The sequence below is a fragment of the Pseudomonas faucium genome (assembly GCF_021602585.1).
Lineage (GTDB): Bacteria > Pseudomonadota > Gammaproteobacteria > Pseudomonadales > Pseudomonadaceae > Aquipseudomonas > Aquipseudomonas faucium.
The window spans coordinates 1-106,352 of record NZ_BQIP01000022.1 but is presented as its reverse complement, the minus strand read 5'-3'; the positions used below and the strand labels follow the sequence as shown (position 1 = coordinate 106,352).

The 106,352-nt window shown below is 64.4% G+C and carries 96 protein-coding genes, 1 other RNA gene and 1 pseudogene; 74 read left to right on the top strand and 24 right to left on the bottom strand.

What is annotated here, in order from left to right:
- Positions 1-20: 20 nt before the first annotated feature.
- The 6 genes from L6D75_RS21985 to L6D75_RS21960 all read left to right on the top strand — a co-directional run bounded on the left by L6D75_RS21985 (position 21) and on the right by L6D75_RS21960 (position 10,984).
- Positions 21-6,590, top strand: a complete 6,570-nt coding sequence (locus L6D75_RS21985; protein ID WP_236193823.1) for an immunoglobulin-like domain-containing protein — start codon at positions 21-23, stop codon at positions 6,588-6,590.
- Between the two features lie 156 nt (positions 6,591-6,746).
- Positions 6,747-7,088 (top strand): tryptophan synthase subunit beta, encoded by a 342-nt coding sequence (locus L6D75_RS21980; RefSeq protein WP_176511654.1) that lies wholly within the window; start codon positions 6,747-6,749, stop codon positions 7,086-7,088.
- A gap of 210 nt (positions 7,089-7,298) precedes the next feature.
- Entirely contained in the window at positions 7,299-8,198 is a 900-nt protein-coding gene (locus L6D75_RS21975; protein ID WP_176511603.1) for a TauD/TfdA dioxygenase family protein, read from the top strand.
- 18 nt (positions 8,199-8,216) lie between these two features.
- Positions 8,217-9,236: an ABC transporter substrate-binding protein gene (locus L6D75_RS21970; protein WP_176511604.1), complete on the top strand. Its 1,020-nt coding sequence runs from the start codon at positions 8,217-8,219 to the stop codon at positions 9,234-9,236.
- 6 nt (positions 9,237-9,242) lie between these two features.
- Positions 9,243-10,106: an ABC transporter ATP-binding protein gene (locus L6D75_RS21965; RefSeq protein ID WP_176511605.1), complete on the top strand. Its 864-nt coding sequence runs from the start codon at positions 9,243-9,245 to the stop codon at positions 10,104-10,106.
- Positions 10,107-10,120: 14 nt separating this feature from the next.
- The gene (locus tag L6D75_RS21960) at positions 10,121-10,984 is read left to right on the top strand and encodes an ABC transporter permease (RefSeq protein ID WP_176511606.1); all 864 of its coding nucleotides are present in this window, start codon (positions 10,121-10,123) and stop codon (positions 10,982-10,984) included.
- Between the two features lie 113 nt (positions 10,985-11,097).
- On the opposite strand, the gene L6D75_RS21955 is transcribed toward L6D75_RS21960, so the two are convergent.
- Positions 11,098-11,655 carry a WYL domain-containing protein gene (locus tag L6D75_RS21955; RefSeq protein ID WP_176511607.1) on the bottom strand — a complete coding sequence of 186 codons (558 nt, stop codon included), beginning with the start codon at positions 11,653-11,655 and terminating at the stop codon, positions 11,098-11,100.
- Positions 11,656-11,860: 205 nt separating this feature from the next.
- Between L6D75_RS21955 and L6D75_RS21950 the strand changes: the two genes are divergently transcribed.
- From L6D75_RS21950 to L6D75_RS21925, 6 genes are all read left to right on the top strand, one after another.
- The gene (locus L6D75_RS21950; protein WP_176511608.1) at positions 11,861-12,655 is read left to right on the top strand and encodes a tetratricopeptide repeat protein; all 795 of its coding nucleotides are present in this window, start codon (positions 11,861-11,863) and stop codon (positions 12,653-12,655) included.
- 138 nt (positions 12,656-12,793) lie between these two features.
- Positions 12,794-13,246 (top strand): MarR family winged helix-turn-helix transcriptional regulator, encoded by a 453-nt coding sequence (locus L6D75_RS21945; RefSeq protein ID WP_176511609.1) that lies wholly within the window; start codon positions 12,794-12,796, stop codon positions 13,244-13,246.
- The gene (locus L6D75_RS21940) at positions 13,243-15,330 is read left to right on the top strand and encodes an FUSC family protein (RefSeq protein ID WP_176511610.1); all 2,088 of its coding nucleotides are present in this window, start codon (positions 13,243-13,245) and stop codon (positions 15,328-15,330) included. Before L6D75_RS21945 ends, L6D75_RS21940 begins: the two co-directional genes overlap by 4 nt.
- Positions 15,327-15,539, top strand: coding sequence for a DUF1656 domain-containing protein (locus L6D75_RS21935; protein ID WP_176511611.1), 213 nt, complete (start codon positions 15,327-15,329; stop codon positions 15,537-15,539). The genes L6D75_RS21940 and L6D75_RS21935 overlap by 4 nt, the downstream gene beginning before the upstream one ends.
- Positions 15,536-16,411 carry an efflux RND transporter periplasmic adaptor subunit gene (locus L6D75_RS21930; RefSeq protein WP_176511612.1) on the top strand — a complete coding sequence of 292 codons (876 nt, stop codon included), beginning with the start codon at positions 15,536-15,538 and terminating at the stop codon, positions 16,409-16,411. The genes L6D75_RS21935 and L6D75_RS21930 overlap by 4 nt, the downstream gene beginning before the upstream one ends.
- The gene (locus L6D75_RS21925; protein WP_176511613.1) at positions 16,408-17,826 is read left to right on the top strand and encodes an efflux transporter outer membrane subunit; all 1,419 of its coding nucleotides are present in this window, start codon (positions 16,408-16,410) and stop codon (positions 17,824-17,826) included. Before L6D75_RS21930 ends, L6D75_RS21925 begins: the two co-directional genes overlap by 4 nt.
- Positions 17,827-17,909: 83 nt before the next feature.
- Here L6D75_RS21925 and L6D75_RS21920 read toward each other — a convergent pair whose 3' ends face one another.
- Positions 17,910-18,365, bottom strand: a complete 456-nt coding sequence (locus L6D75_RS21920; protein WP_176511614.1) for an REP-associated tyrosine transposase — start codon at positions 18,363-18,365, stop codon at positions 17,910-17,912.
- Positions 18,366-18,596: 231 nt separating this feature from the next.
- Here L6D75_RS21920 and L6D75_RS21915 point away from each other — a divergent pair, with 231 nt between their 5' ends.
- The gene (locus L6D75_RS21915; protein ID WP_176511615.1) at positions 18,597-20,528 is read left to right on the top strand and encodes an FTR1 family protein; all 1,932 of its coding nucleotides are present in this window, start codon (positions 18,597-18,599) and stop codon (positions 20,526-20,528) included.
- 130 nt (positions 20,529-20,658) lie between these two features.
- Positions 20,659-21,111, top strand: coding sequence for a YaiI/YqxD family protein (locus tag L6D75_RS21910; protein WP_176511616.1), 453 nt, complete (start codon positions 20,659-20,661; stop codon positions 21,109-21,111).
- Here L6D75_RS21910 and elbB read toward each other — a convergent pair whose 3' ends face one another.
- The gene (gene elbB, locus L6D75_RS21905) at positions 21,112-21,777 is read right to left on the bottom strand and encodes an isoprenoid biosynthesis glyoxalase ElbB (RefSeq protein WP_176511617.1); all 666 of its coding nucleotides are present in this window, start codon (positions 21,775-21,777) and stop codon (positions 21,112-21,114) included.
- A gap of 112 nt (positions 21,778-21,889) precedes the next feature.
- Here elbB and L6D75_RS21900 point away from each other — a divergent pair.
- Positions 21,890-22,516 (top strand): annotated as a pseudogene (locus L6D75_RS21900) (sterol desaturase family protein); the annotation flags it as partial.
- Between the two features lie 501 nt (positions 22,517-23,017).
- Here L6D75_RS21900 and L6D75_RS21895 read toward each other — a convergent pair.
- Positions 23,018-23,662, bottom strand: coding sequence for a DedA family protein (locus L6D75_RS21895; RefSeq protein WP_176511618.1), 645 nt, complete (start codon positions 23,660-23,662; stop codon positions 23,018-23,020).
- A 215-nt stretch (positions 23,663-23,877) separates the two neighbouring features.
- On the opposite strand from L6D75_RS21895, the gene ppk1 reads away from it, so the two are divergent.
- A complete protein-coding gene (gene ppk1, locus L6D75_RS21890; protein WP_176511619.1) occupies positions 23,878-26,109 on the top strand; it encodes a polyphosphate kinase 1 in 2,232 nt (743 codons plus the stop codon).
- Here ppk1 and ppx read toward each other — a convergent pair.
- On the bottom strand, positions 26,096-27,598 hold the full coding sequence (gene ppx, locus L6D75_RS21885; protein ID WP_176511620.1) for an exopolyphosphatase: 1,503 nt from the start codon (positions 27,596-27,598) through the stop codon (positions 26,096-26,098). The genes ppk1 and ppx overlap by 14 nt on opposite strands.
- Positions 27,599-27,841: 243 nt before the next feature.
- On the opposite strand from ppx, the gene trxA reads away from it, so the two are divergent.
- The 5 genes from trxA to L6D75_RS21860 all read left to right on the top strand — a co-directional run bounded on the left by trxA (position 27,842) and on the right by L6D75_RS21860 (position 33,114).
- Positions 27,842-28,171, top strand: a complete 330-nt coding sequence (gene trxA / locus L6D75_RS21880; RefSeq protein WP_009684153.1) for a thioredoxin TrxA — start codon at positions 27,842-27,844, stop codon at positions 28,169-28,171.
- 227 nt (positions 28,172-28,398) lie between these two features.
- A complete protein-coding gene (gene rho / locus L6D75_RS21875) occupies positions 28,399-29,658 on the top strand; it encodes a transcription termination factor Rho (protein ID WP_003253661.1) in 1,260 nt (419 codons plus the stop codon).
- A 123-nt stretch (positions 29,659-29,781) separates the two neighbouring features.
- Positions 29,782-31,248 (top strand): 4-hydroxy-3-polyprenylbenzoate decarboxylase, encoded by a 1,467-nt coding sequence (gene ubiD / locus L6D75_RS21870; RefSeq protein WP_054902455.1) that lies wholly within the window; start codon positions 29,782-29,784, stop codon positions 31,246-31,248.
- Positions 31,248-32,216 carry a CDP-6-deoxy-delta-3,4-glucoseen reductase gene (locus L6D75_RS21865; RefSeq protein ID WP_176511621.1) on the top strand — a complete coding sequence of 323 codons (969 nt, stop codon included), beginning with the start codon at positions 31,248-31,250 and terminating at the stop codon, positions 32,214-32,216. The genes ubiD and L6D75_RS21865 overlap by 1 nt, the downstream gene beginning before the upstream one ends.
- Before the next feature lie 247 nt (positions 32,217-32,463).
- The gene (locus tag L6D75_RS21860) at positions 32,464-33,114 is read left to right on the top strand and encodes a gamma-glutamylcyclotransferase (protein WP_176511622.1); all 651 of its coding nucleotides are present in this window, start codon (positions 32,464-32,466) and stop codon (positions 33,112-33,114) included.
- 86 nt (positions 33,115-33,200) lie between these two features.
- On the opposite strand, the gene L6D75_RS21855 is transcribed toward L6D75_RS21860, so the two are convergent.
- Positions 33,201-34,178, bottom strand: a complete 978-nt coding sequence (locus tag L6D75_RS21855; RefSeq protein ID WP_176511623.1) for an NADPH:quinone oxidoreductase family protein — start codon at positions 34,176-34,178, stop codon at positions 33,201-33,203.
- A gap of 156 nt (positions 34,179-34,334) precedes the next feature.
- Here L6D75_RS21855 and L6D75_RS21850 point away from each other — a divergent pair, with 156 nt between their 5' ends.
- Positions 34,335-34,739: a flagellar basal body-associated protein FliL gene (locus L6D75_RS21850; RefSeq protein WP_176511624.1), complete on the top strand. Its 405-nt coding sequence runs from the start codon at positions 34,335-34,337 to the stop codon at positions 34,737-34,739.
- A 397-nt stretch (positions 34,740-35,136) separates the two neighbouring features.
- Here L6D75_RS21850 and L6D75_RS21845 read toward each other — a convergent pair whose 3' ends face one another.
- Positions 35,137-35,589: an EVE domain-containing protein gene (locus tag L6D75_RS21845; RefSeq protein ID WP_176511625.1), complete on the bottom strand. Its 453-nt coding sequence runs from the start codon at positions 35,587-35,589 to the stop codon at positions 35,137-35,139.
- Positions 35,590-35,766: 177 nt separating this feature from the next.
- On the opposite strand from L6D75_RS21845, the gene L6D75_RS21840 reads away from it, so the two are divergent.
- The gene (locus L6D75_RS21840) at positions 35,767-35,922 is read left to right on the top strand and encodes a hypothetical protein (RefSeq protein ID WP_176511626.1); all 156 of its coding nucleotides are present in this window, start codon (positions 35,767-35,769) and stop codon (positions 35,920-35,922) included.
- A gap of 16 nt (positions 35,923-35,938) precedes the next feature.
- On the opposite strand, the gene L6D75_RS21835 is transcribed toward L6D75_RS21840, so the two are convergent.
- The 4 genes from L6D75_RS21835 to L6D75_RS21820 all read right to left on the bottom strand — a co-directional run bounded on the left by L6D75_RS21835 (position 35,939) and on the right by L6D75_RS21820 (position 37,299).
- The gene (locus L6D75_RS21835; protein ID WP_176511627.1) at positions 35,939-36,547 is read right to left on the bottom strand and encodes a 5-formyltetrahydrofolate cyclo-ligase; all 609 of its coding nucleotides are present in this window, start codon (positions 36,545-36,547) and stop codon (positions 35,939-35,941) included.
- A gap of 55 nt (positions 36,548-36,602) precedes the next feature.
- Positions 36,603-36,782, bottom strand: a non-coding RNA gene (ssrS, locus tag L6D75_RS21830) — 6S RNA.
- Positions 36,783-36,799: 17 nt separating this feature from the next.
- Positions 36,800-37,120 carry a cell division protein ZapA gene (locus tag L6D75_RS21825; RefSeq protein ID WP_176511628.1) on the bottom strand — a complete coding sequence of 107 codons (321 nt, stop codon included), beginning with the start codon at positions 37,118-37,120 and terminating at the stop codon, positions 36,800-36,802.
- Positions 37,117-37,299, bottom strand: a complete 183-nt coding sequence (locus tag L6D75_RS21820) for a TIGR02449 family protein (protein ID WP_176511655.1) — start codon at positions 37,297-37,299, stop codon at positions 37,117-37,119. The genes L6D75_RS21825 and L6D75_RS21820 overlap by 4 nt, the downstream gene beginning before the upstream one ends.
- A gap of 182 nt (positions 37,300-37,481) precedes the next feature.
- Here L6D75_RS21820 and L6D75_RS21815 point away from each other — a divergent pair, with 182 nt between their 5' ends.
- The 10 genes from L6D75_RS21815 (at position 37,482) to gcvP (ending at position 49,875) form a co-directional block, all read left to right on the top strand.
- The gene (locus tag L6D75_RS21815; protein ID WP_176511629.1) at positions 37,482-38,036 is read left to right on the top strand and encodes a YecA/YgfB family protein; all 555 of its coding nucleotides are present in this window, start codon (positions 37,482-37,484) and stop codon (positions 38,034-38,036) included.
- Positions 38,037-38,058: 22 nt separating this feature from the next.
- Positions 38,059-39,393, top strand: a complete 1,335-nt coding sequence (pepP, locus tag L6D75_RS21810; RefSeq protein ID WP_176511630.1) for a Xaa-Pro aminopeptidase — start codon at positions 38,059-38,061, stop codon at positions 39,391-39,393.
- Positions 39,390-40,589 (top strand): 2-octaprenyl-6-methoxyphenyl hydroxylase, encoded by a 1,200-nt coding sequence (gene ubiH, locus L6D75_RS21805; RefSeq protein ID WP_176511631.1) that lies wholly within the window; start codon positions 39,390-39,392, stop codon positions 40,587-40,589. Before pepP ends, ubiH begins: the two co-directional genes overlap by 4 nt.
- On the top strand, positions 40,586-41,068 hold the full coding sequence (locus L6D75_RS21800; protein WP_176511632.1) for a DUF4442 domain-containing protein: 483 nt from the start codon (positions 40,586-40,588) through the stop codon (positions 41,066-41,068). Before ubiH ends, L6D75_RS21800 begins: the two co-directional genes overlap by 4 nt.
- Positions 41,069-41,077: 9 nt before the next feature.
- A complete protein-coding gene (locus L6D75_RS21795) occupies positions 41,078-42,295 on the top strand; it encodes a 2-octaprenyl-3-methyl-6-methoxy-1,4-benzoquinol hydroxylase (RefSeq protein WP_176511656.1) in 1,218 nt (405 codons plus the stop codon).
- A 144-nt stretch (positions 42,296-42,439) separates the two neighbouring features.
- On the top strand, positions 42,440-43,441 hold the full coding sequence (locus L6D75_RS21790) for an extracellular solute-binding protein (protein WP_176511633.1): 1,002 nt from the start codon (positions 42,440-42,442) through the stop codon (positions 43,439-43,441).
- Between the two features lie 123 nt (positions 43,442-43,564).
- Entirely contained in the window at positions 43,565-45,187 is a 1,623-nt protein-coding gene (locus tag L6D75_RS21785; RefSeq protein ID WP_176511657.1) for an ABC transporter permease, read from the top strand.
- A 123-nt stretch (positions 45,188-45,310) separates the two neighbouring features.
- Entirely contained in the window at positions 45,311-46,393 is a 1,083-nt protein-coding gene (gcvT, locus tag L6D75_RS21780) for a glycine cleavage system aminomethyltransferase GcvT (RefSeq protein WP_176511634.1), read from the top strand.
- 47 nt (positions 46,394-46,440) lie between these two features.
- On the top strand, positions 46,441-46,824 hold the full coding sequence (gene gcvH / locus L6D75_RS21775) for a glycine cleavage system protein GcvH (protein WP_176511635.1): 384 nt from the start codon (positions 46,441-46,443) through the stop codon (positions 46,822-46,824).
- 177 nt (positions 46,825-47,001) lie between these two features.
- Positions 47,002-49,875 (top strand): aminomethyl-transferring glycine dehydrogenase, encoded by a 2,874-nt coding sequence (gene gcvP / locus L6D75_RS21770; RefSeq protein WP_176511636.1) that lies wholly within the window; start codon positions 47,002-47,004, stop codon positions 49,873-49,875.
- Positions 49,876-49,881: 6 nt separating this feature from the next.
- Here gcvP and L6D75_RS21765 read toward each other — a convergent pair whose 3' ends face one another.
- The 3 genes from L6D75_RS21765 to L6D75_RS21755 all read right to left on the bottom strand — a co-directional run bounded on the left by L6D75_RS21765 (position 49,882) and on the right by L6D75_RS21755 (position 52,379).
- Positions 49,882-50,196: a DUF2388 domain-containing protein gene (locus L6D75_RS21765; RefSeq protein WP_176511637.1), complete on the bottom strand. Its 315-nt coding sequence runs from the start codon at positions 50,194-50,196 to the stop codon at positions 49,882-49,884.
- An 88-nt stretch (positions 50,197-50,284) separates the two neighbouring features.
- On the bottom strand, positions 50,285-51,964 hold the full coding sequence (locus L6D75_RS21760) for a GspE/PulE family protein (protein WP_176511638.1): 1,680 nt from the start codon (positions 51,962-51,964) through the stop codon (positions 50,285-50,287).
- Positions 51,965-52,061: 97 nt separating this feature from the next.
- Positions 52,062-52,379, bottom strand: a complete 318-nt coding sequence (locus L6D75_RS21755) for a hypothetical protein (protein WP_176511639.1) — start codon at positions 52,377-52,379, stop codon at positions 52,062-52,064.
- A 126-nt stretch (positions 52,380-52,505) separates the two neighbouring features.
- Between L6D75_RS21755 and L6D75_RS21750 the strand changes: the two genes are divergently transcribed.
- A complete protein-coding gene (locus L6D75_RS21750) occupies positions 52,506-52,976 on the top strand; it encodes an Lrp/AsnC family transcriptional regulator (RefSeq protein ID WP_176511640.1) in 471 nt (156 codons plus the stop codon).
- Between the two features lie 84 nt (positions 52,977-53,060).
- Here L6D75_RS21750 and L6D75_RS21745 read toward each other — a convergent pair whose 3' ends face one another.
- Positions 53,061-54,437 carry a CYTH domain-containing protein gene (locus L6D75_RS21745; RefSeq protein WP_176511641.1) on the bottom strand — a complete coding sequence of 459 codons (1,377 nt, stop codon included), beginning with the start codon at positions 54,435-54,437 and terminating at the stop codon, positions 53,061-53,063.
- 115 nt (positions 54,438-54,552) lie between these two features.
- On the opposite strand from L6D75_RS21745, the gene argE reads away from it, so the two are divergent.
- Both argE and argA read left to right on the top strand, forming a co-directional pair.
- Complete coding sequence (argE, locus tag L6D75_RS21740) at positions 54,553-55,695, top strand: acetylornithine deacetylase (RefSeq protein WP_176511642.1); 1,143 nt, start codon at positions 54,553-54,555, stop codon at positions 55,693-55,695.
- Positions 55,696-55,820: 125 nt separating this feature from the next.
- Complete coding sequence (gene argA, locus L6D75_RS21735; protein ID WP_176511643.1) at positions 55,821-57,119, top strand: amino-acid N-acetyltransferase; 1,299 nt, start codon at positions 55,821-55,823, stop codon at positions 57,117-57,119.
- Between the two features lie 153 nt (positions 57,120-57,272).
- Here argA and L6D75_RS21730 read toward each other — a convergent pair whose 3' ends face one another.
- On the bottom strand, positions 57,273-58,649 hold the full coding sequence (locus tag L6D75_RS21730) for a glutamine synthetase family protein (RefSeq protein ID WP_054894988.1): 1,377 nt from the start codon (positions 58,647-58,649) through the stop codon (positions 57,273-57,275).
- A gap of 574 nt (positions 58,650-59,223) precedes the next feature.
- Here L6D75_RS21730 and L6D75_RS21725 point away from each other — a divergent pair.
- From L6D75_RS21725 to L6D75_RS21605, 25 genes are all read left to right on the top strand, one after another.
- Positions 59,224-60,582, top strand: coding sequence for a glutamine synthetase family protein (locus tag L6D75_RS21725; RefSeq protein ID WP_176511644.1), 1,359 nt, complete (start codon positions 59,224-59,226; stop codon positions 60,580-60,582).
- A gap of 49 nt (positions 60,583-60,631) precedes the next feature.
- Positions 60,632-61,993: an aspartate aminotransferase family protein gene (locus tag L6D75_RS21720; RefSeq protein WP_176511645.1), complete on the top strand. Its 1,362-nt coding sequence runs from the start codon at positions 60,632-60,634 to the stop codon at positions 61,991-61,993.
- A 169-nt stretch (positions 61,994-62,162) separates the two neighbouring features.
- Positions 62,163-63,260, top strand: coding sequence for a polyamine ABC transporter substrate-binding protein (locus tag L6D75_RS21715; RefSeq protein ID WP_176511646.1), 1,098 nt, complete (start codon positions 62,163-62,165; stop codon positions 63,258-63,260).
- A gap of 160 nt (positions 63,261-63,420) precedes the next feature.
- On the top strand, positions 63,421-64,515 hold the full coding sequence (locus tag L6D75_RS21710) for a polyamine ABC transporter substrate-binding protein (protein WP_176511647.1): 1,095 nt from the start codon (positions 63,421-63,423) through the stop codon (positions 64,513-64,515).
- Between the two features lie 60 nt (positions 64,516-64,575).
- Entirely contained in the window at positions 64,576-65,718 is a 1,143-nt protein-coding gene (potA, locus tag L6D75_RS21705) for a polyamine ABC transporter ATP-binding protein (protein WP_176511648.1), read from the top strand.
- On the top strand, positions 65,715-66,635 hold the full coding sequence (locus tag L6D75_RS21700; RefSeq protein WP_176511649.1) for an ABC transporter permease subunit: 921 nt from the start codon (positions 65,715-65,717) through the stop codon (positions 66,633-66,635). The genes potA and L6D75_RS21700 overlap by 4 nt, the downstream gene beginning before the upstream one ends.
- Positions 66,632-67,525: an ABC transporter permease subunit gene (locus L6D75_RS21695; protein WP_176511650.1), complete on the top strand. Its 894-nt coding sequence runs from the start codon at positions 66,632-66,634 to the stop codon at positions 67,523-67,525. The genes L6D75_RS21700 and L6D75_RS21695 overlap by 4 nt, the downstream gene beginning before the upstream one ends.
- 180 nt (positions 67,526-67,705) lie before the next feature.
- Complete coding sequence (locus L6D75_RS21690) at positions 67,706-68,794, top strand: efflux RND transporter periplasmic adaptor subunit (RefSeq protein ID WP_176511651.1); 1,089 nt, start codon at positions 67,706-67,708, stop codon at positions 68,792-68,794.
- Positions 68,791-69,858, top strand: a complete 1,068-nt coding sequence (locus L6D75_RS21685) for an efflux RND transporter periplasmic adaptor subunit (RefSeq protein WP_176511652.1) — start codon at positions 68,791-68,793, stop codon at positions 69,856-69,858. Before L6D75_RS21690 ends, L6D75_RS21685 begins: the two co-directional genes overlap by 4 nt.
- A complete protein-coding gene (locus L6D75_RS21680) occupies positions 69,855-72,920 on the top strand; it encodes an efflux RND transporter permease subunit (RefSeq protein ID WP_236193820.1) in 3,066 nt (1,021 codons plus the stop codon). The genes L6D75_RS21685 and L6D75_RS21680 overlap by 4 nt, the downstream gene beginning before the upstream one ends.
- 92 nt (positions 72,921-73,012) lie before the next feature.
- On the top strand, positions 73,013-73,195 hold the full coding sequence (gene oscA, locus L6D75_RS21675) for a sulfur starvation response protein OscA (protein WP_003248957.1): 183 nt from the start codon (positions 73,013-73,015) through the stop codon (positions 73,193-73,195).
- Between the two features lie 48 nt (positions 73,196-73,243).
- Positions 73,244-74,251, top strand: a complete 1,008-nt coding sequence (locus L6D75_RS21670) for a sulfate ABC transporter substrate-binding protein (protein ID WP_176517810.1) — start codon at positions 73,244-73,246, stop codon at positions 74,249-74,251.
- Positions 74,252-74,436: 185 nt separating this feature from the next.
- The gene (gene cysT, locus L6D75_RS21665; protein ID WP_176517809.1) at positions 74,437-75,255 is read left to right on the top strand and encodes a sulfate ABC transporter permease subunit CysT; all 819 of its coding nucleotides are present in this window, start codon (positions 74,437-74,439) and stop codon (positions 75,253-75,255) included.
- Between the two features lie 13 nt (positions 75,256-75,268).
- Positions 75,269-76,141 (top strand): sulfate ABC transporter permease subunit CysW, encoded by an 873-nt coding sequence (gene cysW / locus L6D75_RS21660; RefSeq protein WP_176517808.1) that lies wholly within the window; start codon positions 75,269-75,271, stop codon positions 76,139-76,141.
- Positions 76,142-76,144: 3 nt separating this feature from the next.
- On the top strand, positions 76,145-77,134 hold the full coding sequence (locus tag L6D75_RS21655) for a sulfate/molybdate ABC transporter ATP-binding protein (protein ID WP_176517807.1): 990 nt from the start codon (positions 76,145-76,147) through the stop codon (positions 77,132-77,134).
- A 383-nt stretch (positions 77,135-77,517) separates the two neighbouring features.
- On the top strand, positions 77,518-78,306 hold the full coding sequence (locus L6D75_RS21650; RefSeq protein ID WP_176517806.1) for an energy transducer TonB: 789 nt from the start codon (positions 77,518-77,520) through the stop codon (positions 78,304-78,306).
- Between the two features lie 30 nt (positions 78,307-78,336).
- Complete coding sequence (locus L6D75_RS21645; RefSeq protein WP_176517805.1) at positions 78,337-79,056, top strand: MotA/TolQ/ExbB proton channel family protein; 720 nt, start codon at positions 78,337-78,339, stop codon at positions 79,054-79,056.
- Position 79,057: 1 nt separating this feature from the next.
- Positions 79,058-79,459 (top strand): ExbD/TolR family protein, encoded by a 402-nt coding sequence (locus L6D75_RS21640; protein ID WP_176517804.1) that lies wholly within the window; start codon positions 79,058-79,060, stop codon positions 79,457-79,459.
- A 186-nt stretch (positions 79,460-79,645) separates the two neighbouring features.
- Positions 79,646-80,227: an alpha/beta hydrolase gene (locus tag L6D75_RS21635; RefSeq protein ID WP_176517803.1), complete on the top strand. Its 582-nt coding sequence runs from the start codon at positions 79,646-79,648 to the stop codon at positions 80,225-80,227.
- Positions 80,228-80,291: 64 nt separating this feature from the next.
- Positions 80,292-81,122: a sigma 54-interacting transcriptional regulator gene (locus tag L6D75_RS21630; RefSeq protein WP_176517802.1), complete on the top strand. Its 831-nt coding sequence runs from the start codon at positions 80,292-80,294 to the stop codon at positions 81,120-81,122.
- 176 nt (positions 81,123-81,298) lie between these two features.
- On the top strand, positions 81,299-82,084 hold the full coding sequence (locus L6D75_RS21625) for a MetQ/NlpA family ABC transporter substrate-binding protein (protein WP_176517801.1): 786 nt from the start codon (positions 81,299-81,301) through the stop codon (positions 82,082-82,084).
- 418 nt (positions 82,085-82,502) lie between these two features.
- Positions 82,503-83,168, top strand: a complete 666-nt coding sequence (locus L6D75_RS21620; protein ID WP_176517800.1) for an amino acid ABC transporter permease — start codon at positions 82,503-82,505, stop codon at positions 83,166-83,168.
- Positions 83,149-83,808 carry an amino acid ABC transporter permease gene (locus L6D75_RS21615; protein WP_176517799.1) on the top strand — a complete coding sequence of 220 codons (660 nt, stop codon included), beginning with the start codon at positions 83,149-83,151 and terminating at the stop codon, positions 83,806-83,808. The genes L6D75_RS21620 and L6D75_RS21615 overlap by 20 nt, the downstream gene beginning before the upstream one ends.
- Positions 83,805-84,578: an amino acid ABC transporter ATP-binding protein gene (locus L6D75_RS21610; protein ID WP_176517798.1), complete on the top strand. Its 774-nt coding sequence runs from the start codon at positions 83,805-83,807 to the stop codon at positions 84,576-84,578. Before L6D75_RS21615 ends, L6D75_RS21610 begins: the two co-directional genes overlap by 4 nt.
- Positions 84,575-85,447, top strand: coding sequence for a transporter substrate-binding domain-containing protein (locus L6D75_RS21605; RefSeq protein WP_176517797.1), 873 nt, complete (start codon positions 84,575-84,577; stop codon positions 85,445-85,447). The genes L6D75_RS21610 and L6D75_RS21605 overlap by 4 nt, the downstream gene beginning before the upstream one ends.
- Before the next feature lie 108 nt (positions 85,448-85,555).
- Here the strand turns inward: L6D75_RS21605 and L6D75_RS21600 are convergent, their stop codons facing one another.
- Positions 85,556-87,922, bottom strand: coding sequence for a penicillin acylase family protein (locus tag L6D75_RS21600; protein WP_176517796.1), 2,367 nt, complete (start codon positions 87,920-87,922; stop codon positions 85,556-85,558).
- Between the two features lie 84 nt (positions 87,923-88,006).
- On the opposite strand from L6D75_RS21600, the gene L6D75_RS21595 reads away from it, so the two are divergent.
- Positions 88,007-88,573 carry a sugar O-acetyltransferase gene (locus tag L6D75_RS21595; RefSeq protein ID WP_176517795.1) on the top strand — a complete coding sequence of 189 codons (567 nt, stop codon included), beginning with the start codon at positions 88,007-88,009 and terminating at the stop codon, positions 88,571-88,573.
- On the opposite strand, the gene L6D75_RS21590 is transcribed toward L6D75_RS21595, so the two are convergent.
- The gene (locus tag L6D75_RS21590; RefSeq protein ID WP_176517794.1) at positions 88,552-89,121 is read right to left on the bottom strand and encodes a DUF6436 domain-containing protein; all 570 of its coding nucleotides are present in this window, start codon (positions 89,119-89,121) and stop codon (positions 88,552-88,554) included. The two genes, L6D75_RS21595 and L6D75_RS21590, sit on opposite strands and share 22 nt — an antisense overlap.
- A 196-nt stretch (positions 89,122-89,317) precedes the next feature.
- Between L6D75_RS21590 and bipL the strand changes: the two genes are divergently transcribed.
- Positions 89,318-90,244: a phospholipase BipL gene (gene bipL / locus L6D75_RS21585; RefSeq protein ID WP_176517793.1), complete on the top strand. Its 927-nt coding sequence runs from the start codon at positions 89,318-89,320 to the stop codon at positions 90,242-90,244.
- Here bipL and L6D75_RS21580 read toward each other — a convergent pair whose 3' ends face one another.
- Positions 90,245-90,997 carry a DUF2059 domain-containing protein gene (locus L6D75_RS21580; protein ID WP_176517792.1) on the bottom strand — a complete coding sequence of 251 codons (753 nt, stop codon included), beginning with the start codon at positions 90,995-90,997 and terminating at the stop codon, positions 90,245-90,247.
- 113 nt (positions 90,998-91,110) lie between these two features.
- Here L6D75_RS21580 and L6D75_RS21575 point away from each other — a divergent pair, with 113 nt between their 5' ends.
- Together L6D75_RS21575 and L6D75_RS21570 are read left to right on the top strand one after the other, a co-directional pair.
- Positions 91,111-91,743: a 2OG-Fe(II) oxygenase gene (locus L6D75_RS21575; RefSeq protein ID WP_176517812.1), complete on the top strand. Its 633-nt coding sequence runs from the start codon at positions 91,111-91,113 to the stop codon at positions 91,741-91,743.
- Positions 91,730-92,227, top strand: coding sequence for a 2-thiouracil desulfurase family protein (locus tag L6D75_RS21570; protein ID WP_176517791.1), 498 nt, complete (start codon positions 91,730-91,732; stop codon positions 92,225-92,227). The genes L6D75_RS21575 and L6D75_RS21570 overlap by 14 nt, the downstream gene beginning before the upstream one ends.
- Before the next feature lie 98 nt (positions 92,228-92,325).
- Here the strand turns inward: L6D75_RS21570 and L6D75_RS21565 are convergent, their stop codons facing one another.
- Positions 92,326-92,814, bottom strand: a complete 489-nt coding sequence (locus tag L6D75_RS21565) for a substrate-binding periplasmic protein (protein WP_176517790.1) — start codon at positions 92,812-92,814, stop codon at positions 92,326-92,328.
- A gap of 201 nt (positions 92,815-93,015) precedes the next feature.
- Between L6D75_RS21565 and L6D75_RS21560 the strand changes: the two genes are divergently transcribed.
- Complete coding sequence (locus tag L6D75_RS21560) at positions 93,016-93,492, top strand: DUF4399 domain-containing protein (RefSeq protein ID WP_176517789.1); 477 nt, start codon at positions 93,016-93,018, stop codon at positions 93,490-93,492.
- Between the two features lie 53 nt (positions 93,493-93,545).
- On the opposite strand, the gene serA is transcribed toward L6D75_RS21560, so the two are convergent.
- The gene (gene serA, locus L6D75_RS21555) at positions 93,546-94,775 is read right to left on the bottom strand and encodes a phosphoglycerate dehydrogenase (protein WP_176517788.1); all 1,230 of its coding nucleotides are present in this window, start codon (positions 94,773-94,775) and stop codon (positions 93,546-93,548) included.
- A gap of 171 nt (positions 94,776-94,946) precedes the next feature.
- Here serA and L6D75_RS21550 point away from each other — a divergent pair, with 171 nt between their 5' ends.
- From L6D75_RS21550 to L6D75_RS21535, 4 genes are all read left to right on the top strand, one after another.
- On the top strand, positions 94,947-96,344 hold the full coding sequence (locus L6D75_RS21550) for an FAD-binding oxidoreductase (protein ID WP_176517811.1): 1,398 nt from the start codon (positions 94,947-94,949) through the stop codon (positions 96,342-96,344).
- Positions 96,345-96,368: 24 nt separating this feature from the next.
- On the top strand, positions 96,369-97,034 hold the full coding sequence (locus L6D75_RS21545; protein ID WP_176517787.1) for a fumarylacetoacetate hydrolase family protein: 666 nt from the start codon (positions 96,369-96,371) through the stop codon (positions 97,032-97,034).
- A gap of 190 nt (positions 97,035-97,224) precedes the next feature.
- Positions 97,225-98,157, top strand: a complete 933-nt coding sequence (locus tag L6D75_RS21540) for an SdiA-regulated domain-containing protein (RefSeq protein WP_176517786.1) — start codon at positions 97,225-97,227, stop codon at positions 98,155-98,157.
- 85 nt (positions 98,158-98,242) lie between these two features.
- Positions 98,243-99,145 carry an SdiA-regulated domain-containing protein gene (locus tag L6D75_RS21535; protein ID WP_176517785.1) on the top strand — a complete coding sequence of 301 codons (903 nt, stop codon included), beginning with the start codon at positions 98,243-98,245 and terminating at the stop codon, positions 99,143-99,145.
- An 80-nt stretch (positions 99,146-99,225) separates the two neighbouring features.
- Here L6D75_RS21535 and rpiA read toward each other — a convergent pair whose 3' ends face one another.
- The gene (rpiA, locus tag L6D75_RS21530; RefSeq protein ID WP_176517784.1) at positions 99,226-99,900 is read right to left on the bottom strand and encodes a ribose-5-phosphate isomerase RpiA; all 675 of its coding nucleotides are present in this window, start codon (positions 99,898-99,900) and stop codon (positions 99,226-99,228) included.
- 132 nt (positions 99,901-100,032) lie between these two features.
- On the opposite strand from rpiA, the gene ilvA reads away from it, so the two are divergent.
- Together ilvA and L6D75_RS21520 are read left to right on the top strand one after the other, a co-directional pair.
- A complete protein-coding gene (gene ilvA / locus L6D75_RS21525; protein WP_176517783.1) occupies positions 100,033-101,547 on the top strand; it encodes a threonine ammonia-lyase, biosynthetic in 1,515 nt (504 codons plus the stop codon).
- Between the two features lie 38 nt (positions 101,548-101,585).
- Entirely contained in the window at positions 101,586-102,011 is a 426-nt protein-coding gene (locus tag L6D75_RS21520; protein ID WP_176517782.1) for a DUF2269 domain-containing protein, read from the top strand.
- Positions 102,012-102,125: 114 nt separating this feature from the next.
- Here the strand turns inward: L6D75_RS21520 and L6D75_RS21515 are convergent, their stop codons facing one another.
- Positions 102,126-102,782, bottom strand: a complete 657-nt coding sequence (locus L6D75_RS21515) for a histidinol-phosphatase (protein WP_176517781.1) — start codon at positions 102,780-102,782, stop codon at positions 102,126-102,128.
- A gap of 141 nt (positions 102,783-102,923) precedes the next feature.
- On the opposite strand from L6D75_RS21515, the gene L6D75_RS21510 reads away from it, so the two are divergent.
- Both L6D75_RS21510 and ptsP read left to right on the top strand, forming a co-directional pair.
- Entirely contained in the window at positions 102,924-103,403 is a 480-nt protein-coding gene (locus L6D75_RS21510; RefSeq protein WP_003249017.1) for an RNA pyrophosphohydrolase, read from the top strand.
- Positions 103,404-103,425: 22 nt separating this feature from the next.
- A complete protein-coding gene (gene ptsP, locus L6D75_RS21505; protein ID WP_176517780.1) occupies positions 103,426-105,705 on the top strand; it encodes a phosphoenolpyruvate--protein phosphotransferase in 2,280 nt (759 codons plus the stop codon).
- A gap of 100 nt (positions 105,706-105,805) precedes the next feature.
- On the opposite strand, the gene L6D75_RS21500 is transcribed toward ptsP, so the two are convergent.
- Positions 105,806-106,352, bottom strand: a 547-nt coding sequence (locus L6D75_RS21500) for an NRDE family protein (RefSeq protein ID WP_236193818.1), incomplete at its 5' end; no start/stop codon positions are given.

Below are 106,352 nucleotides of genomic sequence, written 5' to 3'. Positions count from 1 at the left end.
TCGACCTGAGCAAGTCGAGCGTGACCGCCGACATCAAGGACACCCTCGACACCACCACCGTGGCAGTCACGGCTGATCCTGCAAAAGAAGGCGACGCCAACGTCACCTTCCACTTCCAGCTGAGCAATCCACCGCAAGCGGGCAGCACCACCACGCTGACCGTGAACGTCGGTGGGACTGACTACACCGTCAAAGTCGATGCGACCGGTAAAGGTGTCCTGGAAGTCCCGAACACTAACGGTGAAGACGTCTACAAAGACGGTACTACCGTGACTGCGCAAGTGACGGCCGTAAATGGCGGCAACTTCGAAGAAGTTGATCTGAGCAAGGCCACCGCGACGGCCGACGTCAAAGACACGATCGACACCACCACGGTCACCGTAACAGCCGATCCTGCGAAAGAAGGCGACGCGAATGTCACCTTCCACTTCCAGCTGAGCAACCCGCCGCAGGCTGGTAGCGCCACGACCCTGACCGTCAACGTCGGTGGCACCGACTACACCGTCAAAGTCGACGCGACTGGTAAAGGCGTCTTGGAAGTCCCGAACACCAACGGCGAAGACGTCTACAAAGATGGTTCGACGCTGACCGCGACCGTCACCAAAGTTGATGGCGGTAACTTCGAAGCGGTCGACCTGAGCAAGTCGAGCGTGACCGCCGACATCAAGGACACCCTCGACACCACCACCGTGGCAGTCACGGCTGATCCTGCAAAAGAAGGCGACGCCAACGTCACCTTCCACTTCCAGCTGAGCAACCCGCCACAAGCGGGTAGCACCACGACTCTGACCGTGAACGTCGGCGGTACCGACTACACCGTCAAAGTGGATGCAACTGGCAAAGGCGTCCTGGCAGTTCCGAACACCAACGGCGAAGACGTCTACAAAGATGGTTCGACGCTGACCGCGACCGTCACCAAAGTCGATGGCGGCAACTTCGAAGCGGTGGACCTGAGCAAGTCGAGCGTCACCGCCGAGATCAAGGACACCCTCGACACCACTACCGTGGCGGTCACGGCTGACCCAGCAAAAGAAGGCGATGCCAACATCACCTTCCACTTCCAGCTGAGCAACCCGCCGCAAACCGGCAGCACCACCACGCTCACCGTCGATGTCGGCGGCGTCAGCCGCACCGTGAACATCGATGCGACCGGCAAAGGCACCCTGGTCATCGCCAACACCAATGGCGAAGACGTGTACCTGGACGCCAGCAGCGTCACTGCCAAGGTCACTGCTGTGAACGGCGGCAACTTCGAGAACGTCAGCCTGACCGGCGCCACTGCGACTGCCGAGATCAAGGACACCATCGACACCACGACGGTCAATGTGACCGCCGACCCAGCGAAAGAAGGCGACGCCAACGTCACCTTCAACTTCCAGCTGAGCAACCCGCCGCAAGCCGGCAGCACCACCACGCTGACCGTCAACGTCGCGGGCACCAACTACACGGTCAAGGTCGACGCGACTGGCAAGGGCACCCTGTCGGTACCTAACCCCAACGGTGAAGACGTCTACAACGACGCCAGCACCCTCAAGGCCACGGTCACCGCAGTCAACGGCGGCAACTTCGAGAACGTCAGCCTGACCGGCGCCACTGCGACCGCGAACATCGCCGACACAATCGATACCACCACCGTGGCGGTCACGGCCAACCCGGCGAAAGAAGGCGATGCCACCGTCACCTTCAACTTCCAGCTGAGCAACCCGCCGCAGGCCGGCAGCACCACCACGCTGACCGTCAACGTCGCCGGCACCAACTACACAGTCAAGGTCGACGCGAGCGGCAAGGGCACCCTGGCGGTACCGAACCCGAATGGTGAGGACGTCTACAACGACGCCAGCACCCTCAAGGCCACGGTCACTGCCGTGAACGGCGGCAACTTCGAGAACGTGAGCCTGACCGGCGCCACTGCGACTGCTGAGATCAAGGACACCATCGACACCACGACGGTGAATGTGACCGCCGACCCAGCGAAAGAAGGCGATGCCAACATCACCTTCCACTTCCAGCTGAGCAACCCGCCGCAAACCGGCACCACCACCACGCTCACCGTCGATGTCGGCGGCGTCAGCCGCACCGTGAACATCGATGCGACCGGCAAAGGCACCCTGGTCATCGCCAACACCAACGGCGAAGACGTGTACCTGGACGCCAGCAGCGTCACTGCCAAGGTCACTGCCGTGAACGGCGGCAACTTCGAGAACGTGAGCCTGACCGGCGCCACCGCGACCGCTGAAATCAAAGACACCATCGACACCACCACCGTGGCGGTCACAGCCAACCCGGCAAAAGAAGGCGACGCCAACGTCACCTTCAACTTCCAGCTGAGCAACCCGCCACAAGCGGGCAGCACCACGACGCTGACCGTCAACGTCGCGGGCACCAACTACACGGTCAAGGTCGACGCGAGCGGCAAGGGCACCCTGGCGGTACCGAACCCCAATGGTGAAGACGTCTACAACGACGCCAGCACCCTCAAGGCCACGGTCACTGCCGTGAACGGCGGCAACTTCGAGAACGTCAGCCTGACCGGCGCCAACGCCACCGCGAACATCGCCGACACCCTCGACACCACCACCGTGGCGGTCACGGCCAACCCGGCAAAAGAAGGCGACGCCAACGTCATCTTCAACTTCCAGCTGAGCAACCCGCCACAAAGCGGCAGCCCGGCAACCCTGACCGTCAACGTCGCCGGCACCAACTACACGGTCAACCTCGACGCCACCGGCAAAGGCACCCTGGCGGTACCGAACCCCAATGGCGAGGACGTGTACAACGACGCCAGCACGATGACCGCGACCGTCACCGCGATCAACGGCGGCAACTTCGAAGCCACCAGCGTGGCCGGCGCCACCGCGGTCGCCAACATCGCCGACACCATCGATACCACGACCCTGTCGATCACCGGCACCACGGCCGTCGCCGAGGGCGGCAACGCCACCTACACGCTGACCCTGACCAGCCCGGCGAAGACCGATGTCACGGTCAAGCTGAGCTACACCGGCACCGCCACCAACGGCGCGGACTACACCGGCGTGACCACGGTGACCATCAAGGCTGGCAGCTCCACCGCCAACTTCACCATCCCGACCCTCAAGGACAACGTCACCGAAGGCACCGAGCAGTTCACCGTCAAGGTCGACTCGGCCACCGGCGGCAACTTCGAGAAGCTGGAAGTCAGCGGTACCGCCGGCAGCGTCACCACGCAGATCTTCGAGCCCGCCCCGGTGCTGGACCTGGACGCCAACGATTCCAGCGGCAAGACCGGCGCCGACTACCAGACCACCTTCACCGAGAACCAGCCGGGCAGCGGCGTGTCGATCGGTGATGTGGACGTGTCGATCACCGACTTCGACAGCTCGATGCTCACCGGCGCCACCGTGATCCTGACCAACCGACAGCCAGGCGATGCCCTGAACCTGGGCAACAGCGTCGGCGGCATCACCATCAACGCCAACAGCACCGACGGCAAGGTGGTGCTGACCCTGAGCGGCAGCGCATCGCTGGCCGACTACATCCAGGCCATCAAGAACATCACCTTCATCAACACCAGTGAAGACCCGAGCACCACGCCGCGGATCATCACGGTGACCGTGACCGATGGCGTCAACACCTCGAACACCGCCACCACCACGGTCAACGTCATCGCGGTCAACGACGCGCCGGTCAGCACCGGCGGCGCCGTCACCGGCCAGGAAGACACCGACCTGGTGCTGGGCTGGAACGACTTCAATGTCCGCGACGTCGACTCGCCGACCAGCAGCCTGGGCATCACCATCACCAAGCTGCCGGACGCCGGCACGCTGAAACTGTTCAACGGCACCAGCTGGGTCGACGTCAAGGCCGGCCAGACCATCAGCCAGGCCGACATCGACGCAGGCAAGCTCAAGTTCGTGCCGTTGGCCAACCAGTCGGGCATCGACGGCTACGGCGGCAGCGGCGTGGGCAACAAGCAGGCCGACTACGCGCAGATCAAGTACAAGCCAACCGATGGCAAGGACGCGGGCAGCGAGGCGACCTTGAAGGTCGACATCGCCCCGGTTGCCGACAAGCCGGACCTGAGCATTGGCAGCAACAACGTCAACTCGCTCGGCCTGACCAAGGAAACCTGGACCAGCCTCACCGGCCTGGGCACCAACGGCAATGGCATCACCGGCGATGCGCTGAAGAACGTGTTCGCCAACTCCGGCAACGCCAGCAAAAGTGAGCTGGTGAACACGGTCGATACCTCGGCCACCGTCACCCCGGGCACCGGTTCGAAGACCTCCGGCCTGATCTACCTGGAAGCCGGCAAGACTTACACCTTCAGCGGCACCGCCGACGACAGCCTGCAGATCGTCATCGGTGGCAAGAACGTCGCCGGCGCCACCTGGGGCTCGGGCAGCGGCAGCATTTCCGGCAGCTTCACGCCGACCACCAGCGGCTACTACACCCTGGAAATCTACAACGCCAACCAGGCAGGCCCAGGCAGCCTCGACGTCAACATCAAGGTGGGCAACGGCGCGGTCACCGACCTCAACAGTGCCAACATCCCGATGTACCCGAACGTCGGTGCGCTGGCTGGCGCCGGGGTCACGGTGTCCGACCTGCATGGCAGCAACGGCCAGGGCTACTACGACGGCTACAAGCTCAACGAAGGTGGCGAGAACGGCGCGCCGGTCAAGCTGGTGGGCATCAGCACCGGGCTGACCGACACCGACGGCTCCGAGAGCCTGAACGTCAAGCTCAGCGGCATCCCGGCAGGCTCGGTGGTCGCCGACAACGCAGGCCACACCTTCACCGTCGGCTCGAGCCCGGTGGATGTCACCGGCTGGAACCTCGGCAGTCTGACCATCAAGCCGCCGGCCTACTACGCCGGCCAGTTCGACGTGAAGGTCACCTCGACCTCCACCGAGAGCGTTGGCGGCAGCACCGCCACCAGCGAAGGCAGCATCAAGGTCACGGTCTACCCGCAGGCGTACACCACCAGCAACCTGTCCTCCGACAGCGACAACATCACCGGCACCGATGGCAACGACATCATCGTCGCCGATGTCAGCGGCCTGCACGTGGTGCCGGGCCAGGACTACAACATCGCCTTCATCGTCGACACCTCGGGCAGCATGGGCTCCTCGGGCGTGAACGCGGCGAAGAGTTCGCTGGAGTCGGTGTTCAAGACCCTGGCTGCCAGCGTCAAGGGCTCGCAGTCGGGTACCGTGAACATCCTGCTGGTCGACTTCGCCACCCAGGTCAAGAGCACCGTTTCGGTGACCCTCAACGACGCCGGCCTGCAGACGCTGCTCAATGCCCTGAACGGCCTGAAGTCCAACGGCGGCACCAACTACGAAGACGCCTTCAAGACCACTGCCAACTGGTTCCAGAACCTCAAGGACGCCGGCAGCACGGGCAGCAACCAGACGTTCTTCATTACCGATGGCCAGCCGACCTACTACCAGACCAACGAGCAGGGCAACCCGAAACTGGGTTACAGCAACGTCAACCTCGATACCTACCTGTCGTCGATCAACTACAAGATGGGCGACACGGTCTACCGTGGCAGCGTGGACAGCAGCACCCGGGTGAACATCGATTCCGATGGCTCCATGACCGTCCAGTACAAGTACGGCAGCAGCTGGTACAACTACAGCTCGTACTCGATCCACGCCCAGGGCGATGGCACCTACGAGCTGTCGACCTTGGCCGGTACTGGCAACAGCACCGACAAAGCCACCACCACCAACTCCACCGACAGCTTCAAGATCCTGGCGGGGCTTTCGGACGTGGAGGCCATCGGCCTCAACAACGACGTCAAGACCAGCGATCTCAAGCCTTACGACACTGATGGCAAGCCGCAGACCAACATCGACCCGAGCAAGCTGGCCGATGCGATCCTCGGCCACACCGAAGTCACCCAGCCGGGCAACGACACGGTCAACGGCGGTGATGGCAACGACATCATCTTCGGCGACCTGCTGACCTTCCCGTCGATCGCCGGTACCGGTGTCGAGGCGATCCAGGGGTATGTCGCCAGCAAGCTGGGCGTCGATGCAGGTGATGTGGACGCGCGGGCGATGCACAAGTACGTCAGCGAGCACTACACCGAATTCGATGTCTCCGGCGCCAACGACGGTGCCGACACCCTGATGGGTGGCGCGGGCAATGACATCATCTTCGGCCAGGGTGGCAACGACCTGCTCGATGGCGGCAAGGGCAATGACATCCTGCTGGGCGGTTCGGGCAACGACACCCTGATCGGCGGCCAGGGCAACGACATCCTGATCGGTGGCAGCGGTGCCGACACCTTCGTGTGGAAGGCCGGCGACCTGGGCAACGATGTGATCAAGGACTTCAAGTCCAGCGAGGGCGACCGCCTCGACCTGCGCGACCTGCTGCAGGGCGAGAAGGCCAGCACCATCGACAACTTCCTGAAGATCACCACCGTCGATGGCTCCTCGACCCTGCAGGTGAGCACCGAGGGCAAGCTCAACGCGGCCGGCGGCCTGGCCAATGCCGACGTGACGATCAAGCTCGAAGGGGTGAACTGGTCCAATACCACGATCAACTCGTTGATCAGCGGTGCCGACCCGACCATCAAGATCGACAACAACTGACCCCACTGCCGCGGTGGCCGTATCTGGCCACCGCGGCAGCGGTCTTTTCTCCCACCCTCGCGCAGCGCATACTCATGCGCCGGGCTGACGCGCCCGGAGAACTTTGCCTATGCTGCTGTCTACCAACAAGGAATCATCGTGACGAGGGACGACGCCATGTTCTACGTGCAACGCGACGCCGATGGCCAGTTGCTGCGGGTAGAAGCCGCACCCTATGCCGAATACACGGAAATCCTCCCGGCCGACCACGCCGAAATCCAGGAATGGTTTGCCGACGACGTGGTGGAGAACAGCCTCAAGCAGCTCAAGCAGAGCGACCTGGACATGATCCGAGTGCTCGAGGACTTGATCGAAGTGCTGACCGCCAAAGGCGTGTTCAGCATCACCGACCTGCCGCCCGGTGCCCAGGCCAAGCTGCTCAACCGCTCCACGGCGCGCAAGGCGCTCGGCAGCCTGAACAACCTGATCGAGGAAGAAGAGGAGGGCGGGTTGATCTGACCCCCCTTCAGCACCAAAAGCGCGCACTGCCCCCTTCATATCGTTATTCATTAACGGTATTTAAATTATTTTTCTTATGACTTTATAGTCATCCCCACTGCGTACCCGTCGACCAATCGATGCGCCGCACGACTCGAACCCACACGGGTAAACCCCGTGCGTTTCTGATCGTTGCGCGCCATGAAGTCGCGCACTGCGTGGGAGTGAACAATGTCCGCCGCCTCGAACGCCTTGTCGTCCATCGACAGCGCCCAGCCGCAAAGCTTCGAAATCCGCCCGTTCTCCGGTGCCGTGGGCGCCGAGATCATCGGCCTGGACCTGGCCAAACCGGTCAATGGCGAAGATTTCAGCCGTATCCACCGCGCCCATCTCGACCACCACGTGCTGGTGTTTCGTGACCAGCGCATCAGCCCGCAACAGCAAATCGCCTTCAGCCGCCGTTTCGGCGAGCTGCAGATCCACGTGCTCAAGCAGTTCCTGCTGGCGGGCCACCCCGAGATCCTGATCGTTTCCAACATCATCGAGAACGGCCAGAACATCGGCCTGGGCGATGCCGGCAAGTTCTGGCACTCGGACCTCTCCTACAAGGAGCTGCCAAGCCTGGGCTCCATGCTCCACGCCCAGGAGCTGCCCAGCGAAGGCGGCGACACCCTGTTCGCCGACATGCACAAAGCCTGGGACGCGGTGCCGCCGGCGCTGCGCAAGGTGGTCGAAGGCCGCGCTGCCGCGCATTCCTACACCGCGCGCTACGCCGAGACCAAGTTCGAGGGCAACTGGCGCCCGACCCTGACCGCCGAACAGCTGGCCCAGGTGCAGGAAGTGATCCACCCGGTGGTGCGTACCCACCCGGAAAACGGCCGCAAGGCGCTGTTCGTCAGCGAAGGCTTCACCACCCGCATCGTCGGCCTGCCCGCCGATGAGAGCCGCGACGTGCTGCAGCAGCTGTATGCCCTGAGCGTGCTGGAGCAGAACATCTACCGCCACCAGTGGCAGCCCCACGACCTGGTGTTCTGGGACAACCGCTCGCTCATCCACCTGGCCACCGGTTGCCCCGCGCACCTGCGGCGCAAGTTGTTCCGCACCACCATCCAGGGCGATGCCCCGTTCTGACGACTGAGGAAAACCCACATGCGCAACTCCATCAGCCGCCTGGCGGCAAGCATCGGCCTGGGCGCCAGCCTGGTTCTAGGCAGCCTTGCCGCGCCGACCCTGGCCCATGCCGAAGGCAAGATCCGCATCGCCGAGCAGTTCGGCATCGTCTACCTGCTGCTCAACGTGGTGCGTGACCAGCACCTGATCGAAAAACATGGCAAGGAGCAGGGCCTGGACATCGAAGTCGACTGGGCCCAGCTTTCCGGCGGCGCGGCGATCAACGATGCGTTGCTGTCCGGCTCGGTCGACATCGCCGGTGCCGGCGTCGGCCCGCTGCTGACCGTGTGGGACCGCACCAAGGGCCGGCAGAACGTCAAGGCCGTGGCTTCGCTGGGCAACTTCCCGTACTACCTGGTCAGCAGCAACCCGAACGTGAAGACCATCGCCGACATCTCCGACAAGGACCGCATCGCCGTGCCTGCAGTGGGCGTCTCGGTGCAGTCGCGCTTCCTGCAGTACGCCGCCGCCCAGCAGTGGGGCGACAAGGAATACAACCGCCTCGACAAGTACACCCTGGCCGTACCGCACCCGGATGCCACCGCCGCCTTGCTGGCCGGCGGCACCGAGCTCAACGGGCACTTCTCCAACCCGCCGTTCCAGGACCAGGCGCTGGCCAACAAGAACGTGCACGTGGTGCTCAACAGCTATGACCTGCTCGGCCCCAACTCGCCGACGCTGCTGTTTGCCACCGAGAAATTCCGCAACGACAACCCCAAGACCTACAAGGCCTTCGTCGATGCCCTGGCCGAGGCCGCGGACTTCGCCCAGAAGGACAAGGCCGCTGCCGCCGACACCTACATCCGCGTGACCAAGGCCAAGATCGACCGCGAGGCGCTGATCAAGTTGATCGACAACCCGCAGTACGAATTCACCGTCACGCCGAAGAACACCTACAAACTGGCCGACTTCCTGTACCGGGTCGGCGCCATCAAGCACAAGCCGGAGTCGTGGAAGGACTACTTCTTCCAGGACGAACGCCCGCTGCAGGGGAGCTGAGCGCCGATGACCGCCCCATTGCCAGGCCACACGGCCAGCAACCTGAGCCGTGTCGCTACACCCGCGTTGCTCAAGGTGGACAACCTGAGCCTCGAATACCGCACCGCCCAGCGCGTGGTGCGGGCCACCCACCAGGTCAGCTTCGAAGTCGACCGCGCCGACCGCTTCGTGCTGCTCGGCCCGTCCGGTTGCGGCAAGTCGACCTTGCTCAAGGCCGTGGCCGGCTTCATCAGCCCCCAGGAAGGGCAGATTCTGCTGCAGGGCCAACCGGTCAGCGGCCCTGGCCCCGATCGCATCGTGGTGTTCCAGGAGTTCGACCAGCTGCCGCCCTGGAAGACGGTGAAGCAGAACGTGATGTTCCCGTTGCTGGTGTCTGGCCAGCTCAAGCGCGCCGAGGCCGAGGAGCGGGCGCTGCACTACCTGGACAAGGTTGGCCTGGCGGCATTTGCCGATGCCTACCCGCACACGCTGTCGGGCGGCATGAAGGCGCGCGTGGCGATTGCCCGGGCGCTGGCCACCCAGCCGAAGGTCCTGCTGATGGACGAGCCGTTCGCCGCCCTCGATGCGCTGACCCGGCGCAAGATGCAGGAGGAGCTGTTGCTGCTGTGGGAGGAGGTGCGCTTCACCTTGCTGTTCGTCACCCACTCCATCGAAGAAGCGCTGGTGGTCGGCAACCGCATCCTGCTGCTGTCGCCGCACCCCGGGCGCGTGCGGGCCGAGGTGCACAGCCACCAGTACGACCTGGGCAGCCTCGGCGCCAGTGACTTCCAGGCCAGCGCCAGGCGCATCCATCGGCTGCTGTTCGACGAGGCCGATGCCCCCGAACAGGCCCAGGACCTGGGCTTCAACGACATTCGTATCGCTTACTGACAGGAGCTCGAGCCATGACCACTACCCCTGTTCGGCAGGAATACGAAGTGCAGCTGGAGCCGCTGCTGAGTGTGCCGCTGGAGCGCAACCTGCCACTGGCCCAGCGCCTGTGGCAGCACGGCTGGCTGCGCAAGGCGGTGATCCTCGTGGTGATCGCCGCATTGTGGGAGGCCATTGCCCGTTACCAGGGCAACGACCTGCTGTTGCCAACCTTCCTGCAAACCGCGGCAGCCCTGTGGGACGGCCTTTTGAGCGGGGAGCTGCCCGCCAAGGTCGGCGTGTCGCTGGTGATTCTGCTCAAGGGCTACGTGCTGGGTATCGTCCTGGCCTTCGGCCTGACCAGCCTGGCCGTATCGACCCAGCTGGGCCGTGATCTGCTGGGCACGCTGACCTCGATGTTCAACCCGCTGCCGGCGATCGCCCTGCTGCCGCTGGCCCTGCTGTGGTTCGGGCTGGGCGACAACAGCCTGATCTTCGTGCTGGTGCATTCGGTGCTGTGGGCGCTGGCGCTCAATACCTATGCCGGCTTTCTCGGCGTCTCGGAAACCTTGCGCATGGCCGGGCGCAACTATGGCCTCAAAGGGCTGCGTCTGGTGCTGCACATCCTGGTGCCGGCGGCGCTGCCGTCGATTCTGTCGGGGCTGAAGATCGGCTGGGCCTTTGCCTGGCGTACCTTGATCGCCGCCGAGCTGGTGTTCGGCGCCAGCAGTGGCAAGGGCGGGCTGGGGTGGTACATCTTCCAGAACCGCAACGAGCTGTATACCGACAAGGTGTTTGCCGGGTTGGCGGTGGTGATCCTGATCGGGTTGCTGGTGGAAGGGTTGGTGTTCAATACCCTGGAGCGGCTGACCGTGCGGCGCTGGGGGATGCAGCGCTGATCTGCTGCGGCCCTATCGCCGGCAAGCCGGCTCCCACAGGAACTGCAGCGCTTTAGAGGCCAGCGGTGTACTTGTGGGAGCCGGCTTGCCGGCGATAGGGCCAGGACAGGCCACTACGCCTGATACTGCGCAGCCGCGTTGTTCAAGGTCCGGGCAATCTCATCGCGCAGCTCATCAGGCTGCTCCACCCTCACCCCATCCCCCTGGCTCAACACCCACCAGCGCACCCCCCAACCATCCTCCAGGGTGACCTGCAGCCGGTGCCCCTGCTCCAGGGCGGTGAGTTGCATGCCCGCACTCAACGGCATTTCTCGCAACTGCCGGGCCACCTGGTCGCTGACCCAGGCCTGCAGCTGCAAGCCCTCTTCCTGCACCGGCTGCAAGGCCTCACCACGCAGATAGCCCTGCAGGTCGAAGTTGCCACGCAGCTCCGCGCCGGCATTCACTGACCAATGCCAGCCAAACGGAATGCTCTTGTCATTACGCTCCAGCGGAAAGATCAGCGACAGCTCGTTGAGGTCGCGCTCCACCGTGCGTTTGCTGACATTGAACCCCACATCGCGCAGGCGCCACACCAGCTCCGCACTGGTAATGCCCGGAGAGCGGCTGGGCAACTGGCGCAGCATTGCCCATTGACGGCTGAGGGTGGCGCGGGTGGTGGCGAACGGCAAAAGGGAACGTCCTTGTCTAGGCTTGCCGCATTAGCATGGCGGCATGATCGGGTCATGGCAATTAGCCATGAATCGATCAGATCAACGAATACGCAATTGGTTGCCCCCGCCGAATCGTTCGCGACAGGTTTTGACGTGACGTCACGCAGAATCACGCCTCATCACAGCCGCGGTCGGGCCTGTGGGTCGTTCAATGAGGATGAACATGTCTGCTGTCAGCAATATCCATTCGCTGCTCGCCCGTCTTCTGCCGGAGCAGGTCATTTGCGCACCCACCCCCGCCGGCAGGCGGCAGCGGCTGTTCGCAGGCGTCGGGTTGCCCAGCCAGCGGGCGTTGCTGGTCAGCCGGCTGGATGAGGCCGCCGACCTGCAGGCGGTGTATGCCGACCTGCGCCAGCAGGCGCTGGCTGGCAATGTGGCGGCGCTCAACGACCTGGGCTGGGTCTGGCTCAATGGCAAGTACTGGCGCGCCGACACCGTGCTGGCCGGGCACCTGCTGCGCATGGCGGCGTTGCAGGGCAATGCGCCGGCCTGGTTCAACCTGGGGCAGCAGCATTATTTCGGCAAGGGCGTCGAGGCGTCCTACGTGCAGGCGGCGGAATGTTACCGGCAGGCCTTCGAGCGGGGCATGCTGCACGCTGCGGCGGCGCTGGGCGATCTGTACGAGGAAGAAGTGTGCGATGCCGGGTTGGGCTGGCAGGTCGACCTGGTGCAGGCCTACCAGTGGTTCTTCCGTGGCGCGGAGCGCGGGGACGCACGTTGCCGCTTCGAGGTGGGCTATCGTCTGTTGCATGGCCTGTGTGTGGAAGCTGATCTCAAGGCGGCGCTTTACTGGCTGGAGCTGGCGGCGGCGGCCGGGGTGATGCAGGCGGCCGAGGAGTTGGCGGTGCATTTCAGCCGGTGTGATGCGGCTCGCTATCTTGATTGGCGGGATCGGGCGGTGCAGATGGGCAGCACCTTGGCCTTGGCGATGAAGCTTGAAGATCAGGTACAGCCTTGAGCGCCAGCACAAACACCTTCAACCTCCCAGAATGAACAACTATTCATCCATTCCCCTCGTCGCCCCCGGTTGACGACAGGGGGAGGGCAAGGCGTATATTGATAGTTAGCAAACTATGAATATCCTTGGTTCTTCTACATGACCCTTGATTCCCTGCGCCTGCAAGTCAGCACCGGCATGGTGGTTGCCGCCCGCCATTGGCGGCGGATCTGCCATGCGGCCCTGACCAGCTACGGTATTTCCGAGGCCTGCGCGGCGCCGTTGCTGATGATCGTGCGCCTGGGCGATGGCGTGCATCAGGTGGCCGTGGCCCAGGCCGCCGGCCTGGAAAGCCCGTCGCTGGTGCGCCTGCTCGACCAGCTGTGCAAGGCCGGCCTGGTGTGCCGCAGCGAAGACCCGCTGGACCGCCGCGCCAAGGCCTTGAGCCTGACAGCCGAAGGCCGGCGCCTGGCCGAAGCCATCGAGGCGGAGCTGGTGCGGGTGCGCCACGAGGTGCTGCAAGGTATCGATGACGCCGACCTGCAGGCCACCCTGCGCGTGCTGCGCGCCTTCGAAGCCGCGGGCCTGGGCACGGCAGGCGGGGTGGCATGAACGGTTTCTTCAGCTCGGTGCCGCCTGCCCGCGACTGGTTCTACGGCGTGCGCACCTTCGCCGCGTCGATGATCGCCCTGTACATCGCCCTGCTCATGCAGCTGCCGCGCCCGTACTGGGCCATGGCGACCGTGTACATCGTCTCCAGCCCGTTCGTCGGGCCCACCAGCTCCAAGGCCCTGTATCGCGCCCTGGGTACGTTGCTGGGTGCTGGCGGGGCGATCTTCCTGGTGCCGCCGCTGGTGCAGTCGCCGTTGTTGCTGACGGTGGCCATCGCCCTGTGGACCGGCACCTTGCTGTACCTGTCGCTGAACCTGCGCACCGCCAACAACTACGTGCTGATGCTGGCCGGCTACACCTTGCCGATGATTGCCCTGGCGGTTGTCGACAACCCCTTGGCGGTGTTCGACGTGGCCTCTTCGCGTGCCCAGGAAATTTGCCTGGGCATCGTCTGCGCGGCAGTGGTCGGCGCGATTTTCTGGCCTCGGCGCCTGGCCCCCGTGGTGGTCGGCGCCACCGGCAACTGGTTCCAGGAGGCGATCCGCTACAGCGATACCTACCTGGCCCGTGACGTGGCTGCCGACAAGGTCGGCGGCATGCGTGGCGCGATGGTCGCCACCTTCAACTCCCTGGAACTGATGATCGGCCAGCTCGGCCATGAAGGCGCCGGCCCGCACACCCTGAAAAACGCCCGCGAACTGCGCGGCCGGATGATCCACCTGCTGCCGGTGATCGATGCCCTGGATGATGCCCTGGTCGCCCTCGAAGGCCGTGCCCCGGCGCATTTTGCCCAGTTGCAGCCGGTGCTCGAGGCTGCGCGCCAATGGCTCGAAGGCACCGCCCAGAGCGCCTCGGTAGCGCGCTGGACGGCGCTGCACGAACAGATCGACCGCCTGCAGCCAGGCGCTGCCGCCCTCGACCAGAAAGCCGAGCTGCTGCTGTCCAACGCCCTGTACCGCCTGACCGAATGGGCCGACCTCTGGCAGGACTGCTGCACCCTGCAACACGCCCTGCGCACCGACGACGCCACGCCCTGGCGCGCCGTCTACCGGCACTGGCGCCTGGGCCGCCTGACGGCGTTCTTCGACCGTGGCCTGATGCTCTATTCGGTGGTGTCCACAGTGCTGGCGATCATCGTCGCCTGTGGCCTGTGGATCGGCCTGGGCTGGAACGACGGCGCCAGCGCGGTGATTCTCGCCGCCGTGTCGTGCAGCTTCTTCGCCGCCATGGACGACCCGGCGCCGCAGATCTACCGGTTCTTCTTCTGGACGTTGATGTCGGTGATCTTCTCCAGCCTGTACCTGTTCCTGGTGCTGCCCAACCTGCACGACTTCCCGATGCTGGTGCTGGCTTTTGCCGTGCCATTCATCTGCATCGGCACCTTGACCGTGCAACCGCGCTTCTACCTGGGCACCTTGCTGACCATCGTCAACACGTCCACCTTCATCAGCATCCAGGGCGCCTACGACGCCGACTTCTTCACCTTCCTCAACTCCAACCTGGCCGGCCCGGTCGGGCTGCTGTTCGCCTTCATCTGGACCCTGGTGATGCGCCCGTTCGGCGTGGAACTGGCGGCCAAGCGCATGACCCGCTTCCTCTGGCGCGACATCGTCGAAATGACCGAGCCGGCCAGCCTGGCCGAGCATCGCCAGGTCGGCGTGCAGATGCTCGACCGCCTGATGCAGCACCTGCCGCGCCTGTCGCAGACCGGCCAGGACAGCGGCGTGGCCCTGCGCGACGTGCGCGTTGGTCTGAACCTGCTCGACCTGCTGGCCTACCTGCCGCGTGCCGGCACCCAGGCCCGTGAACGCCTGCAAACGGTGATCGAGGAAGTGGGCAGCCACTACGCGGCCTGCCTGCGCGCCGGCGAACGCCTGCATGCGCCGGCCGCACTGCTGCGCAACATGGAGCGTGCGCGCCAGGCGCTGAACCTGGATGAACTGTACGAACGCGGCGATGCCCGCACCCACCTGCTGCATGCCCTGAGCGGCCTGCGCCTGGCGCTGTTGCCGGGTGTGGAGGTGATGCTCGAGCCTGCCGAACAACCGCAACTGCCCCCCGGGCTCGACGGAGCGCCCCTGTGATCGGTGAAGTGGATATCAGCGGGGTGTTCCTGCCCACGCTGCTGGTGATGATGTTCTGCACCTACCTGCTGTTTCTGGGGGTGCACGCCGTGCTGGTGCGCCTGCACTTCTACCGCCTGGTCTGGCACCGGGCGCTGTTCAACGTTGCTTTGTATGCCGTGCTGCTTGGCGCGGTGGACCACTTTTGCCGAAGCCTGATGCTGCCATGAAAAAACCTTTGCTGACCTTGGGCCGTGTGGTCCTGACCTTGCTGGTAGTGACCTTCGCCGCCGTGCTCGTGTGGCAGATGGTGGTGTACTACATGTTCGCCCCCTGGACCCGCGACGGCCACATCCGCGCCGACGTGATCCAGATTGCCCCGGACGTCTCTGGGTTGATCCAGAAAGTCGAGGTGCGCGACAACCAGACCGTCAAGCGCGGCGACGTGCTGTTCACCATCGACCAGGACCGCTTCAGCCTGGCCCTGCGCCAGGCCAAGGCCACCCTGGGCGAGCGCCAGGAAACCCTGGCCCAGGCCTCCCGCGAGGCGCAGCGCAACCGCAAGCTGGGCAACCTGGTGGCGGCCGAGCAGCTGGAAGAGAGCCAGTCCCGCGAGGCGCGTGCCCGCTCGGCGGTGAGCGAGGCGCAGGTGGCGGTGGATACCGCCCAGCTCAACCTCGACCGTTCGGTGGTGCGCAGCCCGGTGGATGGCTACCTCAACGACCGCGCCCCGCGTAACCACGAGTTCGTCACCGCCGGCCACCCGGTGCTGTCGGTGGTCGACAGCGCGTCCTACCATGTCGATGGATACTTCGAAGAGACCAAACTGGGCGGCATCCACATCGGCGATGCCGTGGACATCCGCGTGATGGGCGACAACACCCGCCTGCGCGGCCGGGTGCAGAGCTTTGCCGCCGGCATCGAAGACCGCGACCGCAGCAGCGGCGCCAACCTGCTGCCCAACGTCAACCCGGCGTTCAGCTGGGTGCGTCTGGCCCAGCGGATCCCGGTGCGCATCGCCTTCGATGAAGTGCCGGAAGACTTTCGCATGATCGCCGGGCGCACTGCCACGGTGTCGATCATCGAGGGGCAGAACCCATGAAACAGCTGATCCTGGCGGGTTTCTGCCTGTCGCTGGGGGCCTGCATGATGGTCGGCCCAGACTATGACGTGCCCAAGGACGCCGCCGTGCAGCGCAGCGACCTCAACGGCCCGCTGCGCCAGGATGCCGATAGCGTGGTGTCGGCGCCGGTGCCGGAGGACTGGTGGCAGCTGTATCAGGATCAGCGCCTGAACGAACTGGTGCGCCAGGCGTTGAGTGCCAACACCGAGCTGCGCGTGGCGGCGGCCAACATCGCCAAGGCCCGCGCCCAGGTCGAAGTGGCCGAGTCGCAGGGTGGCTTCAACGGCGGCATCAAGGCCGGCGCCCAGCGCTTGCAGGAGTCGGGCGAAGCCTTCCTGCTGCCCGAGAAGGTGCCGGTGGCCAACATCGGCGAGGCGATCATCAGCGCCTCCTACCAGTTCGACCTGTGGGGCACGTTCAAGCGCGGTACCGAAGCGGCCAAGGCCAATGCCGACGCCGTGCAGGCCGCCGCCGACACGGCGCGCATCACCTTGGTGGCGGATGTGGTCAAGGCCTACACCCAGGTGTGCTCGGCCAACGAGGAATACCACATCGCCCGCGAATCGCTCGATTTGCAGGAACAGAGCGTGCAGCTCAACCAGCGCCTGCGTGATGCCGGCCGCGGCGATGAAACCCAGGTCACCCGCTCGCAGACCCAGTTCAAATCCCTGCGCGCCGAACTGCCGCGCTTCAAGGCCGAGCGCGAGACCGGCATGTACACCCTGGCCGCGCTGCTGGCCAAGCCGGTGGACCAACTGCCTGCCGGTACCGCCGATTGCGCCGAACTGCCGCACCTGAACCAGCTGGTGCCGGTGGGCGACGGCGCCGCACTGCTCAAGCGCCGCCCCGACGTGCGCCAGGCCGAACGCCAGCTGGCGGCCGCCACCGCGACCATCGGCGTGGCCACCGGCGCGCTGTACCCCGACATCAGCTTCGGCGCCCAGGTGGGCACCATCGGTATCCTCGAGAACCTCGGCGAGCCCTCGACCAACCGCTGGGGCTTTGGCCCGCAGATCAGCTGGACCATCCCCACCAACGGCACCCGCGCGCGTATTCGCATGGCCGAGGCTTCGACCCAGGCGGCGTTGGCGAACTTCGACGGTGTGGTGCTGAACGCCATTCGCGAAACCCAGACCCGCCTGGCGCAGTACAGCGCCTTGCTGGATCGCCGTGATGCGCTGGCCGAGGCGGAAAAATCGGCGAAGGAAGCGGCGGACCAGACGCACCGCTATTACCAGGCGGGGCGCGAGTCGTTCCTGGCGGACCTGCAGGCGACGCGTACCTACACCGACATGCGTGCGCAGTTGGCGGCGGCCAATAGCCAGGTGGCCATGGGGCAGATTGGGGTGTTCCTGGCGTTGGGCGGTGGCTGGAAGGATGCCGCCAAGCATTGAGGCCCAATCGCCGGCAAGACGGCTCCCACAGGTAGGGCGCCGCCCTTGTGGGAGCCGGCTTGCCGGCGATGAGGCCCTGACAGTCAAAGCCAGATCGCATCCCAGTGCGGATAATCCCCCACTCGGTCAACCAGACCTGCCCGCTTAGGGTTCAAGACGATGTAGCGCGCCACATCCTGCACGTCCTCTTCTCGGCGCAACGCCCGGTCATGAAAACCCTTCTGCCAGAGCCTTCCATATCGCCCCAGATGGCGATTGATGACGCAGGTGCTGCGCGACTTTACCCGACGCATCAACGTTTTCAGGCTCACCGGCCCCAATTCGATCAACCAGTGAAAATGATCTGGCATCACGACCCAGGCTAAAGACCGGGCCGCGCCTTCTATCTCGGCTTGGCGTAACTGGTTGATCAGCAGCCGAGCCGAGTGGAACCCGCCCAGTAAAGGCGCCCTGTGCAACGTGGTGCTGGTGAGAAGGTACAGCCGGTTTCTTTCTGAAAACCTGCCAATTCTCAGCTGATTTGAATGGGGACGATCCATGTTCCCTACCTCCTGTTGGTTTGCCTATTCAGGCTAGTAACGATGATTTGGCCGGTTGGGTTCAATTTGTACCTGTTGTTTCAAGGGTGGCGCCGCCCTTGATGCCTGTAAAAATCCTGTGGGAGCCGGCTTGCCGGCGATTCGAGGGCGCAGCCCTCGCCAAGCATTTGTCTCAAGATTTTTCATGAAATCCGTCCGTAAACCTTGAGGGAAGCTGAGTGGAAGTGAACAATGTTCTCTTTCGTATTCCCTTCGAGATTGGCCATGAATTCCCGTTCCCGTCTGCTTGCCTGGTTGCTTTGGCCCATGCTGGCGCTGTGCAGCACCGTGGTGCTGGCCGAATCCCCTGCCGAGGCCGGCAAGGCCCTGCACTTGCTCGATTACATCGGTGCCGACTACCCGCCGACCGTGCGTGACGGCAAGGTGATCGACGACGGTGAATACCGTGAGCAGCAGGAATTCAGCGCGGTATTGGCCGACCTGGTCAAAGGCTTGCCGGCGAATGCCGAGCAAAACGCCCTGGAGCAGGGCGTCCAGGCGCTGCGCCAGGCCATCGACCAGCGCCAGGAGGGCGCGGCAGTCGCCAAGCAGGCACGCCAGCTGGGTGCACGCCTGGCGGTGGCCTACGAGGTCAGCCAGGCGCCGGTGATTACCCCGGACCCGGCCCGCGGCGCTTCGCTGTATGCGCAGAACTGCTCGATCTGCCATGGCGACACGGGGGCGGGCGATGGCCCGGCCGGCGTGGGCCTGGAGCCGGCACCGGCCGATCTGCGCAATGCCGAACGCCTCGACCAGCTCAGCCTGTACGACCTGTACAACACCCTGGGCCTGGGCATCGACGGCACCGAAATGCCCTCATTCGCCGACCAGCTCGACGAGCGTCAGCGCTGGGACGTGGCAGCCTATATCGCCAGCTTCTCGGCCAACCCGCAGGCGGCCAAGGGCGACAAGACCTGGAACCTCGCCGACCTGGCCCGCCAGACCCCGGCCGAAGTCGCCGCCAACGAAGGCGCCGCGTCGGTCGAGGCCTTCCGTGCCCAGCGCGCGCAGCCGCCGCAGGCCAAGCGTGGCCCGGCGCAGCTGCTCGAATACACCGCCAGCACCCTGGACAAGAGCCTGGCCGCCTATCGCGCAGGTGACCGCGACCAGGCCTACGACCTGTCGGTAGCCGCCTACCTGGAAGGCTTCGAGCTGGTGGAAAGCTCGCTGGACAACATCGATACGCAAACCCGCAAGGACACCGAAAAGTCGCTGATGGCCTACCGCCAATCGCTGCAGGACGGCTTGCCGGTCGCCCAGGCCGAACAGCGCCTGGCCGAAGCCAAGGTCAAGCTCGACCAGGCGTCCAAGCTGTTGGGCAGCGATGGCCTGAGCTGGTCGCTGAGCTACATTTCCGGCTTGCTGATCCTGCTGCGCGAGGGCCTGGAAGCCATTCTGGTGCTGGCCGCGATCCTGGCCTTCCTGCGCAATACCGGGCAGCAGTCGGCGGTGCGCAGCGTCAACATCGGCTGGGGCCTGGCGCTGGTCGCCGGTTTCGCTACCTGGGCGGTGGCGGCCTACGTGATCGACGTCGGCGGCGCCCAGCGTGAACTGCTCGAAGGCTGCACGGCGCTGTTCGCCTCGGTGATGGTGCTGTGGCTGGGTGTGTGGATGCACGACCGCCGCCACGCCGCGGCCTGGCAGGACTACATCAAGAGCAGCCTGGTCAGCGGCGGCGGGCGCTTCGGCTTTGCCGTGCTGGCGTTCTTCTCGGTGTACCGCGAGCTGTTCGAAGTGATCCTGTTCTACGAAACCCTGTGGCTGCAGGCCGGCCCAGCTGGCCACCAGGCGGTGCTGGCCGGTGGTGCCACGGCGCTGGTGCTGCTGGTGGGCCTGGCTTGGGTGATCCTGCGCGGTTCGGCGAAGCTACCGCTGGCGCTGTTCTTCAGCATCAACGCGGCGTTGCTGTGTGCCTTGTCGGTGGTGTTCGCCGGGCATGGCGTGAAGGCGCTGCAGGAGGCCGGCGTGCTGGGCACGCGGCCGGTGGCGTTCTTCGAGTTCGACTGGCTGGGGATTCATGCCGATGCCTACTCGCTGGCCGCCCAGGCGGTGGCGTTGCTGGCGATTGTGGTGTTGTATGGGCGCAGTCGCCTGGCCGAGAAGCGCCGGGCTGCGGCACACTGAGGCCGCCATGCGGCCTATGCCCGGCAAGCCGGCTCCCACAGGTTCGGCGCAGGCCTTCGGGGCAACGCGCCTTCTGTGGGAGCCGGCTTGCCGGCGATAGGCCAGTGCCGATCAAGAAGAGAATAGCGACATGCGCATATGGATCGACGCCGACGCCTGCCCCAAGCCGGCCAAGGACCTGATCGTCAAGTTCGCCCTCAAGCGCAAGCTCGAGGTGATCATGGTGGCCGGCCAGGCCGTGGCCAAGCCGGCCTTCGCCGTGGTGCGGCTGATTGTGGTACCCAGCGGCATGGACGCCGCCGACGATTACCTGGTGGAGCACGCCATGCCTGGCGAGCTGGTGATCTGCAGCGACGTGCCGCTGGCCGATCGCCTGATCAAGAAGGGCGTGGCGGCGCTGGACCCACGCGGCCGCGAGTTCGACGAGCGCAACATGGGCGAGCGCCTGGCGGTGCGCAACCTGTTCACCGAGCTGCGCGAGCAGGGCCAGGTCGGCGGCGGGCAGGCGCCCTATGGCGAACGCGAGAAGCAGGCGTTCGCCAATGCGCTGGACCGTATCCTCACCCGCCTGGCCAAGGGCTGATCACTCACCCTCGTGGGTCAGCTCCAGCACACGGTCCACCAGCTTGTAGATGCCACCCGCCGCTTCACTGATCGACTTAGCCACCATGTAGGCGGGGGTGGTCACGAGCTTGCGCTGGGTGTCTTCGACGATGTCGTGTACATCGCACTCTTGATGGGTGGCGCCCATCTTCACCATCGCACCGGCGGTGCCGGCATCGTTGCCAATGGTGCAGACCACGCCCGGGCCATAGATCTTCGCCGCCAGCGCCGGCGAAATGCAGATCAGGCCGACCGGCTTGCAGGCCTCGGCAAAGGCTTCGGCCAGGGCCAGCACGTCCGGGTTCACGCTGCACTCGGGGCCATCGACGGCAAAGCTGGACAGGTTCTTGGCCGCGCCAAAACCGCCCGGCACGATCAACGCATCGAAGTCCTCGGCCTTGGCTTCGCGGATGTCCTTCACCTCGCCCCGGGCAATGCGCGCCGATTCCACCAGCACGTTGCGCGATTCGGGCATTTCTTCGCCGGTCAGATGGTCGATCACATGCATCTGCGCGATGTTCGGCGCAAAGCACTGCACCTGCGCGCCGCGCTGGTCGAGGCGCAGCAGGGTGATCACGCTTTCGTGGATTTCGGCACCGTCATACACGCCACAGCCGGACAGAATCACCGCTACCTTTTTTGTCATGCTCATTACTCCAGTTTCGAGGCGCTAAATGTCCTCTAGTTTGGCAGATGTGGCCATAGGGGTTGGCGCGGGCGCATCCTAATCTCTGTGGATAACCTTCGAGGCGAGCTCCATGGACCTTATTCTGCTGGCCGTGCCGTTTTTCTTCGTGCTGATTGCGGTGGAGCTGATTGCCGACCGCGTGCGCGGCCAGCGCAATTTCACCGTGGCCGACTCGATCAACAGCCTGAGCACCGGGGCGTTGTCCACCAGCACCGGGTTGCTGACCAAGGGCGTAGGGCTGCTCACCTATGCGCTGGCCTGGGAGCACCTGGCGCTGCTGCATTTGCCGCAGCAGGCCTGGTGGGTGTGGCTGCTGGCGTTCGTGCTGTATGACCTGTGCTACTACTGGCTGCACCGCCTGGGGCACGAGCGCAACGTGCTGTGGGCCGCGCATTCGGTGCACCACCAGAGCGAGGAGTACAACCTCACCACCGCCCTGCGCCAGACCAGCAGCGGCTTCATCTTCTCCTGGATCTTCTACCTGCCGCTGGCGCTGATCGGGGTGCCGCCGCTGGTGTTCATCACCGTGGCGTCGTTGAACCTGCTGTACCAGTTCTGGGTGCACACCCGGCACATCCCCAAGCTGAGCTGGCTCGAGTGGGTACTGATCACACCGTCCAACCATCGCGTCCACCATGCGCAGAATCCTGTCTACTTGGATCGTAACTATGGCGGGGTGTTCATTCTCTGGGACCGCCTGTTCGGCACCTTCAAGGAAGAAGACCCGGCCGAGCCGGTGGTGTTTGGCGTGACCACGCCGCTGGCGAGCTGGAACCCGCTGTGGGCCAACCTGCAGTTCTACGCTCAGCTCTGGGACGACGCCCGGCGTACCCGCAGCTGGCGTGACAAGCTGCGCATCTGGTTCATGCCGACCGGCTGGCGCCCTGCGGATGTCGCGGCGCGTTATCCACAGGCCAAACAGAACCTGGCGCTGTTTCGCAAGTTCGAGGTCGCCCTGGGGCGTGCGCAGCAGGTGTATGTGGCCGTGCAGTTCGTGGCCTACATCGCCCTGGGCAGTTACTTGATGGATGTGGCCGAAAAGGTGCCGGGCGCCGCCCTGGTGCTGGGCTGGGCGGTCATGGCGTTTGGCTTGTTCGTGCTGGGTGCGGCCCTGGAAAACCGGCCGTGGGCGGCGCGCCTGGAGCTGGCGCGGCTGCTGGCGAATGCGCCGGCGCTGTACCTGGCCGGCGTGTCTGGCCTAGTGCTGGTCACGCCCCTGGCGTGGTTCCTGCTCGCTGCGTACAGCCTCTGCAGCTTCTGGGCTCTGGGCGTCTGCCGCCGCCTTGCGCTCCGCGCGCAGGGTGCGAAAGCGCCGGCGCAGCCACAGCAGGACACCCAGCAACAGCAGGCCGCCGAGCACCCATAGTTCGTACTTCTTGACGTTGCCCAGCATGCCTTCGAGGATCGCCCCGAAGTGATAGGCGGCGGCGCCCAGGGCCAGGGCCCAGATCGCCGCGCCGATGCCGTTGAGCAGCAGGTAGCGCCGCGGCGGGTAGCCGGACAGGCCGATGGCCACCGGCATCACCGTGCGCAGGCCGTAGACGAAGCGGAAGCTCAGCACCCAGATATCGGGGTGGCGGCGAATGTGCTCGAGTGCACGGTCGCCCATCGCCTGCCAGCGCGGCTTGCGCGCAAGGATCTTGCGGCCGTGGCGGCGCCCCATGAAGTACCACAGCTGGTCGCCGGCATAGCTGCCGAAGAATGCCACGATCACCACCAGGCTGATGTCCATGTACCCGCGGAACGCGAGGAATCCTGCAAGCACCAGGATGGTCTCGCCTTCGAAGAAGGTGCCTAGAAAAAGGGCAAAGTAGCCGAAATCCTGCAGGAATTGTTGAAGCATTTTCTGAGGTGCTGGCGAAATGAACGCGCAGCCTACCCCTTCGCGCGCTTTCGTGAAAGTGTCCAAATGTGTCTCGACGTGAACAATTCCTACACGGACAATGCCTTCGGCCACAAGTCGCAGGGTTGCCTACAGGTGTAACACAGGCGTCATAATGGCCGCTTATCGTCCCGCTCAATTGATGATAGGGCGTTAACGTCCTCAGGAACGTCCAGATGAATAATGAAGTGCTCACCCCTGTCGCGATCAAGGATGCTCAGGCCGTCCCCGAAGAGCTGGTGCAAACCCCGCCAGACCTGCCCGAGCCCCCGGAACCGGTGGTCGAGGCCGCCGTGCCTGCCCCGGCGCCGACGCCGGCCATCAACATTCCGAGCCTTGACGACAGCAGCCTGTACATTCATCGCGAACTGTCGCAGCTGCAGTTCAACATTCGCGTGCTGGAGCAGGCCCTGGATGAGTCCTATCCGCTGCTCGAGCGCCTGAAGTTCCTGCTGATCTTCTCCAGCAACCTCGACGAGTTCTTCGAGATCCGCGTGGCGGGCCTGAAGAAGCAGATCAACTTCGCCCGTGAACAGGCCGGTGCCGATGGCCTGCAGCCGCACCAGGCGCTGGCGCGCATCAGCGAGCTGGTGCACATCGAAGTGGAGCGCCAGTACGCGATCCTCAACGACGTGCTGCTGCCGGAGCTGGAAAAGCACGCGATCCGCTTCATCCGCCGCCGCCACTGGACGCCCAAGCTCAAGACCTGGGTGCGGCGCTTCTTCCGCGACGAGATCGCGCCGATCATCACCCCGATCGGCCTCGACCCGACGCACCCGTTCCCGTTGCTGGTGAACAAGAGCCTCAACTTCATCGTCGAGCTCGAAGGCGTCGACGCCTTCGGCCGCGACTCGGGCCTGGCGATCATCCCGGCGCCACGCCTGCTGCCGCGGGTCATCCGCGTGCCGGAAGAGGTGGGCGGTGCGGGCGACAACTACGTGTTCCTGTCGTCGATGATCCACGCCCACGCCGATGACCTGTTCCAGGGCATGAAGGTCAAGGGCTGCTATCAGTTCCGCCTGACCCGCAACGCCGACTTGGCGCTGGACTCCGAAGAGGTCGACGACCTTGCCCGCGCCCTGCGCGGCGAGCTGTTCTCGCGCCGCTACGGCGATGCCGTGCGCCTGGAAGTGGCCGACACCTGCCCGAAACACCTGTCCGACTACCTGCTCAAGCAGTTCAGCCTGAGCGAGAGCGAGCTGTACCAGGTCAATGGCCCGGTCAACCTGACCCGCCTGTTCAGCATCACCGGCCTGGACAGCCACCCGGAGCTGCAGTACACCCCGTTCACCCCGGCGATCCCCAAGCTGCTGGTGAACGCCGAGAACATCTTCAGCGTGATCGGCAAGCAGGACATCCTGCTGATGCACCCCTTCGAGTCGTTCACCCCGGTGGTCGACCTGCTGCGCCAGGCCGCCAAGGACCCGCACGTGCTCGCGGTGCGCCAGACCCTGTACCGCTCAGGCGCCAACTCGGAGATCGTCGATGCCCTGGTGGATGCGGCGCGTAACGGCAAGGAAGTCACCGCGGTGATCGAGCTGCGGGCGCGCTTCGACGAAGAGTCCAACCTGCAGATGGCCAGCCGCCTGCAAGCGGCGGGCGCCGTGGTGATCTACGGTGTGGTCGGCTTCAAGACCCACGCCAAGATGATGCTGATCCTGCGCCGTGAGCAGGGCGAGATCGTGCGCTATGCGCACCTGGGCACCGGCAACTACCACGCCGGCAACGCCCGCCTGTACACCGACTACAGCCTGCTGACCTCCGACGACGCCCTCACCGAGGACGTCGGCAAACTGTTCAGCCAGCTGATCGGCATGGGCAAGACGCTGCGCATGAAGAAACTGCTGCACGCGCCGTTCACCCTGAAGAAGGGCATGCTCGACATGATCGCCCGGGAGACCCAGTTCGCCCTGGAAGGCAAGCCTGCGCACATCATCGCCAAGTTCAACTCGCTGACCGATGCCAAGGTCATCAAGGCGCTGTACAAGGCCAGCCAGTCGGGCGTGAAGATCGACCTGGTGGTGCGTGGCATGTGCTGCCTGCGCCCAGGTATTCCGGGGGTTTCGCACAACATCCAGGTGCGCTCGATCATCGGCCGCTTCCTGGAGCACACGCGGGTGTTCTACTTCCTCAATGGCGGCGAAGAGCAGATCTACCTGTCCAGTGCCGACTGGATGGAGCGCAACCTCGACAAGCGTGTGGAGACGTGCTTCCCGGTAGAGGGCAAGAAGCTCTTGCTGCGGGTGAAGAAGGAGCTGGAAAGCTACCTGACCGACAACACCCACGCCTGGACCCTGCAGCCTGACGGGCGCTACGTGCGCAGCAGCCCGACCGGCAACCAGAACCCGCGCAGTGCCCAGGCGACCCTGCTGGAGCGCCTGAGCAACCCGGTACTCAACGTACGCTGAGGACGAAATTGACCCGGGCCAGCCACTCCGCCTCGTTGGCGAAGTCGGCCTGGGTCAGTTGGTTCTGCTCCAGCCAGCCTTGCGGGAATACCACTTCCAGGCTGTTGTCGCCCGCTTGCAGTTGCACCTTGGGCATCTGCTGAGTGCCACGGATGTGGTGGAACAGGATGGCGAAGCGCAGCAGCACGCACAGGCGCAGCAGTTTCACGCCTTCATCGCCCAGTTCGGCGAACTTGTCCTTGGGAATGTTGCGGCGGTGGCCACGCACCAGCAGGGCCATCATCTGCTGGTCTTCGCGGGAAAAGCCCGACAGGTCGGAGTGCTCGATCAGGTAGGCGCCGTGCTTGTGGTAGTGGTAGTGGGCGATATCCAGGCCGATTTCGTGGATTTTTGCCGCCCAGCCCAGCAGATCGCGCCAGTTTCCATCCTCCAGGCCCCACGCTTTCGCCACTTGGTCAAAGGCATGCAACGCCTTGCGCTCGACGCGGGCGGCCTGGCCCTGGTCGACGTGGTAGCGCTCCATCAGCGAGTTGAGGGTGCGTTCGCGCACGTCTTCATGGTGGTGGCGGCCGAGCAGGTCGAACAGCACGCCTTCGCGCAGGGCACCGTCGCAGTGGTCCATGCGCTGCAGCTCCAGGGCGTCGAAGATGGCTTCGAGAATCGCCATGCCGGCCGGGAAAATGGCGCGGCGGTCGGGTTTGACCCCGTCGAAATCGATCTTGTCGACTTCACCCAGCTTGAACATCTTGCGCTTGACCCAGGCCAGGCCCTCGGCGTTGACCTCGCCATTGCCAAGGCCGCCGGCCTTGATCGCGGCGCCGATGGCGCGGATGGTGCCGGACGAGCCGATGGCTTCGTCCCAGGTCAGGCGGTGCAGGGCGTTTTCAATGCTCATCAGCTCCAGGCGCGCGGCGGTGTAGGCCTGGGCGTAGCGCGCCGGGGTGATCTTGCCGTCACGGAAATAGCGCTGGGTGAAGCTGACGCAGCCCATCTGCAGGCTTTCGCGCAGCAGCGGCTCGAAGCGCTGGCCAATGATGAACTCGGTGCTGCCGCCGCCGATGTCGGCGACCAGGCGCTTGCCCGGGGTGTCGGCCAGGGTGTGGGACACGCCCAGGTAGATCAGGCGCGCTTCCTCACGGCCGGAAATCACTTCCACCGGGTGGCCGAGGATGGCTTCGGCGCGCTGGATGAATTCGTTGCGGTTGCGCGCTTCGCGCAGGGCGTTGGTGCCGACGATGCGCACGGCGCCTGCAGGCATGCCGTTGATCAGCTGGGCAAAACGCTTGAGGCACTCAAGGCCCCGTTCCATGGCTTCTTCGCTGAGCATGCGCGATTCGTCGATGCCGGCGGCCAGCTGAACCTTTTCGCCGAGGCGCTCGAGAATGCGGATCTCGGTGTGGTGAGCCTTGGCCACGACCATGTGAAAACTGTTGGAGCCAAGGTCGATGGCGGCGATCAGAGACAGGTTCTTCGCGGTTGTATGCGGCATGGTCTGAGTGTTCTCGGTCGTTAACCCGGCAATCCTGCCACGATACTTGGCTGTCGCCAACGCGCGGCACGCCAAGGGTTGATGCAAGGCAATGTGCCATTCGATGCTATGACACTTGTGTGACGGTTTCGATTCGCGGCGTCTTGCACAACTATAGTTACAGTCAATCGTCCGTGACTTCCTGTTGCGTCAGGGTCCGGCTATGATGGGCCACGTTTTTTGCTTACGACCCTGGAGATATCCATGAGCAGCGATCTGATCAAACACGTCACCGACGCCACCTTCGAGGCCGAAGTCCTGCAAGCCCAAGGCCCGGTGCTGGTTGATTACTGGGCTGAATGGTGCGGCCCATGCAAGATGATCGCGCCAGTCCTGGACGACATCGCTTCCACCTACGAGGGCAAACTGACCGTCGCCAAGCTGAACATCGACGACAACCAGGAAACCCCGGCCAAGCACGGCGTGCGTGGCATCCCGACGCTGATGCTGTTCAAGAACGGCAACGTCGAAGCCACCAAGGTCGGTGCGCTGTCGAAGTCGCAGCTGGCCGCGTTCCTCGACGCCCACCTGTGATATGAATAAGCCCCGCAAATGCGGGGCTTTTCTTTTTCAACCCACTAGACGTCGAAAAAAGCAAGTGTTACATTCGGCCTCGCACTGCTTCTCCAGTGCCCCCTGCACGCCGTCGCCGACGCACTCCTAATTAGAATCTGTGCGCGATCCTATCGCCTTCTAGCGGCGCGGCTTCATTAAGCCATTAGCTTAATCCTCCCTTCATACATGATTACGTCACTCCCCTTATGAACCTGACTGAACTCAAGCAAAAGCCGATTACCGATCTGCTGGAAATGGCCGAACAGATGGGCATCGAAAACATGGCCCGTTCGCGCAAACAGGACGTGATTTTCGCCCTGCTGAAGAAGCACGCGAAAAGCGGCGAAGAGATCTCGGGTGACGGCGTGCTGGAGATTCTCCAGGATGGTTTCGGTTTCCTGCGTTCGGCTGATGCGTCCTACCTGGCCGGCCCCGACGATATCTACGTCTCGCCAAGCCAGATCCGCCGTTTCAACCTGCGTACCGGCGACACCATCGTCGGCAAGATCCGCCCGCCAAAGGAAGGGGAGCGTTACTTCGCCCTGCTGAAGGTCGACACGATCAACTTCGATCGCCCGGAAAACGCGAAGAACAAGATCCTGTTCGAAAACCTGACGCCGCTGTTCCCGAACAAGCGCCTGAAGATGGAAGCCGGCAACGGTTCCACCGAAGACCTGACCGGCCGCGTCATCGACCTGTGCGCCCCGATCGGCAAAGGCCAGCGCGGCCTGATCGTCGCCCCGCCAAAAGCGGGCAAGACCATCATGCTGCAGAACATCGCGGCGAACATCACCCGTAACAACCCCGAGTGCCACCTGATCGTCCTGCTGATCGACGAGCGCCCGGAAGAAGTGACCGAAATGCAGCGCACCGTGCGCGGTGAAGTGGTTGCCTCCACCTTCGACGAGCCGCCGACCCGCCACGTGCAGGTTGCCGAGATGGTCATCGAGAAGGCCAAGCGCCTGGTCGAGCACAAGAAGGACGTGGTCATCCTGCTCGACTCGATCACCCGCCTGGCACGTGCCTACAACACCGTGATCCCGAGCTCCGGCAAGGTGCTGACCGGTGGTGTCGACGCCCACGCCCTGGAGAAGCCGAAGCGCTTCTTCGGCGCCGCGCGTAACATCGAGGAAGGCGGTTCGCTGACCATCATCGCCACCGCGCTGGTCGAAACCGGCTCGAAGATGGACGAAGTGATCTACGAAGAGTTCAAGGGTACCGGCAACATGGAACTGCCCCTGGACCGTCGCATCGCCGAGAAGCGCGTGTTCCCGGCCATCAACATCAACCGCTCCGGCACCCGCCGCGAAGAGTTGCTGACGGCCGACGACGAACTGCAGCGCATGTGGATCCTGCGCAAGCTGCTGCACCCGATGGACGAAATCGCCGCCATCGAGTTCCTGGTCGACAAGCTCAAGCAGACCAAGACCAACGACGAGTTCTTCCTGTCGATGAAGCGCAAGTAAGATCGTCGAACCACGCAAAAGGCCGGGGAAACCCGGCTTTCTGCTATCTGTACTTTGGCTATTGCGGCCCGTTCGGCGCTACACTCTGCAGCCCGACCGATACGGCCAACACGAGGCACATGCATGCAGTATCGCGATTTGCGCGACTTCATCCGTGGCCTGGAGCAGCGCGGCGAACTCAAGCGCATCCAGGTTCCGATTTCCCCCGTTCTGGAAATGACCGAGGTCTGCGACCGCACCCTGCGCGCCAAAGGCCCGGCATTGCTGTTCGAAAAGCCCACGGGCTTCGACATTCCGGTGCTGGGCAACCTGTTTGGCACCCCGGAGCGGGTGGCCATGGGCATGGGCGCCGAGTCGGTCGATGAATTGCGCGAGATCGGCAAGCTGCTGGCCTTCCTGAAAGAGCCCGAGCCGCCGAAAGGCCTCAAGGACGCCTGGTCCAAGCTGCCGATCTTCAAGAAAGTCGTGTCGATGGCGCCCAAGGTGGTCAAGGATGCGGTGTGCCAGGAGGTCGTGGTCGAAGGCGATGACGTCGACCTTGGCCAGTTGCCGATCCAGCACTGCTGGCCGGGCGACGTGGCGCCGTTGATCACCTGGGGCCTGACCGTCACCCGCGGGCCGAACAAGGACCGCCAGAACCTGGGCATCTACCGCCAGCAGGTGATCGGCCGCAACAAGGTCATCATGCGTTGGCTCAGCCACCGTGGCGGCGCGCTGGATTACCGCGAGTGGTGCGAGAAGCACCCGGGCCAGCCGTTCCCGGTCGCCGTGGCCCTGGGCGCTGACCCTGCCACCATCCTCGGCGCCGTGACGCCGGTGCCCGATACCCTGTCCGAATACGCCTTCGCCGGCTTGTTGCGCGGCAACCGCACCGAGCTGGTCAAGTGCCGCGGCAGCAACCTGCAGGTGCCTGCTACCGCTGAAATCATCCTCGAAGGCGTGATCCACCCGGGCGAGATGGCACCGGAAGGTCCTTACGGCGACCACACCGGTTACTACAACGAAGTGGACAGCTTCCCGGTGTTCACCGTCGAGCGCATCACCCATCGGCAAAAACCGATCTACCACAGCACCTACACCGGCCGCCCGCCTGATGAGCCGGCGATTCTCGGCGTGGCGCTGAACGAAGTGTTCGTGCCGATCCTGCAGAAGCAGTTCCCGGAAATCGTCGACTTCTACCTGCCGCCGGAAGGCTGCTCCTACCGCATGGCGGTGGTGACCATGAAAAAGCAGTACCCGGGCCACGCCAAGCGCGTGATGCTGGGTGTGTGGTCGTTCCTGCGACAGTTCATGTACACCAAGTTCGTTATCGTGACCGACGACGACATCAACGCCCGCGACTGGAACGATGTGATCTGGGCCATCACCACGCGCATGGATCCCAAGCGTGATACGGTGATGATCGACAACACGCCGATCGACTACCTGGACTTCGCGTCGCCGGTGTCGGGGCTGGGGTCGAAGATGGGCCTGGACGCCACGCACAAGTGGCCGGGCGAGACTACACGCGAATGGGGCCGGGTCATCGTCAAGGACGAGGCCGTCACCCGCCGTATCGATGAGCTGTGGGATCAGTTGGGAATAGATTGATGCAGGTAACGTTGCAGCCGTCCGGGGCGGTGCTGGCGCTCGAGCCCGGGGAACGGATCCTGGAAGGTGCGCGGCGGCTGGGCTATGAATGCCCGAGCAGCTGTCGCAATGGCAACTGCCATGTCTGCGCCGCGTTGTTGGTCGAAGGCCGGGTTCGTCAGGACGGTGAAGTGCGCGATCATGGCGAGCTGTTTACCTGTATTGCCGAACCGCTGGAGGACTGCGTCTTGCTCTGGGATGGTGTGCTGGCCCTGGGCGAGCTGCCGGTGCGCAAGCTCGCTTGCACGGTGACCGAGTGCGTCGAGGTCGGTGGCGATGTCTGGCGCGTGCGCTTGCGCGCGCCTGCCGGCAAACCGCCGCGCTACCATGCCGGGCAGTACCTGATGATCGAGCGCGAGGGCGGCAAGCCGGCCGCCTTCTCCCTGGCCTCGGCGCCCCATGGCGGGCGAGACCTGGAGTTGCATGTGCTGGGCCGTGAAGACAGTGCCCAGCAGCTGCTGGCTCAGTTGCAGCGCAACGGCATGGCCCGCATCGAAATGCCGTTTGGTGACGCGCACCTGGCCGAATTGCCCGATGGGCCGCTGGTGTTGATCGCCGCCGGCACGGGCATGGGGCAGATGCACAGCCTGGTCGAGCACTGCCGCGCCCAGGGCTTCAAGCACCCGGTGCATCTGTACTGGGGCGTGCGCCGCCCCGAGGACTTCTACACCATCGAGCACTGGGACCAATGGCAGCGCCTGCCGAACCTGTTCCTGCACAAGGTGGTCAGCGACCTGTGTGGCTGGGAAGGCCGTTGCGGGCTATTGCACGAGGCGGTGTGCGAGGACGTCGAAGACCTCAATGCCGTTCATGTCTATGCCAGTGGCTCGCCGAACATGGTCTACGCCACCCTCGATGCGCTGGTGGAAGCAGGCATGGATGCGCACCGCATGCGCGCCGATGTGTTTGCCTACGCGCCACGCGGTTAATAACCTAAGTTCTGCTTAGTGGGTATAAGGCGGTAATTGTTACCGCCTTGGCCCATAACTATCGCGTAACTTGCAACACTGCGTTCCAATCGTCGGAAGTCTGCGTGAAACATTGCCCGCAGGGCTTGAGTGCTGGCGTGTTTGTATCCTATGGTAATTGCATGTACCCCGCAGTGACGGCGCAAGCCCCGCCACGCGGCGGTTCTCCGCACCATCGGTAGTTCACAGGGGATAATGGCGGCAGCTTATGTCGGCACTTGAAAGTTCGTCCTGGAAAGTTTCATACCCTCCCACGCTCGACTTCGGCCAACAACTGACTCACGAGCAACTGTTCACTTCCATGCAGTCGACCATGTCGCGGCATCAGGGCGGCCCCGTGTGGCTGTTTGCCTATGGATCGCTGATCTGGCGCCCGGAATGCAATTCGGTGGAGCGTCAGCGGGCGCGGGTGCATGGTTACCACCGTGGGCTTTACTTGTGGTCGCACGAACACCGCGGCACGCCGGAAACACCAGGGCTGGTGTTCGGGCTGGACCGTGGTGGCTCCTGCAGCGGGTTTGCCTACCGCCTCGATGAAAGCAACCTCAACGACTCGCTGATGGCGCTGTGGCAGCGGGAGATGCCGTACCCGGCCTATCGGCCGCATTGGCTCAGTTGTCGCCTGGATGATGGCAGCCGCGTGCAGGCCCTGGGCTTCGTGCTGGAGCGGCATTTGCCATGCTATGCCGGCAACCTGCCGGATACCTTGCTCAGCCAGATCCTGGCCAGTGCCAAGGGGCGCTATGGCACCACGCGTGATTACGTCGAGCAGACGCTGAACGCCTTGCGCACGCACCAGATGCCAGACCGCAACCTCGAAGCGCGGTTTCGGCGTTGCCATAACTTGCGCGAGGTTTGACCCAGCCTGTGGCAGCCCCATCGCCGGCCCTGTGGGAGCCGGCTTGCCGGCGATAGGGCCTGCCTGAAAACCCTCGGCCAGTAGCCTTACCTGGCCAGCACCACCAACTTACCCACAGCCTTGCGCTGCCCCAGCTGTTCGATTGCTGCCCCCGCCTCAGCCAGTGGATAAGTCTTCGATACCAGCGGCTTGAGCTTGCCCTCGGCATGCCAGGCGAACAGCTGCTTGAAGTTGTCCGCGTTATCCTGCGGCTGGCGTTGGGCAAAGGCGCCCCAGAACACCCCGAGCACCGCAGCGCCCTTGAGCAGCACCAGGTTTGCCGCCATCTGCGGGATCGTTCCGCTGGCGAACCCCACCACCAGCAACCGCCCGTTCCAGGCCAGCCCGCGCACGGCCTGGTCGAACAGCTCGCCACCCACCGGGTCGTAGATCACGTCCACACCCTGGCCGCCGGTCAGGCGCTTGATTTCGTCCTTGAGGCTGGCCTGGCTGTAGTCGATCAGTTCATCGGCGCCTGCGGCCTTGGCCACGGCAAGCTTTTCTGCGCTGCTGGCGGCAGCGATCACCTTGGCGCCCATGGCCTTGCCAATTTCCACCGCCGCCAGGCCAACACCGCCGGACGCGCCCAGCACCAGCAGGGTTTCACCGGGCTGTAGCTGGCCGCGCTGCTTGAGGGCGTGCATCGAGGTGCCGTAGGTCATGCCGAACGCGGCGGCGGTGGTGAAATCCATGCTCTGGGGGATTGGCAGCACGTTGTAGTGCGGCACCGCCACCTGTTCGGCAAACGCCCCCCAGCCGGTCAGGGCCATTACCCGGTCACCGACCTTGAACGCGCCGGCCTTTTCCCCGACCGCAGCGATGACCCCGGCAGCCTCGCCGCCTGGGGAAAACGGCAGCGGTGGCTGGAATTGGTATTTGCCTTCGATGATCAAGGTGTCGGGGAAGTTGACCCCGGCCGCCTGCACATCGAGCAGGATCTCGTTCTTTTTCGGCACCGGGCTGGCCACCTCTTCCAGTACCAGGTCGCGGGCCGGACCCAGGGTTTTGCACAGCACAGCTTTCATCGGCCTATTCCTTTGCGGGTAGTGGCCGATAAGTGTAGGAGGGCCGCCTGCCCGGTCAACGAGCATGCCCGGCCCTGATGGGCCGGCATAAGCCTGGGCTTGGGTTTCAGTGGTGTGCTGGGTAAGCTGGCGCCAATCGTGTTGAGGAGCAAATTCGTGAAAGCGTGGATCTTGATGGTGCTGGCCCTGATGCTGCCAGCGGCGGCCATGGCCGAAGAAGCCAGCGAGGGAGCCCCCAAGGTTTCCTACATCAGCCTGAGCCCGCCCTTCGTCGGCAACTACGCCCTCGATGGCGGCCCCAAGCTGCGCGTGTACAAGGCCGATGTGGCCCTGCGCGTGACCGGCGATGCCGCGGCGGCGGCGGTGAAACACCACGAGCCGCTGATCCGCAACCAGCTGGTGGCGCTGTTTGCCCAGCAGAGTGTGGATAACCTGAGCAACGTCGATGCCAAGGAAAAGCTGCGCCAGGAAGCGTTGAAGCAGGTGCAGCAGGTGCTGGAGTCGGAAGAGGGCAAGCCGATTGTCGAGGATTTGCTGTTCAATAACCTGATTGTGCAGTGATATTGGCCAGTTTGAGGCGGTTTCAGCGTAGGAGCTTTCTATCTCTTCGGTAGGCTTGCCAGATTCCAAGTTTCGACGCGGCTTGCACGCTAGATTGTGGGCGAGAGTATCTCGTACCTACCCTGCAGTTGGAGCATTTCGCCGCTGTTCAAGCTGCTGTTTGCTTCGCACTTGGACTCACACATTCAGCAATAGAGCGGGCCGTTGCCACTGGTGCAGTTGATGCACCATACTGGGTGGGTTCCTGAAAAGGGCTTGTGAGACTCTGCGGATCCTGGCCATGCCAGCAATTACAGAGCCGGGCAGGTGCAAGGCGATGACAAGCCAACCTGTCTGTGAGTAGGGCGCCGCAAGGCGCCCTTTGTCTTTTCAGTCCAAGTGAGTGCTGAGGTATGGATCACCGCGTTAAAGCGATGATCGCCGCCCACTGCTCTTCAGTCACCGGCATCACCGACAAGCGCGTGCCTTTCTGCACCAGCGGCAGTTCCGCCAACGCACTCTGCTGCTTGAGCAGCCCCAGCCCCAGGACCTGCCTGAACGTCTTCACGTGCGCCACGTCCACCGCGCTCCAGGGGTTTTTTTCGGCGCTGGCCTTGGCGTCGTGGTAGTGGCTTTCCGGGTCCAGCGCGGTTGGGTCGGGGTGAGCCGCCGTGGTGATGCGGGCAATACCGGCAATGCCAGGTTGTGGGCAACTGGAGTGGTAGAAAAAGAACTCGTCGCCTACGCTCATGGCCCGTAGGAAATTGCGTGCCTGGTAGTTGCGCACGCCATCCCAGCGCGCTTCGCCCAGGCGGCCCAGCCCCTCGATCGACAGTTCGTCGGGCTCGGATTTCATCAGCCAATAGGCCATGGATGCTGCTCCTGAAAAGGTTTGAAATAACCTGTTGCACGAAACCGACAGCCGGTTGGCGTCAACGTTTGCGTGTCGACTCAGGTTGTCGGAAAATGCGCCGATTTTAAAGCTAGACGCTCCGGCGACACCAAGAAGGTCGCCGAGCCTGAACAGTGCCTAGGGGGGCATTATTCGATGAACCAACGCAAACCGGATCTGCTGTGGATCCTGGTCTTCATTTTTGGTCTGGGTGTGGTCACCACCGGTTATGCCCAAGGCATCTGGGAGCGCAAGCTCGACACTGCCTACCAGGCGCCGGTCGACGCCGGCCAGGCCCAAGCCAAACGCTAGCCCCCGCGGGCGCCGCTCAGTTCGGCGCCAGGTACCAGCCACGGTCCGAGACCGTGCCCTGCAACGGTACATCCCAACTGGCCTGAGCCAGCCGTTCGACCTTCTGGCATTCATGCGCCAGCCCCAGCAGCAACGGTTTCTTCCACGCCTTGCGGCGCGCCTGGTAAGCCAGGCTGCGGTCGTAGAAGCCACCGCCCATGCCCAGCCGCCCGCCCACTTCATCGAAGCCGACCAACGGCAGCAGGATCAGGTCCAGTGACCAGACCGGGCGCTGGCGCTTGCGGTCAGTGACAGGTTCGGGGATACGAAAGCGGTTGCGCTTGAGCTTTTCGCCCTGTTCGAAGCGCTGGAACACCATGCGTGTGCGCGGCCAGGCATGCAGCACCGGCAGGTAGGTGCGCTTGCCCCGGCGCTGGGCTTCGCGCAGCAGCCATTGCGGGTCGATTTCACCGTCGTTGGGCAAGTACAGGGCGATGTGGCGGGCGCGGCGGAACAGCGGGTGCTGGGCCAGCTGGCGATACAGGCCCGCGGCAGCCTGCTGCTGTTGGGCAGGCGTGAGCGCGCGGCGGGCGTTGCGAAGCAGACGACGAAGCTGGGGGCGGGTGAGCGGCGCAGTTTCGGTCATGGCACTGGCTGTCCCAGGTGTCGGATTGCCTGCAGAGCCTGCAGGCAAAGGAATCAGGCTCCCCGATAAGACCGCTATCGGTGTAGCCCTTGAACCCGAAAGTTCAAGGTGGAGATTGCAGGGGGCGTTAAGGCTTTCCGTCGGGCGGACATGCACACCGGCCCCAGCGTGCAACCCCCGTGGTTGTGCGTATCGGCTCAGGGACATAACCGACTGGCGCATCCCCCAGGGAGTCGCGCCAGTATACCAATCTCAGCCGATTTTGGTATCCGCATCGTCGGACAAAGCCTTGTCGACGCGATCGAGCAGGTCGCGGACCTGTTCGCGGTTGGTGCTGCCCACCGGCGCATCCTTGCGATCTTCCTGGCGGTGCAGCATCTCGTGGGTGATGTTCAGCGCAGCCATCACGGCGATGCGGTCGGCGCCGATCACCTTGCCGCTGCTGCGGATCTCGCGCATCTTGCCGTCCAGATAGCGTGCGGCGCTGACCAGGTTGTTGCGCTCTTCCGGTGGACAGATGATCGAGTATTCCTTGTCGAGGATCTGCACGGTGACGCTATTGCTTGAACTCATGAGTCTTGCTCCAGGGCCTTCAGGCGTAAAATCATCGACTCGACCTTGCGCTTGGCGATTTCGTTCTTTTCGATGAGGTGGGCGCGTTCCTCGCGCCAGGATTTTTCCTGAGCTACTAGGAGTGCATTTTGCCGTTTTAGTTGCTCGACACGTGCGATCAGCAACTCGAACCGGCTCATCAGCGCTTGCAGGTCGTTCTCTTGCGTGGGTTGCACTCGATTCGCTCCGTCATTGAATCACCCGGCGATGATGCCTCTCCCTGTACGGCGACGGCCAGTGCCGATGGTCTTGGCGCGCCTGCCGATGCTAGGATACAAGGTCTTCATTCTAGTCAAATGCGCCGTCTGGCGCCTAGCCGACCATGCCTAATACCCAATCGCCCTACACCGCATTCGCCGCGCTGCTCTCGAGCAACGGCCACCCTGTTTCCCCTGCCGAGCTGCATGGCCTGCTGATTGGCCGTAGCTGCGCCGGCGCCGGCTTCGATGCCGACGCCTGGCTGGCCGACGCCGCCGGCGTGCTGGAGAACGAGCCCGAAGACTCCGTGCGCGCCGCCCTGATCGGCCTGCAGGAGATGGTCAAGGCCGAGCTCACCGGCGAAGACATCGCCATCGTCCTGCTGCTGCCAGGCGACGAAACCTCGCTCACCGAGCGCGCCACCGCGCTGGGCCAGTGGTGCCAGGGCTTCATCGCCGGCTTCGGGCTGAACGCCGGCGGCAAGGACCTGTCCACCGATGCCAAGGAAGTGCTCCAGGACCTGGTGGCCATTTCCCAGGTCCAGGAAGCGCTGGAAGAGTCCGAAGACGGCGAGAGCGACTACATGGAAGTCATGGAGTACCTGCGCGTCGCGCCGCTGCTGCTGTACACGGAACTGGCCGCACCTGCCGCGCCTGCGCCAAAACCATCGCTGCACTGATCAACCGGGGGTAGTTCTGCCCATGAGCCACATACCCAAGGCCGAGTATGCCCGTCGGCGCAAGGCGCTGATGGCGCAGATGGTCCCCAACAGCATTGCCATCCTGCCGGCTGCCGCGGTCGCCATCCGCAACCGCGATGTCGAGCACGTGTACCGCCAGGACAGCGACTTCCAGTACCTCAGCGGCTTCCCCGAGCCTGAGGCTGTGATTGCGCTGATCCCGGGCCGTGAGCATGGCGAGTACGTGCTGTTCTGCCGCGAGCGCAACCCCGAGCGCGAGCAATGGGACGGCCTGCGTGCCGGGCAGGAAGGCGCGATCCGTGATTTTGGCGCGGACGATGCCTTCCCGATCACCGACATCGACGAAATCCTGCCCGGCCTGATCGAGGGCCGCGAGCGGGTCTACAGCGCCATGGGCAGCAACGCCGAGTTCGACCGCCGGCTGATGGACTGGATCAACGTGATCCGCTCCAAGGCCCGCCTCGGCGCCCAGCCGCCGAACGAGTTCGTTGCGCTGGATCACCTGCTGCACGACATGCGCCTGTATAAATCGGCGGCGGAAGTGAAGGTGATGCGCGCCGCCGCGGCGATTTCCGCGCGGGCCCATGTGCGGGCCATGCAGGCATGCCGGGCCGGGCTGCACGAGTACAGCCTGGAAGCCGAGCTGGACTACGAGTTCCGCAAGGGCGGGGCGAAGATGCCGGCCTATGGCTCCATCGTGGCCGCCGGGCGCAATGGCTGCATCCTGCATTACCAGGAAAACGACGCCCCGCTCAAGGATGGCGACCTGGTGCTGATCGATGCCGGCTGCGAGATCGACTGCTATGCCAGCGACATCACCCGCACCTTCCCGGTCAGCGGGCGTTTTTCGCCAGAGCAGAAGGCCATCTACGAGCTGGTGCTCAAGGCCCAGCACGCCGCCTTCGCCGAGATCGCCCCGGGCAAGCACTGGAACCACGCCCACGAGGCGACCGTGCGGGTCATCACCGCCGGCCTGGTGGAACTGGGGCTGCTCAAGGGCGAGGTGCAGGCACTGATCGACAACGAGGCCTACCGGGCCTTCTACATGCACCGTGCCGGACACTGGCTGGGCATGGACGTGCACGATGTCGGCGAATACAAGGTCGGCGGCCAGTGGCGCGTGCTGGAACCGGGCATGGCATTGACCGTCGAGCCAGGCATCTACATTGCCGCCGACAACCAGAATGTCGCGAAGAAATGGCGCGGCATCGGCATCAGGATCGAGGACGACGTGGTGGTCACCAGGCAAGGTTGTGAAATTCTGACATCGGGCGTGCCCAGCACGGTCGGCGAGATCGAGGCGCTGATGCAGGCTGCGCGCAAGGACGCGGCATGAGTCGGGTCAACCTGGCGATCATTGGCGGCGGCCTGGTGGGCGCGAGCCTGGCCCTGGCGCTGCAGGCAGGGGCCAGGGCGCGGGGCTGGAAGATCGTGCTGATCGAGCCCTTCGCGCCCGGCGACAGCTTCCAGCCGAGCTACGACGCGCGTTCCTCAGCGCTGTCGTTCGGCACCCGGCAGATCTACCAGCAGCTTGGCCTGTGGCAGGCCATCAGCCCACGGGCCGAGCCGATCCAGCAGATTCATGTGTCCGACCGTGGCCGCTTTGGCGCCACGCGGCTGGATGCCCAGGAAGAGGGCGTGCCCGCGCTCGGCTATGTGGTCGAGAATGCCTGGCTCGGCCAGTGCCTGTGGCAAGGCCTGGACCGCGAAGTGGTGAGCTGGCGTTGCCCGGCCGAAGTCAGGGCGATGCAGGCCATCGACGGTGGCTACCGGTTGCAGCTGGAAGACGACACCCTGCTCGAATGCGACCTGGCGGTGCTGGCCGATGGCGGCCGCTCTGGCCTGCGCGAGCAACTGGGCATCCATGTGCGCCGCACGCCCTACGAGCAGAGCGCGCTGATCGCCAACATCACCCCGGGCGAGGCCCACCGCGGCCAAGCCTTCGAACGCTTCACCGAGCAAGGCCCGATGGCCCTGCTGCCGCTGCCGGAGAACCGCTGCGCGCTGGTCTGGACCCGGAAGGGGATGGACGCCAGGCGCCTGGCGGAAATCGACGAACGCAGCTTCCTGCGCGAGCTGCAGGATGCCTTCGGCTACCGCCTTGGCGCGCTGCGCCAGGTGGGTGCCCGGCATCTCTATCCGCTGGCGCTGGTCGAGGCGCAGGAGCAGGTGCGCCCGCACCTGGTGGTGCTCGGCAATGCCGCGCACAGCCTGCACCCGATTGCCGGGCAGGGCTTCAACCTGTCGCTGCGCGATGTGCAGTCGTTGGCCGATGCGCTGCTGGCCGGCCCGCAGCAGCCAGGCGACTTGGCAACCTTGCAGGCCTACCACCAGCGCCAGCGCCTCGACCAGGCCCTGACCATCGGTTTCTCCGACCAGGTCACCCGCCTGTTCGGCAGCAACCAGCCATTGCTGGCCGCCGGGCGCAACATCGGCCTGCTCGGGCTCGACCTGCTGCCCCCGGCAAAAAGCTGGTTCGCCCGCCAGGCCATGGGCCTGGGCACCCGCCCCGATCCGCGAGGCCAGGCATGAGCAACCCGCGCAAGCTGGCGCGCCGGGCGCGCATGTTGCGCTGGCTGCTGAACCTCTACCCGCCCTACCTCGGCGCCGGTATCCGCATCCAGCACATCAGCCCGGACATGCGCAGCGTCAAGGTGTGCATGAAGCTCACGCGCTGGAACCGCAACTACGTCGGCACCCAGTTCGGCGGCAGCCTGTACTCGATGGTCGACCCGTTCTACATGCTGTTGCTGATCGAGCAACTGGGCCGCGAGTACATCGTCTGGGACAAGGCCGCCAGCATCGATTTCATCGCCCCGGGCAAGGGCCCGGTGTATGCCGAATTCCACGTCGATGACGCGCTGCTGGACGAGATCCGCCAGCAGACCGCCAGCGGCAAGAAGTACCTGCCCCGTTTGCAGGTCGATATCCGCGACGCTGCCGGCGAGCTGGTGGCGCGGGTCGATAAAACCCTATACGTGCGGCTCAAGCCGCAAGCGAGGCTGGCGTAAGGCATGGAAATGCGCGCAGATGTGTTGATTGTCGGTGCCGGTATGGTCGGCAGCGCCCTGGCCCTGGCGTTGCGCCACAGCGGCCTGGAAATTCTCCTGCTCGACGGTGGCCCGCTGTCGGTCAAGCCGTTCGATGAACAGGCGCCGTTCGAGCCGCGGGTCAGTGCCCTGTCGGCCGCCAGCCAGCGCATCCTCGAGCGCCTGGGCGCCTGGGAAGGCATCGCCAAGCGCCGCGCCGCGCCGTACACCGACATGCACGTGTGGGACGGCAGCGGCACCGGGCAGATTCATTTCTCGGCTGCCAGCGTGCACGCCCAGGTGCTCGGCCACATCGTCGAGAACCGCGTGGTGCAGGACGGCCTGCTGGAGCGCCTGCACGACAGCGACATCGGCCTGCTGGCCAATGCCCGGCTGGAGCAGTTGCGCCGCTCGGGCGATGAATGGCTGCTGACCCTGGCCGACGGCCGCCGCCTGCGCGCGCCGCTGGTGGTGGCTGCCGACGGCGCCAATTCCGCCGTGCGCCGCCTGGCCGGCTGCGAAACCCGCGAGTGGGATTACCTGCACCACGCCATCGTCACCAGCGTGCGCTGCAGCGCCGCGCACCAGGCCACGGCCTGGCAGCGTTTCACGGACGAAGGGCCGCTGGCATTCCTGCCGCTGTTGCGTGATGGCAAGCAGGACTGGTGTTCGATCGTCTGGTCGACCACCCCGGAGCAGGCCGAGCAGCTCATGGCGCTGCCTGACGAGGCCTTCCGCAAGGCCCTGGAGCGCGCCTTCGAGGGGCGCCTGGGCGAAGTGCTGGAGGCTGACCCACGGGTGTGCGTGCCGCTGCGCCAGCGCCACGCCAAGCGCTATGTGGATGAGGGGCTGGCGCTGATCGGCGATGCCGCGCACACCATCCACCCGCTGGCGGGCCAGGGCGTCAATCTGGGCTTTCTCGATGCCGCTGTGCTGGCCGAGGTGCTGGTCAATGCCTGCGAGCGCGGCGAGCGCCTGGCGGATGTGAAGGTGCTCAGCCGTTACGAGCGCCGGCGCATGCCGCACAACCTGGCGCTGATGGCCGCGATGGAAGGCTTCGAGCGGTTGTTCCAGGCTAATCCGCTGCCGTTGCGCTGGTTGCGCAACAGCGGGTTGAAGCTGGTGGAGCAGATGCCCGAGGCCAAGGCGCTGTTCGTGCGGCAGGCGCTGGGGCTTTCAGGGGATCTGCCAGATCTGGCCAAGGCTTGAGGTTGTCGGGCCTGTGGGAGCCGGCTTGCCGGCGATTGGACTGCAAGGCAGTCCTTGCAACATCCGGTAACTGCTAGGTAGGTGAGCAGGAAAATGGGATTCACTACCATTTGCGCCTCTCATACGATCCGAGGAGTGCTTTCCATGTTGCCACGCAAGCCCCTACTGGCCGCCCTGGCCCTGACTTTGTTCGGCGGCACCGCTCAGGCAGCGGATGAAGTGGTGGTGTACTCCTCGCGCATCGACGAGCTGATCAAGCCCGTGTTCGACGCCTACACCAAGGAAACCGGGGTCAAGGTCAAGTTCATCACCGACAAGGAAGCCCCGCTGATGCAGCGCATCAAGGCCGAGGGCGAGAACGGGGTGGCCGACCTGTTGCTCACCGTCGATGCCGGCAACCTCTGGCAGGCCGAGCAGATGGGCATCCTGCAGCCGATCAAGTCGGACATCATCGACCAGAACATCCCGCCGCAGTATCGCGCCTCCTCCCATGACTGGACCGGCCTGAGCCTGCGTGCGCGCACCATCATCTACTCCACCGAGCGGGTCAAACCCGAAGAGCTGACCACCTACGAAGCCCTGGCCGACAAGCAGTGGGAAGGCCGCCTGTGCCTGCGCACGGCGAAGAAGGTCTACAACCAGTCGCTGACCGCCACGCTGATCGAGAACCACGGCGAGGCCAAGGCCGAGCAGATCGTCAAGGGCTGGGTCAACAACCTGTCCACCGATGTGTTCTCCGACGACAACGCCGTGATCAAGGCGATCGAGGCGGGCCAGTGTGACGTGGGGGTGGTCAACACCTACTACTACGGCCGCCTGCACAATCAGAACCCCAACCTGCCGGTGAAGATCTTCTGGCCCAACCAGGGCGACCGTGGCGTGCACGTCAACCTCTCGGGCATCGGCCTGACCAAGCATGCACCGCACCCGGAAGCGGCCAAGCAGCTGGTGGAATGGATGACTGGCGAGAAGGCGCAGAAGCTGTTTGCCGACATCAACCAGGAGTTCCCGGCCAACCCGAAGGTCAAGCCTTCGGAAGAAGTGGCGGCCTGGGGTAGCTTCAAGGCCGACAGCATTCCGGTCGAAGTGGCTGGCAAGCGCCAGGCCGAGGCCATTCGCCTGATGGATCGGGCTGGCTGGAACTAAGCGCCAGGCTTTATCCTTGCGGGGCCTGCAAGGGCCCTATCGCGGGCAAGCCCGCTCCCTGTAGGAGCGGGCTTGCCCGCGATCGACCGCAAAGCGGTCGCCATCATCACCGAGATTCGAGCCTTGCCCCACACCCCCCAACGCCGCTGGTACCTCCCGGTCTCCCTGATCGCCGCGCTGGTGCTGCTGCCCCTGAGCGTCCTGCTGCTGGCCTGGCAATCGGTCGACCTGCAGATCTGGTCGCACCTGCTCGACACCCAGATGAGCCGCCTGCTCGGCAACACCCTGACCCTGGTGGTGGGCGTGGGCGTGGGCGTAACGGTGCTCGGCGTGAGCCTGGCCTGGCTCACCAGCCTCTGCGAGTTCCCCGGCAGGCGCTGGCTGGACTGGGCGCTGATGCTGCCGTTCGCGATCCCCGCCTACGTGCTGGCCTTCGTCTTCGTCGGCCTGCTCGACTTCTCCGGCCCCGTGCAAAGCGCCCTGCGCGAAGTGTTCGGGCCCATGCGCCTGCCGCGGGTGCGTTCCACCGGTGGGGTGATCACGGTGCTGGTGCTGGTGTTCTACCCCTACGTCTACCTGCTCGCACGCACGGCGTTCCTGGCCCAGGGCAAGGGCCTGATGGAAGCGGCGCGGGTGCTGGGGCTGTCGCCGTTGCAGGCATTCTGGCGAGTCGCCTTGCCCATGGCGCGGCCGGCCATCGGCGCAGGCATTGCCCTGGCCCTGATGGAAACCCTGGCCGATTTCGGCGCGGTGGCGGTGTTCAATTTCGACACCTTCACCACCGCCATCTACAAGACCTGGTACGGCTTCTTCAGCCTGTCCAGCGCTGCCCAGCTCGCCAGCCTGCTGCTGTTGGCGGTGATGCTGGTGCTGTATGGCGAGCGCCGTGCACGCGGCGCGGCCCGCAGTGGCAACGAGCGGCCTCGCGGGCAGGCGCTGTACCACCTGCGCGGGGTCAAGGCGCTGCTGGCCAGCGGCTGGTGCCTGCTGGTGTTCGCCTGCGCCTTCGTCATCCCGCTGCTGCAGTTGCTGGCGTGGTTCTGGCAGCGCGGGCGGCACGACCTGGACGAACGCTACATCGGCCTGGTGCTGCACACGCTGTACCTGGGCGCCATGGCCGCACTGATCACCGTGTGCGTGGCCTTGCTGCTGGCCTTCGCCCGGCGCCAGGCGCCGACCGGCGGCATACGTGCCGGCGTCGGCCTGGCCAACCTCGGCTACGCCTTGCCGGGCTCGGTGCTGGCGGTGTCGATCATGCTGGCCTTCAGCTACCTCGACAATCACCTGGTGATCCCGCTTTCCACCTGGCTCGGCGGGGCCGGCAAACCGCTGCTGCTGGGGAGCCTGGCAGCCCTGTTGCTGGCCTATCTGGTGCGTTTCATCGCGGTGGCCTACGGGCCGCTGGAAAGCAGCCTGGAGCGCATCCGCCCGTCGCTGCCCGAGGCCTCGCGCAGCCTGGGCGTCGGCGGCGCGAGATTGTTTTTCAAGGTGTATCTGCCGCTGCTGGTGCCGGGTGCCTTGAGCGCAGCGCTGCTGGTGTTTGTGGATGTGCTCAAGGAGATGCCCGCCACCCTGCTGATGCGGCCGTTCGGCTGGGATACCTTGGCGGTCAGAGTCTTCGAGATGACCAGCGAAGGCGAGTGGGCGCGGGCCTCGCTGCCCGCGCTGACGCTGGTGCTGGTGGGCCTGTTGCCAGTCATCGGGCTGATTCGTCGTTCCGCTCGTCGCCCCGGTCACAGTCACTGAGGATGCCAGCCCGCGCCCTTGCGGCTACAATGCGCGGCATTCGCGCGGCGGGTCCTACAAGAAGAGCTGACGATTAAACGTCATCGACCGCTGCCGCTTCGCCACGCCCGGAAGGAGAAACCCATGGGACAGCGCACGCTCTTGTACGACTTGCACCTGGCGCTTGGCGCCAAGACGGTCGATTTCGGTGGCTGGGACATGCCCCTGCACTATGGCTCGCAGGTCGAGGAGCACCATCAGGTGCGCAGCGACTGCGGGATCTTCGATGTTTCCCACATGACCGTGATCGACGTCGGTGGCCCTGATGCCACCGCTTGGCTGCAGCGATTGCTGGCCAACGATGTCGCGCGGCTCGACGCTGTCGGCAAGGCGCTGTACAGCCCGCTGCTCAATGAAGAGGGCGGGGTCATCGATGACCTGATCGCCTACCGCACCGAATCCGGCTATCGCCTGGTCACCAACGCCGCTACCCGCGCCAAGGTGCTGGCCTGGCTCAAGGCCCAGCAGGGCGGGTTCTCGGTCGAGTTCGAGGTGCGCCCGGACCTGGCCATCCTGGCCATCCAGGGCCCGCAGGCACGTGAGAAGGTCGCCGCGTTGCTCAGCGCCTCGCGCGCCGCGCTGATTCGTGAGCTGCGCCCGTTCGAAGGCATCGCCGACGGCGAGTGGTTCATTGCCCGCACCGGCTATACCGGCGAAGACGGCCTGGAAATCATCCTGCCCGGCCAGGAAGCCGTCACCTTCTACAACGACCTGGTCGGCGCCGGTATCGCCCCCAGCGGCCTCGGCGCCCGCGACACCCTGCGCCTGGAAGCCGGCATGAACCTGTACGGCCAGGACATCGACGAAAGCCACACCCCGCTTACCTCCAACCTGGGCTGGAGCATCGCCTGGGAACCTGCCGAGCGCGACTTCATCGGCCGTGCCGGGCTGCTGGCGGAAATCGAGCGTGGCGTGCAGGACAAACTGGTTGGCCTGGTGCTGGAAGAGCGCGGTGTTCTGCGTGCCCATCAGGTGGTTCGCGTTGCCGGCATTGGCGAAGGGGAGATCACCAGTGGTAGTTTCTCTCCTACGCTGAGCAAGTCCATTGCCCTGGCACGCGTGCCCATGGCCACCGGTGACCGTGCTGAGGTGGAAATTCGCGGCAAGTGGTACCCGGTGCGGGTGGTCAAGCCCACCTTCGTGCGCCACGGCAAGATTCTGATCTGACAATTAACGGCGGGCCGAACCGCTGACCCAAACGAGGAATTCAAGACATGAGCAATATCCCCGCCGATCTGCGTTTTGCCGAAAGCCACGAGTGGGCGCGCCTGGAATCTGACGGCAGCGTCACCGTGGGCATCAGCGACCACGCCCAGGAAGCCCTGGGTGACGTGGTGTTCGTCGAACTGGCCGAAGTCGGCAAGGTGTTCGCAGCTGGCGACGCGGCTGGTGTGGTCGAGTCGGTAAAGGCGGCTTCCGATATCTACGCCCCGGTCGGTGGCGAAGTGATCGCGGTCAACGAGGCGCTGGCCGACAGCCCTGAGCTGCTCAACGAAGAGCCTTACGGCGCGTGGATCTTCAAGCTGAAGCCGAGCGACAAGGCCGAGCTCGACAAGCTGCTGGATGCGGCAGGTTACAAAGCCGCAATCGGCGAGTAAGACCGCAGCGCCCCCCATCGCGGCTGAAGCCGCTCCTACAAGCCGGTCGATTACCTGTAGGAGCGGCTTCAGCCGCGATGAGGCCAGTACTACCCAAGCAAGTTTTCCCGCACACTCGGCAATCCTTCCTAGACTTATAAGTCTCCATGAGACCTGGTCTAGGAAGAGAGCGTCGTCATGTCCCAGTCGCCATCCCTGCATCAACTGCAAGAGCTCAACCCTTTCCTGCGCCGCCACCTGGGGCCCGATGCCTCGGAGCAGCAGGCCATGCTTGCGGCCCTCGGCCTCGACAGCCGCAACGCGTTGATCGAGCAGACCGTGCCACCGGGCATCCGCTTCAACCGCGCCCTCGACCTGCCGCCCGCCCTGGACGAACAGGCCGCGCTGGCCAAGCTCGCCAGCTACGCCGCGCAGAACCAGGTCTGGACCAGCCTGATCGGCATGGGTTACCACGGCACCGTCACCCCCACCGTCATCTTGCGCAACGTGCTGGAAAACCCCGGCTGGTACACCGCCTACACGCCCTATCAACCAGAAATCGCCCAAGGCCGGCTGGAGGCGCTGCTGAACTTCCAGCAGATGGTCATCGACCTCACCGGCCTGGCCCTGGCCAACGCCTCGTTGCTCGATGAAGCCACTGCTGCCGCCGAAGCCATGGCCCTGGCCAAGCGCGTGGCACGCAACAAGAGCAATGCATTCTTCGCCGATGAACATTGCCACCCGCAGACCCTGTCGGTGCTACGTACCCGTGCGGAAGGGTTCGGCTTCGAGCTGATCGTCGATGCTGTGGATAACCTCGCCCAGCACCAGGTGTTCGGCGCCTTGCTGCAATACCCCGACACCCATGGCGAGGTGCGCGACCTGCGACCGCTGATCGACCAGCTGCATGGCCAGCACGCGGTAGCCTGCGTGGCCGCCGACCTGCTCAGCCTGGTGGTGCTGACGCCGCCTGGGGAGCTCGGCGCCGATGTGGTGCTGGGCTCGACCCAGCGCTTTGGCGTGCCGATGGGCTACGGAGGCCCGCATGCGGCCTATTTCGCCTGCCGCGACGACTACAAGCGGGCCATGCCCGGGCGCATCATCGGCGTGTCGCGCGATGCCCGTGGCAACACCGCGCTGCGCATGGCGCTGCAGACCCGCGAGCAGCATATCCGCCGCGAAAAGGCCAACTCCAACATCTGCACGGCCCAGGTCCTGCTGGCCAACATGGCCGGCTTCTACGCCGTGTACCACGGCCCCGAGGGCCTGCAGCGCATCGCCCAGCGCGTGCACCGGCTGACCTTCGTGCTGGCCGCGGGCCTCGAGGCCAAGGGCCTCAAGCGCCTCAACCAGCACTTCTTCGACACCCTGACCCTGGACGTCGGCGGCGCCCAGGCGGCGATCATCGAAAGCGCGGAAGCGGCGCACATCAACTTGCGCATCCTGGGCCGCGGCCACCTGGGCGTCAGCCTCGACGAAACCTGCACCGAGCACACGGTACTGAAGCTGCTCGACATCTTCCTGGGCGTCGACCATGGCCTGGACATCGCCACGCTCGACCAGCAGGCACTGCCCGAGGGCATCCCTGCCGCACTGGTGCGGCGCACGCCGTTCCTGGCGCACCCGGTGTTCAACCTGCACCACAGCGAAACCGAGATGCTGCGCTACCTCAAGCAGCTGGAGAACAAGGACCTGGCGCTGAACCAGTCGATGATCCCGCTGGGCTCCTGCACCATGAAACTCAATGCCAGCAGCGAGATGATCCCCATTACCTGGCCGGCCTTCGCCCAGCTTCACCCCTTCGCGCCCGCAGCCCAGGCCACCGGCTACAAGGCGATGATCGACGAGCTGGAAAGCTGGTTGTGCGCCATTACCGGTTTCGATGCCATCTGCATGCAGCCCAATTCCGGTGCCCAGGGCGAATACGCCGGGCTGATGGCGATCACCCGTTATCACCGCAGCCGCCACCAGCCCCAGCGCACCTTGTGCCTGATCCCGTCATCGGCCCACGGCACCAACCCCGCGTCGGCGCAGATGGCTGGCATGGAGGTGGTGATCGTCGAATGCGACGATGACGGCAATGTCGACCTCGGCGACCTCAAGGCCAAGGCGCAGGCCGCGGGGGACAGGTTGTCCTGCCTGATGGTCACCTACCCCTCGACCCATGGCGTGTACGAGGAGGGCATCCGGGAAATCTGCGACGTCGTGCACCAGCATGGCGGCCAGGTGTACATGGACGGCGCCAACCTCAACGCCCAGGTCGGGCTGGCGCGGCCAGCCGATATCGGCGCCGACGTTTCCCACATGAACCTGCACAAGACCTTCTGCATCCCCCACGGCGGTGGCGGCCCCGGCATGGGCCCGATCGGCATCCGTGCCCACCTGAAACCCTTCGTGGCCAGCCACCCGGTGGTGCCGGTACCCGGCCTTGACCCGAACAACAGCGCGGTCAGTGCCGCGCCCTGGGGCAGCGCGAGCATCTTGCCGATCAGCTGGATGTACATCGCCATGATGGGCCCGCAACTGGCCGATGCCAGCGAGGTGGCGATCCTCTCGGCCAACTACCTGGCCAGCCAGCTCGGCGGCGCCTTCCCGGTGCTGTACCGCGGCCGCAACCAGCGCGTGGCACACGAATGCATTCTCGACTTGCGGCCGCTCAAGGCGCAGACCGGCATTACCGAAGAGGATGTTGCCAAGCGCCTGATGGACTACGGCTTCCATGCCCCGACCATGTCGTTCCCGGTGCCGGGCACGCTGATGGTCGAGCCCACTGAAAGCGAGTCGAAGGCGGAACTGGATCGCTTCATCGAGGCGATGCTGGCGATCCGTGCGGAGATCGACCAGGTGCAGGACGGCAGCTGGCCGGCAGAGGACAACCCGCTCAAGCACGCCCCGCATACCCTGGCCGACGTGCTGGCGCCGTGGAGCCGGCCCTACAGCCTGGAGCAGGCGGTAGCGCCCAGCGCTCACGTGCGTCAGCACAAGTACTGGCCGGCGGTGAACCGGGTGGATAACGTGTATGGCGACAGGAACCTGTTCTGCGCGTGCGTGCCGGTGGAGGCTTATCGCTGAACGGGGTTACTCGGCGACGGCGTTCTTGGCCAGGATGGCGTTGGCCAGTTCCATGTCGGAGGCCTGCATGCCGGGGTTCTCAGCCCGCACCTGGCGGATGGCCGATTCCAGGAACGGCCCGCGAATCGCACCTTCACTGGCGACGAAGCTGCCTGCATCGTCCTGCGCGGCGAGCACCAGCTTGTGATCGCGCGAGGTCAGGTAGGTCGATGCCGTGGTAGCGCCGGAGGAGAGCACGTTACGCCAGAAGGTATCGGCCATTGCGGAGCTTACAGGCAACGAAAGCAGGGCAGCGGCTGCGATGGCGGTTTTGAAACGCATGTTGAAACACCTCGGAGGGTGAGGGTAGAAGTTGCCGGTTTGATCCTTTGAGACAGGCGCAAGTTCCTTGAATACAAGGGTTTTTTGCTCAGGAACAGACCCGCAGAACCTCCTCGAAGCGGGTCAGCCCACGGGCCACTTTCGCCTCCCCGCAGCGTTGCAGGTCCTGCAACCCTTCATCCAGCGCTATCCGTCGCAGGCTGAGCAGATCGGCGCCTATTCGTGCGCGCAGGTTGTCGCTGGGTACCAGCAACTCGTACAACCCCGTGCGGCCATGGAAGCCGGTGCCTCGGCACAGCTGGCACGCCTGGCCGTTGCCGCTCGATGCGCCGCCCTGGCATTGGCGACACAGCACCCGCACCAGGCGCTGGGCCATGACGCCTGCGAGGGTGGCCCTTATCAGGTAGTCGGCCACACCAAGCTCTTGCAGGCGGGTAATGGCGCTGCAGCTGTCGTTGGTGTGCAGCGTCGACAGCACCAGGTGCCCGGTCAGCGCTGCCTGCACCGCTACCAGGGCGGTATCGCGGTCGCGGATTTCGCCGATCATGATGATGTCCGGATCCTGGCGCAGCAGCGCCCGCGCACCCTCGGCAAAGCCCAGGCCCAGGGCCGGTTGTACCTGCAGCTGGTTGAAGGCGGGCTCGAGGCGCTCGATCGGGTCTTCGATGGTGCACAGGTTGACCTCAGACGTGGCCAGTTGCTTGAGGCTGGCGTACAGCGTGCTGGTCTTGCCGGAGCCGGTGGGGCCGGTGACCAACAGGATGCCCTGGCGGCGCTGCAACAGCGCTTGCCAGTGGGCCAGCTGCTCACCTTCCAGGCCGAGTTGGGCGAAGTCTTCCTGCACCTGTTGCGGGTCGTACAGGCGCAGCACCAGCTTTTCGCCGAACGCGGTCGGCAGGCTCGACAGGCGCATTTCCACCTCGGCCCCGCCGGGCAGGCTGCGCTTGGCCCGGCCATCCTGCGGGCGGCGCTTTTCTGCGACGTCCATGCACCCAAGGTGCTTGAGCCGGCTGACCAGCGCCAGGGTGACGCTCGCCGGGAATGCGTAGACGGTATGCAGCAAGCCATCGATGCGGTAGCGCAAGTGGCCCTGGTCGCGCCGGGGTTCGAGGTGAATGTCGCTGGCGCGCTGGGTGATCGCGTACTGCAACAGCCAGTCGACGATGTGCACGATATGGGCGTCGTTGGCTCCGGTTTCGGCCTGGCGCTTGCCTGCCTCCAGCCACTGTTCCAGCTCGCCGACGCTGGCCGACTGCTGCAGCTGCGCCCCTTGTACCGAATGGGCCAGGCGCGACATCGACTGGCCCAGCTGGCGTAGCTGCAACGGGCTGGCCAACACCCGCACGATCGGCTTGCCGAGGCTGCGGGCGAGGTCGGCCTGCCAGTGGTTCTGGTAGGGCTGCGCGCTGGCCACGGTGATGCTGTGGGCGTCGCTGGCAACGATGAAGATGCCATGGCGCCGCGCGAAGGCCGGCGATATCAGGCCATTGGCCTGGGCCAGGTCGAGCTGCAGCGGGTCGATGTTCAGGAAGGGCTGGCCGACCTTGCCGGCGAGCCATTGGCATAGGCTGTCCAGGTGCAGGCAGCGGGCAGGATTGCGCAGGTCCCGCAGCTGCAGCGCGGCGATGGTTTCCAGCGGGTGCTGGCCTGGATGGCTGGCGGCGGCCTCGAGTACCCGGCGGGCGTCGCTTACTGCCAAATGCTGATCAGCCTGCAGGGCTTCGAGCAGTTGTGCCAGGTCGAGGGCGTGATCGTCGCAGGTGTGCATGGTGGCGTCCGTGCCAGGTGATGAATGCCTGGGCAAGGCTAGCCGGGGAGGGTGGTTGCAGGGCGAGCAATAGGTTTCGAAGGTTTGCTGGGCCCGTTCAGACCACCGCCATCTCCATGCGCACCTGATTCTCCAGGGTCACGTCCCCGACACACACCAGGTTGCGCAGTTTCTGCGCGATGACCTCTGCCCGATGCCAGCTCAGCCCGCCGATGCCAATTTCGATGTCGAGCAGGTCATCCCGCTGGCTGACCTGCACGCTGTGCGGGGTCAGGAACTGCAGGGCGAACAGGTTGAGCACGCGGCACAGGCTGTCCGGCTCGGCTTCGGCCTGCAGGCAGTAGCGCACGGTGCTGTGGCTGGCGTGGGCGGCCCAGACATCGCTGCGCGGTTGGGGGCGTTCGAGTGCGTTCATGCTGGTCTCCGCTGAGGTGGGAGAAATTGTTGCAGGTTGTGGCCGGCATTTTTTCGCTATGATTCGACGTGTTTGCCAAGTTGACGAATAGATCTATTCGTAAATCGCAGTTTTAGAGGATTGATCATGCTGAGCGAATTGGACGCCTACGACCGGCGTATTCTCGAGCTGCTGCAGGAGGACGCCTCGCTGTCCAGCGCCCAGATCGCCGAGCGGGTGGGGCTGTCGCAATCGCCTTGCTGGCGCCGTATTCAACGGCTGAAGGAGGAGGGGATCATTCGCGGCCAGGTGACCTTGCTCGATCGCAAGAAGGTGGGCCTGAACACGCAGATTTTCGCCGAGGTGAAGCTCAACGCCCATGGCCGCTCCAACTTCACCGAATTCACCGAGGCGATTCGCGGTTTTCCGGAAGTGCTGGAGTGTTACGTGCTGATGGGGTCGGTGGATTTTCTGCTGCGCATCGTCACCTCGGACATCGAGGCATATGAGCGGTTCTTCTTCGAAAAGCTGTCGAACGTGCCTGGGATTCAGGAGGTCAATTCGATCGTGGCGCTGTCGGAGATCAAGTCCACTACCAGCCTGCCACTGATGCGTTGACGCCATCGCCGGCAAGCCGGCTCCCACAGGGTTCAGTGGTGTACCTGTGTGAGCCGGCTTGCCGGCGATGAGGCCGCTGCGCAATCAAGCCTTGAGCAGATGCTTCCAACCACGGCTCTGGTCGATCGCCCGAGCCTGGTCGATGCGCGCTTCAAGCAGCTCGCCAGGCTCTTCGCCCAGTGGCTGTTCGGCCAGCTCATGCAGCTTCTTCAGGTCGCCATACAGGCGGTCCATCTGCGGTGCTTCGAGCACTTGGCGTGCATGGTGCAGCCAGGCCAGCAACTGCTCGATGCGCGGCAGCTGTTCGGCCAGGTCTTCCGGGCGCTGGGTGTACAGCGGCAGTTTCAGCGCACGGCCTTCCTCGCCCAGCAGGTGCCCCAGCCAGCTGGCCAGTTGCGCCTTGCCCTGGCGCTCGCCACGGCCCTTGCGCTCCACGGTCCAGGTGCGGGCCAGCAGCCAGCGCGAGGTTTCCAGGGAGAACTGGCCCCAGCGCACGTCTTCGAGCTCGTCGACGAACTGCTCGGGCGCTGCGCGGCGGATGTCTTCGTCATCGTTGCCGGCCTGTACCAGCGGGCGCCAGTCTTCCAGCAGCGCGTCGAGGCTGGCGCGCAGGTCGCGGGTGGTGGCACGTGGCGCGGCCTGGCCCAGGCTGCTGACCAGCGCGCGCAGTTCGGCCAGGCACTGTACCCAGTCTTGCAGCAGGCGCCAGTGGCCATTGTGGCGGTATTGCTCGGCCAGGCGCTGGCTGCTGCCCAGCAGTTGCCAGGCGAGGGCGGTGAAGGCATCGTCCAGGGCCATTTCGGCGTCCAGCTCGGTGCTTGGCAGGCTCAGCTCGTAGCTGTCCGGCTCCAGCAGGCGGTAGCCGCGCTCGGCTTTGCTGATGTCGCACGGCATCAGCGGCAGGCTGGCGGCCAGCTCGGCGGCCAGCTCCAGCAGGGCTTCCGGTGCGCCTTCACGCAGCTCCAGCTCCAGCTCGCAGATCTCTTCCTTTTGCTTGCCGGCGATCACGAAGCCCTGGTCCAGCGCGGCCTCGATCACCACCTTGCTCTTGCCACGGCCCCAGGCGATTTCGGCGAACTCGCGGGTGAAATCGGTGGTGAACAGCGGCTTGATGGTTTTCTTGTCCAGGTCGGCCAGCTGCTCGGGCCAGCACGTGGCGTCGAGCTTTTTCAGGTCGAGCTTGACCTTGTCCAGGTGCCACTCGTACTCGTTGCGCTCGGACAGGCCGGCCACGCTCTGGCCACGGCACTTCAGGGTCTGGATCACTTCCTCGCCGTCACGGCGCAGGCGCAGGGCGACACGGGCGGCGGCAAGGTCACGCTCGGGGGTGTCGAAGTACTGGTTGAGCAGTTCGCGGGTCTGCCAGCCGGACTTGTTGCGCTTTTTCAGCAGAGGGTGCTCGCGCAGGGCGGCGAGGGTATCGCGGCTGGCGCGGAGCTTGAGTTCGGTTTCTTTGTGCATCGCAGGCTCGAAGGGAAGGCGTGATTGCCGTGCAGTCTACAGGACTGGGCTGGCAACGGTTTATTCCTTACGGCGGATAGCCCTATGATGGGCAACGCTTCCGAGGAGTACGCGCATGCCGTTGCCCACGCTCAAAGACCAGTTTGCCGCGCTGATCGCCGCGCCCTCGGTCAGTTGCACCCAGCCTGCGCTGGACCAGTCGAACCGCCAGGTCATCGACCTGCTGGCGGGCTGGCTGGGCGACCTGGGTTTTCGCTGCGATATCCAGCAGGTCAGCCCGGGCAAGTTCAACCTGCTGGCCAGCCGCGGCACTGGCCCAGGCGGCCTGGTGCTGGCCGGGCACAGCGACACGGTGCCCTTCGATGAGCAGCTGTGGGCCAGCGACCCGCTCAAGCTCAGCGAGGTCGATGGCCGTTGGGTGGGCCTTGGCAGCTGCGACATGAAGGGCTTCTTCGCCTTGATCATCGAGGCGGTGATCCCCTTGCTCGAACATGACTTCAAGCAGCCGTTGCTGATCCTCGCCACCTGTGATGAAGAAAGCTCGATGTCCGGCGCCCGCGCCCTGGCCGAGGCCGGGCAGCCGCTCGGCCGGGCCGCGGTGATCGGCGAGCCCACGGGCCTGAAGCCGATCCGCATGCACAAGGGCATCCTGATGGAGCGCATCGACATCCTCGGGCGCAGCGGCCATTCCTCGGACCCAAGCCTGGGCCACAGCGCCCTAGAGGCCATGCATGCGGTGATGGGCGAGCTGATGGGCCTGCGCCGGCAATGGCAGGACACTTACCGCAACCCGCAATTCAGCGTACCCACGCCGACCCTGAACTTCGGCTGCATCCATGGCGGTGACAACCCCAACCGCATCTGTGGCCAATGCGCCCTGGAATTCGACCTGCGCCCGCTGCCAGGCATGGATGTGGAGCAGCTGCGCGCGGCCATTGGCGCAAAACTGCGGCCGCTGGCCGAGCGCTTTGAAGTCCGCATCGACTACGCGCCGCTGTTTCCGGCCGTGCCGCCGTTCGAACAGGCGGCCGATGCCGAGCTGGTGCAGGTGGCCGAGCGCCTCACCGGGCATCGCGCCGAAGCGGTGGCGTTCGGCACCGAGGCGCCTTATCTTCAGCAGCTGGGCTGCCAGACCATCGTGCTCGGCCCTGGCGACATCGCCTGCGCCCACCAGCCCGGCGAATACCTGGAAATGTCACGAATCGAGCCTACCGTGCGTCTATTGCGTGACCTGATCCGGCACTATTGCCTCCAGTAAACGTCCACCCTGCTGATTCGTTCTTGCCTAGAGGAGACCGCGCGTGACCGCAAGCCTGTTCCGACGATGATCCTGAACGCCGTGTCATCCAACGTTCTCCGTCCCCTTTATCCACAGGCCCTGTCATGCCCGATTACGTCAACTGGCTGCGTCATGCCTCCCCGTACATCAATGCCCATCGCGACTGCACCTTCGTGGTCATGCTCCCCGGCGATGGGGTGGAACACCCGAATTTCGGCAACATCGTCCACGACCTGGTGCTGCTGCACAGCCTGGGCGTGCGCCTGGTGCTGGTGCACGGTTCGCGCCCGCAGATCGAAAGCCGCCTGGCGGCCCGCGGCCTGACCCCGCACTACCACCGCGGCATGCGCATCACCGATGCGGCCACCCTGGACTGCGTGATCGATGCGGTCGGCGCCCTGCGCCTGGCCATCGAGGCGCGCCTGTCGATGGACATCGCCGCATCGCCGATGCAGGGCTCGCGGCTGCGCGTGGCCTGCGGCAACCTGGTGACCGCGCGCCCGATCGGCGTGCTCGAAGGGGTGGACTACCACCATACCGGTGAAGTGCGCCGCATCGACCGCAAGGGCATCAGCCGCCTGCTCGACGAGCGCTCCATCGTGCTGCTGTCGCCATTGGGCTACTCGCCCACCGGTGAAATCTTCAACCTGGCCTGCGAAGACGTGGCCACCCGCGCCGCCATCGAGCTGGGTGCCGACAAGCTGCTGCTGTTCGGCGCCGAACCTGGCCTGCTCGACGAGCACGGCAAGCTGGTGCGCGAGCTGCGCCCACAGCAGATCGCGCCGCACCTGGCGCGCCTGGGCAGCGATTACCAGGCCGAGCTGCTGGATGCGGCCGCCGAGGCGTGCAAGGGCGGTGTGGCGCGCAGCCATATCGTCAGTTATGCCGAGGACGGTGCGCTGCTGACCGAGCTGTTCACCCGTGGCGGTGGCGGTACGCTGGTGTCGCAGGAGCAGTTCGAAGTGGTGCGCGAGGCCACCATCGAAGATGTCGGTGGCTTGCTAGAGCTGATCAGCCCGCTGGAAGAGCAGGGCATCCTGGTGCGCCGCTCGCGTGAGGTGCTGGAGCGGGAGATCGAGCAGTTCAGCGTGGTCGAGCGTGAAGGGATGATCATCGCCTGTGCGGCGTTGTACCCGATTGCCGATTCGCAGGCCGGGGAGTTGGCGTGCCTGGCGGTGAGCCCGGAGTATCGCCATGGGCGGCGTGGCGATGAGCTGCTCGAGCGCATCGAGGAGCGCGCGCGGGCGTTGGGCTTGAATACCTTGTTCGTGCTTACCACGCGCACCGCGCACTGGTTCCGTGAGCGGGGCTTTACCCCCAGTGGCGTGGAGCGGCTGCCGGCGGCGCGGGCTTCGCTTTACAACTACCAGCGCAATTCGAAGATCTTCGAGAAGCCGTTGTGATATTTGGGGGCGCGTTGCGCCCCTTTCGCGACACAAGGCCGCTCCTACAGGTGAGTGCGGGGTTTTGTAGGAGCGGCCTTGTGTCGCGAAAGGGCTGCAAGGCAGCCCCAAGATCACAATGAAAAACGCCGCCCTGATGGGCGGCGTTTTCGTTTACACGGTGTGCAGGTACCAGTTGTACTCGAGGTCGGAGATCGAATGCTCGAACTCCTCCAGCTCGCTCTCCTTGCACGCGACGAAGATGTCGATGTACTTCGGGTCGATGTACTTGTTGAGGATCTCGCTGTCGTCCAGCTCGCGCAGGGCATCGCGCAGGTTGTTTGGCAGGCTCTGCTCGAGCTGCTCGTACGAGTTGCCTTCGATCGGCTCGCCCGGCTCGATCTTGTTGGTCAGGCCATGGTGCACGCCAGCCAGCACGGCAGCCATCATCAGGTACGGGTTGGCGTCGGCACCTGCCACGCGGTGCTCGATGCGCACGGCATCGGGCGAACCGGTCGGCACGCGCAGGGCCACGGTGCGGTTGTCCAGGCCCCAGCTCGGCGCGTTCGGTACGTAGAACTGCGCGCCGAAACGGCGGTACGAGTTGACGTTCGGGCAGAGGAACGCCATGGACGCGGGCAGGGTCTCGAGCACACCGCCGACAGCGTGACGTAGCGCGGCGTTCTGCTCGGGATCCTCGCTGGTGAAGATGTTGTTGCCATCTTTGTCCAGCACGGAGATGTGTACGTGCAGGCCGTTGCCTGCCTGGCCCGGGTAGGGCTTGGCCATGAAGGTGGTGTCCATTTCATGGTCGTAGGCGATGTTCTTGATCAACCGCTTGAGCAGTACCGCGTAGTCACAGGCCTTGAGCGGGTCGGGAACGTGGTGCAGGTTGACTTCGAACTGCGCCGGGGCGCTTTCCTTGACGATGGCGTCGGCCGGGATGCCTTGCTCCTTGGCACCTTCGAGGATGTCCTGGAGGCAGTCGGCGTATTCGTCGAGGTCGTCGATCAGGTAGACCTGGGTCGACTGCGGGCGCTTGCCCGAGATTGGCGAGCGTGGCGGCTGCGGGCGGCCATTCACGTTCTCCTGGTCGATCAGGTAGAACTCCAGCTCGAATGCCGCGCAAATGGTCAGGCCCATGTCGGTGAACTTGCTCACCACCTGGCGCAACACTTCGCGTGGGTCGGCGAAGAACGGCTCGCCTTCGATTTCGTGCATGGTCATCAGCAGCTGCGCGGTCGGGCGCTTCTGCCAAGGTTCGTTGGAGAGGGTGCCAGGGATCGGGTAGCAGATGCGGTCGGCATCGCCGATGTCCAGGCCGAGCCCGGTGCTTTCGACGGTGGAACCGTTGATGTCCAGGGCGAAGAGGGAGGCCGGCAGGTTGATGCCTTTCTCGTAAACCTTGTGGAGGCTGGTGCGCTCTATGCGCTTGCCGCGCACCACACCATTCATATCTGCAATCAGAAGGTCAACGTAGAGAACCTCAGGATGTTCCTTAAGGAACGCGTTCGCTTCGTTAAGCTGAACGGCACGCGGGGGTACCGACATGATGCAACACCTTTGTTGTTAAAAATATCAATCAAGGGGGGCTTGCAGGACCAGTCAATCGAAAAGCCCTACTGATGTCAAGCCAACCCCATGATGCCCTGAAATGGCACATCGACGGCAGATTTGCTGCATATCGGGGCGTGCCATTATCCGCTATTTACGCCGCCCAGGGCTATCTCCGACATGCCGTGTTTTATTTTTTACGGAGGTGTTGTGTAAAAAAATGAACAAGGCTAAGCTCGGGTCCAACCCAGAACACAATAATACGAGGGTCACATGGTCCGCTTGTCGCGACCTGAAAGCGCTGCCTGTGCAGTGCGCTCGGGTATACCTGCCGTTCCTGCAAGCATCAATCGCGCTGTGGCCGCCCTGGCCGCAATAATTGACGCTGTGCGCGCCCGGACCTGGCCTCAAAGCGTCATTTCGCTGCGCTTCTTGTCTTCCTGCCTTTCGAACTCATTACGGACTCGCTGGTTTCCAGTGTATCCACTGTGCTCCTGCGTGGGTGTTTTTGCTTTAGCAATCCACTCCATCCAGAATCAACGCGCGGACCACATTACCTCCTGAGGTATCTATGAGTAACAACCTCGACCAGCTCACCGATTGGTTGAAAGAGCACAAGATCACCGAAGTCGAATGCCTGATCAGCGACCTGACCGGCATCACCCGCGGCAAGATCTCGCCAACCAACAAATTCATCGCCGAAAAAGGCATGCGCCTGCCCGAGAGCGTGCTGCTGCAGACCGTGACCGGCGATTACGTCGACGACGATATCTATTACGAACTGCTCGACCCGGCCGACATCGACATGATCTGCCGCCCCGACGAAGATGCCGTGTTCCTCGTGCCCTGGGCCATCGAGCCGACCGCGCAGGTCATCCACGACACCTACGACAAGAAGGGCAACCCGGTCGAGCTGTCGCCGCGCAACGTCCTCAAGAAAGTGCTCAAACTCTACGCCGACAAAGGCTGGCAGCCGATCGTCGCGCCGGAGATGGAGTTCTACCTGACCAAGCGCAGCGAAGACCCGGACTTCCCCCTGCAGCCGCCGGTTGGCCGTTCGGGCCGTCCGGAAACCGGCCGCCAGTCGTTCTCGATCGAGGCCGCCAACGAATTCGACCCGCTGTTCGAGGACGTCTACGACTGGTGCGAACTGCAGCAGCTGGACCTCGACACGCTGATCCACGAAGACGGCACGGCGCAGATGGAGATCAACTTCCGTCACGGCAACGCCCTGCACCTGGCCGACCAGATCCTGGTGTTCAAGCGCACCATGCGCGAGGCGGCGCTCAAGCACAACGTGGCCGCCACCTTCATGGCCAAGCCGATGACCGGCGAGCCGGGCAGTGCCATGCACCTGCACCAGAGCGTGGTCGACGCCACCACCGGCAAGAACATCTTCAGTAATGAAGACGGCAGCATGAGCGAGCTGTTCCTGCACCACATCGGTGGCCTGCAGAAGTTCATCCCCGAAGCGCTGCCGCTGTTCGCCCCCAACGTCAACTCGTTCCGCCGCTTCCTGCCGGACACCTCGGCACCGGTGAACGTCGAATGGGGCGAAGAAAACCGCACCGTCGGCCTGCGCGTACCGGATGCCGGCCCGCAGAACCGCCGCGTCGAGAACCGCCTGCCGGGCGCCGACGCCAACCCTTACCTGGCCATCGCCGCCAGCCTGCTGTGCGGCTACATCGGCATGGTCGAAGGCATCGCGGCGAGTGCCCCGGTCGTAGGCCGTGGCTACGAGCGGCGCAACCTGCGCCTGCCGCTGACCATCGAGGACGCCCTGGAACGCATGGAAGTCAGCCGCGCGCTGACCCAGTACCTGGGCAAGAAATTCATCACCGGCTACGTGGCGACCAAGCGCGCCGAGCACGAGAACTTCAAGCGCGTCATCAGCTCCTGGGAGCGAGAGTTCCTGCTGTTTGCTGTGTGATCAACCCCTGAGGCCGCCCACCGGCGGCCTGTGGACCCTGGAGAAGCACATGAGCGTCAAAAACCCGCAAACCCGTGAATGGCAAAACCTGAGCGGCGAGCACCACCTTGCACCTTTCTCTGACTACAAGCAGTTGAAGGAGAAGGGGCCGCGCATCATCACCAAGGCGCAGGGCGTGCATTTGTGGGACAGCGAAGGGCACAAGATCCTCGATGGCATGGCCGGCCTGTGGTGCGTGGCGGTCGGCTACGGCCGTGAAGAGCTGGTGCAGGCTGCCGAGAAGCAGATGCGCGAGCTGCCGTACTACAACCTGTTCTTCCAGACCGCCCACCCGCCGGCGCTGGAGCTGGCCAAGGCAATCACCGACGTCGCGCCCGAAGGCATGACCCACGTGTTCTTCACCGGCTCCGGCTCCGAAGGCAACGACACCGTGCTGCGCATGGTTCGCCACTACTGGGCGCTCAAGGGCAAGCCGCACAAGCAGACCATCATCGGCCGCATCAACGGCTACCACGGTTCCACCGTGGCCGGCGCGAGCCTGGGCGGCATGAGCGGCATGCACGAACAAGGCGGCCTGCCGATCCCGGGCATCGTGCACATCGCGCAGCCGTACTGGTTCGGCGAAGGCGGCGACATGAGCCCGGATGAATTCGGCGTGTGGGCTGCCGAACAGCTGGAGAAGAAGATCCTGGAAGTCGGCGAGGACAACGTCGCCGCCTTCATCGCCGAGCCGATCCAGGGCGCCGGCGGGGTCATCATCCCGCCGGACAGCTACTGGCCGAAGGTCAAGGAGATTCTCGCCAAGTACGACATCCTGTTCGTCGCCGACGAAGTGATCTGCGGTTTCGGCCGTACCGGCGAGTGGTTCGGCTCCGACTACTACGACCTCAAGCCCGACCTGATGACCATCGCCAAGGGCCTTACCTCCGGTTACATCCCCATGGGCGGTGTGATCGTGCGTGACACCGTGGCCAAGGTGCTCAGCGAAGGCGGTGACTTCAACCACGGCTTCACCTACTCCGGCCACCCGGTGGCGGCCGCGGTGGGCCTGGAAAACCTGCGCATCCTGCGCGACGAGAAGATCGTCGAGAAGGCGCGCACGGATGTGGCACCGTACTTGCAAAAACGACTGCGGGAACTGCAGGACCACCCACTGGTGGGCGAGGTTCGCGGCCTGGGCCTGCTCGGCGCGATCGAGCTGGTCAAGGACAAGGCCACCCGCAGCCGCTACGAAGGCAAAGGCGTGGGCATGGTGTGCCGCAACTTCTGCTTCGAAAACGGCCTGATCATGCGCGCCGTAGGCGACACCATGATCATTGCACCACCCCTGGTAATCAGCCACGCAGAGGTCGACGAGCTGGTGGAAAAGGCGCGCAAGTGCCTGGACCTGACCCTCGAAGCGATCCAGTGAGCCTTTGCTAGGCTAGCGTTGTGACATTAGTTGGTTACAAGGGGCTGCTTTCCTTGAAACAGCGCCTTGTAACTTGCCAGACTAGCGACTGTTTCAGTCGCCCAACGCGTGTACTGCGGGACCTGGCAGCTGAACGGATGGCTAATCAAAAAAATCTGGAGCATGACGCATGAATAAAATGGGCAAGACGTTGCTGGCCGCCGCCCTGATGGGTGCCATGGCGACCGCGGTTCAGGCTGAAGACAAGGTATTGAACGTCTACAACTGGTCGGACTACATCGCTCCGGACACCATCGCCAAGTTCGAGAAGCAGACCGGCATCAAGGTCAAGTACGACGTCTTCGACAGCAACGAAACCCTGGAAGCCAAGCTGCTGGCGGGCAAGTCGGGTTATGACATCGTCGTGCCGTCCAACAACTTCCTGGCCAAGCAGATCAAGGCTGGCGTGTACGAGGAGCTCGACCGCTCCAAGCTGCCGAACTGGAAGAACCTCGACCCAGACCTGCTCAAGGCCGTTGGCGATGCCAGCGACAAGGACAACAAGCACGCCTTCCCGTACATGTGGGGCTCGATCGGCATCGGCTACAACCCGGAGAAGGTCAAGGCCGCGCTGGGCGTGGACAAGATCGATTCGTGGGACGCCGTGTTCAAGCCTGAGAACATCGCCAAGCTCAAGAGCTGCGGCGTGAGCTTCCTGGATGCGCCGACCGAAATGCTGCCGGCCGCGCTGCACTACCTGGGCAAGCCGACCACCAGCACCAGCAAGGAAGACCTGAAGGCGGCCGAGGACCTGTTCCTGAGCATCCGTCCTTCGATCACCTACTTCCACTCGTCCAAGTACATCGGCGACCTGGCCAACGGCAACATCTGCGTGGCCGTCGGTTACTCGGGTGACGTCGAGCAGGCCAAGGCCCGCGCCCACGAGGCCGGCGACAAGGTCAAGGTGGACTACATCATTCCGAAAGAAGGCGCCGGTACCTTCTACGACATGGTCGCCATCCCCAAAGATGCCGAACACAAGGATGCGGCCTACAAGTTCATGGACTTCCTGATGCAGCCGGAAGTCATGGCCGAAATCACCAACGCCGTGCGCTTCCCGAACGGCAACGAGGCCGCTACTCCGTTGGTCGACAAGGCCATCACCAGCGACCCGAGCATCTACCCGCCGGCTGACGTGAAGAAACAGCTGTACGCGATCGCAGCCCCCGAAGCTGCCACCCAGCGCGCCATCACCCGCAGCTGGACCAAGATCAAGTCGGGCAAGTAAGCCCGATGCAACACCTCCAGGCCGGGGTTTTCCGGCCTGGAGCCAGTGAATGGCAATTGATGATTGCGGCATCGAAGCTGCGAAGGTAAGTTGCGCGCCGGTTTTGCCTGCGCAGCAGCACTGCGCCGTTACCAAGGCACTGATTGTGAGGACCACCCACTTGTCTATTTCTGTATTGCGCAAGGCCTTGATGGCCGGTGCGGGCCTGACGCTGGCATGCAGCGTCCAAGCGGCGCCTACGGTGCATTTCTACAACTGGTCGGACTACATCGGCCCGAACACACTCGCGGACTTCGAAAAAGCCACCGGCATCAAGCCTGTGCAAGACGTTTTCGATTCCAACGAAACCCTGGAAGGCAAACTGCTGGCCGGCAACACCGGCTATGACGTGGTGGTGCCGTCCAACCATTTCCTCGGCAAGCAGATCAAGGCGGGCGCGTTCCAGAAGCTCGACAAGAACCTGCTGCCCAATTATTCCAACCTCGACCCGTCGCTGATGAAGCGCCTGGAAAAGAACGACCCCGGCAACCAGTACGCCGTGCCTTACCTGTGGGGCACCAACGGCATCGGTTACAACGTCGACAAGGTCAAGGCCGCGCTGGGCGTGGACACCATCGACTCCTGGGCCGTGCTGTTCGAGCCCGAGAACATGAAGAAGCTCTCCAAGTGCGGTGTGGCCTTCCTCGACTCGGCTGACGAAATGCTCCCGGCGGTGCTCAACTACATGGGCCTGAACCCCAACAGCACCGACCCCAAGGACTATGAAAAGGCCGAGAAGAAGCTGCTGGCGGTACGCCCGTACGTGACCTACTTCCACTCGTCCAAGTACATCACCGACCTGGCCAACGGCGACATCTGCGTCGCGGCAGGTTTCTCCGGCGATGTATTCCAGGCCAAGGCCCGCGCCGAAGAGGCGAAGAAGGGCGTGAACCTGGCCTACGCGATTCCCAAGGAAGGCGGCAACCTCTGGTTCGATGTGCTGGCGATCCCCAAGGATGCCAAGAACGTCAAAGAGGCCCACGCCTTCATCAACTATTTGCTGAAACCTGAGGTTATCGCCCAGGTCAGTGATTACGTCGGTTACGCCAACCCGAACCCCAAGGCTGGCGACCTGATGGACCAGGCCGTGAGGACTGACGCCGCGGTATACCCACCGCAGGAAGTGCTGGACAAGATGTTCGTCAACAGTGAGTTGCCACCCAAGGTGCAACGTTTGATGACCCGTAGCTGGACCAAGGTCAAGTCGGGCAAGTAACAATCCAGGCCCGCCACTGACGCAGCGGCGGGCAACAAAATCTTGTTGGGAGTTTCACTCATGGCAGTTGCCTCCGGTGCCTATAAGAAAGCCCTCGAGGGTGGCCAGCAACCCAAGCAGGTGCTGGTCAAGATCGACCGGGTCACAAAAAAATTCGACGAAACGGTAGCCGTGGACGATGTGTCCCTGGAAATCCGCAAAGGCGAGATCTTCGCCCTGCTGGGTGGCTCCGGTTCTGGCAAATCGACCTTGCTGCGTATGCTCGCTGGCTTCGAGCGCCCGACTGAAGGGCGGATTTTCCTCGATGGCGTCGACATCACCGACATGCCGCCCTACGAGCGGCCGATCAACATGATGTTCCAGTCCTACGCGCTGTTCCCGCACATGACCGTGGCGCAGAACATCGCCTTCGGCCTGCAGCAGGACCGCATGGCCAAGTCCGAGATCGACGCCCGCGTGGCCGAGATGCTCAAGCTGGTGCACATGACCCAGTACGCCAAGCGCAAGCCGCACCAGCTCTCCGGTGGCCAGCGCCAGCGTGTGGCCCTGGCCCGTTCGCTGGCCAAGCGCCCGAAACTGCTGCTGCTCGATGAGCCGATGGGCGCCCTGGACAAGAAGCTGCGTTCGCAGATGCAGCTGGAACTGGTGGAAATCATCGAGCGCGTGGGCGTGACCTGCGTGATGGTGACCCACGACCAGGAAGAGGCCATGACCATGGCCCAGCGCATCGCCATCATGCACCTGGGCTGGATCGCCCAGATCGGCTCGCCGGTGGACATCTACGAGACCCCCACCAGCCGCCTGGTGTGCGAGTTCATCGGCAACGTCAACCTATTCGAGGGTGAAGTGGTCGACGACGCCGAAGGCCACGCGATCATTGCCAGCCCGGAACTGGAGCGCAAGATCTACGTCGGCCACGGCATCACCACCTCGGTGGAAGACAAGCACATCACCTACGCCCTGCGCCCGGAAAAGCTGCTGGTCACCACCACGCAGCCGGACTTCGAGCACAACTGGTCGCGCGGCAAGGTCCACGACATCGCCTACCTGGGCGGCCACTCGGTGTTCTACGTCGAGCTGCCGAGCGGCAAGGTGGTGCAGTCGTTCGTCGCCAACGCCGAGCGCCAGGGCACCCGGCCGACCTGGGGCGATGAAGTGTACGTGTGGTGGGAAGACGACAGCGGCGTGGTACTGCGGTCATGAAACTTCGCAAGCTCAAGCGAGCCTTCCAGCGCCTTACCCCGGAGGGGCGGCATGTGGTGATCGGCGTACCGTTCATCTGGCTGTTCCTGTTCTTCATGCTGCCGTTCTTCATCGTCCTGAAGATCAGCTTCGCCGAAGCCGACGTGGCGATCCCGCCTTACACCGAGATCTACACCTACGTCGAAAGCAAGGTCCAGCTGGTGCTGAACCTGGCCAACTACGGGCTGCTGACCGAGGATGAGCTGTACATCTCGGCCTACCTCGGCTCGTTGAAGATGGCGTTCTTCAGTACCATTCTCTGCCTGCTGATTGGCTACCCGATGGCCTACGCCATCGCCAACGCCAAGAAGGAAACCCAGACGGTCCTGCTGCTGTTGATCATGATGCCGACCTGGACCGCGATCCTGATCCGCGTCTACGCCTGGATGGGGATTCTCAGCAACAACGGCCTGCTCAACGCCTTCCTGATGTGGATCGGCCTGATCGACCAGCCGCTGCAGATCCTCAACACCAACCTTGCGGTGTACATCGGCGTGGTCTATTCGTACCTGCCGTTCATGATCCTGCCGCTGTTCGCCAACCTGGTGAAGCACGACCCGAGCCTGCTCGAAGCTGCATCGGACCTGGGTTCGAGCACCTTCAACAGCTTCTGGAAGATCACCGTGCCGCTGTCGAAGAACGGCATCATCGCTGGCTGCATGCTGGTGTTCATCCCGGTGGTGGGCGAGTTCGTGATTCCTGAACTGCTCGGCGGCCCGGAAACCCTGATGATCGGCAAGGTGCTGTGGCAAGAGTTCTTCAACAACCGTGACTGGCCGGTGGCATCCGCCCTGGCAGTGGTGATGCTGGCAATCCTGATCGTGCCGATCCTGCTGTTCAACCGCAGCCAGGCCAAAGAAATGGAGGGCAGAGCATGAAGCGCTTCGGTTTCTCCAAGCTGATGCTGGTGCTCGGCTTGCTGTTCATCTACCTGCCGATGCTGATCCTGGTGATCTACTCGTTCAACGCCTCGAAGCTGGTGACGGTGTGGGGCGGCTGGTCGGTGAAGTGGTACGTCGGCCTGCTCGACAACACCCAGCTGATGGGTTCGGTGATGCGCTCGCTGGAAATCGCCTGCTACACGGCGGTGGCGGCGGTGGCGCTGGGTACCTTGGCCGCCTTCGTGCTGACCCGGGTCACCCGCTTCAAGGGCCGCACGCTATTCGGTGGCCTGGTCACCGCGCCGTTGGTAATGCCCGAGGTAATCACCGGCCTGTCGCTGTTGCTGCTGTTCGTGGCCATGGCGCAGATGATCGGCTGGCCGCAGGAGCGTGGCATCGTCACCATCTGGATCGCCCACACCACGTTCTGCGCCGCCTATGTGGCGGTGGTGGTGTCGGCGCGCCTGCGCGAGCTGGACCTGTCGATCGAGGAAGCGGCGATGGACCTGGGTGCCAAGCCGTGGAAGGTGTTCTTCCTGATCACCATCCCGATGATCGCGCCGTCGCTGGCGGCGGGCGGCATGATGTCGTTCGCCCTGTCGCTGGATGACCTGGTTCTGGCCAGCTTCGTGTCCGGGCCGGGTTCGACCACCTTGCCGATGGAAGTGTTCTCTGCGGTGCGCCTTGGCGTGAAGCCGGAGATCAACGCGGTGGCCAGCCTGATCCTGCTGTCGGTGTCGCTGGTGACCTTCTTCGTCTGGTACTTCAGCCGCCGGGCCGAGGAACGTCGTCGCAAGGCGATCCAGCAAGCCATCGAGGAAGGCGCTGCGGCCAACGTGTCGTCGCCGCAGGTCAAGCGCCCGATGCCTGCTGCGGCATCGGTCTGATCGATCGCAAAGGGCCGCACTGCGGCCCTTTGTGTATCTGAAGCGTTCCGGTCGTTCGTGAAATCGAGCGCCACATCCCCTCCAACACCCAACTGATCCCCATCAGTGCCGTTTATCGAACCCTGAACTACGCTGACAGTCGCATCTCACAAATCATTTGTGCGCAAGCTAGGAGCCTGCATGAGGGTGACGCGTCCACTGTTACTGGCAGGCCTGGGCCTGCTGTACCTGCTAACAGGCTGTAGCAAGGAACAACCCCCGGAGCCCAAGCCTCGGGTCGGGGTGCTGCAGGTTCAACCCACCGACTTTGCAGCCAGGGTGACCCTCACCGGCGATGTCCAGGCGCGGGTACAGACCGACCTTTCCTTCCGCGTGGGCGGCAAGATCATTTCGCGCAGCGTCGATGTGGGCGATCACGTCAAGGCCAACCAGGTGCTGGCGCGGCTCGACCCCAAGGACCTGCAGAACAACGTCGACTCGGCCAAGGCCGAGGTGTTCGCCGCCCAGGCGCGGGTGACGCAGACCAGCGCGGCGTTCGTGCGCCAGCAAAAGCTGCTGCCCAAGGGCTACACCAGCCAGAGCGAATACGACTCCGCCGAGGCCGCGCTGCGCAGCAACCAGAGCGCGCTGAAGGCGGCCCAGGCGCAACTGGCAAACGCCAACGAGCAATTGAGCTACACCGCCCTGATGTCCGAAGCCGATGGCGTCATCACCGAGCGCCAGGCCGAGGTCGGCCAGGTGGTGCAGGCGACCATGCCGATCTTCAGCCTGGCCCGCGATGGCGACCGGGATGCGGTATTCAACGTCTACGAGTCGCTGCTGGTGGCGCCACCCAGCGAAGCCGGGGTCATCGTCAGCCTGCTGGACGACCCCAAGGTCCAGGCCCAGGGGTTCGTGCGCGAAATCACCCCGACGGTTTCGGCACAAAGCGGCACGGTGCAGGTCAAGGTGGGCCTGCGCAACGTGCCAGCGGGCATGCAGCTGGGCTCGCCGGTGACCGCCACGGCCAATACCCAGGGGCGGCCGAGCATCGAGCTGCCTTGGGCGGCCCTGACCAAGGCCGTGCACGAGCCGGCCGTGTGGGTGGTGGGCGAGGGCGACAAGGTCGAATTGCGCAAGGTCCAGGTCACCCGCTACCTCACCGGCAAGGTGGTCATCGCCCAAGGCATCAAGGGTGGTGAAACCGTGGTGGTCAGCGGCGGCCAGCTGCTTCATCCGGGCATGGAAGTGGAAAAGGTCGATGCCAAGGACGGGGGGGCTGCACCATGAAGCGGATGATGTGTGTACTCGCCACCGGCTTGCTGCTGACGGCCTGTGGCAAGCAAGAGGCGCCACCCGAGGCGGTGCGGCCGGTGCTTTCGACCCTGGTCGAGGCCCAGGCCCAGGCGCAGTTGGGGCGCTTCGCTGGGACCATCCAGGCGCGCTTCGAAAGCACCCTGGGCTTTCGCGTATCGGGGCGTATCGCCCGGCGCTGGCTCGACGTGGGCGCCTCGGTCAAGCCCGGGGACATCCTCGCCACCCTCGACCCCACCGACCAACAGAACCAGCTGCGCGCGGCCGAAGGCGACCTGGCCAAGATCCAGGCGCAGTGGATCAACGCCCAGGCCAATGCCCGCCGGCAACAGCAGCTGTATGACCGAGGCGTCGGCGCCCAGGCCCAGCTGGACATCGCCCAGACCGACCTGAAAACCACCGGCGCCAGCCTGGAGCAGGCCCGCTCGGCGGTCAGCCAGGCCCGCGACCAGCTCGACTACAGCACCTTGCGCAGCGACCATGCGGCAGTCATCACCGCCTGGCAGGCCGAAGCCGGGCAGACCGTCACGGCCGGCCAGGCGGTGGTCACCCTGGCCCGGCCAGACGTCAAGGAAGCGGTGATCGACCTGCCGATCGGCATTGCCGAAGCCTTGACCAAGAACCTCACCTTCACCGTCGCCTCGCAGCTCGACAGCAGCATCAACACCACCGCCACCCTGCGTGAGCTGGAGCCCCAGGCCGACGCCGCCACCCGCACCCGGCGCGCCCGCCTGACCCTGGCCAACACCCCTGACGCCTTCCACCTGGGCACCGCCATCAGCGTCACCCTGACCTCGGCGATTTCCCCGCGCAGCGAGCTGCCGCTGAGCGCGCTGCTCGAGCACGACGGCAAGACCCAGGTGTGGGTGATCGACCCGCAGCAGAAAACGGTCGCCACCCGTGACGTGGCCCTGATCGAGCGCACGGCCGACAGCATCGTGCTGGCGTCCGGCGTCCAACCCGGCGAGCGTGTGGTCACCGCTGGCGTCAACAGCCTCAAGCCTGGCCAGAAGGTCACATTCGACGAGGATGCACAATGAAAGGAAGCTTCAACCTCTCCGAATGGGCGCTGCGCCATCAGTCGTTCGTCTGGTACCTGATGTTCGTCGGCCTGTTGATGGGCATTTTTTCCTACTTCAACCTGGGGCGCGAGGAAGACCCCTCGTTCACCATCAAGACCATGGTCATCCAGACCCGCTGGCCGGGCGCGACCCAGGACGAAACCCTGTACCAGGTCACCGACCGCATCGAGAAGAAGCTCGAGGAGCTCGATTCGCTCGACTACACCAAGAGCTACACCCGCCCCGGCGAATCGACGGTCTACGTCTACCTGCGCGACACCACCAAGGCCGCCGACATCCCGGAAATCTGGTACCAGGTGCGCAAGAAGATCCAGGACATCCGCGGCCAATTCCCGCAAGGCATCCAGGGCCCGGCGTTCAACGACGAGTTCGGTGACGTGTATGGCTCGATCTACGCCTTCACCGCCGACGGCATGACCCTGCGGCAACTGCGCGACTACGTGGAACAGGCCCGCGCCGAAGTGCGCGAGGTGCCCAACATCGGCAAGATCGAGCTGGTCGGCACCCAGGACGAAGTGCTCTACCTGAAGTTCTCCACGCGCAAACTGGCGGCCCTGGGCATCGACCAGCGCCAGGTCATGCAGGCCCTGCAACAGCAGAACGCGGTGACCCCGGCCGGGGTGATCGAGGCCGGCCCCGAGCGCATCTCGGTGCGCACCACCGGGCAGTTCGCCTCGGAAAAAGACCTGCAGACGGTCAACCTGCGCATCAACGACCGCTTCTTCCGCTTGAGCGATATCGCCGATATCGAGCGCGGCTACGTCGACCCGCCATCGCCGATGTTCCGCTACAACGGCCAGACCGCCATTGGCCTGGCCATCGGCATGAAAGCCGGCGGCAACATCCAGGTGTTCGGCGCGGCGCTGAAGCAGAAGATGGACAGCGTGGTCAACGACTTGCCGGTGGGCATTGGCGTGCACACCGTCTCTGACCAGGCGGTGGTGGTGAAGGAGGCGGTTGGTGGCTTTACCAGCGCCCTGTTCGAAGCGGTGGTCATCGTGCTGGCGGTGAGCTTCGTCAGCCTTGGCGTGCGCGCCGGGCTGGTGGTGGCCTGCTCGATCCCGCTGGTGCTGGCCATGGTCTTCGTGTTCATGGAGTACAGCGGCATCACCATGCAGCGGATTTCCCTGGGGGCGCTGATCATCGCCCTGGGCCTGCTGGTGGACGATGCGATGATCACCGTGGAGGTGATGGTCACACGCCTGGAAATGGGCGAGAGCAAGGAGCAGGCGGCGACCTTTGCCTACACCTCCACGGCCTTCCCCATGCTTACCGGCACCCTGGTGACGGTGGCCGGCTTCGTGCCGATCGGCCTCAACGCCAGCTCGGCCGGTGAATACACCTACACCCTGTTCGCGGTGATCGCCGTGGCGCTGATCGTGTCGTGGGTGGTCGCGGTGTTCTTCGCCCCGGTGCTGGGCGTGCATATCCTCAAGGCCGACAAGCTCAAGGCCCATGAGGCCGAGCCGGGCCGGGTAGGGCGGGCGTTCGAGGGCGGGCTGCTGTGGTGCATGCGCAACCGCTGGCTGACCATCATCGGCACCATCGTGCTGTTCGCGCTCTCGCTGGTGTGCATGCGCTTCGTGCAGAACCAGTTCTTCCCGTCTTCGGACCGCCCGGAAATCCTCGTCGACCTCAACCTGCCGCAGAACGCCTCGATCGAGGAAACGCGCAAGGTGGTCGACCGCCTCGAGGCGCGCATCAAGGACGACCCGGACCTGGTGCGCTGGAGCACCTACATCGGCCAGGGCGCGATCCGCTTCTACCTGCCCCTGGACCAGCAACTGCAGAACCCCTACTACGCCCAGCTGGTGATCGTCAGCAAGGGCTTCGAGGAACGCGCGGGCATGATGGCGCGCCTGCAGAAGCTGCTGCACGAGGAGTTCGTCGGCATCGGCACCAACGTCCAGTCGCTGGAAATGGGCCCGCCGGTAGGGCGGCCGATCCAGTACCGGGTCAGTGGCAAGGACATCGACCAGGTGCGCAAGCACGCCATCGACCTGGCCACGCTGCTCAACAGCGACGAGCACATCGGCGAGATGATCTACGACTGGAACGAGCCAGGCAAAGTGCTGCGCATCGAGATCGCCCAAGACAAGGCGCGGCAGCTGGGCCTGTCGTCCGAGGACGTGGCCAACGTGATGAACAGCATCGTCAGTGGCGCACCGGTGACCGAGGTCAACGACAACATCTACCTGATCGATGTGGTCGCCCGGGCCGTGGACAGCGAGCGGGGTTCGCCCGATACCCTGCAGAACCTGCAGATCGTCACCCCGAGCGGCACCTCGATACCGCTGCTGGCCTTCGCCACCGTGCGCTACGAGCTCGAGCAGCCATTGGTGTGGCGCCGCGATCGCAAGCCGACCATCACCATCAAGGCGTCGGTCAACGGCGACATCCAGCCCACCGACCTGGTGGCGCTGCTGAAGCCGAAGATCGACGACTTCGCCAGCAAGCTGCCGGTCGGCTACGAGGTACAGACCGGCGGTACCGTGGAGGAGAGCGCCAAGGCCCAGGGCCCGATCCGCAAGGTCATCCCGCTGATGCTGTTCCTCATGGCGACCTTCCTGATGATCCAGCTGCACAGCACGCAGAAGCTGTTCCTGGTGGTCAGCGTGGCGCCGCTGGGGTTGATCGGCGTGGTGCTGGCGCTGGTGCCGACGGGCACGCCGATGGGCTTCGTGGCGATCCTCGGGATTCTGGCCCTGGCAGGCATCATCATCCGCAACTCGGTGATCCTGGTGACCCAGATCGACGAGTTCGAGGCCCAGGGCTATTCGCCGTGGGACGCGGTGGTCGAAGCCACCAACCACCGCCGTCGACCGATCCTGCTGACGGCGGCGGCGGCGAGCCTGGGCATGATCCCGATTGCCCGCGAGGTGTTCTGGGGGCCGATGGCCTACGCCATGATCGGCGGCATCATCAGTGCAACGCTGCTGACGCTGTTGTTCCTGCCGGCGATGGGGCCTTTTCGGCTAAACAAAAAAAGTTATATAAACATTCTTAAACAGTATTTTTAAGAATATCCGCGCCTCACTACTATTGCCCTCAAGCCAGGCGCAAACCCCCTTCAAACCTCTGCCCGGCACCCTTGTTCAACAGGAGAACGAGCATGAGCGCATCGCTGCGAAGCATCGACGGTCAGGACGAAGCCACCATTCTGCGTGAAATCCAGAGCGCCCTGCGCGACCTGCGTTTCGGTGCGGTGGAAATCACCGTGCACAACGCCCAGGTCGTGCAGATCGAGCGCAAGGAGAAGTTCCGCCTGCAGCAGCCCGGCAACAAGCCCGGCTGATACCGCCCCACCTTCACAACTAGAAAAATGCCAATCGGGAGCTTCACCATGTCCATCCGCCGTTATGCGCTCGCCGCCCTGGCCAGTGCCGTTTTTGCCGGTTCCGCAATCGCCAAGGACTACGAACTGCTGAACGTGTCCTACGACCCGACCCGTGAGCTGTACCAGCAGTACAACGCTGAATTCATCAAGCACTGGCAACAGGCTCACCCGGACGACAAGGTGAAGATCCAGCAGTCCCACGGTGGCTCGGGCAAGCAGGGCCGTGCGGTGATCGACGGCCTGCGCGCCGACGTGGTGACCCTGGCCCTGGCCGGCGACATCGACGAAATCGCCAAGCTCGGCAAGACCCTGCCCGAGGACTGGCAGAAGCGCCTGCCGGACGCCAGCACCCCGTACACCTCGACCATCGTGTTCCTGGTGCGCAAGGGCAACCCGAAAGGCATCAAGGACTGGGGCGACCTGATCAAGAAAGACGTCTCGGTCATCACCCCCAACCCGAAAACCTCCGGCGGCGCCCGCTGGAACTTCCTCGCCGCCTGGGCCTATGGCCTGAAGGCCGGTGGCAGCGAAGACAAGGCCAAGGCCTACGTGCAGGAGCTGTTCAAGCACGTACCGGTGCTGGACACCGGCGCCCGTGGCTCGACCATCACCTTCGTCAACAACGGCCAGGGCGATGTGCTGCTGGCGTGGGAAAACGAAGCCTTCCTGGCGCTGAAGGAAGACGGCGGCAGCGACAAGTTCGAAATCGTCGTGCCTTCGCTGTCGATCCTCGCCGAGCCGCCGGTGGCCGTGGTCGACAAGAACGCCGAGAAAAAGGGCAACGAGCAGATCGCCGAGGCGTACCTGAAGTACCTTTACAGCCCGGCCGGCCAGAAGATCGCCGCCGAGAACTTCTACCGCCCGCGTGACGAGAAAGTCGCTGCCGAATTCGGCAAGCAATTCCCGAAACTGGACCTGGTCACCATCGACAAGGACTTCGGTGGCTGGAAGACTGCACAGCCCAAGTTCTTCAATGACGGCGGTGTGTTCGACCAGATTTATCAGGCACAGTAACCGGCCATGGAAAAGCGGGGCCGCGTGGCGGCCCATCGCCGGCAAGCCGGCTCCCACAAGGTTCACCGCTGACCTTCTGTGGGAGCCGGCGTGCCGGCGATGGGCTGCACAGCAGCCCCGGGATTCAGTAGCTAGCACCGGCCCGGGATTCGTCCCGGGCTTCGTGCGTTCAACCAGGGATATTTATGTCACGTCGCATTTCCCCCGTCATACCCGGCTTCGGGCTGACGCTGGGCTACACCTTGGTGTACCTCAGCCTGATCGTGCTGATACCGCTGGCGGCCATGTTCATTCATGCCTCGCAGCTCACCTGGGAGCAGTTCTGGAGCATCATCAGTGCGCCGCGGGTACTCGCCGCGCTCAAGCTGAGTTTCGGCACCGCCCTGTTCGCCGCCATCATCAACGGTGTGATCGGCACCCTGCTGGCCTGGGTGCTGGTGCGCTACACCTTCCCCGGGCGCAAGGTCATCGACGCGATGATCGACCTGCCGTTCGCCCTGCCCACGGCGGTTGCGGGCATCGCCCTGACAGCCCTGTACGCGCCGGCAGGCTGGGTGGGCCAGTTCGCCACCGACCTGGGCTTCAAGATTGCCTACACACCGCTGGGCATCACCCTGGCGCTGACCTTCGTCACCTTGCCGTTCGTGGTGCGCACGGTGCAGCCGGTGCTTGCCGACATCCCCCGTGAAGTCGAGGAGGCGGCGGCCTGCCTGGGCGCCAAGCCGCTGCAGGTGTTTCGCCACGTACTGGCGCCGGCCCTGCTGCCGGCCTGGCTCACCGGCTTTGCGCTGGCCTTCGCCCGCGGCGTCGGCGAGTATGGCTCGGTGATCTTCATCGCCGGCAACATGCCGATGAAGACCGAGATCCTGCCGCTGCTGATCATGGTCAAGCTGGACCAGTACGACTACACCGGCGCCACCGCCATCGGCGTGCTGATGCTGGTGGTTTCCTTCATCCTGCTGCTGCTGATCAACCTGCTGCAGCGCCGCATCGAAACCCCTTGAAGGAGGCCCGGCTATGTCCAGTTCATCCCTGAGCGCCAGTGCCGCCGCCAATGCCGCGCGGCGTGGCAGTTCCACCTCGCGGCGCATCCTGATCGGCCTTGGCTGGCTGGTGTTCGCGCTGTTCTTGCTGCTGCCGCTGGTGATCGTGGTGTCGCAGGCGCTGAAGAACGGCTTCGGCACCTTCTTCGAGGCGATCTTCGAACCCGACGCCTTGTCGGCCCTGCGCCTGACCCTGCTGGCGGTGGCGATTTCGGTGCCACTGAACCTGGTGTTCGGCGTCAGCGCCGCCTGGTGCGTGAGCAAGTACACCTTCCGCGGCAAGAGCGTGCTGGTCACCCTCATCGACTTGCCGTTCTCGGTGTCGCCGGTGATCGCCGGCCTGGTCTACGTGCTGATGTTCGGCGCCCAGGGCCTGTTCGGGCCCTGGTTGCAGGACCATGACATCCAGATCGTGTTCGCCTTGCCCGGCATCGTGCTGGCGACCATCTTCGTCACCGTGCCCTTCGTTGCCCGCGAGCTGATCCCGCTGATGCAGGAGCAAGGCACGCAAGAGGAGGAGGCCGCGCGCCTGCTGGGCGCCAACGGCTGGCAGATGTTCTGGCACGTGACCTTGCCCAACATCAAGTGGGGCCTGATCTACGGCGTGGTGCTGTGCACCGCGCGGGCCATGGGCGAGTTCGGCGCGGTGTCGGTGGTGTCCGGCCACATTCGCGGCGTGACCAACACCTTGCCGCTGCACGTGGAGATCCTCTACAACGAGTACAACCATGTCGCGGCCTTCAGCGTGGCCAGCCTGCTGCTGATCCTGGCGCTCTTCATCCTGCTGCTCAAGCAGTGGAGCGAGAACCGTATTAACCGCCTGCGCCATAGCGCCGCGGAGGAATGATTCATGTCGATCGAAGTTCGTAACGTCAGCAAGCGCTTCAACAGCTTCCAGGCCCTGGACAACATCAACCTGGATATCCACAGCGGCGAGCTGGTGGCCCTGCTCGGCCCTTCCGGCTGCGGCAAGACCACCCTGCTGCGCATCATCGCCGGCCTGGAAACCCCGGACGACGGCAGCATCGTGTTCCATGGCGAGGACGTGTCCGGCCATGACGTGCGCGATCGCAACGTCGGTTTCGTGTTCCAGCACTACGCGCTGTTCCGCCACATGAGCGTGTTCGACAACGTCGCCTTCGGCCTGCGCATGAAGCCCAAGGGCGAGCGCCCGAGCGAGAGCAAGATTGCCGAAAAGGTGCATGAGCTGCTGAACATGGTGCAGCTGGACTGGCTGTCCGACCGCTACCCCGAGCAGCTTTCCGGTGGCCAGCGCCAGCGTATCGCCCTGGCCCGCGCCCTGGCGGTGGAGCCCAAGGTGCTGCTGCTCGACGAGCCGTTCGGCGCCCTCGATGCCAAGGTGCGCAAGGAGCTGCGCCGCTGGCTGGCGCGCCTGCACGAGGACATCAACCTGACCTCGGTGTTCGTTACCCACGACCAGGAAGAGGCCATGGAAGTGGCAGACCGCATCGTGGTGATGAACAAGGGCGTGATCGAGCAGATCGGCTCGCCCGGCGAGGTGTACGAGAAGCCGGCCAACGACTTTGTCTACCACTTCCTCGGCGACTCCAACCGCCTGGCCTTGAGCGAAGGGCAGCACGTGCTGTTCCGCCCGCACGAGGTGTCGCTGTCGCGTCATGAAACCGAGGGCCACCATGCTGCCGAGGTGCGTGACATTCGCCCGCTCGGGGCTACCACGCGGGTGACCTTGAAGGTGGAAGGGCAGAGCGAGCTGATCGAGGCCGAGGTGGTCAAGGACCACGACAGCCTGACCGGGCTGGCGCGTGGCGAGACGCTATTCTTCAGGCCGAAGGTTTGGCAGAAGGTGGCGGATATCTGAGCCAGCTGTGAGTGAAGAACCCGGGCATGGTCCCGGGTTTTTTATTGCCTGGGCGTTTGTTGGGGCTGCCTTGCAGCCCATCGCCGGCAAGCCGGCTCCCACAGCTGCAGCGCCGGTCCCTGTGGGAGCCGGCTTGCCGGCGATCGAGGGCAGAGCCCTCGCAGCAATCCCATGCCTTGCACGAATATTTCAAATGCCTCGAATGCATGCTGTTCTGGCCATTCGCTCCAACCCCACGAACGGCGCGGCTTTGCAACATCTGGCAAAATCCTATATGCGCAAATGATCTAGCTTTAATTTTAAACATTACTTTAAGAGATAAGCCCCTGACCCCGATGATTCAGCCACACACCTGAATCAAGAACCCCCAGGAGTTTGATCAAATGGGTAATGTCCAAACGGCCGTGAGGGCCTACGACCAGCCATGGCGCCCGGCCCCGGGTGACCTGGTCGAGCTCGGACGGACGCTACGCCAGCCATTGGGCCAGCTGCGCCTGCAACGCACGCCGGTCAGTGGCCTCAAGCGCCGCGACAAGCTGGCGCTGGCCTTGCTGGTGCTGGCCCTGCATGGCGCCGCCGCCTACTGGGTCAGCCAGGCGCCGACGCCCGCGCTGCCGGTGGTGCCGCCACAGGTTCCACCGATGACCATCGAGTTCGCCGCCCCAGCGCCGCCTGTGGTCGAGCCGCCGCCACCTGCCCCGGCACCGCCGGTGGTAGAGCCGCCACCGCCGGTGGTCGACGAGCTGGCCGCCAAGCCCAAACCCAAGCCAAAACCGCTGCCCAAGCCTGTGGCCAAGCAGCCACCCAAACCACAGCCCAAGCCGGTCGAAGCGCCGCCCCCGGCACCGGTAGCGGCCCCGGCACCGCCCGCGCCACCGGCGCCTGCGCCGGTCACGCCAGCTTCGGCCAACGCCGCCTACCTGAAGAACCCGGCGCCGGAATACCCGCAGATGGCCCAGCGCCGTGGCTGGGAAGGCACCGTGCTGCTGCGCGTGGAGGTGTTGCCCAGCGGCAAGCCGGGGCAGATCCAGATCCAGAAAAGCAGCGGCCGCGACGCCCTCGACGCCGCCGCCCTGGCCGCGGTCAAGCGCTGGAGCTTCGTGCCCGCCAAGCAGGGCGACGTGGCCCAGGCCGGCTGGGTCAGCGTGCCGATCGATTTCAAGCTTCGTTAACTTTTTCGCAGAACACAGGAAGACATCATCATGAGCCTGCTGGCATCCCCCCTCGAATCCGTTGAAAGCGCAGTCATCTGGCTGCTGGTCGGTTTTTCCGTCGTCACCTGGGGCCTGGCCCTGGTCAAGGTCGTGCAGTTCGTGCGGCTCAAGCGCCAGGACAAACGCTTCCACCAGCAGTTCTGGGCGGCGTCGAGCCTGGACTCGGCTGCCGAAATCAGCCACGAGTCACCGGGCCCGGCAGCCCGCGTGGCGCAGTCCGGTTATGCCGCGATCGCCGTCGGCGATACCCAGGCCAGCGACCTGAGCCAGGCCATCAACCACCAGGACCGCCTCGAGCGCGCCCTGCGCCAGCAGATCGTGCGCGAGCGCCGTTCGCTGGAAACCGGCCTGGCCGTGGTCGCCAGTATCGGCAGCACCTCGCCCTTCATCGGCCTGTTCGGCACGGTGTGGGGCATCATGGAGGCGCTCAAGGGCATCAGCGCGGCCGGCTCGGCCAGCCTGGAAACCGTGGCCGGGCCGATCGGCGCGGCGCTGGTGGCGACCGGTGTCGGTATCGCCGTCGCGGTGCCTGCGGTGCTGGTCTACAACTACTTCCTGCGCCGCCTCAAGCTGACCGCCGCCGACCTCGATGACTTCGCCCACGACTTCTACAGCCTGGCCCAGAAGAGTGCCTTCCGCGTGCTGGTGCACCCGGCGGTGCACAAGGCCCAGGCCGGCTTCACCCAGCCTGTGAAGGAGGCGTCCTGACATGGCCTTTTCGACCCAGGACAGCGACGAAGTCCTCAGTGAGATCAACGTGACACCGCTGGTCGACGTGATGCTGGTGCTGCTGGTGGTGTTCATCGTCACCGCGCCGCTGCTGACCAACGCCATCCCCATCAACCTGCCCAAGACCGAGGCCGTGGCCCCGGTGGAGCAGAAGGACCCGCTGGTGGTGAGCATCGACGGCGACGGCAAGCTGTTCATCAACAAGGACGAGATCCAGCCCCAGTCGCTGGAAGCCAACCTCAAGGCGGCCAAGGACAAGGACGCGCAAGTGCGCGTGCAGCTCCAGGCCGACGACGGCGTGAATTACGGCGAAGTGGCGCGTGCCATGGCGGCCATCGAACGTGCCGGCATCAGCAAGCTGGCGGTGATCACCGCGCGCTGACCGGGCAACCCTCTTCAGGCAAGTGCTTAGGGCCATATCTCTTGGCAGGGGATGGCCCTTTTTTTATTGATGCGGGTCAGTACTTTTGATGTTTTGGTTATTAATAAATAGCTTCTTATTCCTTTACTGATATAACTGCCGCCCTATACTGGACCGCAAGCACGCAAACTTACTGGAGGCGTCCCCATGCGCAATGAGTCGATTCGTTACCTGATTGTGCCGGGCTGGCAAGGATCGCCAGACAATCATTGGCAAAGCCACTGGCAGCGCAGCCTGCCCAACAGCGCCCGGGTCGAGCAGCACGACTGGCTGACCCCGCAGCGCCACGACTGGGTGCAGGCACTGGAGCAGGCCATCGCCGCCGAACCTTCGCCGGTGATCCTCATCGCCCACAGCCTGGGCTGCATCACCGTTGCCCATTGGGCGGCGCAGGCCAGCCCGGCATTGCTGCGCCGCGTTCGCGGTGCGTTGCTGGTGGCGCCGGCGGATGTCGAGCGCCCGACCTGCGCACCGGCCTTGCGCAACTTTGCGCCGATCCCGCAGCAGGCCTTGCCGTTCCCAAGCCAGGTGGTCAGTTCGGACAACGACCCCGCCGTCAGCGTGCCGCGCGCGCTGTACCTGGCCCAGGCTTGGGGCGCGGAAGCCGGGCTGCTGAGCAATGCCGGGCACATCAACGTCAAGTCCGGGCATGAGCGCTGGGAGCAGGGCTTCGCCTACCTGTATCGCCTGCAGAGCCGGGTCGAACAGCGTGCGCTGCGTCGCGCCTGATCCACCCCTACCGATCACCTTTGCCTGACGCCCGGCCACCTACAGCCCGGGGCGGGAGTTACGCATGACTTTTCAAAACCCCTTCGGCCAGCCGCTGCTGACCTTCCCCGAACTGGACAAGAGCCCGCTGAGCATCCGCGCCAAGGCCCTGGTGTTCATCGACCCCCGCTCGCAGCAACTGCGCCAGGCGCTGGAACGGCTGGCGCCGCAAGCATTGCCGGTGTTGATCCGCGGCGAGACCGGCACCGGCAAGGAATTGCTGGCGCGGCAGATCCACCGCGCCAGCGACCGGGCAGGGCTGTTCGTGTCGGTCAACTGCGCCGCCATCAGCCCGACCTACGCCGATGCCGAGCTGTTCGGCTACAGCGCCGGAGCCCAGGGTGGCACCGCCAGCAGCCGTGCCGGCTGGTTCGGTTCGGCCAACGGCGGCACCTTGTACCTGGATGAAATCGCCGACCTGCCGCTGGAGATCCAGGGCAAGTTGCTGGCAGCGCTGGAAAACCGCGAAGTCACCCGGGTGGGCGCGCAGCAGCCGCAGGCGGTGGATGTGCGCCTGGTGGCCGCCACCAGCATCGACCTGGCGCGGGTAGTGCGTGCCGGGCGCTTCAACGAGCGTTTGTACCAGTACCTGCTCGAAGGCGCCCTGGAGTTGCCGCCGCTGCGCGAGCGGCGCGGCGATATCCTGCCGCTGGCCGAGTACTTCGTGGGCATCTACTGCGTGCGCCTGCAGCGCTCGCTGCCGCTGATCAGCGAAGCCGCGCAACAGCTGCTGGAGGCCCATGCCTGGCCGGGCAACACCCGCGAACTGGAGAACGTCATCCACTTCGCCTTGCTGGTCAATGACAGCGAAGAGATCCAGCCCGAAGACCTCGACCTGCCGGACCTGGCGCGCTAGACATCGGTATAAGCGAATGCCGTGATGGCTATTTGTTTTCGGAATAAGCAGCGAATTAAAAGATATTGTTCCGGAATAAAAAATCTCGGTATTGTCCGCCTCACGCTCCCGGGTGAACCGGTTGGGCAACCGACTTTTTGCCATCGCCGATGGCCAGAAACAGAACAAGGACCACCATGAACAAGACCCTGCTGACCACGGCCCTGGCCGCTGCCCTGTCGTTCTCCGGCCTGGCCGCCGCTGCCGAGAAACTGGTGGTTGCCGCCACCCCGGTGCCCCACGCCGAGATCCTCGAGCTGATCAAGCCAACCCTGGCCAAGGAAGGCGTGGACCTGGAAATCAAGGTCTTCACCGACTACGTGCAGCCTAACGTGCAGGTCGACCAGAAGCGCCTGGACGCCAACTACTTCCAGACCCTGCCGTACCTCAAGAGCTTCAACGAAGGCAAGGGCACTCACCTGGAAACCGTGGTAGGCGTGCACGTCGAGCCGTTTGGTGGCTACTCGAAGAAGATCAAGAACCTGTCCGAGCTCAAGGATGGCGCCACCGTTGCCATTCCCAACGAAGGCAGCAACAGCGGCCGCGCGCTGATCCTGCTGCAGAAGGCTGGCCTGATCACCCTGAAAGACCCGAAAAATGCCCTGGCCACGCCGAAAGACATCGCCGAGAACCCGAAGAAGCTGAAGTTCCGCGAGCTGGAATCGGCCATGCTGCCGCGTGTGCTGGACCAGGTCGACCTGGACATGATCAACACCAACTACGCACTGGAAGCGGGCCTGAACCCGGCCAAGGATGCGCTGGTGATCGAGGGCAGCGACTCGCCTTACGTGAACTTCCTGGTGGCGCGCCCGGACAACAAGGACAGCGATGCGATCCAGAAGCTGGCCAAGGCCCTGACCAGCCCTGAAGTGAAGGCATTCATCGCCAAGAAGTACAGCGGTGCGGTGCTGCCGGCGTTCTGACTCGCCTGGCTGACCCTGCAATCGAAAACGCCGGCGCATTTTGCGCCGGCGTTTTTGTTTGTGGCGAGTGGATGCTGCCGTGTGGGAGCCGGCTTGCCGGCGATAGGGCCAGCCCAGGTAAATCAATGTTCAGCTGCCAAGCGCCCGGCGCAACGCCATCAGCCACAGAATCTGTTCATTGCTATCGGTTGAGCAGGGGCAATTCATCGTTATCGTCCTTGTTGGTTTGATGGCCTTGCAAGCCGCGTTCTAAAGCTGTTTGAGGCATCCCTGGCAGTAAAGTTTCAGTGATATCAATATGCAATAAAGGTATTTATTAAAAGTTTTTTATACCTTTAGAGTCTACTGATCGTGCACTGCGCACCCGGTAGAACTTGCCCATGCCGTACTTCCCAAACACGCTGTCGAGGCCCGTTCCATGACCTTCGACACCGCCTTCATTCTTAGTACACTTCCGGCATTCTTCAAGGCCGTGGGCGTGACCTTGCAGGTCGGCCTGATCGCCATTGCCACTTCGCTGCTGGTCGCCCTGGTCAATGCCACCCTGCTGGTCTTGCGCACGCCCTACCTGTGGCGCCTGGTGCAGGGCTACGTGGAGCTGGCGCGCAACACGCCGCTGCTGATCCAGCTGTTCTTCGTCTACTTCGCCTTGCCCAGCCTGGGCCTGAACATCTCCGGCTTCGCTGCGGCGATCATCACCATGACCTTCATGGGCGGCGCCTACCTCACCGAAGTGCTGCGCGCTGGTGTCGAGGCGGTGCCGCGTGCGCAACTGGAGTCCGGGCGCGCCATCGGCCTTTCCGAAGGCCAGCTGCTGCGCCATGTGATCCTGCCCCAGGCGGGCCTTCTGAGCCTGCCGGCGCTGTTCGCCAACTTCATCTTCCTGCTCAAGGAAACCACGGTGGTGTCGGCCGTGGCCGTGCCCGAGATTCTCTACACCACCAAGAACTACATCGCCCTCTACTACAAGACCTACGAAATGCTCGCCGTGCTGACGCTGCTCTGCGTGCTGCTGTTCCTGCCCCTGTCGCTGCTGCTGCGCTACCTGGAAAGGAGGCTGCAACATGGCCAGTTCGGCGTTTGACCTGCTGCTGGTGTCGCTGCCGCAGCTTGGCCGTGGCGCGGCGCAAACCCTGGCCATCTCGGCCCTGGGCATCGTTTTCGCGACCCTCGGTGGCGTGCTCTACGGCGTGCTGGCAACCCTCGGCAATCGCCTGCTGAACATCGCCTTGCAGGTCTACCTCGAATTGTTCCGGGCGATCCCGGTGCTGGTGTGGTTGTACCTGGTGTTCTTCGGCCTGCCGATCTTCTTCGCCTTGAGCATCCCCAGTTTCTGGTGCGCGGTGCTGGTGCTCGGGCTGTGGGGCGCCAGCGAGGTCGGCGAAGTGGTGCGCGGCGCCTTGCAGTCGCTGCCGCGCGGGCAGCGTGAGGCGGGGCTGTCGATCGGCCTGTCCGGCGCCCAGCTCTACGGCCATGTGCTGCTGCCCCAGGCGCTCAAGCGCATGACCCCGCCGACCATCAACATCTACACGCGGATCATCAAGACCAGCTCGCTGGCGGTGCTGATCGGTGTGGTCGATGTCATCAAGGTGGGCCAGCAGATCATCGAGCGCACCTACGAATCGGTGCTGATCTACGGCGCGCTGTTCCTGTTCTTCTTCATCGTCTGTTACCCGCTGTCCGCCGCCTCGCGCGTGCTGGAGCGGCGCTGGGCCCACTCATGAGCGCACTGATCGAATTCCAGGGTTTCAACAAGTATTTCGGCGAGCACCAGGTGCTCAAGGATGTCGACCTCAAGGTAGAGGCCGGCGAAGTGGTGGTGATCCTCGGCCCCAGCGGCTGCGGCAAGAGCACCCTGCTGCGCTGCCTCAATGGACTGGAAGATGCGCACAGCGGCCAGCTGCGCCTGGCCGGCGAAGCGCTACTGGCACCTGACACCGACTGGCGCCAGGTGCGCCAGCGGGTGGGCATGGTGTTCCAGAGCTATCACCTGTTCGGCCACATGCGGGTGATCGACAACCTGCTGCTGGGCCCGCTCAAGGTGCAGAAGCGCGAGCGCGCCGAAGCCCAGGCCCAGGCCGAAGCCCTGCTGGCCCGCGTCGGCCTGCTGGACAAGCGCGACGCCTACCCGCGCCAGCTGTCCGGCGGCCAGCAGCAGCGCATCGCCATCGTCCGCGCGCTGTGCATGAACCCGCAGGTGATGCTGTTCGACGAGGTGACCGCTGCCCTCGACCCGGAGATGGTCAAGGAGGTGCTGCAGGTGATCCAGGGCCTGGCCCGCGACGGCATGACCTTGCTTATCGTTACCCACGAAATGGCCTTCGCCCGCGCGGTGGCCGACCGAATCGTGTTCATGGAGGCCGGCAGGATCCTTGAACAGAGCGACCCCGAGAGCTTCTTCAGCCAGCCGCGGACCGCACGAGCGCAGCAGTTCCTGGACAAATTCTCCTTCGTCGAAAGCCTGCCCAAGACACTGCATAAGGAACTGTCATGAAAACTGCCCCCCTTACAAAACTGCTGGCGCCGCTGTTCGGCCTGGCCCTGCTGGCCGGCTGCAACAAGGCCGAGGAACCCGCCAAGCCTGCCGCGGCATCGCCTGCGACCAGCTACCTGGAAACCATCAAGGCGCGTGACAAGCTGATCGTCGGCGTGTTCACCGACAAGCCGCCGTTCGGCTTCGTCGATGAAAGCGGCCGCTATGTGGGTTTTGACACCGACATCGGCCGGCGCCTGGCCAAGGACCTGCTCGGCGACGAGAACAAGGTGGAGTTCGTCGCCGTCGAGCCAGCCAGCCGCATCCCGTTCCTGCAAAGCGACAAGGTCGACCTGATCCTCGCCAACATGACCGTGACACCCGAGCGCAAGGAAGCGGTGGACTTCACCAACCCCAACCTGCGCGTGGCCGTGCAGGCCATCGTCGCCGACGGCAGCGCGGTGCAGAAGCTCGATGACCTGGCCGGCAAGACCACCATCGTCACCACCGGCACTACGGCAGACATCTGGCTGAGCAAGCACCACCCGGACTGGAAGCTGCTGAAGTTCGAGAAGAACAGCGAATCGCTGCAAGCGCTGGCCGCCGGCCGTGGCGACGCCTACGCCCAGGACAACCTGATCCTGTTCAGCTGGGCCAAGCAGAACCCGGGTTACCGCGTGTTGCCGCAGCTGCTGGGCGAAGAGGCGCCGATTGCGCCGGCGGTGAAGAAGGGCAACACCGAGCTGCGTGACTGGGTGAATGCCGAGCTGGCCAAGCTGGGCGAGGAGAAGTTCCTGCTCAAGCTGTATGACCAGTATGTGCGCAAGGAACTGAGCGATGACACCAAGCCTGAGAGCGTGATCGTCGAAGGGGGCAAGTGGCAGGGTTGAAATGCGGGGCCGCTTTGCGGCCCATCGCCGGCAAGCCGGCTCCCACAGTGAGGGCGCCGCTGCTCCTGTAGGAGCCGGCTTGCCGGCGATGGGCTGCGAAGCAGCCCTTTACCGACCAGGCAGCAACCGTAACGTGCTCTGCGCCGGAATCACCCCCATCTGCGCCCGCTGATACCGCCCCTCGATATACCCCTGTGCCTGATCCGAATAGTGCCTGTCGAACGGCACCCCACTCTGCCCGACCGGGTTGCTGGTCAGCGCCTGCCCGGCGTCGGCAAAGTCGATCAGCCGCCGTGTCGAAGGCCCGTAGTTCACTGGCCATGGCGCTGGCCCCAGCTTCGCCGACAGGTTGTTGGGCACCTCGTGCGTGCCCGGCGCGGCAAACGGCCCGACGTTGAGCAGCAGGTTCAGCGGCTTCTTCACCCCCAGCGGATGGTTGTGCGTCAGGGTATGGGCCTTGCCCCACTGCCAGCTTGCCGGGTCGTTGCCGAAGGTTTCGCGCAGGTGCTTGAGGCTTTGCTGCCAGGCCAGGCGTACCACGCTGGTGCGGTCGCTGCGCTGGTTGGCGCCCTTGGTGTTCCACCACGGCGACCCGGCGTCGGCGGCCAGGCGCGGCAGCGCGGCATCGATGGCGCGGGTACTGATCAGCACCGGGAACCAGGTGTCGCCCAGTTCGTCATGCAGCGCCGCGTATGCCAGGTCGAAGAGGAACTGGTTGAACAGCGTGGCGCTGGTGGAGTCCAGCGGGTAATCGCCGCGCCAGGCCGCCAGTTGCTCGACCAGCTCCTTTTCCTCGTCGCCCTGGGCGACCTTGCGCAAGGTCGCCAGCAGCGGCGCCAAGGTGCGCGGGCCGTAGTCGCTGGCGGTATCGAGTTGCAGCGCCTGGCTGTTGCTGGTGTCCCACTTCACCTGCGGGTCGGTCAGGTGGCGATCGAGCTGGCGGCCCCGGTCCGGCAGGTTGTAGTAACCCGGAATGCTCACCACGGCGGGTGGTTGGAAGTTGGCCGAGACGATGTAGCCACTGGCCGGGTTTTCCTGTTGCGGGTTGACGCTGAACGGGTAGAAACCCAGCTTGTCGGCCTGGGCGCTGGCGCCATCGAGGATGAACGCCGGGTTGGCCCCGTCCGGGCGAATCGGCAGCTGCGCGGCGGCCCACCAGCCGATATCGCCGCGGGCGTTGGCCCAGACGAAGTTGAGCCCCGGTGCCTGCACCTTGGCTGCCGCTTCGCGCATCTTGGCCAGGGTATCGGCGCGGTTGAGCTGGTAGAAACCGTCAAGGATCGGGTTTTCGGTTTCCAGAAACGCCCACCACATGGCAATCGGCGTGGTGCCGGCCGTGGCGCCGAGCACGTCGTTGACGATCGGCCCGTGGGGCGAGCGGCGCAGGTTGATGGTGACAGGCTGCTCGCCCTTGACCGCGATCTGCTGTTGGGTCTTTTCCAGCGTGCGCCACTGGCCATCGACCAGCACTTGCTCGCTGTTGGCGGGGTTGGTCTTTTCCGCGATCAGGTCGACGTCGTCGTTCTGGAACATGGTCAGGCTCCAGCCGAAGTCGCGGTTGTGCCCGAGCAGCGCGAACGGGTTGAGCGCCTGGAAGTAGCCATACAGGTTGAAGCCCGGCGCCGACAGCTCGGCCTCGTACCACACCGCCGGTACCGCGAAGCTGATGTGCGGGTCGCCGGCCAGCAAGGGCTTGCCGCTGCGGGTGCGGCTGCCGGAAACGGCCCAGGCGTTGCTGCCTTCGAACTGCGGGATGCCGGCGTCGCTGAGGGCCTCGTGGCTGAGGCGGGCCAGTGCTTCCAGGCTCTGCCAGTCGGCTGCCGCCAGTGGGGGGGCCAGTGCGCCGTCGGGCTGCCAGTCGAGGTCGAAGATCTTCAGGTACTGCGGGCCGAGCTGGTCGCGGATGTAGGTCAGTGCAGGTTCTGTGCGAAATGCGGCGGCGAAGCTGTAGGCCAGGTAGCCGGCGATGCTCAGGGTGTCTTCAGCGGTGAACGGCCGCGGCGTGATGCCGATCAGGTCGAACTCCATCGGCTTGCGGTGGCTGGCCTGCCAGGCATTGATGCCATCGAGGTAGGCTTGCAGCGCTTGCCAGGCGGGGGACTGGTGGTCCTGGCGCTGCACCATCAGCGCCGCCTGCTCGCGGATGCGCAGGCTGCGAAACAGCGTGTCGGTAGGCAGCAGCTTGTCGCCCAGCACCTCGGCCAGCTCGCCACGGGCCAGGCGGCGCATGATTTCCATCTGGAACAAGCGGTCCTGGGCGTGCACGTAGCCCAGGGCGCGGTACAGGTCCTGCTCGTTCTGCGCTTGCAGGTGCGGCACGCCGCGGGCGTCGTAGCGCACGGTGACCTGCGCCTGCAACCCGCTGATCGCCACCTCGCCCTCGCGTTGCGGCAGCTTGCTCTGCACGTACCAGTAACCGGCGCCGGCGGCCACTGCCACCACCGCCACGGCCAACAGGGTGAGGCTGCGCTTCATCGAAACTCCTTGTGCATTCGAGCGGAAACTGTGGTCCGATCATCGACGGATTCCGGACAGAGCATAGCCCCCACAGGAGATCCCATGTCCCTCAGCGAAAAACAGAAAATGCTCAGCGGCCAGCTCTACCACGCCGGCTGCCCCGAGCTGCAAGCCGAGCAGATTGCCAACAAGCACTGGATGCACCGTTACAACAACAGCGTCGAACTGCTCAACGACGCCCGCAACGGCCTGCTCGCCGAACACTTCGGCCATGTTGGCGAAGGCACGGTGATTCGCCCGCCGTTCTATTGCGACTACGGCTACAACATCCGCGTGGGGCGCAACTGCTTCATGAACTTCAACTGCGTGATCCTCGACGTGCTGCCAGTGCACATCGGTGACGACTGCCAGATCGGCCCGGCCGTGCAGATCTACACCGCGGACCACCCGCTGGACCCCGAAGTGCGGCGCACCGGCCTGGAAAGCGGGCGGCCGGTGAGCATCGGCAATAACGTGTGGATCGGTGGCGCGGCGATCATCCTGCCTGGCGTGAGCATCGGCGACAACGCCGTGGTGGGCGCCGGCAGCGTGGTGACCCGCGATGTGCCGGCCGGCGCCGTGGTGATGGGCAACCCGGCGCGGGTGCGTCAGCCGGCCCAGGGGCAATAGCAGCCCACCGCCAAGGTGTTGGACGCGCTGACCTGGCGGCCGTCGAGCAATGCCTTGAGGATCGGTTCGATGAAGCTGTTGCTGGCGTTGCAAACGGCGCCTTCGCTGTAGGGGCCGAAATAGGCGAGGTGGCCCTGGCGGTCCCAGATGGCCACGGCGGGGGATGCCGGCAGGTGCTCGCTGCCGGGCAGCTGGGCGATGGGCTCGAGGCTGGCGAGGTTGGCGGGCAACTGGCCGTGGGTGCCTGGCTTCTGCACGACGTGGAAGGCCACGCCTTGGCTGGCGAACTGGCTGACCAGGTCGCCCAGGTGCTGCTGGTTGCCGACGTTGCACGGGCAGGTCGGGTCCCAGAAATGCACCACGCGGATCGGGCCGGGGCCGGCGAGCTCGGCGGGCAGGCGCAGTTGGCTGCCGTCGAAGAGGGTGGCCTGGTTGTCGAAGGGGCGCAGGTAGCGGGACTGGAAGCTGGAGTACGCCTGCCAGAGGATTGCGGCGCCGAGTAGCAACGCGAGCGCGGTGAGGGTTGGTTTGGCTAGGCGGGTCTGCATGGGGTGCGCTGGGGCCTTGAGGTGGATTCACTGGCCCTGTCGCCGGCAAGCCGGCTCCCACAGGTTGCGCTTCGCCGCGAACATTGTGGGAGCCGGCTTGCCGGCGACAGGGCCGGTGCAGGTGTCCCAAGCTTGCCATGATGCAGCCCAGAGCTGAATATCCCAGGTCAATACTCGCTTCGCTGTGGATGTACCCATGCCTGCTGCTTTTCACCCCGACCGCCTGCGCGCCAGCCTCGCGCCCCTTGGCGCACGCCAGCTGTTGTCTGCCGAGGCGCAGCACTACCAGCGCTTCTATGGCCTGGACCTGCCGCTGCAAAGCTGGCTGGGGGGCTTCCAGGCAGCGGGCTTCGAGCTGGTCGGCCAGGTGTGGGTGCCGCAGCAGCCCGTCGCGACCTTGTTCCTGCTGCACGGCTACTACGACCACATGGGCCTGTATCGGCACGTGATCGAGTGGGCGTTGAAGCTGGGTTACGCGGTCATCAGCTGCGACCTGCCAGGCCACGGCCTGTCCAGCGGCGAGCGAGCCAGCATCAGCGATTTCGCGATCTACCAGCAGGTGCTCGATGCCTTGTTCGAACAGGCTCGGCAGCTCGAGCTACCAAGCCCTTGGCATCTGTGCGGGCAGAGCACGGGCGGTGCCATCGCCGTTGACCATCTGCTGCACAAGGGCGCGCAGAGCCCCATCGATGGGCAGACGATCCTGCTCGCGCCGCTGGTGCGGCCGCGTGCCTGGCGCTGGTCGAAGTTCAGTTACCGGGTGCTGCGTCACTTCGTCAACGGCATCGAGCGGCGCTTCAGCGAAAACACCAACGACCCGAACTTCCTGCCGTTCCTGGAGGCCGACCCACTGCAACCGCGGCGCCTGCCAACGGCGTGGGTGGGGGCGTTGATGGCCTGGGTGAAGCGCATCGAGGCGGCGCCGGCCAGCAGCCGGCGGCCGTTGATCGTGCAGGGCGAGGCGGACGGCACGGTGGACTGGCCCTACAACCTCAAGGTGCTCAAGGCCAAGTTCGACCAGCCGCACATTCTGCTGCTGCCCGAGGCCCGCCACCACCTGGCCAACGAGCTGCCGGGCATCCGCCAGCGCTATTTCGACTTCATCGACCAGCGCCTGGGCTGACTACTTCAGGTCTGCGCCGTTCTGCCCCACCGCCAGGCCCGCGCGCACGGCCGCCATGGCGGCCTGGTAGTAGGCCTTGCCTTGCGGCGATTCGGCGAAGGTGGCGAACTCTTCGAGTTCGGCGTCCGACAGGTCGCGGTAGACGTACAGCAGCGTGTTGTTGAGGTCGGCGCCGATCTGGTTCATCAGCCGCTGGCGTTGGCCGTCGAGCAGGCCTTGCGCCTGACCGCCGCCGAACAGGCCGGGGATCATCGAGCTCAAGCTGTCGGCGGCTACCCCGGCAATCGCCAGGCTGACCTCGGCACCCGCTTCGCGGGCAGGCAGCGCCTGGGCCAGGTGGCCGATGATGAGGAGCCGGTTGTCGCTGGCCTGCATCTTCGGCAGGCCCTTGGCGTTCTTGGCCAGTTGGTCCTTGCGCGTGGCCAGCAGTTCGGCGGCGACGATCTTGCGCCCCAGTGGCGACTGGAAGAACGCCAGCGCCGGCGCCGGGTCGGGCAGGGTCGCGCGCAGCTGCGCCTGGGCCCGCCGGTCCATGGCCTGGGCCTGGAAGCGCTGGTTGCTGTTGTCGACCAGTGCTTGGTAGACCGCCGGCGGCAGGCTGTTGCGGTAGCGCTGCTGGGCGGCGCCCAGGGCGTCGTTGAAGTGGGCGCGCTGGTCGGGCCAGCCGGCCGCCTTGTACAGCTCATCGAGGCTGTCTGCCCAGACAGGCATGGTGCAGATCATCAGCAAGAACAGGGAAAACAGACGGTGCATTAAGGACTCCTGTCGGCAGGTGGCTATTGTCCGTGGCAAAACGCCGGTTTGTCGAGATAGGCGCGTGTTTCTCGGCCAAGTGGCGCTGTGCGAGTGCAGGGCTTATGGATATGATGCGCGCCATGCACATATCCCCTGAACACCCGATGCTTGCGGCCGTCGTCGACGATCTGGCCACCCATGGCTGGTCCCAGCAGGCACTGTTCCTGCCCGCCGACCTGGTGCGCGCGCTCGCAGCCGAATGCCGGCGCCGCGATGCCGAAGGCGAACTCAACCCGGCCGGGGTGGGGCGCGGTGTTGCCCAGGAAGTGCGTGAGGCCATCCGCGGTGATCAGATCCAGTGGATCGACCCCGGCCAGGCCGACGCCTGCGATCAGTACCTGGCGGCCATGGACCAGTTGCGCCTGGCCATCAACCAGGGCCTGTTCCTCGGGCTTGAAGACTTCGAGTGCCACTTTGCCCTGTACCCGCCTGGGGCCTTCTACCGCCGGCACCTGGACCGCTTTCGCGACGATGACCGGCGCATGGTTTCGGCGGTGCTGTACCTCAACGAAAACTGGCAGGCACAGGATGGCGGGCAGTTGCGCATGTTCCTGAAGGGCGGCGTGGAGCACGATGTGGCGCCCCAGGCCGGCAGCCTGGTGGTGTTTCTGTCGGGTGAAGTCCCCCATGAAGTGCTGCCCGCCCTGCGGGATCGGCTGTCGTTGACCGGCTGGTTCAGGCGCCGTGGCAATGACCTGTTCTGACCTGCCCAAGGTGCTGGTCAGCGCCTGCCTGCTGGGCCAGCCGGTGCGCTACGACGGGCGAGCCAGCGGGCACCCGGGCCTGTTGCAGCGGTGGCAGGCCGAAGGCCGGGTCGTGCCGTTGTGCCCCGAGGTGGCCGGTGGGCTGCCGACGCCACGGCCGCCTGCGGAGATTCCGGGCGGGCAGGGCGCGGCGGTGCTCGACGGCGGCGCGCAGGTGCTGACGGTGGCGGGCGAGGATGTCAGTGCGGCCTTTCTGGCCGGGGCGCAGCAGGCGCTGCGGCTGGTGCGCCGGCATGGCATCCGCGTGGCGGTGCTCAAGGCGGGCAGCCCGTCTTGTGGTAACCGGTTGACCTACGATGGCACGTTCAGTGGGGTGAAGGTGCCGGGAGAGGGGGTGACCACGGCGTTGCTGCGGCGTGAAGGGGTGCTGGTGTTCAGCGAGCTGGAGCTGGACGAGGCGCAGCGGGCGTTGGCTGAAGTTTGAGGTTGAGGCTGCGGGCCCCATCGCCGGCAAGCCGGCTCCCACATGGGCAACCTCGAACCCTGTGGGAGCCGGCTTGCCGGCGATGAGGCCAGTGGTGGCTACTGCCCGGCAGCGGTCTCCTGCACACCCTTGAACCACTTCTGCTCGAGCTCGGCAGTACGCCCGCTGTCCTTGAGCCGTTGCAGTGCGTTGTTCACGGCGCTCTCGAAGGCCGGGTTGTCCTTCTGGAACGGGATCACCAGCTTCTTCTCGCCGAACGGCAGGCTCACATCGAGCGGGCCGTCACCCTTGGGCGTTTCGCTCGACGGGGTCAGCGCCACGTCGTACTTGCCGCTTTCCACCCCGGGCAGCACCTCTGCCGCGGGGGTTTCGATGAACTCGGCGCGCAGGTCCAGCTGCTTGGCCAGCTCCTGGCCGAACTCGATGTCGAAACCGGTCAGATGGTCGTTTTCCTTGAACGCATACGGTGAATTGTCGGCCTGCACGGCAATGCGCAGTTCGCCCCGGTCGGCGATGTCGTCAATCAGCTCGGCTTGAGCCAATGGCGTGATCAGTACTGCAAGCAGTACGCCTATGGTCGAACGCATGTAGTGCCCCTTTTTCTTTGGCAGATAAATAACGAGCGCCGCAACTTTGTTCCTTCGTTGCGGTCGAGCGCAGCCTATGACCTTGAAGCCTTGGCGAGGTTTAACCCTAACTGAAATATTTCTCTTTGTGGGCTATGGTGAACTTCCGCCGCCACAGGTTTTTAGTGGCGGCGGTCTTTAAGTGAATCACAGGAGAAGTGAATGAACAGCCTATTTTCGCGTGCTGCGGTTGCCGGTCTGCTGATGGGGGCCGCAGTGGTGGCCAGCGCCGCGGATGCGCTCAAGAGCCAGGAGCCGCCCAAGGATGCCAAGGTCTTCATCGTTTCCCCCGCCGATGGCGCCACGGTCGACAAGACCTTCACCGTCAAGTTCGGCATCGAGGGCATGGGCCTCAAGCCTGCAGGCGACCAGACGCCGCACACGGGCCATCATCACCTGCTGGTAGACGTCGACAAGGAACCTGTCGCCGACCAGCCACTGCCGACCAGCCTGATGCCCGAGAGCGGCGTAGCGCTGCCGGCCGGCCCGCAAGTGCTGCATTTTGGCAAGGCGCAGACCGAGGCCACCATCACCCTGGCCCCAGGCAAGCACACGCTGCAACTGGTGCTGGGCGACCAGTACCACGTGCCGTTCAAACCCAGTGTCGAGTCGAAGAAGATCACCGTCGAGGTGAAGTAAGTACAAAAAAAGGGAGGCCACCAGGGCCTCCCTTTTTCATCCAGCGCTTACGCTCAGAACAGGACGCGCGAGCGGATGGTGCCCTTGACCTGTTGCAGTTTCTCTTGCGCCAGGTCGGAGTACTCGGCGTCGACGTCGATTACCACGTAACCCACTTTCTCGTTGGTCTGCAGGAACTGACCGGAGATGTTGATGCCGTTCTCGGCGAAGACCTTGTTGATCTCGCTGAGCACGCCCGGGATGTTTTCGTGGATGTGCAGCAGGCGGTGCTTGCCTGGGTGGGCCGGCAGCGCCACTTCCGGGAAGTTGACCGACGATACGGAGGTACCGTTGTCGCTGTACTTGACCAGCTTCTCGGCCACTTCCAGGCCGATGTTGGCCTGGGCTTCGGCGGTGGAGCCACCGATGTGCGGGGTCAGGATCACGTTGTCCAGGCCACGCAGCGGGCTTTCGAACTCTTCGTCGTTGGAGCGCGGCTCGACCGGGAACACGTCGATGGCGGCGCCGATCAGGTGCTTGTCCTTGATCGCGGCGGCCAGGTGGTCCAGCTCGACCACGGTGCCGCGGGCGGCGTTGATCAGGATCGAGCCCTTCTTCATCGCGCGGATTTCCTTCTCGCCGATCATCCACTGGGTGGATGGCAGCTCAGGCACGTGCAGCGACACGATGTCGGCCAGGCCCAGCAGCTCGTGCAGGCTGGTGACCTGCACGGCGTTGCCCAGCGGCAGCTTGGTCAGCGGGTCGTAGAAGTAGACCTGCATGCCCAGGCTCTCGGCCAGTACCGACAGTTGCGTGCCGATCGAGCCGTAACCGACGATACCCAGCTTCTTGCCACGGATTTCGAAGGAGTTGGCCGCGCTCTTGATCCAGCCGCCACGGTGGCAGGAGGCGTTTTTCTCGGGGATGCCGCGCAGCAGCAGGATGGCTTCGGCCAGCACCAGTTCGGCGACCGAACGGGTGTTGGAGTACGGCGCGTTGAACACGGCGATACCGCGGGCGCGGGCAGCTTCCAGGTCGACCTGGTTGGTGCCGATGCAGAAGCAGCCGACGGCGACCAGTTTCTTGGCGCAGTCGAAGATCTCTTCAGTCAGCTGGGTGCGCGAGCGGATGCCGATGAAGTGGGCATCGGCGATCTTTTCCTTCAGCTCGGCTTCCGGCAACGAACCAGTGAGGTATTCGATGTTGGTGTAGCCGGCAGCCTTGAGGGTATCGACCGCGTTCTGGTGCACACCTTCAAGAAGAAGGAACCTGATCTTGCTCTTGTCGAGAGAAGTCTTGCTCATCTGCGTAAACCTGTATCCCGGAGAAAAAATGGCGAGGGGTGATGCTAGGCGCAGCGGCGGCCTTAGCATGAACAGCGGGAGGGCTATGCTAGCATACGCGACACAATCTGAGCTTATCCCGACAGGTGAAGAGTGCTCAGGGTGACTATGAATAAGTCGAGAGTTCCAGCGATGACTCACCCGGCGGTAATTGATGAACTGATGACCCTTGTTGACCCGGGCAAGGTCCTCACCGACCCGGCTTCCCTGGAGGCCTACGGCAAGGACTGGACCAAGCATTATCCGCCCGCGCCCTCGGCCATCGTGTTCCCGAGGACCGTGGAGCAGGTGCAGGCGATCGTCGGCTGGGCCAATCGCCATCATATTGCCCTGGTGCCGTCGGGCGGCCGCACCGGGCTGTCGGCCGGGGCCGTGGCGGCCAATGGCGAGGTGGTGGTCTCGTTCGACTACATGAACCAGGTTCTCGACTTCAACGCCTTCGACCGCACCGTGGTCTGCCAGCCAGGGGTCATTACCCGCCAGCTGCAGGCGTTTGCCGAAGAGCAGGGCCTTTATTACCCGGTGGATTTCGCCTCCAGCGGCTCCAGCCAGGTTGGCGGCAACATCGGCACCAACGCCGGCGGCATCAAGGTGATCCGCTACGGCATGACCCGCAACTGGGTGGCGGGGCTGAAGGTGGTCACCGGCAAGGGCGAGCTGCTCGAGCTGAACAAGGACCTGATCAAGAACGCCACCGGCTACGACCTGCGCCAGTTGTTCATCGGCGCCGAAGGCACGCTGGGCTTCGTGGTCGAGGCGACCATGCGCCTGGACCGCGCCCCGCGCAACCTTACCGCGATGGTGCTGGGCACGCCGGATTTCGATTCGATCATGCCGGTGCTGCATGCCTTCCAGGGCAAGCTCGACCTCACCGCGTTCGAGTTTTTCTCCGACAAGGGCCTGGCCAAGATCCTGGCGCGGGGCGATGTGCCGGCGCCGTTCGCCACCGACTGCCCGTTCTATGCCCTGCTGGAGTTCGAGGCCAGCACCGAATCGGTGGCCGACGAGGCGCTGGCTACTTTCGAGCACTGCGTGGAACAAGGCTGGGTGCTGGAGGGGGTGATGAGCCAGAGCGAAACCCAGCTCAAGAACCTGTGGAAGCTGCGCGAATACCTGTCGGAAACCATCTCCCACTGGACACCCTACAAGAACGACATTTCCGTCACCGTTTCCAAGGTGCCGGCGTTCCTGCGCGACATCGATGCCATCGTCAGCGAGCACTACCCGCACTACGAAGTGGTCTGGTACGGCCATATCGGCGACGGCAACCTGCACCTGAACATCCTCAAGCCCGAGCACATGAGCAAGGATGACTTCTTTGCCTCGTGCACCAAGGTCAACAAATGGGTGTTCGAGATCGTCCAGCGCTACAACGGCTCGATCTCCGCCGAGCATGGCGTGGGCATGACCAAGCGCGACTACCTGGGGTACAGCCGCTCGGCTGATGAAATTGCCTGCATGAAGGCAATAAAGGCCGTGTTCGACCCTAACGGCATCATGAATCCGGGTAAGATCTTCGCTCCCGAATAAAAAGCAGCAGCCTAGGAGTCGGCCATGAGTTACCAGCACCAGTACGTAGACGGCACGCGCATCCACTTCCCGCTGGGCAAGGTGGTGTGCATCGGCCGCAACTACGCCGAGCACGCCAAGGAACTGGACAACCCCATCCCCAGCGAGCCGCTGCTGTTCATCAAGCCGGGTAGCTGCGTGGTGCCGCTGGAAGGTGGCTTCAAGATCCCGACCGAGCGTGGCTCGGTGCACTACGAGGCGGAAATTGCCGTGCTGCTGGGCAAGTCGCTGTCCACCCATGCCTCCGAGGAGGAGGTGCTGGACGCCATTTCCGGTTATGCGCCGGCGCTGGACCTGACCCTGCGCGACGTGCAGGCCAAGCTCAAGGAGAAGGGCCTGCCCTGGGAACTGGCCAAGAGCTTCGACGGCGCCTGCGTGCTGCCGCCGTTCGTTTCCGCCGCAGCCTTTGAAGATGTAACCGATATCCCGGTGCGCCTGACCGTCAACGGCGAAGTGCGCCAGGATGGCAACAGCGCCATGATGCTCAACCCGATCGTGCCGATGATCCAGTACATGGCCCGGCATTTCTCCCTGCAGGCGGGGGATGTGATCCTCACCGGCACGCCGGCTGGCGTTGGCCCGTTCAATGTGGGCGATGAGCTGGTGCTGGAGCTGCCGGGTGTGAGCCGCTTCGAGAGCCGGGTGCTCTGAGCCTTTACTGAGCACCTTCTCTCTCTGTGGGAGCCGGCTTGCCGGCGATAGGGCCCCTGCAAACCACTAAGGGCCTCATCGCCGGCAAGCCGGCTCCCACAGTGAGCGCGCAAGCAACGCGGTTTACCGTTTTTTCACAACCCATCCGGATAATGCGCGAATCTTCGCCCATTTCACCAGGAACCCCTGCATGGCCTCTTCTTCCAGCGCATCCTCGACCCCCAAGCCAAAACGCCGCTTCTACCGGCGCTGGCCATTCGCCCTGGCCGTGGCTGCGGTGATCGGCTATGGCCTGTCGGTGGCCATGCACTGGGATGACCGCGGGCTGCTGTGGGTCAAGGAAGGCTTCGAAAGCAGCGCCGAGCGCAGCGAAAGCGTGTGGCTGCCGGACTACCAGGTCGATATCGATGCCAAGCCGCTGCCGGGCATGGACGATGACGAAGCCTCGGACGTGGCGTTCAACCCCCAGACCCGCACCTTGTTCGCCGTGATGGGCAAGAACCCGTTCCTGGTCGAGCTCAGCCTGGAAGGCGATGTGCTGCGCCAGATCCCCCTGGTGGGCTGGAACAACCCCGAAGGCGTCGCCGTGCTCGAAGATGGCCAGCTGGCCATTACCGATGAACGCCTGCATGACCTGACCGTGGTCAAGGTGGATGGGCAAACCAAATCGCTCAACCATGCCGATTTCCAGAGCCACGACCTGGGCCCGTCGCCCAAGAGCAACAAGGGTTACGAAGGCATCGCCTGGGACCCGATGCGCCAGCGCCTGGTGATCGGCCAGGAACGGCCGCCGAAGCTGTACACCTGGGCGACCGACGGGCGCACCCCGCTCAAGGGTGAAAAACAGGCGCTGGAAAGCGACGAGCTTGACCTGCGCAACCTCTCGGCGCTTTCCGTCGACCCGCGCACGGGGCATCTGCTGGTGCTGTCGGCCGACTCCAACATGCTGCTGGAGCTCGACGAGCAAGGCCAGCAGGTCAGCTTCATGACCCTGCTGGGTGGCTTCAACGGCCTCAAGGACACCATCCCGCGGGCCGAAGGGGTGACCATGGACGACCAGGGCAACCTGTACATGGTCAGCGAACCGGCACTCTTCTATCGCTTCAAAAAGAACCCACAATAGCTTCAGATCATTCCGACGCTGGGATTAAGCTTTACTTCAGACACCCATGGTTAGATTCGCCACCCCCTGAGCCGAGTCTGCCTTTATGCGCCGTTATGTTCGTCTGCCATTGCTTCTTGTCATTGCCGGGTTGCTGCTACTGGGCCTGGCCGGGCAGGAGTTTCGCCTGTTCGAGCGCACCTGGTTCAACCTCAAGACCTGGTGGCAGCCGGCTGAGCAGAGCATGGGCCTGGACCGCTACCGGGTGGTGGTCGAGGCGCAGCCTGTCGAGGGGCTTGATGATGACCTTTCGGCGCTGACCTACGACCCCGACCGCAAGACCCTGTTCACGGTGACCAACGCCCGCTCCGAGCTGATCGAGCTGTCCCTCGATGGCCGCATCCTGCGGCGCATTCCATTGACCGGCTTCGGCGACCCGGAAGCCGTGGAGTACATCGGCCCCAACAGCTACGTGATTACCGATGAGCGCCAGCAGCGCTTGATCCGCGTGCGCGTCGAAGACGACACGCCGTTTCTCGATGCCGGCGATGCCGAGCAGCTGTCCCTGGGCATTGGCCTGAACGGTAACAAGGGCTTCGAAGGCCTGGCCTACGACTCTGCAGGCAAGCGCCTGTTCGTGGCCAAGGAGCGTGACCCGATGCTGATCTACGAGGTGCTGGGCTTCCCCCACGAGAACCCCGAGCAGCCTTACGCGGTGCACGTGGTGCAGGACCGCAAGCGCGATTCGCGGTTGTTCGTGCGTGATCTTTCCAGCCTTCAGTTCGATGAGCGCAGTGGGCACTTGCTGGCGCTGTCGGATGAGTCGCGGCTGGTGCTGGAGCTGGATGTTCAGGGCAGGCCGCTGAGTACCTTGTCGTTGCGCAAGGGGTTCCAGGGGTTGAAGGAGACGGTGCCGCAGGCGGAAGGGATTGCGATGGACGAGGCGGGGACCATCTACCTGGTCAGTGAGCCGAACCTGTTCTATGTGTTCAAGCAGCCGGCGGATTGACTGGGCTTTGCGGCCCTATCGCCGGCAAGCCGGCTCCCACAGGGTTGTGCGCTGTAGGAGCCGGCTTGCCGGTGATGGCATCACTCGGCCTTGAGGCTCTTCACGCCTTCGGAGGTGCCCAGCAGCAGCAGGTCGGCCGGGCGCGCCGCGAACAGGCCGTTGGTCACAACGCCGACGATGGCGTTGATCTGCGCTTCCAGCTCCACCGGGTTGGTGATCTGCAGGTTGTGCACGTGGAGGATCACGTTGCCGTTGTCGGTCACCACGCCTTCACGGTACACCGGGTCGCCGCCCAGCTTGACCAGCTGGCGCGCCACGTGGCTGCGGGCCATCGGGATCACTTCGACCGGCAGCGGGAAGGCGCCCAGCACCGGTACCAGCTTGCTGGCATCGGCGATGCAGATGAAGGTCTTGGCCACGGCCGCGACGATCTTCTCGCGGGTCAGCGCCGCGCCGCCGCCCTTGATCAGGTTCAGGTGCGCGTCGCTTTCGTCGGCGCCGTCGATGTAGAACTCAAGCTCGCTGACGCTGTTCAGCTCATACACCGGGATGCCATGGCCCTTCAGGCGCTGGGCCGTGGCCTCGGAGCTGGCGACCGCGCCGTCGAAGGCGGTCTTGTGCTTTGCCAGGGCGTCGATGAAGCAGTTGGCGGTCGAACCGGTTCCGACGCCGACGACGCTCTTTTCATCCAGCTTGGGCAGAATGAAGTCGACAGCGGCCTGGGCGACGGCCTGTTTGAGTTGGTCCTGGGTCATGCGGGCTCCGAAAGGGGCAGGGCGGTTTCAAAGTTGCCTAGTATAACGGCTTGGGCGGCTTTGCTGTGGTCGCCCGACGTAGCGCTGGGGTAGACTCGCAGCCCTTGTCCCGCGGCCAGTGATGCTTTCCCGATGCTCGAACAGTACGTCAAGAAGATCCTCACCTCGCGCGTCTACGACGTCGCTGTCGAAACCCCGTTGCAGAGCGCCCCACAGCTGAGCAAGCGGCTGGGCAACCAGATTCTGCTCAAGCGCGAAGACCTGCAGCCGGTGTTTTCCTTCAAGATCCGTGGGGCGTACAACAAGCTGGCGCAACTGAGCCCTGAAGAACTGGCCCGTGGCGTGGTCACCGCCTCGGCCGGCAACCACGCCCAGGGTGTGGCCCTGGCGGCCCGCGAGCTGGGCATCAAGGCCACCATCGTGATGCCCAAGACCACCCCGGAGATCAAGGTCGAAGGCGTGCGTTCGCGGGGCGGCAAGGTGGTGCTGCACGGCGACTCGTTCCCTGAGGCGCTGGCCTATTCGCTGAAACTGGTCGATGAGAAGGGCTTCGTCTATATCCACCCCTATGACGACCCGCACACCATCGCCGGCCAGGGCACCGTGGCCATGGAAATTCTCCGCCAACACCCTGGCCAGCTGGACGCGATCTTCGTGCCGGTCGGTGGCGGTGGCCTGATCGCCGGCATTGCCGCCTACGTGAAGTACCTGCGCCCGGAAATCAAGGTGATCGGTGTGGAGCCGGACGACTCCAACTGCCTGCAGGCAGCCATGGCTGCTGGCGAGCGCGTGGTGCTGCCGCAGGTCGGGCTGTTTGCCGATGGCGTGGCGGTGGCGCAGATCGGCCAGCACACCTTCGACATCTGCCGCCTGCATGTGGATGAGGTGGTGACCGTCAGCACCGACGAGATCTGTGCGGCAATCAAGGACATCTACGACGATACCCGCTCGATCACCGAACCTGCCGGCGCCTTGGGCGTTGCCGGGATCAAGAAGTATGTCGAGCTCAAGGGCGTCACCGGGCAGACGCTGGTGGCCATCGACTCCGGCGCCAACGTCAACTTCGACCGCCTGCGCCACGTGGCCGAGCGTGCCGAGCTGGGCGAGAAGCGCGAAGCGATCATCGCCGTGACCATCCCCGAGCGCCCGGGCAGCTTCAAGGCCTTCTGCGAGGCCATCGGCAAGCGCCAGATCACCGAATTCAACTACCGCAAGCACACCTCCGACGAGGCGCACATCTTCGTCGGCGTGCAGACCCACCCGGAAAACGACCCGCGCGCCGCGCTGGTGCAGCAGTTGACCGAGCAGGGCTTCCCGGTCACCGACCTGACCGACAACGAGCTGGCCAAGTTGCACATCCGCCATATGGTCGGTGGCCATTCGGCCGGCGCCCGCGACGAGATCGTGCTGCGTTTCGAGTTCCCCGAGCGGCCGGGGGCGTTGTTCAACTTCCTCAACAAGCTGGGCGGGCGCTGGAACATCTCGATGTTCCACTACCGCAACCACGGCGCCGCCGATGGGCGCGTGGTGGCGGGGCTGCAGGTGCCCGAAGACGAGCGCCACCTGGTGCCGGCGGCGCTGGCCAAGATTGGCTACCCGTACTGGGACGAAACCGATAACCCGGCCTATCGGCTGTTCCTGGGCTGAGCGGCTAAGCTTGCCTTACCGCTCAAGGACATGAAGCCATGGAACACCTGACAACCCTCAAGACGCTGCACATCATCGCCACAGCCGTGCTGCTGCTGGGCGCACTGGGCCTGGCGATCTGGACAGTACGTGCCCGCCGCCAGGGTGATGCAGAGGCTTATGCCAAGCTGCTGCGCCGGCCGCTGGTGTTCGTCTGGTTGCTGATGGGCGTGTGCCTGGTGAGCATGCCGTTCACCGGCTGGTGGCTGGTGCATCTGGTCGGCTGGCCGCTGGGGCAGGCGTGGGTGCTGGCGTCCAGCGTCATCTATACGCTTGGCGCGTTTGCCGTGTGGTGGCTGCTGGTGCGCCTGAACCGGCTGCGCAGGGCCGAGGTGGTGGGGTTGCGGTTTACCCTGGCCCTGGCGGTGTTCAGTGGGGTGTGCTTCTTGTCCATTGCCGGGCTGATGGGCGCCAAGCCGGTTTGAGGCAGGGGAGGGCTTCGCCCTCCATCGCGACACAAGGCCGCTCCTACAGAGAACGCGCCCCCCGGTAGGAGCGGCCTTGTGTCGCGAAAGGGCCGCAAAGCGGCCCCGGCATTCTCAATCCCTCAACGAAATCACCGGCCACCCACGCCGCTCGGCCTCCACCTGCAGCTTAGGGTCCGGATCCACCGCCACCGCGTGCGTCACCCGCTCCAGCAACGGCAAATCATTCATCGAGTCGCTATAGAAATAGCTGTCCTCCAGATCGAAGCCGTTCTCCAGCATCCAGCGCTCCAGCCTCGTCACCTTGCCTTCACGGAAGCACGGTATATCGGTACTACGCCCGGTATAGCGGCCATCGCGCATCTCGCATTCGGTGGCCAGCAGCACGCGCACGCCCAGGCGGCGCGCAATGGGCGCGGTCACGAAACGATTGGTGGCGGTGATGATCACCAGCTGGTCACCGGCCTCGCGGTGCTGCTGCAACAAGGCCAGGGCCTTGGGCAGGATGATCGGCTCGATGCAGTCGCGCATGAATTCGCCATGCCACTGGTCGAGTTGCGCGGGCTCGGTGGCCGCGAAGATTTCCATGGAAAAGGCCAGGTAGGCCTGCAGGTCCAGGGTGCCGTTCAGGTAGTCCTGATAGAAGGCATCGTTGCGTTGCTTGTAGGCGACCGGGTCGAGAATGCCCCGCTCGCACAGGTAGTCACCCCAGGCATGGTCGCTGTCGCCACCGAGGAGGGTATTGTCCAGGTCGAATAAAGCCAGGCGCATCGCGGGTACTCGCATCAGCTACAGGGTAGCCCCGCAGAATACGGAGTTTTCACCGCGCTGCACATAAGCTTGGCGGGCGCGTTGCTGCGCTCGCAGGCTTTGTGGAACAATGCGGTGACATGCGTTTGCGAGGTTGCTGCCGTGATCGACCCGGATGGTTTTCGCCCCAATGTCGGGATCATTCTTACGAATGATGCCGGGCAGGTGCTATGGGCTCGGCGGATCAACCAGGATGCCTGGCAATTCCCGCAGGGTGGTATCAACCCTGACGAGACGCCGGAAGATGCCCTGTACCGCGAGCTGAACGAAGAAGTTGGCCTTGAACGCGATGATGTGGAAATTCTTGCCTGCACCCGCGGCTGGTTGCGTTATCGTTTACCCCAGCGTCTGGTCCGCACCCACAGCCAACCGCTGTGCATCGGCCAGAAGCAGAAGTGGTTCCTGCTGCGCCTGGTGAGCAATGAGCAACGGGTGCGGATGGACCTGACCGGCAAACCGGAATTCGACGGCTGGCGTTGGGTCAGCTATTGGTATCCGCTGGGCCAGGTGGTGACATTCAAGCGCGAGGTATACCGCCGCGCCCTGAAAGAGCTAGCACCGCGTCTGCTGACGCGCGACTGACGACGGAGTTCGACCCCGAGCCATGCTCAATACGCTGCGCAAGATCGTCCAGGAAGTGAACTCCGCCAAAGATCTCAAGACGGCGTTGGGGATCATTGTCTTGCGCGTCAAGGAGGCCATGGGCAGCCAGGTCTGCTCGGTGTACCTGCTCGACCCGGAAACCAACCGTTTCGTGCTGATGGCCACCGAAGGCCTGAACAAGCGCTCCATCGGCAAGGTCAGCATGGCCCCCAACGAAGGCCTGGTCGGCCTGGTCGGTACCCGGGAAGAGCCGCTGAACCTGGAAAACGCCGCCGATCACCCGCGTTACCGCTACTTCGCCGAAACCGGTGAAGAGAAGTTCGCCTCGTTCCTCGGCGCGCCGATCATTCACCACCGCCGGGTGGTGGGCGTGCTGGTCATCCAGCAGAAAGAGCGCCGCCAGTTCGATGAAGGCGAAGAGGCCTTCCTGGTCACCATGAGCGCGCAGCTCGCCGGGGTTATCGCCCATGCCGAGGCCACCGGCTCGATTCGTGGCCTGGGCCGCCAGGGCAAGGGCATCCAGGAAGCGCGCTTCGTCGGCGTGCCAGGCTCGCCGGGCGCTGCGGTCGGGCGGGCGGTGGTGATGCTGCCGCCGGCCGACCTCGAAGTGGTGCCGGACAAGGCCGTCGAAGACATCGACGGCGAACTCAAACTGTTCCAGAACGCCCTCGAAGGCGTGCGCGAAGACATGCGCAAGCTGTCGGCCAAGCTGGCCACCCAGCTGCGCCCGGAAGAGCGCGCGCTGTTCGACGTGTACCTGATGATGCTCGAAGACGCGGCCCTGGGCGGCGAGGTGATGGAAGTCATCAAGACCGGCCAATGGGCGCAGGGCGCGTTGCGCCAGGTGGTCGGCGAGCACGTCAACCGCTTCGAGCTGATGGACGACGATTACCTGCGCGAGCGCGCCTCCGACGTCAAGGACCTTGGCCGCCGCCTGCTGGCCTACCTGCAGGAAGCCCGCTCGCAATCGCTGGTGTATGCCGACAACACCATCCTGGTCAGCGAAGAGCTGACCCCGGCCATGCTCGGCGAAGTGCCCGAAGGCAAGCTGGTGGGCCTGGTGTCGGTGCTGGGTTCGGGTAACTCGCACGTTGCCATCCTCGCCCGGGCCATGGGCATCCCCACGGTGATGGGCCTGGTCGACCTGCCGTATTCCAAGGTCGACGGCATCGAGATGATCGTCGACGGCTACAAGGGTGAGGTGTTCACCAACCCCAGCGACGTGCTGCGCAAGCAGTACAGCGAAGTGGTCGAGGAAGAACGCCAGCTGGCCCAGGGCCTCGATGCCCTGCGCGAACTGCCCTGCGTCACCCCCGACGGCCACCGCATGCCGCTGTGGGTCAACACCGGCCTGCTCGCCGATGTCGCCCGTGCCCAGCAGCGTGGCGCCGAAGGTGTCGGCCTGTACCGCACCGAAGTGCCGTTCATGATCAACCAGCGCTTCCCCAGCGAAAAGGAGCAGTTGGCGATCTACCGCGAGCAACTGGCGGCCTTCCACCCGCTGCCGGTGACCATGCGTACCCTCGACATCGGCGGCGACAAGTCGCTGTCGTATTTCCCGATCAAGGAAGAGAACCCGTTCCTGGGCTGGCGCGGCATCCGCGTGACCCTCGACCACCCGGAGATCTTCCTGGTCCAGACCCGCGCCATGCTCAAGGCCAGCGAAGGCCTGAACAACCTGCGCATCCTGCTGCCGATGATTTCGGGCATCCACGAGCTGGAAGAGGCCCTGCACCTGATCCACCGCGCCTGGGGCGAGGTGCGCGACGAAGGTACCGATGTGCCGATGCCGCCGGTGGGGGTGATGGTGGAGATTCCGGCGGCCGTGTACCAGACCAAGGAGCTGGCGCGGCAGGTGGACTTCCTGTCGGTCGGCTCCAACGACCTGACCCAGTACCTTTTGGCGGTCGACCGCAACAACCCGCGGGTCGCCGACCTCTACGACTACCTCCACCCGGCGGTGCTGCAGGCCCTGAATACCGTGGTGCGCGATGCCCATGGCGAAGGCAAGCCGGTGAGCATCTGCGGCGAAATGGCCGGTGACCCGGCGGCGGCGATCCTGTTGATGGCCATGGGCTTCGACAGCCTGTCGATGAACGCCACCAACCTGCCGAAGGTGAAGTGGATGCTGCGCCAGATGAACATGAGCAAGGCCCAGGAGCTGCTGGCCGAGGCCATGAGCCATGACAACCCGCAAGTTATCCACAGCTCGCTGCAGCTGGCGCTGAAGAACCTTGGCTTGGCGCGGATGATCGGGCCTGGGGCGAACAAGACTTTATAGGTGTGCTGTACCTGCTGGCCCTATCGCCGGCAAGCCGGCTCCCACAGCTCAGGAAATGTGGGGACTCCTGTGGAAGCCGGCTTGCCGGCGATGAGGCCCGTCAGACCATCAACTCGACTTCCCCCAAGTGCCCGCCAAACGGCCCGAAACTGCGCTCGATCAGCCGCCTTCTGCCCTGATCATCGACAATCAACACAGTGCTGGCCCGCGTTCCGTAGTTCTGGCTGGCAATGAACACGCTCGACAGCAGCTTCTCGGTCGCCACCCCCACCCCCGTCTCCGGCAGTTCGCTGTCCGCCGCCGGCTCCGCATCGGCCAGCAAGGCCAGTAACTGCTGCGGCTGCGCCGACTCCAGCAAGCCCTCCAGCCCCGCGCGGGCCTTCACCAGTTTTGGCCAAGGCGTATCCAGCCCGGCATTGGAAAGCCCGTACACCCCTGCCTCAAGCAGCTGCGGCGCCGCATCCCGGGCATGCAGGTAGCCCAGCCGGCCCCTGTCGCCCACCAGCAGGTTGAACCCCGAATATTGCCCGCTGCGGCTGGCGACCTGGTCCAGGTAAGCCTCGACACCCAGCTCACCCTTGAGGAACCCCGCCACCAGCTCGCCGCGGCTGCGCGGCCCGAGCGGCTGGCCCGGTTCGCGAATGTTG

Bases quoted from the DNA above. Each gene is read 5' to 3' on its own strand.
- L6D75_RS21930 (WP_176511612.1), top strand. From the start codon at position 15,536: ATGAAAAAACCTTTGCTGACCTTGGGCCGTGTGGTCCTGACCTTGCTG.
- gcvH (WP_176511635.1), top strand. From the start codon at position 46,441: ATGAGCAATATCCCCGCCGATCTGCGTTTTGCCGAAAGCCACGAGTGG.
- L6D75_RS21970 (WP_176511604.1), top strand. From the start codon at position 8,217: ATGCGCAACTCCATCAGCCGCCTGGCGGCAAGCATCGGCCTGGGCGCC.
- L6D75_RS21855 (WP_176511623.1), bottom strand. From the start codon at position 34,178: ATGAAAGCTGTGCTGTGCAAAACCCTGGGTCCGGCCCGCGACCTGGTA.
- ppk1 (WP_176511619.1), top strand. From the start codon at position 23,878: ATGAATAATGAAGTGCTCACCCCTGTCGCGATCAAGGATGCTCAGGCC.
- L6D75_RS21695 (WP_176511650.1), top strand. From the start codon at position 66,632: ATGAAGCGCTTCGGTTTCTCCAAGCTGATGCTGGTGCTCGGCTTGCTG.
- L6D75_RS21835 (WP_176511627.1), bottom strand. From the start codon at position 36,547: ATGACCGAAACTGCGCCGCTCACCCGCCCCCAGCTTCGTCGTCTGCTT.
- L6D75_RS21950 (WP_176511608.1), top strand. From the start codon at position 11,861: ATGTCTGCTGTCAGCAATATCCATTCGCTGCTCGCCCGTCTTCTGCCG.
- L6D75_RS21720 (WP_176511645.1), top strand. From the start codon at position 60,632: ATGAGCGTCAAAAACCCGCAAACCCGTGAATGGCAAAACCTGAGCGGC.
- L6D75_RS21680 (WP_236193820.1), top strand. From the start codon at position 69,855: ATGAAAGGAAGCTTCAACCTCTCCGAATGGGCGCTGCGCCATCAGTCG.
- cysW (WP_176517808.1), top strand. From the start codon at position 75,269: ATGTCCAGTTCATCCCTGAGCGCCAGTGCCGCCGCCAATGCCGCGCGG.
- L6D75_RS21800 (WP_176511632.1), top strand. From the start codon at position 40,586: ATGAGCAACCCGCGCAAGCTGGCGCGCCGGGCGCGCATGTTGCGCTGG.
- L6D75_RS21625 (WP_176517801.1), top strand. From the start codon at position 81,299: ATGAACAAGACCCTGCTGACCACGGCCCTGGCCGCTGCCCTGTCGTTC.
- cysT (WP_176517809.1), top strand. From the start codon at position 74,437: ATGTCACGTCGCATTTCCCCCGTCATACCCGGCTTCGGGCTGACGCTG.
- L6D75_RS21960 (WP_176511606.1), top strand. From the start codon at position 10,121: ATGACCACTACCCCTGTTCGGCAGGAATACGAAGTGCAGCTGGAGCCG.
- L6D75_RS21825 (WP_176511628.1), bottom strand. From the start codon at position 37,120: ATGAGTTCAAGCAATAGCGTCACCGTGCAGATCCTCGACAAGGAATAC.
- L6D75_RS21860 (WP_176511622.1), top strand. From the start codon at position 32,464: ATGTCGGCACTTGAAAGTTCGTCCTGGAAAGTTTCATACCCTCCCACG.
- L6D75_RS21790 (WP_176511633.1), top strand. From the start codon at position 42,440: ATGTTGCCACGCAAGCCCCTACTGGCCGCCCTGGCCCTGACTTTGTTC.
- L6D75_RS21630 (WP_176517802.1), top strand. From the start codon at position 80,292: ATGACTTTTCAAAACCCCTTCGGCCAGCCGCTGCTGACCTTCCCCGAA.
- L6D75_RS21550 (WP_176517811.1), top strand. From the start codon at position 94,947: ATGACTCACCCGGCGGTAATTGATGAACTGATGACCCTTGTTGACCCG.
- L6D75_RS21815 (WP_176511629.1), top strand. From the start codon at position 37,482: ATGCCTAATACCCAATCGCCCTACACCGCATTCGCCGCGCTGCTCTCG.
- L6D75_RS21565 (WP_176517790.1), bottom strand. From the start codon at position 92,814: ATGCGTTCGACCATAGGCGTACTGCTTGCAGTACTGATCACGCCATTG.
- L6D75_RS21570 (WP_176517791.1), top strand. From the start codon at position 91,730: ATGACCTGTTCTGACCTGCCCAAGGTGCTGGTCAGCGCCTGCCTGCTG.
- L6D75_RS21610 (WP_176517798.1), top strand. From the start codon at position 83,805: ATGAGCGCACTGATCGAATTCCAGGGTTTCAACAAGTATTTCGGCGAG.
- L6D75_RS21560 (WP_176517789.1), top strand. From the start codon at position 93,016: ATGAACAGCCTATTTTCGCGTGCTGCGGTTGCCGGTCTGCTGATGGGG.
- argE (WP_176511642.1), top strand. From the start codon at position 54,553: ATGCCGTTGCCCACGCTCAAAGACCAGTTTGCCGCGCTGATCGCCGCG.
- rho (WP_003253661.1), top strand. From the start codon at position 28,399: ATGAACCTGACTGAACTCAAGCAAAAGCCGATTACCGATCTGCTGGAA.
- L6D75_RS21650 (WP_176517806.1), top strand. From the start codon at position 77,518: ATGGGTAATGTCCAAACGGCCGTGAGGGCCTACGACCAGCCATGGCGC.
- L6D75_RS21540 (WP_176517786.1), top strand. From the start codon at position 97,225: ATGGCCTCTTCTTCCAGCGCATCCTCGACCCCCAAGCCAAAACGCCGC.
- L6D75_RS21690 (WP_176511651.1), top strand. From the start codon at position 67,706: ATGAGGGTGACGCGTCCACTGTTACTGGCAGGCCTGGGCCTGCTGTAC.
- serA (WP_176517788.1), bottom strand. From the start codon at position 94,775: ATGAGCAAGACTTCTCTCGACAAGAGCAAGATCAGGTTCCTTCTTCTT.
- oscA (WP_003248957.1), top strand. From the start codon at position 73,013: ATGAGCGCATCGCTGCGAAGCATCGACGGTCAGGACGAAGCCACCATT.
- elbB (WP_176511617.1), bottom strand. From the start codon at position 21,777: ATGACAAAAAAGGTAGCGGTGATTCTGTCCGGCTGTGGCGTGTATGAC.
- L6D75_RS21895 (WP_176511618.1), bottom strand. From the start codon at position 23,662: ATGCTTCAACAATTCCTGCAGGATTTCGGCTACTTTGCCCTTTTTCTA.
- L6D75_RS21605 (WP_176517797.1), top strand. From the start codon at position 84,575: ATGAAAACTGCCCCCCTTACAAAACTGCTGGCGCCGCTGTTCGGCCTG.
- L6D75_RS21820 (WP_176511655.1), bottom strand. From the start codon at position 37,299: ATGAGCCGGTTCGAGTTGCTGATCGCACGTGTCGAGCAACTAAAACGG.
- L6D75_RS21715 (WP_176511646.1), top strand. From the start codon at position 62,163: ATGAATAAAATGGGCAAGACGTTGCTGGCCGCCGCCCTGATGGGTGCC.
- L6D75_RS21920 (WP_176511614.1), bottom strand. From the start codon at position 18,365: ATGGATCGTCCCCATTCAAATCAGCTGAGAATTGGCAGGTTTTCAGAA.
- L6D75_RS21730 (WP_054894988.1), bottom strand. From the start codon at position 58,649: ATGTCGGTACCCCCGCGTGCCGTTCAGCTTAACGAAGCGAACGCGTTC.
- L6D75_RS21840 (WP_176511626.1), top strand. From the start codon at position 35,767: ATGAACCAACGCAAACCGGATCTGCTGTGGATCCTGGTCTTCATTTTT.
- trxA (WP_009684153.1), top strand. From the start codon at position 27,842: ATGAGCAGCGATCTGATCAAACACGTCACCGACGCCACCTTCGAGGCC.
- L6D75_RS21925 (WP_176511613.1), top strand. From the start codon at position 16,408: ATGAAACAGCTGATCCTGGCGGGTTTCTGCCTGTCGCTGGGGGCCTGC.
- L6D75_RS21755 (WP_176511639.1), bottom strand. From the start codon at position 52,379: ATGAACGCACTCGAACGCCCCCAACCGCGCAGCGATGTCTGGGCCGCC.
- L6D75_RS21640 (WP_176517804.1), top strand. From the start codon at position 79,058: ATGGCCTTTTCGACCCAGGACAGCGACGAAGTCCTCAGTGAGATCAAC.
- L6D75_RS21915 (WP_176511615.1), top strand. From the start codon at position 18,597: ATGTTCTCTTTCGTATTCCCTTCGAGATTGGCCATGAATTCCCGTTCC.
- potA (WP_176511648.1), top strand. From the start codon at position 64,576: ATGGCAGTTGCCTCCGGTGCCTATAAGAAAGCCCTCGAGGGTGGCCAG.
- ptsP (WP_176517780.1), top strand. From the start codon at position 103,426: ATGCTCAATACGCTGCGCAAGATCGTCCAGGAAGTGAACTCCGCCAAA.
- L6D75_RS21865 (WP_176511621.1), top strand. From the start codon at position 31,248: ATGCAGGTAACGTTGCAGCCGTCCGGGGCGGTGCTGGCGCTCGAGCCC.
- L6D75_RS21945 (WP_176511609.1), top strand. From the start codon at position 12,794: ATGACCCTTGATTCCCTGCGCCTGCAAGTCAGCACCGGCATGGTGGTT.
- L6D75_RS21515 (WP_176517781.1), bottom strand. From the start codon at position 102,782: ATGCGCCTGGCTTTATTCGACCTGGACAATACCCTCCTCGGTGGCGAC.
- L6D75_RS21670 (WP_176517810.1), top strand. From the start codon at position 73,244: ATGTCCATCCGCCGTTATGCGCTCGCCGCCCTGGCCAGTGCCGTTTTT.
- L6D75_RS21685 (WP_176511652.1), top strand. From the start codon at position 68,791: ATGAAGCGGATGATGTGTGTACTCGCCACCGGCTTGCTGCTGACGGCC.
- pepP (WP_176511630.1), top strand. From the start codon at position 38,059: ATGAGCCACATACCCAAGGCCGAGTATGCCCGTCGGCGCAAGGCGCTG.
- L6D75_RS21545 (WP_176517787.1), top strand. From the start codon at position 96,369: ATGAGTTACCAGCACCAGTACGTAGACGGCACGCGCATCCACTTCCCG.
- L6D75_RS21590 (WP_176517794.1), bottom strand. From the start codon at position 89,121: ATGCAGACCCGCCTAGCCAAACCAACCCTCACCGCGCTCGCGTTGCTA.
- L6D75_RS21845 (WP_176511625.1), bottom strand. From the start codon at position 35,589: ATGGCCTATTGGCTGATGAAATCCGAGCCCGACGAACTGTCGATCGAG.
- ppx (WP_176511620.1), bottom strand. From the start codon at position 27,598: ATGCCGCATACAACCGCGAAGAACCTGTCTCTGATCGCCGCCATCGAC.
- L6D75_RS21595 (WP_176517795.1), top strand. From the start codon at position 88,007: ATGTCCCTCAGCGAAAAACAGAAAATGCTCAGCGGCCAGCTCTACCAC.
- L6D75_RS21795 (WP_176511656.1), top strand. From the start codon at position 41,078: ATGCGCGCAGATGTGTTGATTGTCGGTGCCGGTATGGTCGGCAGCGCC.
- L6D75_RS21520 (WP_176517782.1), top strand. From the start codon at position 101,586: ATGGAACACCTGACAACCCTCAAGACGCTGCACATCATCGCCACAGCC.
- L6D75_RS21535 (WP_176517785.1), top strand. From the start codon at position 98,243: ATGCGCCGTTATGTTCGTCTGCCATTGCTTCTTGTCATTGCCGGGTTG.
- L6D75_RS21725 (WP_176511644.1), top strand. From the start codon at position 59,224: ATGAGTAACAACCTCGACCAGCTCACCGATTGGTTGAAAGAGCACAAG.
- L6D75_RS21635 (WP_176517803.1), top strand. From the start codon at position 79,646: ATGCGCAATGAGTCGATTCGTTACCTGATTGTGCCGGGCTGGCAAGGA.
- L6D75_RS21965 (WP_176511605.1), top strand. From the start codon at position 9,243: ATGACCGCCCCATTGCCAGGCCACACGGCCAGCAACCTGAGCCGTGTC.
- L6D75_RS21700 (WP_176511649.1), top strand. From the start codon at position 65,715: ATGAAACTTCGCAAGCTCAAGCGAGCCTTCCAGCGCCTTACCCCGGAG.
- L6D75_RS21615 (WP_176517799.1), top strand. From the start codon at position 83,149: ATGGCCAGTTCGGCGTTTGACCTGCTGCTGGTGTCGCTGCCGCAGCTT.
- L6D75_RS21600 (WP_176517796.1), bottom strand. From the start codon at position 87,922: ATGAAGCGCAGCCTCACCCTGTTGGCCGTGGCGGTGGTGGCAGTGGCC.
- argA (WP_176511643.1), top strand. From the start codon at position 55,821: ATGCCCGATTACGTCAACTGGCTGCGTCATGCCTCCCCGTACATCAAT.
- gcvP (WP_176511636.1), top strand. From the start codon at position 47,002: ATGTCCCAGTCGCCATCCCTGCATCAACTGCAAGAGCTCAACCCTTTC.
- L6D75_RS21910 (WP_176511616.1), top strand. From the start codon at position 20,659: ATGCGCATATGGATCGACGCCGACGCCTGCCCCAAGCCGGCCAAGGAC.
- bipL (WP_176517793.1), top strand. From the start codon at position 89,318: ATGCCTGCTGCTTTTCACCCCGACCGCCTGCGCGCCAGCCTCGCGCCC.
- L6D75_RS21645 (WP_176517805.1), top strand. From the start codon at position 78,337: ATGAGCCTGCTGGCATCCCCCCTCGAATCCGTTGAAAGCGCAGTCATC.
- L6D75_RS21975 (WP_176511603.1), top strand. From the start codon at position 7,299: ATGTCCGCCGCCTCGAACGCCTTGTCGTCCATCGACAGCGCCCAGCCG.
- L6D75_RS21940 (WP_176511610.1), top strand. From the start codon at position 13,243: ATGAACGGTTTCTTCAGCTCGGTGCCGCCTGCCCGCGACTGGTTCTAC.
- L6D75_RS21580 (WP_176517792.1), bottom strand. From the start codon at position 90,997: ATGCACCGTCTGTTTTCCCTGTTCTTGCTGATGATCTGCACCATGCCT.
- L6D75_RS21655 (WP_176517807.1), top strand. From the start codon at position 76,145: ATGTCGATCGAAGTTCGTAACGTCAGCAAGCGCTTCAACAGCTTCCAG.
- L6D75_RS21760 (WP_176511638.1), bottom strand. From the start codon at position 51,964: ATGCACACCTGCGACGATCACGCCCTCGACCTGGCACAACTGCTCGAA.
- ubiD (WP_054902455.1), top strand. From the start codon at position 29,782: ATGCAGTATCGCGATTTGCGCGACTTCATCCGTGGCCTGGAGCAGCGC.
- ubiH (WP_176511631.1), top strand. From the start codon at position 39,390: ATGAGTCGGGTCAACCTGGCGATCATTGGCGGCGGCCTGGTGGGCGCG.
- L6D75_RS21750 (WP_176511640.1), top strand. From the start codon at position 52,506: ATGCTGAGCGAATTGGACGCCTACGACCGGCGTATTCTCGAGCTGCTG.
- L6D75_RS21765 (WP_176511637.1), bottom strand. From the start codon at position 50,196: ATGCGTTTCAAAACCGCCATCGCAGCCGCTGCCCTGCTTTCGTTGCCT.
- gcvT (WP_176511634.1), top strand. From the start codon at position 45,311: ATGGGACAGCGCACGCTCTTGTACGACTTGCACCTGGCGCTTGGCGCC.
- L6D75_RS21620 (WP_176517800.1), top strand. From the start codon at position 82,503: ATGACCTTCGACACCGCCTTCATTCTTAGTACACTTCCGGCATTCTTC.
- L6D75_RS21575 (WP_176517812.1), top strand. From the start codon at position 91,111: ATGCGCGCCATGCACATATCCCCTGAACACCCGATGCTTGCGGCCGTC.
- rpiA (WP_176517784.1), bottom strand. From the start codon at position 99,900: ATGACCCAGGACCAACTCAAACAGGCCGTCGCCCAGGCCGCTGTCGAC.
- L6D75_RS21745 (WP_176511641.1), bottom strand. From the start codon at position 54,437: ATGCACAAAGAAACCGAACTCAAGCTCCGCGCCAGCCGCGATACCCTC.
- ilvA (WP_176517783.1), top strand. From the start codon at position 100,033: ATGCTCGAACAGTACGTCAAGAAGATCCTCACCTCGCGCGTCTACGAC.
- L6D75_RS21980 (WP_176511654.1), top strand. From the start codon at position 6,747: ATGTTCTACGTGCAACGCGACGCCGATGGCCAGTTGCTGCGGGTAGAA.